We start from the raw sequence: 107,871 nt of genomic DNA, 5'->3' as shown, positions 1-107,871 counted from the left end.
CCTTCCCCCACCCCTCTTCTCCGAGGCGGGGAGGGGGGGGGGAGCCCCTGGTGTGGGAGTGTGCGGAGCACGGGGGGGGGCAGGCGGGGCGTTCCCCCCCCCCCCCCCCCCCCCCCCCCCCCCCCCCACGCTGGCCTTGGTGTTGGGCATTCGGGTCAGCAGCCGCCGGAGGAGGCGGGTGCGCCGATGGTGAGGGTGGCCGGGGCCGCGCAGCAGCCTCCACTGTTCTGTTCGGCGGTCTCCGGCTGGTCGAAGAGGCCCGCGCCGCCGCACACGCCGGTCTCCGGCAGGGTCAGCTCGACGCGCTCGGCGGCTTCCTGGTCGCCGGCGAGGTGGGCGGCGATGGAGCGGACCTGCTCGTAGCCGGTCATGGCGAGGAAGGTCGGGGCGCGGCCGTAGGACTTCATGCCGACGAGGTAGACGTCCTTCTCCGGGTGGGACAGCTCGCCCACGCCGTGCGGGTAGACGGTGCCGCAGGAGTGCTGGTTCGGGTCGATCAGCGGGGCCAGCTCGACGGGGGCCTGAAGGCGCTCGTCGAGGCCGAGGCGCAGCTCGTTCAGGAACGTGAGGTCGGGGCGGAAGCCGGTCAGCACAATGACCTCGTCGACCGCATCGAGGCGGCGGCCGTCCTCGCCGACGAGGGCCAGGCGGCCGTCGCCGTCCCGCTCGATGGCCTCGGTGCGGAAGCCGGTGACCGCGTCTGCGTACCCGGCGTCCACGGCGGCCTTCGCCGCCAAGCCGAGGGCACCGCGCGCCGGGAGCTGGTCGGCTGCGCCGCCGCCGAAGGTGGAGCCGGAGATGCCGCGGCGCAGGACCCACAGCGCCTTGGTGCCGGAGCCTTCGTCGCTCTTGGCGAGGTCGGCGAGGTAGGCCAGGGCGGTGAAGGCGGAGGCGCCGGAGCCGATCACAGCGGTGCGCTTGCCCGCGTACCGGGCCCGGACGGCCGGGTCCTTCAGGTCGGGCACGCGGTAGGTGATCCGGTCGGCGGCGGCCTTTTCACCCAGGGCGGGCAGTCCGCTGGCGCCTGCCGGGCTCGGGGTGAACCAGGTGCCGGAGGCGTCGATCACGGCGCGGGCGAAGAGGCGCTCCTCACGGCCGTCGGCGTGTTCGACGTGGAGCACGAACGGCTGAGTATCGCGGTCGGCATCGACGATGCGGTCGCGGCCGGTGCGGGAGACTCCGGTGACGCGGGCGCCGAAGCGGACGCGGTCGCCGAGGGCGTCCGCGAGGGGCTGGAGGTAGCGCTCGGCCCACTCCCCACCGGTCGGATAGGAGGCGGCATCGGGCTTGACCCAGCCGGTCGGGGCGAGGAGCTTCTCGGCGGCCGGGTCGACGACCTCGCCCCAGGTGGAGAACAGCCGTACGTGGGCCCAGTCGCGGGTCGCGGCGCCGGCGTGCGGGCCGGTCTCGAGGACGAGGAAGTCCAGGCCGCGGTCTTCGAGGTGGGCGGCGGCGGCCAGGCCGGCGGGTCCGGCCCCGATCACGACGATGGGCAGGTCGGTGGTGGCAGGCGCGTTCACGGTCGGCTCCTCGTTGCTTGTTTCGATGTCTGTCGATGGCTTGCTTGATCAGCATGGCACCTGTTTCGATGTGCGTCAACATAGACGCTCATCGAATCTATGGAGGGAGGCTGTCGTGAAGTGCCGGCGGCGTCGCCCACCTCGACCGGTGTGCCGCGCGCCTGGACGCCGACGCTCGGACCCGGCCGGCGGGGAGCTCCGGCCGTCCGTACCACCCCGCATCGCCCGGGCGGGAGGCGTTCACCGGGCAGGTGCTGCACGTCGCCGACCACCGCGCCCCCGCCGACTTCGCCGGGCAGCGAGTTGTCGCGGTCAGCGCGGGCAACTCCGCGGTCCAGGTCGCCGCCGAGCCCTCCCGGGTGAGCCGTGCGACGCCGGCGACGCGGGCGCCGGTGAAGTTCGCCCGTCAGCGACTCCTGGGCCGCGACCTGCATTTCTGGCCCACTCGTACCGGTCTCGACGCCGCTCCGTTCGGCACGCTGCTGCGCACCCCGCCCGCCCAGCCGGTGCTTGACGACGGCCACTACCGGGCCGCCCTCACTGCCGGGCTGGTGTTCGTGGGTCCGGAGTGGCAGCGCAGCCCGTCCTCGAACTCCCTGCGCGGTTGTGGGCGGGACGCCGAAGACGCGGCCGCCGCCCGGCCGCCCACCTCGCCCGACAGCGAGACCCTTCCCGCACTAGTTCGACGTATGTCAACATAGACGCATGTCGAATGTGAAGGTGTTGCCGCTCGTGGAGCCCGAAGCCGTCGCCGCGTGCTGCCCGCCGTTGAACGAGCGCCCCATGTCGGCGGACGAGGCCGAGGTCGCGGCGAAGATGTTCAAGGCTCTCGGCGATCCCGTGCGCCTGCGCCTGTTCTCCGCCGTCGCCTCCCACGAGGGCGGCGAGGCGTGCGTGTGCGACATCTCGGACGTAGGCGTCTCCCAGCCGACGGTCTCCCACCACCTGAAGAAGCTCAAGGAAGCGGGACTGCTGTCCTCCGAGCGGCGTGGCACCTGGGTGTACTACCGGGTCGAGCCGTCCGTGCTCGCCGCCATGGGCGCGCTGCTGGCCGGCGCCGCGAAGGCGGCGTGACCATGGTGCGCATCGTCCCCATGCTGCCCGAGCACGCCGAACGGGTCCTGGCGATCTACCAGGCCGGGATCGACGAGGGCAACGCCACCTTCGAGACCGCGGCCCCCGGCTGGACGGCGTTCGACGCGCCGAAGCTGGCCGAGCACCGCTTCGTCGCCCTGGACGAGGACAAGGCAGTGGTGGGCTGGGTCGCGGCAAGCACGGTCTCAGACCGGTGCGCCTACGCCGGGGTGGTGGAGCACTCCGTGTACGTCCACCCGGACGCCCGCGGCCGAGGCGTCGCCCGCGCTCTACTGGAAGCGCTGATCGCCTCCACGGAAGCAGCGGGCATCTGGACGATCCAGTCCGGGATCTTCCCCGAGAACACCGCCAGCCTCACCCTCCACGAACGGGCTGGCTTTCGGATCATCGGAACCCGCGAGCGTGTCGGCCGCCATCGCGGCGTCTGGCGCGATGTGACCTTGCTGGAGCGGCGCAGCCCCGTCGTCCTGTGAGCTGATCTCCGCTCATCACCACCGGCGCAAAGTCTTCGGGGTGCGGGATTCGGCCATGGCCATCCCCATTGCCGACATCACGTGGGCCCGTGAGGAACTGGCGCGTTTCCTGGAGCTGACGACCTCTACCGACGTCCCGACCCTCCGGGCGTACCCGTGATCTCCGCGCAGTTGGCCAACCGCGGGGCGGAGAAGGACATCCTGGGCAGCGCGCAGGTGGTCGAGCATGCCACGGCCGGTGAACTTCCGGGCGGACCCGCACCAGCTAGACTTGCAGAGTTATGCAATTTACTAGTTCTGGATACGGCGGACGGGGGTTGCGGTGTGGCCGGGTTCGAGGAAGCGGCGCTGGAGAGGGTCCGTGTGGCGCGGGTTCGCCTCCGGGCTGCGCAGGAGGCTGGCGATGCCTTCGAGGAGGCGCAGGCCGCGGAGGAGCTGGAGGACGCTCTGCGCGTGGCCCACGATCACGGCGTGGCCACCGACGCCGGGGACAGCCGATGAACCTCGCGGCGCCTTCGGCAAGTCTGTGGTGTCGGTGATGGCCAGGCACCCCAGCGGGCAGACGGCTGTCGAGGCACGCAAGCACGTGTGGACGGTGCCGCTGGTGCCGGGTTCCGTGCGGGCCGCGCGCGAGCGCAGTCAACGCTGCCTGGTCCTCTTCGGGCTGGAGAGCTCCTCGGCGTTCTTCGGAGCCGTGCTCTTGGTGGTCAGCGAGCTCGTGACCAACGCCGTCCGGCACGCTCAGCACTCCCCGGACGCAGAGGTCACCCTCCATATGACCGAGCACCTGCTTGTGGCCTCCGTCGGGGACCTGGACTCGCGCCCCATAACGCTGGCCGATGTCGGCCGGGCCGCCGGGCAGGGGCTGCGCACGGTGGCTGACCTGGCGCGGACGTTCGGCGGTGACGTCCGTATCGAGCCTTCCTCCGGCGGGCGCGGCAAGACGGTCGTCGTCCGCTTCATCCTTCCGGAAGGCACGCCGTGACCAGCAGCACTGGAGAGGTCGTCCGGTTGTACGAGATCACTTACCTCGGCACCGACTCCGGGCCTGAGGTTCGCACGGTCGAGGCCGGCGAGGTCGCAGCCGTCATCGAGTCCGCAGGCGAGCACGGCATGCAGGTTCTCGTCCGTCCGTGCCGCCGCCCGGTCGAGGAGCCGGGCAACAGGAAGGAAGACGAATCATGACGCCGAAGTGGGATCCAGGCGCGCCTGGGGGCGGGTTCGGCATGGGAGAGAGCGGCCGTCTTCCGGTGTCAGAAGCGCGTTGAACCCGCACTAACGGAAGACGGCCGCCGTATGTGGGGTGCGGGCCCCGTAGGGCCGGCACCGGGTGGGGTGACGTTCAGGCGTGGCGGCCGGCCTTGAGGTCGGCCAGGAGTTCCGCCTGGCCTTCCAGGACTCCGGAGAGGATGGCGCGGGCGACCCGAAGGAGCTCGGCGATCTGGGGATGGGTCAGGCTGTAGCGGACGTTCGAGCCCTCGCGGCGGGTGACCACCAGGTTGGCCTTGCGCAGGACGGCGAGCTGCTGGGAGAGGCTCGCGGCCTCCACCCCGACCTCGGGCAGCAGCTCGGCGACCGCGTGCTCGCGTTCGGACAGGAGCTCCAGGACGCGGATGCGCACCGGGTGCCCCAGCGTTTTGAAGAACTCCGCCTTCAGCTGGTACAGCGGCGTGCTCACCTGTGTACCTCTCCCCTGACTGCCCATACCGTCCACCCGGAACCGTTCCTTCGCAGGGCATCCGTTCGCCCCTGTTCACACCTTGCGACCTCCACAATTGCAGATCCCTGCAACTCGCGGGTCCTGGCGGGGTGCCTTCGTGACCTTCGGCCCCACGGAGCGGGGCCTTCGCCGGTCAGGCCTTCTTGAGGAACCCGGTCTTCAGGACCAGGCCTCTGGACGGTGGTGCCGGTCTCAGATGAGGGCGGGCGCCTCGGGCGACTGCCCGGTGGGCCAGTCGTCGGTGGTCCACTGCTTGACCGTCCCACGAGCTCCGTGGGCGGCCAGAGCGGCGGCGAGGTCGCAGTGGACGGGCACGGGCGGGCAGGTCTCATCGGGGACGAGCGAGCCGTCGGCCGGGATGGCTGCGAGCTCGAGCCGGCGTCCGCTCTCTCCGAGACGGCGGGCGGCCTGGGCGACGGCGATCTGCCCGCCGGACGACCAGCCCAGCAGTCCGGTCAGATCGAGGATGACCGGGCCGGTGCCCCGGGCGAGCGCCCAGCCGATCGCTCCGGTGAACCGGCCGGTGGCCTCCGCGCCGAGATACCCGGCCAAGGACAACACGCCCAGGTCCTGACGGGTGGTGTAGCGCCATTCGATCGTCATCGTCAGCTCCTCGACTTCACAAGGGAAGGGTGATCCAGATGGCCTTGCCGCGCCCGTCCGCGTCCGCCCGCACGACAGCGGTGCCGCCGAGCTCCATCGTCATCTCCACCACCATGGCCAGGCCGCTGCCCGGCGCGGTGGCGAGCGCACCGAACAGAGCGGGCTGATAGGGGTGACGGTCGTGGACGGCGAACGCAAAAGCGCCGGGTCCGCGGGCGTAGGTCACGGTGATCATCGGGGAGGCCGCGGCGGCGTGCCGGACGGCATTGGTGACCAGCTCGGCCAGGATCAGCAGCGCCGGTCCCACGCTCGGATGGCGAAGGCCCACCCCGCATTCCACGAGCACCAGCTCGGTGGCCTCCCGGGCGATACGCACGGCCGAGCCCATGGCCGGCACGTCCAGCACATGCCGGTAAGGCATCGCCTCGACCTGAACGCTCACCGGCCCGCCCCCGAGACCGTACGGGCCAGACGGAACCCGGACATGGACTGCGGGTGCAGGCGCAGCAGGGTGTCGTGCGGGCCGTGGCTCCAGCCGGGCAGGGTGCGCCGGTAGTGGGCGGCCTCGTCCGGGTCGGCGATGACGTCGGCCGGTCCGTGGGCGCTGACCGTCCAGCCGGTCCCCGCCGGGGTGCGGATCTCATCGACCTGGTAGGTCAGCAGGGCCCGGCCGGGGATCGTGGCGGCTTGTACCGGGGCTCGGACGACGAGGCGCCCGTACTCCATCACGTGTGCGGCGGGCCGGACGACGGCCACCTCCCGCTGGACGTAGATGAGGCGGCCCTGCGCGGAGCCTTCGAGGAGCCACAGGGCCTCGGTACCGGAGACCTCGATCATGCGGAGGTCGGCGGGGACGGTCATCGTGCGGCCTTCCGGATGCGGTGCGGTCGGTGATGCGTACGGGGCAGCAGGCCTGCCTGTTCGAGGTGCTTGCGGGCGCCGGCGATCGCCTCGGGGGTGGTGGCGTACTCGCGACCTTCGAGGCGCAGCAGCTCCAGGGCGCCGACGGCGTCCAGGGCCTGGCGCTGGCCGGGCCGGATGCCGGAGGTCATGACGGCGATGCCCCGCCGTTTCAGCTTCTCCACGGCGTCCTTGAGGACGAGGGCGCCGGTGGCGTCCAGGGTGGTCACCCGCGCCATCCGGAGGATGACCACCTTCACGTCGGCGACCTCGGAGAGTTCGAGGAGGAAGCGGTGGGCGCCGGCGAAGAAGAGCGGTCCGTCGATGCGGTAGGCCACGATGTGCTCGGCGAGCAGGGCGTGCTCCTCGTCGCTGTGCTCGCCGGGCAGGTCCGGCCGGAAGTCGACCTGCTCCATCCGCGCCTGGCCGGCCACCGCCTTCAGGGCCAGGGCCCCGGCGACGACCAGGCCGATGATCACCGCGTACACGAGGTCGAGAATCAGGGTGGCAGCGGCGGTCAGGACCAGAACGACGGCGTCAGAGCGAGTCGCCTTCGCCATCGCACGCAGCGAGCCGACCTCCACCATGCGGACCGCCGTCGCCAGCAGCACCCCCGCGAGCGCGGCGAGGGGGATCTTCGAGACCAGAGGGGCGGCGGCGAACACGATCACCGCCAGCACCGCGGCGTGGGTGAGCGCGGCCAGCCGGGAGGAGGCGCCGGTGCGGACGTTGACCGCGGTGCGGGCGATGGCGGCGGTGGCGGGCACTCCGCCGAACAATGGGGCCGCCAGGTTGGCGACGCCCTGCCCGAACAGCTCCTTGTCCGGGTCGTGCTGCTGCCCCACCGTCATCCCGTCCGCCACCGTCGCCGACAGCAGGGACTCCAGCGCGGCGAGCGCGGCGACCGCGACCGCCGGGGCCAGCAGCGAGCCGAACGCGGACGCGTCGAGGAAGGCGAGCGACGGGGCGGGGAGCCCGGCGGGCAGGGCCCCGATCGGGGCCGCCTCGTCGAGATGGAACAGCTGCGCGATCACGGTTGCGGCGATGACCGCGACGATCGAGAAGGGGACCGTCGGCTTCCACCGCGCCCCGGCCAGCATCATGGCCGCGACGCCCAGCGAGAGGCCGATCGCCGTCCAGTTCGGGGAGGCCACGAACTCCACCAGCGCCCGCCACGCCACCAGCAGCACCTTCTCGCCCTCGGGCTTGGCCACGCCGAGTGCGCCCGGTATCTGCTGGAGGCCGATCACGCACGCGATCCCCAGGGTGAACCCCTCCACCACCGGCGCAGGCACGTACCGCATGTACTGCCCGGCCCGCAGCAGCGCGAGACCGATCAGGAACACGCCGGCCATCAGCCCGACGGTGAGGACACCGCCGGGACCGTACTGGGCGACGATCGGCACCAGCACCACGGTCATCGCACCGGTCGGCCCTGACACCTGAAGGTTCGACCCGCCGAACAGCGCGGCGAGCGCGCCCGCGACCACCGCGGTGGCCAGCCCCGCCTCCGCGCCCAGACCGGAAGAGACCCCGAATCCGAGGGCGAGGGGAAGGGCGACGATCGCCACGGTGAGGCCGGCCAGGAGATCACGGCGGGGGCTGCGCGCCATGACCGCGAAGTCCGCCCGGGCCGGCAGCAACGAGCGCACCCGGCCGAGCACGGCCGTCAGCGCGGTGCTCACGCTCACGAGGTCGGCACCTCAGACCCGCGCAGTTCCTCCAACAGCTCCCTCTGCCCGGTCAGGACCTCGGTCAGGATCCGCCGCGCCGCCAACATCAGCTGCGCGACGTCCCCACCCGCCAGTTCGTAGACGACCGTCGCGCCGTTACGGGCCGAGATGACGATCCCCGACCGGCGCAGGACCGCGAGCTGCTGGGACAGGGCGGAGGGCTCGACCTCGATCGCGGCCAGCAGCTCCCGCACCGGCATCGGCCCGTCCTGCAGCAGCTCCAGAACCCTTATCCGCACCGGGTGCCCGAGCATCCGGAAGAACTCGGCCTTGGCCTGGTACAGCGGAACCGCCACGGTCTCGCACCCTTCTCACCACCCCGAACGGGGGCAAACGCCTGGTGCTGTGCCCGCGGCTACCTACGAGCACAGCAGGTGCAGCATCTATGAAATTGCAGACTTTTGCAATTTGCCATTATGGCTACTCCGGGCCCGGCCCGGATCCTGGGGCCCGGCCCTCCCTTCGCTGGGGCCCTGGCCACCGCCACCCGCGAAGGATCCGCCAGCACCGGGGCTTCGCCGAGCTCTGGCGGGTCTGCCGCAGGGCGGTGGCGCCGGGGGCGTCACTGCCCGACAGCCAGATCGGGTCGACGACCTTGTTGTAGAAGTCGTCGAAGTTGGCGCTGTTCCCTCCGAGGTAGAAGGTGAGGAAGCGGTAGGCGTCCACCTTCCCCGGCACCAGGACCGGCTTGCCCGCCGCGTCGTAGACGGGTTTGCTGTCCTCGTCGCGGCGTTGCAGGTCCCCCGACGGCGCGCACTGGACGTCGAGGCCGAACGAGCGGGAGGAGTCTTGCCCTTGGCCCGGTGGCGCTGAACCCGCCGCCCCGGGAGGCGTCGAGGTGGACGGAGAAGCCGAGGCCCAGCCGGAGGTGGTCTCGCTGACGGCGTCGGTGGCCTCGGTGGTCTCGGCGAAGAAGCCGCCCTGGGCGGTCCAGACGTACGTGTTGACCAGGTCGCGGTGCGCGAAGCCGGTTGCGGCGGCGCTGCCGGTGTCCTGCGCGCCGGCGGACATGCCCATCGTGCGCAGGATCGCCGTGGCCCGGGTCCGGGCCGGGTCGCTGTTCGTGTGGCGGCCGGCATCGGTCGAGACCGACTCGTAGAAGGCGTGCAGCCGTTGCTGGTCGCGGGTGATCCGGCGCTTGAGGGCGTAGGCGTCACGCGGTTTGAAGTAGCTGTACTCGCCGTAACGGGTGGCGGTCGGGTAGTCGGGGTCGGTGACCTTGCCGCGGTCGTCGAAGCCGACCGAGCCGTCCAGGGTGCCCTGCTTGGCGTAGCGGGGGTTGATCGGGAAGTGGATGATGTTCCAGTCCAGCGGGATGTCCGGGTTGGGCAGCATCCGGTACGCGACCAGCGCGCCGGTGTGCGCGAGTCTGGCATGTCGGACTTCGACGGAGAGGCGCTAAGGCGCTACTCGTGCCGCATGCGACTTGTTCGGTGCCCCGGGTGGCCGGACTTCGCTGTCAGTGCGCTCGGTTATTCTTCCGGCACCGTTCGCCGACCGTAGGGATCTTGAGAGTTGACCGGCCTGTCTGCCTTTCCGCTGCCCTTCCAAGCGTCACGTTCCATAGCGTTCGCCACACCTCGGACACTGCGCGAGCTGGAGATGATGGAGTGCAGCGCGCACATCCGGGCGAAGCCCGGGTGGTCCGACAAGATGAACGACGCCGGCATCGTCGCGCGGTGGACGCAGGAGGCCGTCGCCCAGGGGCTCACCGAAGCGCAGGTGCGCTACGTGCTCGCCGAACTCGCGCACTACGCCGCACTGCGGGACGGGCGGACCGGCATCGAGGTGTCGGGCGTCGACGGGGTGTGGCAGTCGGACGCGCTGATCGACTACGAGCTCGCCGCCCGGCTCCGCGAGGCGGTCCGGGCGCTGGAAGAGGTCCCCGAAGCCGAGCGGGACTGGCATCCGGGATCGGACGGGCAGGTGCTGGACCTCGTACATCCCTCGCTGTTCTGCCTGGTGCGGGACGTGAGCGGCGGGCCCGAGGAGGCCTGGCGGAACCCGACGGACCGCTATTCGAAGCACGAGTTCTCGGAGAAGTTCCAGTGGCTTCCCACGGACGTGGACGTCAGTGACGAGGGCGACGTCGCCTTCCGTTCCTACGTCAACAACGTCCACCCGGAGACCCACCGCGAACTCGCCGCCGTCCTCCCGGACGTGTTCGCGCGCATGCGGCCGCTCTGGGAGAACGTGCTCACCGACCTCCGCAACCCGCGGCCGCTGCGCATCGAGGCCGATCCCTACGGGTGGTACGACTCGAAGCCGGTGTACCCGGTCAGGTCCTCCTTCAGCGACGACGCGGCCTACCAGGAGGCCCGCAGCGACTGGATGGAGGCCCACGACGCCTGGTGGGAGACCCGCAGCCCGGTCGTCCCGGACGCCCCGGACTTCACCCCGCCCGAGCTGCCCGCCGAGACCGCCCGGGTCGACCTGCGCGGCCGGCGGCTCCAGGTCATCGTCAAGCTCGCCACCATCCACCTCACCCCGGACCAGCCCGAGTACGCGGGCGGCTCCTGGCACGTCGAGGGAATGCTGAACGAGCGGATCGTCTCGACCGGCATCTACTACTGGGACAACGAGAACATCACCGAGAGCCGGCTGAGTTTCCGCGCGGCGCTCGACGACCCGGAGTACGAGCAGAGCGACGACGACGGGATGCGCGAGGTCTACGGCCTGGAGAACGAGGACGCGCTGAACCAGGTGCTGGGATCGGCTGCGACCCCGGCGGGCCGCTGCCTGGCGTTCCCCAACGTCCTGCAGCACCGGGTCGGCCCGTTCCGCCTCGCGGACCCCACCCGGCCCGGACACCGCAAGATCCTCGCGTTCTTCCTGGTCGACCCGTCGACGACGATCGTCTCGACCTCCGACGTCCCGCCGCAGCAGCCGTGGTCCGACACCTCCACGATGACGCTCGAACAGGCCGAGGAGTACCGCGAACAGCTCATGCAGGAGCGCAAGTTCTTCGTGGACGAGCACAACGAGCAGCTCTACGAGCGGGAGTTCTCCCTCTGCGAGCACTGATCGCCGCGGGGTCGGGGCGGGCCGCCGGCGGCAATCGCCGGCAAGCCTCTCCCCGACCCGCGGCGGGCAGGCCCTAGGAAGCGGTGTCGAAGGTCCAGGTGGCGCGGAGTCCGGGGCCGGTGGTCAGGGTGGAGTGGCCGATGCGTTCCTCGTGGGCGCGGCCGACCGGGCGGTTGAGGGACATCCCGACCTCGCGCAGGCCGGCCCGCTCCCGGGGGACGGCGTCCAGGCGGATGGTCGTGCCGCCGCCCTGCGCCACCGCGCCGGCGCCGCCGGGGAGTTCCCGTACGGTGAAGCCGCCCGCCCGCAGCAGGGGCAGCGTGTCGGCGAGGTCGGCGGCGGTGACCCCGAGGTGGATCGAGGTCACGTCCCGCATCAGGTGCTCGCGGTAGCCGTCGGAGAGGTACCGCTCGCGGCCGACGTCGCCCGGGGACGAGGCCGGCTCGGTGTTGCCGCGCGGGTCGGCGAAGTACTCCGGCAGGTACTCCATGCCCCAGGCGCCGAACCCGTCGTACTGGGCGTCGGTGAAGACCGCGTCGAACCAGGGCACCGGGATCCCGTCGCCGAAGTCGCGGGTCTGGCGGAAGGTGACCGGGGTCGGTACGCCCTGGCCGGGCAGGCGCCCGGTGACCGTGGCCAGGTCGCCGGCCCGTTCGGCGGAGAGCCCCAGCCCGCCCGCGCCCAGGGTTCCGTCCGGGCCGGGAACGTCGCCGATGCCGAACAGCTCCAGGTACGTCTCGCGGCCCATCAGGTAGCGGCCGGTCCAGGTCTGGCCGCCCGAGCCGGTGGTGGTGCGGACCTGGAAGTTGGCGAACTCCCGCAGATAGGTGGAGTGCTCGATGGCGTCGGCGGTCTCCCGGTCGAGGACCCCGTAGGCGTGGTTGTAGAAGAGCAGTTGACGGCCCGGGGGCGGCGCGTCCTCCTGCGCCGACGCGACGCCCGCGGCGCCTCCGGTCAGCCCGGCCACCGTCAGGGTGAGAGCCACCAACACGTTCAGTGCACGACGAAGAGACATGCGGGGATCGTAGGCCGCGCGGCGCGCGGCTGTCGCTCAAATAACGTGGCGGGAAGGCGTGTTGGCCGCAGCGGATCCCTTCCACCGCGAGTCGGCGCCGCGGGCGGTCCTGACGGCGGCCCCGCCCCAAGAACCGCCTGGTCAGCCGCTCCCCCAAGAGGCTCGGCTTCCGAGGTAGCGTGATCGTCCACTGCATGGAGCGACCATGCGCCCTGCTGGTAGTGAGGCTGCGATGAGTGAACTGACGAAGCCCGAGGTCGAGGTTCCGGCGGGTGATGCTCCCGAGGAGCTGACGATCCGGGACATCGTCGTCGGGGACGGGCCCGAGGCGAAGCCGGGCAGGGTCGTCCGGGTGCACTACGTCGGGGTCACCTTCGCGTCCGGAAGGGAGTTCGACGCCTCCTGGGACCGGGGCCAGCCGTACAAGTTCGCCGTGGGCGGTGGCAAGGTCATCAAGGGCTGGGACCGGGGAATCAGGGGGATGAAGGTCGGCGGTCGTCGCGAGATCATCGTTCCCCCGCGCCTCGGCTACCGCGACCAGTCCCCCTCACCGCTGATCCCGGCGGGTTCCACGCTCGTCTTCGTGGTGGACCTGCTCTCCGTGGTCTGAGGAAGGCGCTGCTTCGTCCGACAGGAGCGCCCGGAGAACAACGTGCCCGGACCCGCGACGGGTTCGATGCGGTGTACGGATACGGCCAATCGGCAGGCCACGCTCCGTGGCGAGGCCCTCCGCAAGGTGATCGCGGAGCGGGGTGACCGGGCGCGTCCGGGCGCGTCCGGTGCGGTCGATGGAATTGCCGGACGCAGCCCCCTCAGACGCGCCGGTTTCGAAGATGTCCGGAAATCACACGCCTCAACTCTTCACTCCTGACACACCGTTGATCACGAATCGATCACAACACATACTGCGCTGACCGGGCATCGGGCGCATCTTCGCCCACGGTCGGACACGACCGCTCGCCCCTCATCCCAAGCTCCTGGGGGAGACTTGCGCGAACATGTGAAGAGTGCACGCGCCTTCACCGTCGCAGCGGCCACGGCAGTGGCCATCGTGGCAGGCATGACCGGCCCCACGACAGCGATCGCTGCGAACACGAACACGACGACCACGGCGGACATCACACGCTCCGACGGCAGCCAGCGGATCCGGCTCATCACGGGCGACCGCGTACTGGTCGGCGCCAAGGGCCAGGTGGTGGGCTTCGAGGCCGCCAAGGGCCGCGAACGCATACCCGTACAGGTGCAGCGCGCCAAGGGCCGCACGCTGGTGGTGCCCAGCGACGCGCAGCGGCTGATCGCCGCGGGCAAGCTGGACCAGCGGCTCTTCGACGTCAGCGAGCTGACCGACCCGCTGCTGCGCCAGAGCCACGGCGACGGCCTCAAGCTGATCGTGCAGTACGACGGCGGAGCCGGCGCAGCGGCACGCTCCGAGGTGCGCGCCGCCGGCGACACCCAACTGCGGCGTTCGTTCCCCACCATCAACGCCGACGCCATCCGTACGTCGCAGGACGACGTGGCCAAGGTGTGGGAGGCGCTGACCGACCAGCGGGCGGGCGGCATGCGCGCCACCGCCTCCGGCATCGACAAGGTGTGGCTGGACGGGGTCCGCAGAGCCAGCCTCGACCGCAGCGTCAAGCAGATCGGCGCCGACAGGGCGTGGGAGGCCGGGTACGACGGCAAGGGCGTCAAGATCGCCGTCCTCGACACCGGCGTCGACAAGGACCACGACGACCTGAAGACCCAGGTCATCGGTGAGAAGAACTTCACCGCCTCCCCCGACGCCGCGGACCGCGTCGGGCACGGCACCCACGTCGCCTCGATCGCCGCCGGTACGGGCGCCAAGTCGGGCGGCAAGTACAAGGGTGTCGCTCCCGGTGCCAAGGTCATCAGCGGCAAGGTGCTGAACGACAACGGATTCGGTGACGACTCCGGCATCATCGCGGGCATGGAGTGGGCCGCCGCCGAGGGCGCGGACGTGGTCAACCTGAGCCTCGGCAGCCCGGACTCGCCCGGGGTGGATCCGATGGAGGCGACGGTCAACAGGCTGTCCGCCGAGAAGGGGATCCTGTTCGCCATCGCGGCGGGCAACGAGGGCGAGGCCGGCGCTTCGACGGTGGGCTCGCCGGGCAGCGCGGACGCCGCGCTGACCGTCGGCGCCGTCGACAAGGACGACAAGCTCGCGCCCTTCTCCAGCACCGGCCCGCGCACGGGCGACGGCGCCGTCAAGCCCGACGTGACCGCGCCCGGCGTCGCCATCGCCGCGGCCGCCGCCCCCGGCAGCGCGATCGACACCCGGCCCGGCACACCGCACCCGGCGCCCGGCTACCTGCAGATCGACGGCACCTCCATGGCCACCCCGCACGTGGCGGGCGCGGCGGCGATCCTGAAGCAGCAGCATCCGGGCTGGCAGTCCGCCGAGCTCAAGGGCGCACTCACCGCGTCCGCCAAGGGCGGCGACTACACCGCCTTCCAGCAGGGCTCGGGCCGCATCCAGGTCGACAGGGCGATGACCCAGAGCGTGATCGCCGATCCGGTCTCGCTGAGCTTCGGCGTCGCACAGTGGCCGCACACCGACGACAAGCCCCTCACCCAGAAGGTCGGTTACCGCAACCTCGGAACCAGCGACGTCACCCTCGACCTGTCGGTGTCCGCGCTGGACCCGGCGGGCAGGCCCGCCCCGGCCGGGTTCTTCGCCCTCGGTACCACCAAGGTGACCGTGCCCGCCGGCGGCAGGGCCGAGGTCGACCTGACCGCCGACACCCGGATCGGCGACGCCGACGGCACCTACTCGGGCTACGTCACCGCCACCGGCGCGGGCCAGTCCGTCCGCACGGCCGCGGCGGCCGTCCGCGAGGCCGAGTCGTACGACCTCACGCTCAGGACCGTCGACCGCGACGGCACCGACGCCCGGACCTTCTCCAACAGCCTGTACGGCGTCGCCGGCCCCGGCAAGGGCTTCCAGGCCCGCATCGACAACGAGCCGGGCACGCACAAGATCCGTGTTCCCAAGGGCTCGTACACGCTCAACACGGCGGTCTACCAGGACGCGTCGGACCTCGCCAAGGGCACCGACTGGCTCTCCCAGCCGAAGCTGGACGTCTCCGGCGACACCACCGTCATCTCCGACGCGCGCACCGCCAAGCCGGTGGACGTCACCGTGCCCGGCCTCGACACGGCGGACTTCGCCGGGGCCTACTACGAGCTCGCGACCGACACCGGCCGCATCGGCAACGGCTGGGTCCTGCGGACCTTCACCGGCTTCCGCACCGCGCACATGGGTCCGGAGGTCACCGACGGCTCGCTCCTGCAGACCTGGGACGCGCACTTCCTCAAGGACGCCACCACCCAGTACTCGGTGGCCTTCGGCGGCAAGGCGCAGCGGCTCGCGACCGGCTACGCCAAGCACGTGAAGTCGAACGAGCTGGCGACCCTCAAGGTCGACGTCGGCGCTTCCGCGCCCGGCAAGACCACTCTCACCTCTCCCTTCGCCCACATCCCGGGCGCGCCGGAGGGCAACGGGTTCTCGGCGCCGCAGGCGGCACCCGGTACGCGCACCTTCTACGTCTCCGCTGCCGACGGCGTCAAGTGGACGACCAAGGTCGATCAGCTCGGCGAGCCCGACCAGTGGGGCTACCCGGCCTACGACGCCGCCTACGAGACCGTCGAGCCGAAGCGCTACGCGGCCGGCAGGACGTACCAGGAGACCTTCAACACCGGCGTCTTCGGCCCGCTCCTGGGCGAGCGGATGGGCGTCTTCCGTACCCCGGCCGACCCGGCCACGGGCGAGCACCAGATCGTCGGCGCCCTGCCGCTCTTCGCCGACGGCAAGGGCCACACGGGCTTCTCGGCCTACACCTCGGCCACTTCGGCGCTGTACCGCAACGGCGTCAAGGTCGGCGAGAACGACGACCCGCTGAACGGCCGCAAGCCCTTCCTGGTCGACGCCACCGAGGCCGAGTACCGGCTGACGACCTCGGTCGAGCGCTCGGCGAAGGTCGCGGCGGCCTCCACCCGGATCGACACCAGCTTCACCTTCCGCTCCAAGGAGGTCACGGCCACCACGGCGCTGCCGGTGTCCACGGTCCGCTTCGCGGCCCCCGTCGACCTCACCTCGCGCGCCCCTGCGGGCAAGTCGGTCCGGATCCCGGTGGCCGTGCAGGGTTCGGCGGCCGGGAAGAACCTCAAGTCGCTCGCGGTGTCCGTGAGTTACGACGAGGGGAAGACCTGGCAGCTCGTGAAGGTCGAGAACGGCAGGATCTCCGTGAAGAACCCGGCGAAGGACAAGGCCATCTCCTTCTCCGCCGATGTCACGGACAAGCAGGGCAACAGGTCGACGCTGACGATCCACAACGCGTACTACGGCAAGTGACCTTGCCGCGGTGACGTGACGGTCTCCGCGTGACGACGACGTGCTGGAAAGCGTTCGAGGACGCTTTCCAGCACGTTCGTTCACCAGCGGACGGACGGGCGGCCTGCTACGGGAGCACGCCGTCCACCAGTTCCGCCAGAGCCGCCGCCAGCGCGACGAGGCCGGGCCCGGCGGGACCACCCGGCTCGGACATGTACACGTCCCGGCGGATCTCGACCATCAGTGCACCGACCCGCTTGTCCTTGCCGTAGTACTCCAGCGGCGCGTAAGTGCCGGCGAAGGGGCTGTCGAGTCCCGTGCCGCCGAAGCCGGCGAACGCGGTCTCGGCCGCGGCGAGGAGGTCGGCCGGCGTGTGGAAGGGGTCCGTGCCCAGGCAGATCGGGGGCCGGGGGCCGTCGCCGTGCAGTTCGTACGGGAGCGGCTGCGTCGGGTACGAGTGCACGTCGATGATCACGGCCCGTCCGACGGCGTCCAGCCGGTCCTGTACGGCCCGCGTCATCGCCTCCGCGTACGGGTGGAAGTAGCGGTCGATCAGGGGCCGGCCGTCGAAGCCGTCCGGACGCAGGCGCTCCCGGTGGGTGGTGTGCGAATACACGGCTCCCATGCCCACCGCCAGCATCTCCTCGCGCTCGTCGGGGAAGCGCTCGGGGTCGATGACGAGACGGGAGAGACCGTTGACGAACTGCCACGGCGTGAGGGCGGACCCGGCCGCGGCCGCCGCGGCGATCTCGGCGGTGTGGGAGTCCGTGATGTGGTCCAGCTCCTGTTCGAGCGCCCGGTCGTCCAGCACGATGCCGCTGCGGACGGACCCGGGTACGGCGCGCGAGGAGTGCGGCACGTGCAGGATCACCGGCGAGGCGGCGGCGCCGGGGAGGAGCCGGAAGGACTGGGGCGGCTGGTTCACGTTCACGCCTTCGCGAGGGTCGCGGCGCCGAACGAGACGTCGAAGCGGTCGCACCAGATGCTCACGCTGGTGTACTGGGGCAGGTCGATGGCGGAAGGCAGTTCGTAGTTCTGATCGCCCTTGTTCCCCTTGAGCTTGCCCAGGCTGACGTGCTTGCCGTCGTCGAAGACGCGCCAGCCCGCCACGCCCTCCTTGACCGGGGCATCGCTGAGCAGCACCCTCAGGTCGGGGCCGTTGCTGGTGTCGAGGTTCTCCAGACGCAGCGTCTGCGAGCCGTCGGGCAGCCGCACGATCTTCACCGATCCGGTCGTGGCGTGCTCGTGGCTGATCAGCTCGCCCGAAGCGACCGTCCGCGGACCGGCCGCGGTCTTCGAACCGTCCGTCGGCGCGGCTGTCGCGACGGGCAGCGCCTCGCTCACGGTCTCGTTCTGCCACAGCTTCCACGGCTGGAACCAGTACAGCCCCGTGCCCAACACCAGCACGGCCGCGATCACCGCTCCGGCCAGCAGTCGGCCCCGCCGCCTCGTGTTTCGCACTGTCATGCCTCTCCCTCGCGGAACCTTCACGCACATTCAACGCGCTGGAGGCAGGGCGTGCCATGTCCGCACCGGTGACGAAACCCTTACGTCATCAGGCGGGCTGCCACAGCTCGATGCGGTTGCCCTCCGGGTCGGTGACCCAGCCGAACCGGCCGACCCCTTCCATGTCCTGGGTCTCCTCGGCCACGTCCGCTCCCCCGGCGCGCAACTGCGCGAGCATCGCGTCGAGGTCGCGGACCCGGAAGTTGAGCATGGACTGCTGGGCGCGGGACCCGAAGTAGTCGGTCCCGGACTCGAACGTCGCGAACACCGTCAGCCCGGGCCCCTGACGCCACAGGCCGTGCTCATCGGCGTCCAGGCCCAGGAGGTCGCGGTACCACGCGGTCAGGGCCGCCGGATCGGCAGCCCGCAGGAAGTAGCCACCGATGCCAAGCACACGTTCCATGCCGCCATCCTGCCAGGACGGCGATCGGGCGGGCCGGCACCACACCACCACCCCGCCACCCACCGCGCGCCTCAGCGGTGGGTGGCTCCCGGGGCCAGGTGGAAACGGGCCGCGTCCGGGAGCGGGCGGCGCTCGTCGGGCGGGAGCATGTCCCGGCGCTCGAACCACGCGGTCAGCCGGGCCTTCGCCTGTTCGTCGCGTTCCCGGGATCGGTCGTCGCCGGCACCTGAGGCGGTCGTGCCGCGGCCCGCGGACCGGGCCTCGGCGGGCGAGATCTCGCGGAGCAGCACCCGGATCGGCCCTTCGTCGTCGGGCGGCGGGCTGAGCGCCAGCACCGAGAAGGCCGTTCCCGGCGGGAACACCACCTCGGGCTCGTCGTCCGGACCGGCGAACACCGACGTACGGCGGCCGGTGGTGGACCAGATCCCGAACTCGACGGAGCCCTCCAGGTCCGCGTCGCACGCCGGAACGGCGGCCACCGGAGCCGGCTCCACGAGCAGGGAGCCGGGCATGTACCGGTCCAGCGGGACCTCTTCGGCCGGGGCCGCCAGCATGACGGCCCCGTAGTGGCCGGGCAGGCGGCGCAGGCCCGAGCCGAGGCAGCGCAGCAGCGGGGTGAACGGCCCGGGTTCCGCGGCCCGGGCGGCCGCGACCAGGTCGCCGCGGCGGGCCGGTTCGGGGGTGTCGGCCTGGTAGAGCGCGATGGCGACCATGTCCGGCTTGAGGTCGTCCTGCTGGGTGGAGCGGAGGGCGGGCAGCCGGGTGGCGAGCAGCTCGGTCTTGCTGGCGAGCAGGTGGTAGCGCTGGCCGAGGAGTTCCTTGAGGGCGGCCCGGTCCTCGGGCCCGCTCTGACCGGCCGGTCCCGGGACGGACGCGGGCAAGCCAGGGGCGGGCGCGGCCGGGGCGGGCGCGGCTTCCTTGGGGGCGGCGGGCGGTGCTGGCTCGGGCTGCGGCGCCGCCGCCGGTACGGCCGGCTCCGGGGCCTTCGTACGCGGCGAGGGCTCGGCCGGGGTCTGGCCGAGCAGGTCCAGGCCGTGCGCCCCGGCGAACGCGCGCGCGTCGGCCTCGCCGGCGCGGTTGCCCTGGACGAGCAGGCCGTACGGAGCGGCCGCACCCAGGTCCGGCAGGGCGGCCAGTACGCCCGGCAGCGCGTCCCACACTTCCGGGGCGATGTCCCGGTCCCGCTCCCCCACCACCAGTACGGGGCGGGCCGGGTCGCGGTGCAGCATCCTGGGCCAGGGGTTGGCCGAGCGGCCCGCCGGGCGCAGCCAGAGCCCGGCCGGTACGGTCTCCAGCACCCACCCCTCGATCCCCGCCCCGTGGACGGCCGGGGCGAGCGCGTCGAGTCCGGGCAGCCGCAGCCAGGCCGAGGGCACCACGCGCCGATGCCGCGGCGAGGCCGTGAGCTCGACGAGCATGGGCTGCCAGGCGGCCGCGCCCCGCTCGTCGAGGAACGTGGTGGCGTGGTCGTCGGCCGTGCGCACGGGCAGGCCGACGGCCGCGCGCACGTCCCGGCCCAGGTTGACGGCCAGCGCGACGGCCATGCCGGTGAGTTCGGCCGGCTCTGCCCAAGGGGCGCTGAGCAGCAGGCCGTCCCGCTCCCCCGCGGCCTCGGGTACGAGGGCCAGCAGCTCGGCGGCGGGCAGCACCGGCCGCTGCGGGGAACCCACGCCGAGGAGGAGGTCCCCGGGCCTGATGCCGATCAGCGCCTCGACTCCCTCCGGCGCCTCCCCCAGCCAGAACCCGCCCGGGACCGGCCGGCGCCCGGGCACGGGTCGGGGCCCGGGCACGGGTCGGGGCCCGGAGCTCAGGGCAACACCGACCGGGTCGACGGCCGCCCCGTGATCGCCGCCCTGGGACTCCGCCACGACGGGTACCGGCGGGGCGGGCGGCGGGGGCGGCGTGGCCTCCGACGGCCCGGTGGCCGCGTCCGCCCCGACGGGCTCCGATACGGGCATCCGCGCGGCGGGGCCCGCCTCCGCGGCCGCCGCCTCGGGAGCCGCCGCTTCGGCCGCTTCCGGTGCTTCGGGTGCTTCCGGTACCTCTGGTGCTTCCGGTGTCTCCACGCCCGACAGCACCTCCGGCGGCCAGGACGGGCCCAGCGGGCGGGAGGCGGTGCCCGGTTCGGTCAGCCACCAGGTGCCCGGCGCGGCGACCTGGAGGGAGCCGTCCGGGTCGACGGTGACCATGCCGTCGGGGGCGATCACCGGGAACCGGGCCGCCGCCGCCACCGCTTCGACGGGACGGCGGCCGTCCGGGCCGGCCGCCGCGAGGCCGGACGCGGCCAGCACCAGACGGGCCGCGCCGCGGCTCTCGGCGAGGCCGACGAGTTCCGGCAGGGCACGGCGCAGCACCGGCGCCGCGTCCGGCGCCGCGGCCAGGACCAGCACGGCGTCGGGGACCGGGGCCAGCCCGCCGAGGGCGTCCGTCAGCGCTGCTTCGGCCTCCGCCGGGGCGATGACCAGGTGCGGTCCGACGGGCCACAGCCTCGATCCGGCGGGCGCAGGGGTGGAGGTGAGCGGCTGGGCGGTCATCCGTCGGTTCCGATCTGCGGGTTCGTGCTGTCGGGGTCCAGCAGCGGGGTCTGCAACTGCACGGTGCGGCGCCTGGTGATGTGCAGCGCCCGCCCGACCGGCAGCACCTTCGGCTTGGTGCCGCCGAAGAGGTAGCCCTCCGTCGGCGGGCACGACAGCAGCACGGCGGGGGTGTTGACGTCCTGGAGCTTGCGCAGGAGCTGGTCCCCCATGGCGCGGCCGGCTCCGTTCGCGGACCGGGCGACGATGACGTGCAGGCCGATCTCCACGCCCTGGGCCAGGTGGTCGAGGACCGCCGCGAAGGGGTGTGCCGACATCGCGCTGCCGACCAGGTCGTAGTCGTCCACGATCACGAACAGCTCGGGTCCGCTCCACCAGTCGCGCGCCCGCAGCCGGTCCGGGGTGATGTCGGCGGCCGGCACCCGGTTGGCCAGTGCCCTCGCGGCTCCCGTGACCATCTGCCGTACCGGGTCGGCGGACACCGCGTAGCCGAGCCGGTATTCCTCGGGCACGGTCTCGTACATCTCGCGCCGGAAGTCGACCAGCATGATGCGCGCCTGGTCGGGGGTGTACGCGCGCATGATCTGCGTGGTGATGTGCTTGAGCAGATTGGTCTTGCCGGACTCGCTGTCACCGACGACGATCAGGTGCGGGTCCTGCGAGAAGTCGTGCCACAGCGGCTGGACGTCCTGTTCCTCAAGGCCCAGGGGGATCCGCAACGAGCCGTGCGGCTCGGGCAGTTCCGCCGCGTCCAGGACCAGCGGGAGCATCCGGACCTCGGGGGCGCGCGGGCCCGTCCAGTGGTCGGTGACGACGTCGACCAGGTCGGCGACTCCTTCGCCCAGGTCCTGCGCGGCGCCGATGCCGTCCATCCGGGGCAGCGCGCAGAGGAAGTGCATCTGGTCGTCCGTCAGCCCGCGCCCCGGAACCTTGGGCACCTTGCCCGCCGCGCGCATGTTGATCACCGAGTCCACCGGGTCGCCGAGGCGCAGTTCGAACCGGGTCTGGAGCTGGTCGCGCAGCGCGCCGGTGATCTCGCCCCACCGGGTGGTGCCGACGAGCAGGTGGACGCCGTAGTTGAGGCCGCGCTGGGATATCAGCGTGAGCGGCTGGACCAGGTCCATGAACTCCTGGCGCAGGGTGTTCCAGCCGTCGATGACGAGGAAGACGTCTCCGTGCGGGTCGTCGGGCAGTTCCCCGGCCGCCTTCTTGCGGCGGAAGGCCGCGACGGAGTCGATGCCGAGCTCGGCGAAGTACTTCTCGCGGCGGGTGATGACCGAGTTGACCTCGGCGATGGTCCGGATGACGCGATCGGGGTCGTGCCGTCCGGTGATCCCGCCGACGTGCGGGAGGCCGCGCAGGCCCGAGAGGGTGCCGCCGCCGAAGTCCAGGCAGTAGAACTGCACTTCGGCCGGGGTGTGGGTAAGCGCGAGGGCCGCCATCAGGGTGCGGATCAGCGTGGACTTGCCGGACTGCGGGGCGCCGGCGACACCGATGTGCCCGTCGGCCCCGCCGAGGTCGGCCACCAGCAGGTCGCGCACCTGCTGGAAGGGGCGGTCGACGAGGCCTACGGGGACCTTGAGGGCCCCGCGCAGCTCGCCCTCGACGGTGAACCCGTACTCGGGGTGGGGTGCGATCGGCGGCAGCAGTTCGTCCAGCGTCGGCGGCACGTCCAGGGGCGGCAGCCACACCTGGTAGGCGGGCGGGCCCGCGTCGAGGAGGCGCTGGGCGGCGATGTCGAGGAGCGAGCGGGTCTCCTCCGCTTCCGGCTCCCGTTCCTCCTCCGCGGCCTCCGATGCGGCGGCCGGCAGGGTACGGGGGGCGACGTACTCGGTGCCGAAGGCCATGACCTGGCCCTCGATCAGGGCGCGCTGGGCGGCCGGTTGCCGCTTCTGCTTGTAGGAGCCGGAGACGTAGGCGGCCTTGAAGCGGGTGAGGGTGGAGATGTCGCTGCGCAGGTAGCCGTTGCCGGGCTGGGAGGGCAGCTGGTAGGCGTCGGGGACGCCCAGGACGCCCCGGGATTCCATCGCGGAGAAGGTGCGCAGGCCGATCCGGTAGGACAGGTGGGATTCGAGCTGGTGGACGCGGCCCTCGTCGAGGCGCTGGGAGGCGAGCAGGAGGTGGACGCCGAGCGAGCGGCCGAGGCGGCCGATCATGACGAAGAGGTCCATGAAGTCGCGGTGGGCGGCGAGCAGTTCGGAGAACTCGTCGACCACGACGAAGAGGGTGGGCAGGGGGTCGAGCGGGGTGCCCGCGGCGCGGGCGCTCTCGTACTCCAGGAGGGACGAGTAGTTTCCGGCGGAGCGCAGGAGTTCCTGTCGGCGGATCATCTCGCCGTGCAGGGCGTCGCGCATGCGGTCCACCAGCTCGGCCTCGTCGGCGAGGTTGGTGATGACGGCGGACGTGTGCGGGAGGCGGTCGAGGCCGAGGAAGGTCGCACCGCCCTTGAAGTCGACCAGGACGAAGTTGAGGATCTCCGAGGAGTGCGTCAGGGCCAGGGCCAGGACCAGCGTGCGCAGCAGCTCGGACTTGCCGGAGCCGGTGGCGCCGATCAGCATGCCGTGCGGGCCCATGCCGCCCTGGGCGGATTCCTTGATGTCGAGGTCGATGGGGGTGCCGTCGGGGCCGAGGCCGAGCGGGACCCGCAGCTTGTTCGCCTGGTTGCGCTGCGCCCACTGCTGTTTGACGTCGAAACGGTGGAGGTCGTGGATGCCGAGCAGGGCGGTCAGGTCGAAGTCGGTGGCCAGCGGCTCGCCCGCGTCGACGCTGTCGCCCAGCCGGTACGGGGCCATGAGCGCGGCCAGCCGGGCGGCGGCGGCCTGGGACAGGGAGTCGGCGGAGCCGAGGACGGTGATCTCGTCCTTGCGGTTGCGGTCGGCGCCCACCATCTCCAGGGTGCCGTCCGGTTCGGCCGCACCGGCCGAACCACCGGTGATCCGCAGCCGGAGGGTGAGCCGGTTGTGCTTCCAGTCCAGGGTGGATCCGATGTCGATCACGGTGGCGTTGCGGTAGCCGCCGAGGGCGGCCCGGTGCGGGGCGGCGAAGGTGGCCCCGTCCAGCACGACGACCGTGTACGGCTCGTCGCGGCTCGGGGTCGCGTCGGGCTCGTAGGGCGGCCGGGCGCCGAATTCCTCGCCCAGCAGCTGCTCCAGCTCGCCGATGGTGCCGGCGACCAGCCGCAGCGGGCCGACGCCGTCGGTCTCGGTCGGGTGCAGGGCGTGCGGCAGCCACTTGACCCACTCCCAGTGGGCGCGGCGGTCCGGCGCGGCGACGACGGCGATGCGCAGCTCGTCGGGTGCGTGGAGGGTGGCCAGTTGGGCGAGGACGGCGCGGGCCAGCGCACGGACCTGTTCCTCGCCGTGGGCCTCCTCATCCGTGCCGGATTCCGCTGTCCGGGGTTCCGCTGTCCCGGGTTCCGCCGACCCGGCACGGATGAGGACCTGCGCGAAGCCGCGCAGGTGGATGGCGACGGGCTGCCCGGCGACCGTCGCGTACGCGTGGATGAAGCGCCGCAGGGCGTGGGCGGTGAGCGGTTCGAGGTCCTCCACCGGCTTGGTGGCGAGCGGGGCGAGGTGCACCGCGAGGCGCTGTGAGCCGACGGCGATCCGTACGTCGCTGAAGTCGGGATGGGAGGCGCGCCGCTCCCAGAGCCGTGAGGTCCGCACCAGCGAGGCCAGTTCGGCGGGGGCCGGGTTGCGCCAGGCCAGTGCCTCCTGCTGGCTGCGGATGTCCTTGCGTACCTGGCGCCGCATCTGGGTGAGGTAGCGCAGGTAGTCGCGCCGCTCGGCGGTGAGCTCCTGTTTGCGGTCGGAGTTGCCGCGGATGATCTGGGTGACCACCATGCCGATCGCGGAGACGGCCATGGTGCCCATGGCGACGTACGTCATGATGCCGCCGTTGGGCCGCAGGAAGATGAACACCATGGACAGCGAGGACAGCGCCATCGGCACCATGGTGATGATGTTGCCCATGCCGCTCTGCTTCTCGGGCAGTACGGGCGGTTCCTGCAGCTGGATCTCGCCGTCCGGCATCTCGGGGCCCGGCCGCCGTGGCGGGCGGTTGACTAGCACCACGCTCAACGAAAATGCTCCTCATGCCTCGCCGGCCGACTGTGTTCGGCGGTCTCCTCGCCCAGAGGGAACGGATTGATGCCGGGGGGCGGTTCAACCCGTTCCCCGGGGCGGCCGGTGAACCCCGCGGTCCGGGCGCACGTTGAGTTCGCAGACGGAGCGGGAGCGGTTGAACGGTGAACAGTGAGAGAGTGTGTGCATCTACGGGTGGTCACCGGGCCATCGCGCCGGCCGGTCGCCACGGCGGACGAGACGCAGCACGCGGTGCCGGGGCGGTGGCCGTGGCGGCGTCGGCGGTGGGAGACCGGTGTACGAGGACGGATTCGGGGACGGGTACGGGGACGATGATGCGGCGGCGGACGAGGTCCGCTCGCTGCTGCGCTCCTGGCTGCGGGACACCGTCCCCGCGGAGGCGGAGGCGGATGCGGACCGGGAACCTCCGCCCGCCGAGGCCGCCGGGACCGGCCTGGACGTGCCGCAGGCCACCGCTGCCCGGGTGACCGGAGCGGTGACCCGGCTCCTGGGACTGTCCGCGGCGCCCGGCGAGCGGCCCGTACCTCCCCCGGCCGTGCCCGGTGCCCCCGGCGGCCCGTCCGCGGGGCCCTCCGAGGAGCTGTGCCTGCTCGCGCGCGTGCTGGTGGTCGAGGAGCACCCCTCCTCGGCCGGGTGGACCGAGGAGGAGCGGGAGACCGTGACGCGCTGGATCGCCGTACTGATGGGACGGCGCGGCGACGAGGGCGTCGAGGCCCTCCTGAGCGAACTGCGCGAGGGCCGCTGAACCCACTGCCGGGACCGGCCCGTTCATCTGGCCGCTGAGGGCGCCTCGCCCCGGATGGACAGCGGGAAGGACACGCGGGCAGTGAGCGGTAGCGCGGTGGCGGGACTGTGCCGGTTGAGGTTCCACGGACCGCACAAGGTGGTGGAGCTCTCCGTACCGGGCGACGTACCACTGGCGGACCTGTTGCCGACGATCATCGGCTACGCCGGGGACGACCTCGACGAGGAGGGCGTAGAGGCGGGCGGCTGGGTGCTCCAGCGGCTCGGTGAGGAGCCCCTGGACGACGAGCGGTCGGCGGAGGCCCTGGGACTGCGGGACGGCGACCAGTTGTTCCTGCGGCTGCGCCGCGAAACGCTGCCCCTGGTCCACTTCGACGACCTCATCGACGGTGTCGCGGTCGGCCTGGAGCAGCGCGGCGACTCGTGGCGCCCCGCGCTCACCCACCACGTGGCGCTGGGCCTCGCGCTGGCCGCGCTGGCGGGCGGACTCGCCCTGCTGGCCCTGTCCGGTGACATCGGGCCGCTGCGCGGGGTCACGGCCGGTGTGATCGGCGGACTGCTGCTGCTGGGTGCGGCCAGCGCCGCGCGGGCGGTGGGCGACGCCGGGGCCGGTACGGCGCTCGGCGCGGCGGCGGTGCCCTACCTCGCCCTGGCCGGTGCGCTGCTGCCGACGGGCAGCGGTGATGCGACGGCCGCCCGGCTGCTGGCCGGGAGTTCGGCGGCGGCCGGCGCGGCGGTCCTCGCGCTGTCGGCCGTGGCCTGTTCGGCTCCGCTGTTCCTCGGGCTGCTGATCACGGCGGTGACCGGCGTCGTGGCCGGGGCCATCACGCTGGCGGGGCTCACGGCCTTGGAGACGGCCGCGGTGCTCGCCGTGCTGGTCGTGGGGTTCGGCGCGTTCCTGCCCGGGTTCGCCTTCCGGCTGTCCGGCCTCAAGCTCCCGGCACTCCCGCGTACCGCCGATGAGCTCCAGGAGGACATCGAGCCGTACCCGGCGCAGGACGTACTGGACCGCAGCGCGGTGGCCGACGGGTACCTGACCGCCTTCCACGTGGTGACCGGCGCACTGTGCACCGGCTGCCTCACCCTGGTCGGCACGGCTACCGGCTGGGTCCCCGCGGCCATGGCGGCCGCCCTGTCCCTGCTGCTGATCCTGCACGCCCGCGAGGTGGGCTCCATGTGGCAGCGGCTGGCACTGGTCCTGCCCGGTGCCTACGGTCTGGCCCTGCTGACCGAGCAGTGGGCGGTCACGCTCGACTCCGCCGGGCGCCTGGGGCTGCTGGCCGGGCTGACGGCCGTGGCCTCGGCACTCGCCGTCGCCTCGTGGACCGTGCCGGGGCGGCGGATGCTGCCGTACTGGGGCCGGGCCGGCGACCTGCTGCACAGCGCGCTGGCGCTGAGCCTGCTCCCGCTCGCGCTGGGCGTGGCCGGTGTCTTCGGCTGGGTGCGCGGGCTCAGCGGCTGACCGGCGGCGCGCCGGAGCGCGCACTCGACCGGAGTTGGCCGTGCCACGGCCCTGACAGGACCTTATCTGCGGAGGAGTTCACATGCAGTCCAGGCGCGACCAGGTACAGGCGCACCTGTTCGTGATGAGCAGACTCGGGGCCGGCATGCTGCGCGGCGAACCCGACGCACCGGACCTCCCGACCCGGCGGACCACCCGCGGGGTCCGCACCGGACTGTTCATCGCCATGGTGATCGCCCTGGTCATGGGCCTGTACGGGGCCATCAAGCCGGGCGGCGCGACCGGTTGGGCCAAACCCGGCACCCTGGTGGTGGTGAAGGAGACGGGCGCGCGCTACCTGTTCATCGGCGGGGAGCTGCGCCCCGTGCTCAACCAGGCCAGCGCCCGACTGGTGGCCGGGGAGAAGATGACCGTCTCCCAGGTCGGCCTGAACTCGCTCAAGGCGGCCCCGCGGGGCGGACCGGTCGGAATCGTCGGCGCGCCGGACGGCCTGCCCTCCAAGTCCCGTCTGACCGACGGGTCCTGGCTGGTCTGCGGGCTGCCCGGCCGTGGCGCGTCCGGCCAGGCCTCGCCGCTGCTCTCGGTGGCCGTCGGGAGCGGCTCGCCGGGCCAGGCCCTGGCGCCCGGGCAGGGCCTGCTGGTGGGGACCGCCGACGGCGCCCGGCACGTGCTGTGGCAGGGCAGACGGCTGCGGCTCGACGTCGCCGCGGGCGCCGGAACGGCGCTGGGCTACGGCTCCACCGCCCCCTTCGCCGTACCGCCGGCCTTCCTGAACTCCCTGCCCGCCGGGCCCGATCTGGCACCGCCCGAGATCTCCGGGCGCGGTTCGGCCGGGCCCGTGCTGGCCGGGCAGCAGACCCGGACCGGCCAGTTGTTCACCGGCCCGGCCGGAGAGCCGTACGTTCTGACCCAGCAGGGTCTGGCCCCGCTGGACCAGACCCTCTTCGAGCTGCTGCGCGGAGACCCCCGCACGCAGCGGGAGGCGTACGCGGGAGCGCCGGCGATCGCCGTGGTGGTGGGCGCGGCCGATCTGGCCGCCCATGCGGCGCCGGCCGGGACCCTGCCGGGTTCCGGGCTGCCCGAGGCGCCGCCGAAGCTGGTGGCACCGGCGGCGGGGCAGAGCGTGTGCGCGGCGGTGCAGCCCTCGCCGGGCGGGCCCCGCACGCTGGTGACCGTGGTCGAGGCCGCGGCGGTCGCGGGACTGCCGCCCGCGCCCCAGCCGGGCGTGGCGCTCGGCTGCGGTACGGCCGACCGGATCTCCGTACGGCCCGGTGGCGGGGCGCTGGTGCGCGCGCTGTCCGGAGCGGGCGCGGGCGGGGCGACGTACCTGGTGGCGGACAACGGCGTGAAGTACGCGGTGCCTTCGCCGGAGGCCGTGAAGACCCTGGGCTACGGCGGCGCCGGGGTGGCGGGCATGCCCTCCGGCCTCCTGTCCCTGCTGCCGACCGGGCCCGCACTGGACCCGGCAGCGCTGGCCTCGGCGGGCCTCGTGGAGCCCCTCCCCGGATCCGGGGACGCACCGTGCCCGGGCGCCGTTCCCCGTGGCTGAGCGGCCCCTGCGAGCGCTGCTCCGGAGGTGAACCCTGCGCCCCTGGCGCCCCGTTCACCCTGCCGGGAACCCCACGCCATACACGATCCGACCAAGGAGATCAGGTGCCCGAAAACCCCGGTGAAAACCTCAAAGTCTCATCAGCGGTACTCACCCAGACCCTCAACGAACTCGAGGGGCACCTCCAGACGATGGAGCGGGCCTACACGGATTCCGAGGACATCGCGGGCCAGGTCTCGCAGAGCATGGTGTCGACGGCCGGCACCAAGTTCATCGCCAAGATCGAGAACTGGCAGCGCGGCTACCGCTCGGTGATGGCCGAGTACAAGGACCTCCTCGAAGCCGTCGGCGTCACCAGCAGGGTCATGACGGACACCGCCGGCGAAGCGGACTCGAACATGGACCTCTGGACCGGCGACGTCTACGACATCCTCGGCAAGTAGGCCCCGGCCGGCGCTCGTACGCCGCCGTCTTCGGCAGTCCCTCCCTCCCCCTGACGTAAGGAATCGCCATGAGCGAAATGGACATGGACATCAAGCACGGCGCGCTCCAGGACGCCAACGACCGGATGAAGCAGGTCGCCGCGTCCATGAACGGCGCCCTCGACACCATCGTGCAGCGCCTCGACGCCATCAAGTCCGAGTTCACCGGTGAAGCCGCCAAGGAGTTCGCCGAGTTCAAGCAGGCGGTCAACAACCTGGACGCGAGCCTGTCCTCCCAGTTCGACAAGGGGGCCGACCTCCTGGCCGACGCCCACAGCATCATCCGCAACGGCGACCGCAAGAGCGCCTACCTGTTCCAGCGCTGATCCGCGCACCCGGACCCGGCCCGACGGCGCTCGCGCGCGGGCCGGGTTTCCCGTACCGGGGGTGAACCGGTCGGCACGGGGCCCCCGTTCTTCCTGCCGAACACTCACGGCCCACCCGAAGACAGGAGAGCGCGCATGGCGGCCAACCCCCCCAACGAAGACTCGGACGACGAGGGCTCCTTCAAGATCACCGAAGACGCCCTCCTGAACTTCGCGGCCAAGTTCGAGGCCCTCCTCAAGGACCTCGGGGAGGACCCGGCCGTCGCGGGCCTGACCCAGTGGGCGCAGGGAAACGCCATCGGCGACGACGGCAAGATCCTTCCGGGCAACACGGGTCAGCTGCAGAGCGCCAAGGAGGTGCAGGAGGGGTTCAAGACGATGTGCGCCCAAGTGCTCAGCGGACTGGGCGTGTTCCGCGGCGTCGCCGACAGCGGCTTCCTCACCCTGAAGACCATCAAGCTCATCCTCGACAACACCTCCGACGACGCCGTCAGCGTCACCGAGATGTGGGAGATCCTCAACTCGATCCAGCAGGGCGCCAAGACGCCGAGCCCCGGACCCTCGGCCCCGACCAAGTAGACGAGACATCCCCAGCCCCACGGACAGGAGTTCCGCGCGATCATGCCGGTGAGCAAGAACTGGGAAGAAGCCCTCAAGGTCTTCATGGCCGACACTGGTTCGCTGGCGGACCGCAATTCGGTGGCGGGCCCTGGTTCCGCCAGATGGACCACGACCGACGGCATCCGCGTCATGAAGGACGTCAGTCCGACCCAGGACTGGTCCAAGACGTTCGACGTGTTCTGGACCGGCTTCGCGACGCTGCAGGACGGGAACGGCCAGAACGTCGTCAGCCCCGTCCACTTCGTGGCGGGTTTCAACATCGACAAGAAGAACGTGTTCGACAACGCCACATCCAAGTGGAACTTGTGGTTCAGCGACCCCAAGAAGAACCTCGCGCCGCTGGTGGGTTCGCCCTTCAAGAACGAAGTCGTCAACCCCCTCTCGTTCGAGCACGCGGCGGCCCAGGTCACGAGCATCGTCGGTTGGTTCGACGAATGGCTGCCGATCATCAAGAAATGGGGCGACGCCGTCGACTCCGGTGGCGACGAGTGGAAGGGCAGCGCGGCCGGCGCGTTCAAGAAGTTCCTGAACGTGATCCACGTGGAGATGAGCAAGGTCAGGCTCGACATCACGGCGCCGAGCGACTACGCGGCGTTGATCACGACGGCCAAGGACAAGCTCAAGGAGGCCGTCACGGGCATGAACACCTCCTTCGGCGAGTGGTACGTGACGCGCAACGCCAATGGGTTGAACGTGCTGCACGACGCGTTCCACAAAGTCATGTCCAAGGCGGAGCTCCAGGTCACCTGGAAGGCCTACAACTACGGCGATACGTACGGCTACGAACCGGACACCTGGAAGATCGTCGACAACGACAAGTCCGACATCAGCCATGCCTACTGGCTCGACGGGGTCGAGAGCGCCGCGAAGGCGCTCTGGATGGGGAACCTGGAGAAGCTGGACGCGGCCGCGAAGAAGTACATCGACCCGCTGGACACGGCGTACTCGAATCTCGGCGGCGCGCTCAGGGAGGGCGTCTACCAGCCCAACATCAGCATGCCCGGCGGCGGCACGGGTCCGACCCCGCCCCCCAACCCCCAGAACAACCCCCTCAACCAGGGCGGCAAGAACCCCCTCGACGGGAAGGGCGGAGGAGCCGGCGGCCCCGGCGGGCCGAAGAAGCCCCCCGAGCTCAAGACCGGCGGGGGCGCCGGCCCGGGCAACAAGCCTCCGACCGGCCTCCCCGGCAGCCTCAAGCCCGGCAGCGGTTCCGGGACGGGCGCGGGCGTGCCGTTGCTCGACAAGAACGGCAAGCCGGTCCTCGGTCCCGACGGCAGGCCGGTGCTGGTGCCGCCGGGGTCCCGCATCGGCAAGGACGGCAAGGTCTACGACGCGAAGGGCAATCCGGTCCTGGGCCCGGGCGGCAAGCCCGTCATCGCGCCGCCCGGCGCCAAGGTGGGCCAGGTGCCTCCGGGCGGGCAGCCCCAGGGGCCGCTGCAGCCGGGCAGCGGCACGTACGACCAGATCCGGCTCCCCGAGGGGGCGAAGATCCTGGAGAACGGCACCGTCGTCGACGCCAACGGCAAACCGCTGCTCGACTCCAACGGCAATCCCTACACCCTGCCCAAGGGAGCCACCGTCAAGGACGGCATCGTCGTCGGTGCCGACGGCAAGGCGATCAGCCGTACGAACCAGCTGTTGACGAACGCCGAACACGCCCTCAGCTCGCGTCCGATCCCCAAGCCCAACACTCAGTCCGGCGGCCTCCCGGCCTTCGAGTTCAAGAGCGGCGGCACCTCGGGAAGCGGCAGGCTCCCGGGCCTGGACGGCATCGGCTCCGGTGGTGGTGGCGGCGCCGGCGGTCTCGTCGGCGGCGCGCAGCCCAAGGGCACCGCGGCGACCGTCGGCGGTATGACCGGGATCGGCGAGTGGGGGACCCAGAGGGGCGCCTCCGTGTCGGGCAATCCGGCCGCGGCCGCGGCCAATGCCGCCGCCCAGCAGCAGCGGGACGCCCTTCAGGGCCAGCCGCCGCCGCAGTCTCCGATGATGCCGCCGATGAGCCCGGGCGCGGGCGCCGCCGGTGGGCAGCCGAACCAGGGCAAGGACCGGCAGCGCACCACCTGGCTGACCGAGGACGAAGAGGTCTGGGGCACGGACACCGGCTCCGTCAGCGGAGTCATCGGCCGCTGATGGGCCCTCGTCCGTCCCGAACACTGACCGACCCCAACCAACCCCGACCGAACCATCCGAAAGGTGACCGATGAGCATCGACTTCGAGGGCAAGATCAAGGACGCGATGTCGGCCCTGCACGAGCAGCGGGACCAGATGCTCGCCGCCAAGCGCGAACTCGACTCGGCGACGGCCTCCGCCACGTCCAGGGACCGCATGGTGTCGGTCACCGTCGGCCCCCAGGGCCAGGTCGTCTCGATGACCTTCCACACCAAGGCGTACCAGGCGATGGCACCGGCCGAGCTGTCCGCCGCGCTGGTCACCGTACTCAACGACGCCCGGGCCACGATGGGCGCCGAGGTCATCGAGCGGATCAAGGGCTTCGACAACTTCGGCGAGCACCTGCGCATGGTCACCGGCCTGAGCGGCATGCCCGACGACCTGGACGAGCTGATGAAGCCGCTGCGCGCGATGGGCTCCTCCTTCGGCCTGGAAGAGGCGAGCGAGGAGGCGAAGGCCGCCAAGCAGGAGGAGTTCGCCGCCGAGGAGGAGGCCGCGCGCACGAGGTCCGAACACCACAAGAAGCAGGAGGAGTTCGCGGCCGAGTCGGAGAGCCGGATCCCCACCGGGAAGCAGGAGGTCTTCAATGGCTGACGATCGGGACCTCAGGGTGCTGAGCGATCTCAAGACCAAGTTCAGCTACTACGACGACTATCAGCGGTGTCTGACCGACCTCAACCTGAAGATCGTCGAGATCAACCGGATCAACAAGGAGTCGGCCGGCCAGGACGAGATCGGCACTGTCTACCACCAGCAGGTCGACAAGCCCACCGAGAACCTGACCGAGACCATCGCGTACATCCGGAAGAAGCTGGGCACGGTGGTGAGCGCCGGCAACGACACCGTCGACACGATGAACAACGCGGACGACGAGGCCGGGCAGCACGTGGAGACCTTCTGAACCGTGCGGGTGGCCGTCTCCGTTCCATCGGGCACAGCCACCCGCCCGACCGGAGGACCACCACGCCATGTCCATCAATCCGCCCAAGGGAATCGCCGACTTCCTCGGATTCGTGACGGGCATGGAGTGGCCCCAGGCCGACGAGGACCTCATGCGGCGGGTGTCGGAGCACTACGCCGACATCGCGAAGGACCTCACGACGCTCTCCGGTTACGTGTTGGAGCTCATTCCGATCGTCAAGGGCGACTTCCGCGGCGAGGCGGCCAGCTCGTTCGTCGTGTCGATGAACGACCTGACGGGCCAGACGGCGGGCGCGAACCAGCTGGAGCAGACGGCGGAGCTCGCTCAGCAGCTCTCCGATGTGGCCCTGAAGGTCGCCAACCAGGTCGAGTACACGAAGATCATGGCGATCCTGCAGCTGGTGGAGCTGCTGGCGCAGATCCTGTTCGCCACACTCTTCTCCGTCTTCACCTTCGGTTCGGTGTGGGGACCCGTGTCGGCGATGTTCGCGATGACCCGTGAGGGCATCAAGGGCCTCTTCATGTGGCTGCTCAGCACGATCGTCAGCCAGACCTTCATCGGCATCACGGGCGGCATCTTCCGCGACCTGGTGATCCAGCTGTACCAGCTCGGCGCGGGCCACACCAAGGAGTGGAACATGGAGTCGATGATCGACTCCGTCAAGCAGGGTGCGCTGACCGGTCTGGTCGGCGGCCCGCTGGAGATCGTCTTCCACTACGGCGGCAAGCTGCTCGGAAGGCTCCTGGGCGGCCGCAGCCCGGCCTCGATCCTCAGCCGCCGGGTGGACGACGCGCTCAAGGGCAAGGCCGACGACAAGATCAACAAGACGCTCGACAAGACCCCCGGCAACGGTGCCTCGAAGAGCGGGAAGGACGTGCCGGGCGGCGCAGCGGGCGCGGGAGCCAAGCCGGACGTCCCCAAGCCGATCGACAAGCCGGAGCTGCCGGCGAAGACGCCCGTGAACAAGGTCCCGGACGACGCTCCGGCGCCCCCGGTACGCACGGAGACCGCGGGCGACGCCGTCACCACGCCCCCCGCCGCCCGGGCGGACGCCCCCGGCACGGCGGCCGGCACGGCGCCCGGCACGCCCGGTTCGGCCGGCACGCCCGGTTCGGCCGGCACGCCCGGTTCGGCCGGTTCGGCCGGCCGGCCCGATGCCCCCGCCACGGCCAAGCCGGTCGGCGCCGGCGCGTCGGACGCCGCCCCCACCCAGTCGGCGGGGTCGGCCTCGAAGGGCTCCGGGGCGGCCGGGAGCGCCGGCCGCCAGGCCGACGTCGAGGTGCCGCCGCGACTGGAGTCCCTGCTGGCCACCAAGCAGGCGCGGCAGGACTTCTCCAACGAGGTCGGCGATCTCCTCGGCAGTGTCAACCGGCAGCTGCAGACCGGCTTCCTGCGGTTCGGCGAGGGCACCATCGCGGATGCGTTCGCCGACAAGATGGGCGACATCTTCGCCAAGCACCTGGCGGTCGAGGGTGCCGAAGCGGCGCTGAAGGCGGAAATGAAGGCCGCCGGCCGGGAGTTCGGCGACATGCTGGCCCGCAAGTGGGTCCGTCTCGGCGCCGACCACAGCGATCTCTCCGAGTCCCTGACCAAGGCCCTCGGCGATCTGGCGAGCGTCCAGCCGCTGCGGAACCTCGCGGAGGCGATGCCGAACCTCTTCAACCGTTCCGAGCACAAGGGCTTCTTCCAGCGGGTCCTGTTCCAGGAGAACCCGCTGCAGGGCAACCCCCTGTACCAGCTGGGCGGCGCCATCGCGTCGACCCTGCAAGAAGGCACCCACGAGATGCTCAGCGAGGGCTTCTACAACGTGGTCTTCGGGGACGGGACGTTCGAGGTCAGTGGCGGGCCGTTCGCCGCCGGCGTGTCGATGAGCCTGCTCGGCAGCGGTCTGCACCGGATGTTCGAACCCGTCATGGTCAAATACCAGGACTGGGTCCTCAAGCACCAGTACTCCGAGAACCCCAACGACAACAAGTACTTCGGCCTGCTCCACCCGATCAACATCGCCTCGTTCGTCGCGAACATGACCGGCAACCCCGCGCCCTGGCCGGTGCCCCGCCCCACCTCCCAGGTCCAGGACCCCAGCGTCACCGCCGAAATGAAGGCCATGGTCAAGTGGGTCTTCTCCAACCCCTTCACCGGTACCCCGTTCTTCTCCGACTCGCCGCACGCCGCGGACGTCCCGACCGCCGGGTCGCTGGACGACGTACTCGACGTCGCCACCGAGAGCGACACCGGCAACGGGTTCGACCTGCCCACCGTCACCCCCGACCGGCCCTTCAGCGAGGAGTTCGCCGACCACCCGCTGTTCGGGGCCGACTCCGACAACGGGACCACAACTACGCCGGAGACCGTTTCCTCCGAGCCCGAGTACGACATGCTGATCGTGGACGACGACGATTCCAGCGTATCCGACTACGATTCCCTCGCGGACGAGGACCTCACGCGGCCGGCCTTCCTGCGGACCGAGGGCGGCGACAACCCCTTCACCTCCGAGGGCATCCGGCAGCAGCCCGCGGGCGAGGGGCAGACCTCCACGGCGACCGCCGGGCCGGTCCTGCGCGAGGGCCCGGAACGCACCGTCGACGTCGTCACCCCGGCAACCGCCCACACGCCGCTGACCGCCGTCGTCGTCGAGTCGGCGTCCACGGACTCCTGGAGCACCGACTCCGACGCCTCCCCCCACACCGCCGGCGCCGACGACGGCGCCACCACCACCGCCTCCACCACCACCCCCGAGCGGCCGGACACCCCTCCGCCGGGCCGTGGCGGTGACGGTGACGGCAGCGACGACACGCCCCCGGGGCCGGACGTGCCCGCCCCCGTCATCTCCGCCGTCGTCCCCACCGTCATCCCCGCCGGCATCGCCATCGGCGACCTGAGCGCCGCGCAGCTCAAGGCCCTCCAGCAACTGCCCGCCCGACCGGGCGTGTTCGTCGTCGGCATGCACACCGGCCCCCACGGTGCGCCCGACGCCGCGACCACCCTCAAGGCGCTCATCGACACCCACGACAGCGGCGGGCTCGACGGGATCACCCAGATCCAGTTCACCGCCTGCAACCTGGCCGCGGCCGTCAACGAGGCCACCGTCAAGACCGTCATGAGCGGCCTGTGGAAGCACCGGGCCACCGGCGAGACCGCTGCCACCCCCGACACCCTCAAGGCCGTCGCCGCCGACGGCCCCGTCTGGGTCGTCCCCACGACCGGCTCCGACAGCGCGCTCGTCACCGCCCATCACATCGGCATCACGCCCGACGGCAAGCCGACCGTCCTCACCGAGGGCGCCGCCTGGCACGAGTACTCCGACACCGGCGGCCCGGACCACACCCCCGACCACACCGACACCCGTACCAGCGACATCCCCGACGGCGCCGTCCACGCGCAGGTCCGCACCCCCGCGACCGCCGACCAGCATCCCGACGCCGTCAAGTTCGGCACGGAGCCGGGCGGATCCAGCCGCTCCAACGCGCCGGACGCCTCGATCGAGGACCGGGTACGGATTCGCTACATGGAGGAATCGCAGACGTACGAGCGGCGGCTCGCCGACTACCTGGCCGACCGGGACGACGTCAAGCAGGTCGCGCAGACCCTGGCGCAGACGATCTGGCGGTACCTCCCGCCGGACAAGCGGGGGTCGCTCGGCAGCAACGAGGCCTCCATGCCCGGAGTCGTGGGCAACAAGGAGCCCGAGCTGCGCCGCGTCGTCCGCGAGGGCAATCTGCGCGAGCGGATGACCCTGGTCTTCCACGCCATCTCCACCCTGGTACTGCCGACTGCGCTCAACCACCCGGCCAGATACCCGAGGGCGATCAGGGACGAGCGCCCCAGCCGGCAGGAGCGGCCCGAGTACACCAGGTTCCGCACGCTCGACTCCCAGGTCACAGGGATGAGCAAGGCCGGGCGAACAAATACACCGGAGTACCAGAGCACCTATCAGGAGTGGTCCGCGCTGGCCCGGACCCTGCGCACGGACCTCAGGCCCGACGGGATCACGCCGGGGCTGAGCGATACGGAGCAGCTGAAGGCCCTGGACCGCCAAGGCTCCCTGAAGTGGATACCGGGCGCGGCCAAACTGGAACTCAAGATGAACGCGCCGCTCCAGCTCACCAGTGAGGAGCACGGCCGTCTGGTCATGACCGGCACGTCCGGGTCCGCCTTCTACTTCCACCAGTACGCCCAGTTGATGGCCGATCAGTGGTCGATGGCCGTGGACCACCAGGCACTGCGGCTGGCCCTGATCGCCACCTTCGTCGGCCAGGGGCACCACTCCGTACCCGAGGTCATGGCGGGGTCCGCCGTCTTCGGCCACTGGGCCGCAGTCGAGGAAGTGCAGATGCCCGTCCCCGGGCCCCAGGACGCCCCCGACTGGGGGCACTACCGCGCCCTCGGGCCGCTGACCGAGGCGGAGCTGCGCGCCCACGTGGCCGTCGACGGGAAGTTCCCGGACGAGCGGGCCGCCGAGTACCACGCGTCCCTCATCAACCGCGACCGCGACGTAGAGATGGCCGAAGCCAACCCGGTCTCCAAGCGCCGCCGCGGCGGCGACAGCGACGAAGACACCGACATGGTGGACCCCAAGCGCGAGCGCCAGGGCAGCAGTCCCGCGGTGCCCGAGAACTCCCCGCACTCGCAGCCGGGGCGCAAGGAGCCCGTACTGGTGCCTCCGGCGGACCGGCCGGTCACCCCCGAGCAGTGGTCCGACTGGAAGTGGACCCCGGGCCGCGAGGACGTGCCCCCGCCCGCCCGTATCCGTACCGAGCGCTTCGACCCCGCGGCCGATCCGGACGACCCCGGGCCGTACTCCGGCACCGCGGACCGACGCCGCCGCGGCGGCGGTCTGCTGGACGGCCGGGCCACCCGTATCAACGCCGACGTACAGCGCTTCAACGTCCCCGCGCAGGACGGCGGGCCGGGCGGATCGGTACGGCTGGTCCAGGTCACCCTGCCCGTGGCCACCGACGGTTCGTACACCGCGGCCGAGGTCGCCGCCCTGCGGGACCGGATGCAGGGCCTCCTCGACGCCCATGTGAACCTCGGCTTCGCGCTGCCCCGTACCAAGGACCAGCTGCACATGGAGGTCCGGCTCGTTCCCACGCCCGTACCGCAGGACGGCGCCTTGGGACGCGACTGGATCACGGTGAGCCAGGACGCCGGACCCGGCCGGAACTCCGACCAGCTGCACTTCCGGCTGCACGGCGACGACGCGGACCCGGCAGTGGCGGCGCGCGACGACGCCATGCTGCTGCACGAGCTGCTGCACTACGCCGGTCTGCCCGACCGCTACCACGACGCCCGGTCGTTGTTCCGGCACACCCCCGAGCAGGCCGACGCGTCGGGCGTCATGGCCGAATCCGCCCTCCCCGACGGCACCTTCCCCCGGCAGTACCTCGAAGCCATCGAGAACGTCACCGAATCCGGCTCCGTCCTCCACGACAACAACGGCCCCGGCTCCTGGACCGTTCCGGGCAACGACCCCACACCCCCCGCACACCGCGGCAGCCAACACCCCGCCGCCGTCAAGTTCGGCACCGACACCGATACGGCGAAGCCGGGTCCCCTGTCGCGGGTGCTGCCCGAGGAGTCCTGGCCGACGCTGCTGGAGAACCCCGACGACCGCCTGACCACCCTGCTCGGGGAGGTGCTGGACGGGCGCAGCGGCGACTGGCGGACGCTGAACACCGACTCCTATCTGCAGCTGCGCGCCCGGATCGAGGACACCGGTCCGACCTCCGCGCTCGGCGCCGAAACCATCGGAGGCATCAACTCCGCCTTCGATCACTACAACGACTCCATGCCCTCCGCCAAGGACGACGTGGCGCGGCTGACGACCATCGCCGAGACGGTCCAGTTGCTCCAGACGACCGAGGATCTGGATCCCTCGACCACGGCCGACGTCCGGTTCCTGGCCCAGCGCCTCCTGCTGGACAACGGCTACTCCCCCTCGCTGCTGCCCGACGACGCCTACACCGCGGACTACTGGCAGGACGGCACGGCGGACCAGATCACCTACGACCTGGCCATGGGCATGGCGACGTTCGCCCGTCTCACGTCCGGGCCGCCGCAGGGGTCGGAGCCCGCGGGCGGTCCGCTGGCGCGCGTGCTGCCCGAGACGTCCTGGCCGGCGTTGCTGACCAGCCCCGACGATCGGACGACCACCCTGCTCGGGGAGGTGCTGGACGGCCGCGGCGGCGACTGGCAGACGCTGAACACCGACTCCTACCTGAAGCTCCTCGCCCGGATCGAGGGCGACGGGCCGCCCGTGGAGCCCGCGACCGGCGTACGAGCAGAGCTCGACGCGATCTTCGACGGCTATCACCGGAGCGTGGCCGCCGCCTCCGGGGACAGGGCTCGGCTGACGGCCGTCGCCAAGGTGCTCAAGCAGCTCCAGAAGGTCGGGGACTTCGGGCCGTCGTCGCAGACCCGGATGACGGCAGACGGCCGGTTCCTGGCCCAGCGCCTGCTGCTGGACCTGGGCTACACCCCGTCGCTGCTGCCGGCCGGCGCCGACGCCCCGAAGTTCTGGCGGCGGATGGAGAAGCGGATCGCCGAGGACCTGGCCATGGGCATGGCTACGTTCACCCGCGTCCGGTCCCGGGCGACCGAGCAGGCCCCCGACGTCGCCACGGTGAGCGGTGATGCGCCCGCGAACGCGGCGACCGTGACTCCCCCGACTACGGAGCCCAAGGCCGACGCCGGGGTTCCGCCGACCGGCGACGCCACCGCCGGCGAGCGGACCCCCGAGAACGCCGATGCCGACTCCGACGTCGCCGAGTCCGAGGAGGCCGCCGACTGGCGGGCGGAGCTGTCCGGGCTGGGTCCCCGTACCGCCGAGGTGACCACGGCCTATCTGGTGCTCCCGCACTCCGTGGACAAGGTGGCGGGCCAGTCCGACGCGTTCCTGCGCACCGGGGGCAAGCCCTGGGCCACGCTGACGGCGCAGCGCCCCTCGGCCGGGGGGCAGACCCTGCTGGAGGTGACCGTTCCCACCGGCCGGGCCGTCGATACGGGTGACGGCCGGCTGCTTGTCGGCAAGGACGACCTGACGCACGTGAGCGTCACGGGCGTGTTCGCCGAGGGCGGCACGCTCCAGCCGTGGCAGGCCCGGACGGAGGCCGATCTGGTCGGTCTGCCGCTGGCGATGCTGACGCGGCTGGAGCAGGCGTTGCACGCCAACCCGGATGTGAATGTGAACAGCCCCATGGCGCGGCTCGCGTTGCGGATCAACTACGCGGAGGCCTCCCGGGAGGCCGAGCGCCCACTGGGCGAGTACATCGCCGGGCTGGAGCCGGTGCAGCGGCAGGTGCAGCAGCTGGTCCAGGCCCTCTGGGACAAGGCCGGAACCGACGACATGCGCCGTGCGCTGGGTACCGATGCCGCGACCGGGAGCGGGTCCGTCGGCAGGGACCTCGCCGAGTTGGAGCGGGTCGTCAGGGAGGGCAACCTCCGCGAGCAGATGCACCTGCTCGGGATCGCCGTGCACGGCGATGTGCTCAAGAAGCTGGTGGGTTTCAAGAAGACCGTCCCCCCGATCCTCAAGCAGGAGTGGGACAGGCAGGTTTCACCCGACGTGGCCCAGCGCCGCGACGCGATGCAGAAGCAGCTCGACGCGATGGCGCCGGGCCCGGAGCGCGACGCGTACGAAGCCGAAGTGAAGCAGTTGGTCCGGACCGACCTGCGTGCGGACGAGGTGGTGCCGCCGCTGAGCGAACGCGAGCGTCGCCACGCGCTGGAGGACGGCCGGCTCGCGTGGCTCCCCGGCGAGAACCACCGTGCGATCCAGATGGTGAGCTGGGGGCAGGCGACCGCCCAGGAGTCCGGCGGACTGCTGAGCGCCGGTACCTCCAACACGACGTACTTCGTGCTCGAAGCGGTCCACAAGATGAGCCAGAAGTGGGGCCTTCAGGTCGACTACCAGCTGGTACGGCTCGCCCTGCTGGCGGACATGCTTCCGGTCCACCACCACTCCCTCCACGAGATCATGAGGGCGGCCGACGAATTCGGGCGGGCCGTGCTCCGCAACGACGCGCTGGACTACTCCGACAACTGGAGCAGGTTCCGCTCGCTGGCGCCCCTGACCGAGGGTGAACTCCGTACGGCCATGCCGGGAGGGAGGTTCCCGGACGAGGTCGCCTTCGGGCTCGAACCCCGCGAGACGCTGTCGGGCCCCGTCGATCTCCTGTTGCAGGGCCCGGTCCCGCAGAGCGCGGGGCGCCGCCTCTCGCAGGTGCTGCCAGAGCAGTCCTGGCCGGTGCTCCTGGACGGCGCCGACTCCCCGGACGGGGTGCCCCAGTTGGTCCGTGAGGTGTTGGACGGGCAGCCGAGCCGCAGTCGCGACTGGCAGCGGATCCACGCCGACTCCTATCTGGAGCTCCGTCGGAGGATCGAGGGGGGCGAACCGCCCGCGGAGCCCGAGGGGCCCTCGCCCTGGATGCGCGACGAGGACGAGGACGCACCGGAGGTGGACGTCGTACAGCGGGACCTCGACGGGATCTTCGACGACTACTACACGGCCGTCGCCCAGGCCTCCGGGGACCGGGAGCGGCTGCTGGCCATCGCCGGCGTCGTGCAGCGGCTCCAGCAGTTCGAGGGACTGACGGGTCCGTCGCAGCCCGGCACCGGGATCACCGCTGACGTGCGGATCCTGGCCCAGCGCTTCCTGCTCGACCAGGGATTCACCCCGGCCCTGCTGGGCGCCGAGGGCGACACCCCGGCGTTCTGGCAGCGGTCCACGGATCAGATCGCGGACGATCTGACCTCGGGCATGGAGACGTTCGCCGCCCATCTGGCGCCCGTACGTCACATTCCCGCCGGGATCACCGTCGGCGAGCTCAGCCCCGCCCAGATCAACGCACTTCAGCAACTGCCGCCTCGAACCGGCGTGTTCATCGTCGGCATGCACACCGGCCCGAACGGCCCGCCCGACGCCCACACCGTCCTCAGAGCCCTCATCACCGCCCACGACACCGGCAAGCTCGACGGCGTCGACCGGATCCAGTTCACCGCCTGCGACCTCGCCACACCCCTCAACGAAGCCACCCTCAAGACCGTCATGAGCGGCCTGTGGCAACACCGGGCCGACGGCAGCACCACACCCGCCCCCGACACCCTCACCGCGCTCGCCGCCAACGCCCCCGTCTGGTACACCCCCACCGGACAGCTCGTCACCGCACAACACATCGGCATCACCCCCGACGGCAAGCCCACCATCCTCACCGACAACGCCGCGTGGCACGAGTACACCGACACCGGCCACCCCGACCACACCCCTGCCCACACGGCCACCCACACCGACAACGACCTCACACCCACCACCCAACCCGGCAGCCAACACCCCGGCGCCGTCAAATTCGGCACCAACACCGACACGGCAGAGGGGCCAGAAGGAGCAGAAGGGGCAGAAGGAGCCGCAACCCCGCCCGGCACCCGGGACGACGCCGACTCCGTCTCCATCTCGGTGAGCATGGCCGGCGAGCCGTCCAAGTCCCATGAGCTGACCGTGTCGTTCAAGAAGGGCGGCAAGACGCTCGACCCGGCCGACGGGCCCCAGCTGCACAGGTTCGTCCAGGAGCTGCTCCCCGAGCTCAAGCGCCGTCATCTCCAGCAGGAGGACAAGCTCCGGATCCAGGTCAACGCCGGTGGCAACCACTGGTTCGCCCCGGCCGCGGAGAGGACCGGCACCGAGCGCGCCAACGCCATCGTCCAGGCGCTCAGGTTGAGCATCCGGTCGGCCGCGGACGCGGAGAACCTCCCGGCGGCGGCCGAGATGGCCGACTTCGTCGTCACCTCACGGGGACGCGCGATCGACGAGGCCCCCACCGCCCCCGAGGTACCCAAGGCCGATCTGCGTCGCCGGAGCACGATCAGCACGCAGCTCCGGACCCCCGAGGTCCGCGACGAGTACGATCCGTACGTCACCGACGCGGCGAAGCTCCTCGACCGGCTCGGCGGCAGCCGGGTCCAGGTACTGGACCTGGCGCTGGCCATCGGCCACGCCAGAGGCAACGCGACCCTGCGCGGCGAAGCCGCGCAGCCGGGCCATCCCACCGCGACGGCCGTCAGGAACGGCCAGCAGGCCCTGCCGCGCCACCAGGAGCCCGTACGGCACAGCACCATGCTCAACCTCACCGAGGTGAAGGCTCTGCGGCAGCAGGCCGAGAACCGCGGCACCGAGCACACCGCGCTGCCGCTCGACCAGTTGCTGGCGCCGGACGCCGACTGGCAGGCCGGACCGCGGCACCGGTCCGGGCCGGACCACAACGTGGTCTTCGAGGTGCTCCCGCTGACCGCCCGCGACGCCGGGCAGATCCTCGGTGAGGGCCGCGTGGTGTTCGCGCCCGACGCCCGCTTCGAGGTCGTTTCGCTGGAGCGGATCGAGTCCGGCCGGACGAAGGTGACGCTCCGCGAGGTGAGCCCGAGGGCCCTCGTCGGATCCGGCCAGGGACCGTCCCGGCCGCCGCAGCCCGCGACGCCCGTCATCGGCATCCCCGGCGTGAGCTATCCGGGTCCGAGCCGCCCCCTCGACTCCATCCTGGTGTACGACAGCGGCAAGAAGCAGTACGTCTTCCGGCAGCCGCAGTTCATCCACCGCGGGGAGGTGGAGGTCGAGCTGGTCGACGGAAAGCCGTTCGTGCGCTTCTACACCACGGTGGTCAGCGAGGTGGCACTCACGATCGATCCGACCGCGCCGGGGCGGGCCACGTCCGCCGAGTTCAAGGACATCCAGCAGGACCCCGACACCGGCCGGATCGTCATCAGCACGGGCAAGGACGAGGACACCGTCATCTGGACGGGTGTCGGCACCCCCGGGCGGGCCATCGCCTGGGCCATGAAGTACAAGGCCGACGACCCCGCGGTCTTCAAGCCCCTCATCCGGTCCTACTTGGTACCGATGGACGTCTACCGCGAGATCACCACGACCTCCCTCCCCGAGGAGGATGTGAACGCGCCCGGTGACGTCTTCCGCGGTGACGCCTCGCACCTCGCGGTGCCCGAACCCGAGATCGCGCGGGACAAGGACCAGTACCCCCTGAAGCACGCCGCGCAGACGCCGAATTCCGCGCCGGATCCGCTGCCCGACGGTCCCGCCCCCAATGCCGGCCGCACGATCAACACCGACCAGCCCGGCGACCGCAACCAGTTCGGCATCCGCGGGGAGCACCTCACGCTGCTGCGCGAGAGCATCCTGCCGCACTCGCTGATCACGTACTACCAGGACGCGGACGGCTTCAGCCCGGACCACGCGGACGCACGGTTCTCGAAGCACGGCCGCGTGGCCCACGTGAACGAGCTGCGCCGCCGACTCGACATCCCGGACGTGGAGAGCCGCCAGCTCCTGGCCGAGCACAACCCGTGGCTGGACGGCAAGAAGCACCGCAACAATCCGGGCCAGCTGAAGCGGATCTCCAACGAGCTGCGCACGCACTACGTGACCTGGCGGCAGTTCCAGCAGCTTCCCTCCGAGCGCATGCCGCACCCCCTCCTGGACGAGACGACGCCAGCCTCCTACGACCGCCGTCTCGTTCAGCTGAAGGAGTTCCTGAAGAACCACGGCGAGGCCTTCGAACAGGACCCGGCTCTCGCCCCCGAGCTCAGGAACCTCGACCACGACATCGAGAAACCGGGCCACGACACGGAATCGGTCGAGCGCTTCATGAAGGAGACGGTCCTGACCTGGGCCTCCCACGCGGAGATCGCCCACATCCTCTCCCTCCAGGCCAAAGCGGTCCTGGCCGACCGGAACCTGACGGACACCCCGTTCCCGCACGACTTCCACGAGATGGGCAAGAACCGCGACGAGGACGTCCAACTGCAGATCCGGGCCGGAAAGAAGATCACCGAACTCTGGCGGAACGGGAACCCGACGTACCGGATGATCGACCGCCTGACGCGGGACTACCCCGAACTGGCGCTCCGGTACGGCCAGATATGCGCGAGCGAGGGGTACACGTTCTTCGAGCACGCCCAGATGGTCGTGGGCCAGTACCTCAAGCTCGCCTCCCTCGATGCCGACGCCCCGGACCGGACGGTCCCCGTCGACGCCATCGTCAAGGCGATCCTGTTCCACGACATCGAGAAGATGAACTCGAAGGCGATGTACGGGAAGGGCAAGGAGCAGCACGACCAAGAGCCCGAACACCGGGGCGCCGTGGAGCTCATGGGCAAGTACCGGTACCTGTGGGGCGACTCGGAGGCGGACGCCCGCTCGTTCAGGGCCGCCGTCATGATGGTCGACTCGGACCCGCTGGGCTTCTACTACCGCGGCAAGCACGCCAAGAAGGCGGAGGCCAACCTCGACCACGCCTTCCAGTGGCTCGCCGAGGCCGCCCTGAAGATCGACGGCAAGCCCGTGATCGTCAACGACGGCACCGGGCGCCGGCTCGCGGAACTGACCGATGCCGACACCCGGGCCATCATCGGGCTCTTCCACGAGTTCCACCAGTACTACCAGGCCGACTACTCCTCCTACACGACCTACAGCCAGTACGTCCGCCGCGGCGACCTGATCTGGAACCCCCTCGGATACGTCCCCCCGGGCCTCACGGATCCCGCGGCGGACAACGCGCCGGCGCCCCAGGAGGACGACACCGCCTCGGTCACGTCCGAGGACTCCCACGACTCCCGGGAGTCCCGCGCCAGCAGCACCGGGGAACGCCGGCCGGGCGACGATGCGATCGAGGACCGGGCCCGCACCGGCAAGCCCTCCTTCAACCAGAGCTTCTTCCCCTCCGACGGCCAGGAGTCCCCGAACACCACGTACCCCCTGCGTGGCGGCCCGCGCCTGGCCGTGGACGAGTCGGGCGAGCCCGTACGCCCGCTCCGGTTCGCCTTCGACCCTGAGTACGAGCGGATGTACGGGGAACTCGCCGCGAGGTTCGCCAGTCCGGAGACCGTCCGCTCGCACTTCCGGCGCATCGGCGAAAGCCGGGTGAGGATCCTCTCGGGCAAGCTCGGCGACCCGCAGGACGGCAAGGGGAAGGCCAAGGCCGAAGCCGAGGTCGAGACCCCGGACGTCACGGCGGTCCAGCAGTCCCACGATGACGGCGACGCCGACTTCGGCCTCGACTTCGACGGCCTCGACTTCGACCTCGGCTTCGACTTCGACGGGGCGGACCTGGCCGACATCGGCGTGGCGCCGAACGCCGCCGGTTCCCCGTCGACTTCCCTGAGCGACACGAGCAGTTACTTCCCGGGGGACATCTTCGGGGACGACGCCGCGTCCATACAGGACTCCGACGAGGCCGCCTCGTCCGGGGAGGACGGGCCGCTCGCCCCCTACCAGCTGACCGAGTACGAGACGGGAGGCACCACCCCGCTCACCACCCGCCGGGCGGAGCACGCACGCATCGAGGCGGCCGCGAACGGCGCGGACCCCTACGAGCTCGCGCTGAACGGTCCGGCCAGGGACGCCGCGTCCTTCCCGGCCTACCTGCCGGTCCGCCCGCTCCACGCGGTGGACCACCCCGCCTTCACGGTGTCCGGTGACCACCGGTACGCGCTGCCCCTCGGCGAGGGCCGGCCCAGGGAGTTCTACGCCGCCCCGCAGGCCGTGGAGCAGGCACGGGACCGCCTCGCCGCGGCCGGCAGCACGCTGCGGCTGGTGGTGGACGACACCTCGTACGTCCGCTTCCACGGGGACGGCGCGGAGCACACCCTGCTCCGGATCACCGTGGAGGGCGACGGCTCGGGCAGCTCCGCGCCGGTCGTCCTGGCGGGCGACCCCCAGGGCCAGCACCTCACGCTGCGCAGCGCAACCCGGCCCGACCAGCTGGAGGCGGACATGCGCGAGGCGGTGGAGACCAACCTCACCCACTACGGAGAGCGGATGCACGACATCGCACGGGAGTTGGAACAGGCCGACCCCGGCCGGGCGGACGGGCGCACGCAGCTCGCCCGGGCCATGGCGGACCTCCGCCGGGCGCGCGAGGAGCTCGACCTCCTGGGCCCCGACCGGACGGCGGAGCGCGCCCGGTTGGAGCTGGAGCAGGCAGCGGCCCTCGCGGCGGCCGTGCGCGCGCTGGCCGCGTCCGCGGGAGCCGAGTACGGCACCCCGGGCGAGGACTGGTACCTCCACCTGAACCCGGGGGCTCCGCTCGCGCTGCCGAACGTGGACTGGTCGGCGTGAACCGTGCCCGGCGCCGCGTACGTTCTCCCGGGAGCGTACGGCCGCCGGGCCGCCCCGACCCCAAGGACAGGACCCCGCCATGACCGACCCGGAGTTCCAGCTCGCCGCCGTCTTCGACCACGTGGACCCGGTGGCCGGGCCCGGTTTCGCTGTGGACCACCCTGCGGTCGAGGACCCCGCGCTGCTCGCCCTGCTGGTCGAGCGGCTGAACGCCGGCGCGCCCGTACTGATGACCCCGGTGCTGATGGACGACGTACTGGATCCCGAGCGGCGTTCGGAGGTACCGCTGAACTTCCGTACGGACGGGCGGTGGGTGTGGACCGACACGGTCACCTACTACCTGGAGCAGTACGCCCTCGCCCCGGAGCCCGGCCTGCTCGCGCACCTGGGAAGCCCGGACTACGCGTTCGCGGCGCCCCTCGACCAGGCAGTCGTAGAGCGGGCCGCGGCCTTCGTGCTCACCCCGGCGCCGGAGGCCGCAGCGGCCCACGTACTGAGCTGACCGGCACCGGTGAACCCCGGAGCGGTGGCGGTCCGTTCGAACGTGATGCGGGTGTTCCGCGACGACCGAGGGGAAACACGGTGGACAACAGCGAACAGCGGCACGGGACCGCCGGACGGGGTCCGGGTGCCATCAGCCTGCCGGCGGTCGCCTGGCACGCGGCCGGTGCGGAGCCCGCGGCGGACCCCGTCGCGCCGCGCCCGTCCCTGACCCTTCCCGCGCTGCAACCCGAGTCCGTCACGCAGCCGGATCCCGCAGCCGCTCCAGCCGGCGGCGCCGTCCCGGAGGTCCCCGCCGCCGCGGCCGAGGAGGCCTCGGGGGCGGAAGAGACCCAGGAGGCCGAAGAGACCGAGGAGGCCGAGGAAGGCCGGCAGGCGGCCGAGGAGGCACCGCAGGCGGCAGCGGCTCCGGACGCCCTGGCCGCGGCCACGGTCGCGGCTCCGGCCGCGCCGGCGGGCCTGCGCCCGGCGCGGCGGATACCGAAGCCGATGCTCGCGGCCGCCGCCACCTCGGGCGTGGTGCTCATGGGCATACCCCTGCTGTTCTCCCAGCTCGGCGGGGACGCCGGCCCCGGCCGGGTCCCGCCCCGCCCCACCGGCTACAACCAGCCCGACGGCGGCCCGGAGGGCTTCGTACCCGGCACCGACCTGGCGGTGGGCTCCGTACCGCCCGGCGCGGTCGTCCCGGGAGCGGCCGCGGACGCGCCGGGCCAGGGCGCCGCCAACGCTCCCGTGGCCAACACCGGCACCGGCACCGGAGGCGGTGAGGGCCAGGGCAGCCCCGCGGGCGGCCCCGGCGGCGGCCCGGCGGCCGGCTCCGGCGGGAACCCGGGCAACCAGGGCAACCCCGGCTCCGGCGGATCCCCCGACACCGGAGTCCGCCAGGACCCCCAGCAGTCCCGCCCCGACGCGCAGGCGCCCCCGCCGGCCCCGGCCAAGAAGGAGTACGCCGCCGTCGCCGGCCAAGGCTGCGCGGGCGAGGGCGCCGCCTTCAGCCGCAACGGCTGGTACACGGACGGAAAGGAGGGCTGGAAGTCGTACGGCACCGGCGGCTACGGCAGCAGCGGCTGCAACGGCGACTTCCTCGCCATGCCGATGTCCGGCAACAGCGGACAGGACGCGGGCAATTACATGTTGTGGACCTTCCGGACCGGCGCCGTCACCACCGGCACCTGCCAGGTCTCCGTGCACGTCCCGAACAACGGTGACGTCAAGGCGGTCGGCGGGAAGCCGGCCTACTACACCGTGCACGGCGCCGCCTCGGCGAGCGGCCCCACGCTCGGGTCCTTCACCGTCAACCAGCCCTCCCAGCTGGGCCGCTGGGTCGGCGCCGGCAGCTTCCGGATCACCGGCGGCCAGCTGGCGGTGAAGCTGCACGACCGGGGCCAGGACTGGTCGGGGTCGACGAAGACCTACGACCACCTCGCGGGCGACGCCGTCCGCGTCCAGTGCACCTCCTGAACCAATCCGGCCACATCCGGCCACCGGCCCACGACGAAGGGAACGATCAGGCATGTCGCGCCATGTGCTGACCGTGTGCGCACAAGCGCAGAGCGGCGGCTCGTACGGCTCCGGCGGGTCCAGCGGCCCGTTCCGCACCATCGGAGAGGCACTGGAGGCGGCACGCAGCGGCGCGGTGATCTCGGTCCGACCGGGCCGGTACGAGGAGAACCTGGTCATCACCAAGATGGTGACGATCACCGCCGAGGACGCCCAGGGCACCGTACGGGTCATCCCCCGCAAGGGCACGGTGGTCCAGGTGGTCGCCGAGGCCGTGCAGCTGACCGGTCTGGTGCTCCAGGGGCTGGACGAGGAACTGCCGGCGGTGGACGTGCCGCGCGGTCAGGCGGCGCTCCAGGACTGCGAGGTGGTGGGCAACGCCTGGACGGCCGTGCTCAGCCGCCAGCAGGGCTCGCTGGCGATGCGCGGCTGCCGGGTGACCAACCCCGGCGGTGCGGGGATCGTGGAGACCTCCACCGGCACCAGCGTGATCGAGGACTGCGTCGTGGAGCACCTGGGCACCTCGGCGGTGGTCATCGGCGAGCGGGCCAATCCGACGATCCGCAACTGCGTGCTGCGCGACGCCCGCGGCAACGGCGTCTGCGCCAACGGCGAGGGGCGGGGGCTGATCGAGGACTGCGAGATCTCCGCCACCGACAAGCCCGCCATCGCCCTGGAGCAGAACAGCGCCACCCGGGTCCTGCGGACGTCGGTACGGGACTGCCTGCTGGGCGTGTACATCAGCTCGACGGACCGGGTGGTGCTGGAGGACTGCTCGGTGACGGGCACGAAGGTGCACGGCATCGCGCTGGCGGGGGGCACCGATCCGGTGCTGCGCCGCTGCCGGACCTCCCGTACCAAGGGCAACGGGATCCATGTCACCGGCCGTTCCCGGGGCACCTTCGAGGACTGCGAGGCCAGTGCGGCCGAGGGCAGCGGCATCTGGGTGGAGGAATCCTCGGGGCCCTCCTTCAGCCGGTGCTCGGTACGGGACGCCAAGGACGCGGGGGTCCGGCTGACCGGGGACAGCTCGCCGGACTTCGACCGGCTGGAGGTCCGGGACAGCGCCGGGGCGGGGGTGCGCGTCCTGGAGGGGGCGAACCCGATGCTGCGGCGCGTGACCGTGTCGGACGTCCGCGGACCCGGCGTGGAGGTGACCGACAACGGCCGCGGCCGCCTGGAGGGTTCGGAGATCTCCGGCACCAGCCAGGCCGGGATCCGGATCGCCGACGGCGGCAACGCGTACGTCGGCAACACGGCGGTACGGGACACCGGCGCGGCCGCCGTCTCGGTCGGTTACGGCGGTGCGGCCACGCTGCGGGACTGCGACGTGGCCGAGTCCTCGCAGGAGGGGGTGCTCGTCGAGGACGGCGGGGAGCTGAACGCCACCCGCACCCGGGCGCGTTCGTGCCGGCGGCACGGCTTCCAGGTCGCGGCCGGCGCCCGGGCCGTGCTCGGCCGGTGCGAAGCGGTGGACAACACCGGGGACGGCATCCGGATCGACTCCGCCGAGGCGGTACGGGTGCACGACTGCACGGCGTCCGGGAACCGCGGGTCGGGGCTGCGCCAGTCGAAGCCGTCGAACCGGCTCGCGGTGGAGAACCTGACCAGTGTGGAGAACGGGATGCCGGACGCGCACGGCGAGGCCGGTGCGGGGGCCGCAGGCGGCGGGTCCCGCACCGGTGGACCCGTGGGCGCGGCCGCTCCGGACAGGGCGGACGGGGCGGAGGGCTCCGACGGGGGGCTCGGCGCCGACGGGGCGCAGCCGGCCCCGGCCGGTCCGCCCGCGCGGAAGGGGCCGCTGGACGCCCTGGACTCCCTGGTCGGCCTGGACGGGGTGAAGGAGCAGGTCGCCACCCTCGTCAACCTCAACAAGCTGGCGCGGCGCCGGGAGCTGGCGGGCATGCCGGCGCTTCCGATGAGCCGGCACCTGATCTTCGCGGGTCCGCCCGGTACCGGTAAGACGACGGTGGCCCGGCTCTACGGCTCGATCCTCGCCGAGCTGGACGTGCTCCCGTCGGGCCATCTGGTCGAGGTGGCGCGCGCGGACCTGGTGGCGGCGATCATCGGCGGTACGGCGATCAAGACGACGGAGGTCTTCAAGGAGGCCCTCGGCGGTGTGCTCTTCATCGACGAGGCGTACACGCTGTCGCAGGGCACCGGCGGCAGCGGACCGGACTTCGGCCGGGAGGCCATCGACACGCTGGTCAAGCTGATGGAGGACCACCGCGACGAGATCGTGGTGATCGTGGCCGGGTACTCGGAGCAGATGCAGGGCTTCCTCGACTCCAACCCCGGGCTCGCGTCCCGTTTCAGCCGGACGGTGGAGTTCGAGAACTACTCGGACGCCGAGCTGACGACGATCGTCGCGATGGCCGCGGCCTCGCACGGCTACGAGCTCGCCGACGGCACCTGCGAGGCGCTGGAGGCGCACTTCGGGAGCGTGGCCAAGGGCGCCGACTTCGGCAACGGCCGTGCGGCGCGCAAGGTGTTCGAGGAGATGGTGGACCGGCAGGCGTCCCGGCTGGCCGTGCTGTCGGAGATCGGCAACGCGGACCTGGCGCTGCTGAAGCCCGAGGACGTCGGGGCGGACGCCGCCGCCGCGGTCGCCGCTGCCGCCGCCGGGGTGCCGGCCGAGCGGAAGACCGAGCTGCTGGACGAGCTGCGCGGCATGATCGGCCTGCCCGCGGCGAAGGAGCAGGTCGAGGACCTGGTCAACCTGATCAAGCAGGTGAACCGGCGGAAGGAGGCCGGGCTGCCGACCGCCACGATCAGCCACCACCTGGTGTTCTCGGGTCCGCCGGGTACGGGCAAGACGACGGTGGCCCGTCTCTACGGGCAGTTGCTCGCCGAGCTGGGCGTGCTGCCGGGCGGCCAGCTGATCGAGACGGCCAGGGCCGATCTGGTGGGCCGGTTTGTGGGCCACACCGCGCAGCTGACGAAGGAGGCGTTCGACAAGGCGCGCGGCGGTGTGCTGTTCATCGACGAGGCGTACACGCTGACCCCGCGCGGTGGCGGCGGCAACGACTTCGGCCAGGAGGCCGTCGACACGCTGATGAAGCTGATGGAGGACCACCGCGACGAGGTGGTGGTCATCGTCGCGGGCTACTCCGACGAGATGCAGGGCTTCCTGGACTCCAATCCCGGTCTCGCCTCCCGGTTCTCGCGGTCGGTCTCCTTCGAGCACTACACGGACGCCGAGCTGGTGCAGATCGTCTCGGTGCAGGCGGAGAAGGCCGGGTACGTGTGCCCGCCCGAGGCGCTGGCCGCGCTCGGGGAGCTGTTCGCCGCGGTACCGCGCGACCGGAGCTTCGGCAACGGCCGTTTCGCGCGGCAGACGCTGGAGTCGATGATCACCCGGCAGGCCGGGCGGCTCAGCAGGCTGGACATCGAGGACCTGGCCGAGCTCAGCCTGCTGCTGCCCCAGGACATCCCGTGGGACCGGGTGCCGGGGGGTGTCGCGTGACCGGCGGCCCCGCGGCCCCGGGTACCGGCCGGGCCGGGGCCGCGGTGGCGGCAGCGCTGGTCTGCGCGCTGGTGGTCGGCCCCGCTGCCACGGTGACCGCGGTGGCCGCGCCCTCGGCGCCGGCCGCCCCGGGTGCGGGGACGCCCACCGCTTCGGCCCCGGCCGGGGCGAGTACGGAGCCGACCTCGCTGCCCGGCCTCACGCAGCGGCTCACCGGCGACGAGTGCCGCAAGGCGTCGGACCGCACCGTCACCCGGACGCCATGGCCGCAGGCGCTCCTGCGGCCGGACACCGTCTGGTCGCTGACCGAGGGCGCCGGGGTGACCGTGGCGGTGGTCGGCTCGGGTGTGGACGACTCCGCCGGCCTGCTGGGCGGCCGACTGGGCCGGGCGGCGCGCCAGTTCGACGGCGGCCCGGCCGTGGACTGCGCCGGGCACGGCACGTTCACGGCGGGGCTGATCGCGGCGGCGCGGACCCCGGGGTCGGGGTTCGCGGGTCTGGCCCCCGGCGCCCGGGTCCTGGACGTGCCGGTGACCGACCGGCGCGGGGGCACCACCCCCGATCTGCTGGGTGCGGGCATCCGGGTGGCCGCCGACGGCGGTGCACGGGTGATCGCGGTGATGGCGGTGGCGGGCTCGGACAGCCAGGCGCTGGGGGACGCCGTACGGTACGCCGTGTCCAAGGGCGCCGTCGTGATCGCCCCGGCGACCCCCGACGGGGAGGGCGGGGGGCCCGCCTTCCCGGCGGCCCATCCGCAGGTGCTGTCGGTCGCGGCGACGGGACCCGGCGGGGCTCCGGCCAAGCAGGCGGTCGTGGGCCGGGTGGACCTGACGGCGCCGGGTGAGGCGGTGCTGGGCCCCGGGCCGGGCGGCAAGGGGCATTTCACCGCGTCCGGGCCGAGTTACGCGGCTGCGCTGGTGGCCGCGACCGCGGCGCTGGTGCTCGGCTACCGGCCGCAACTCTCCGGTGAGGCGCTCGCGCACCGGCTGCGGGCGACCGCTTCCGGGCCGGGCGTCGGGCCGGGCGGCCGGCCGTCGGACCCGCTCCAGGGGTACGGACCCGTGGACCCGGTGGCCGCCGTCACGGCGGTGCTCCCCGAGGAACTGCCGGGCGGGGCAGCGGGCGTGCCCGGCAGCGCCCGGGCGGCGGCGCCCGGCGTGGTGATGCCGCCGGACCCCGGGCCGTCGGCGGCCGGGCCGGCCTGGCTGGTGACCGCGGGGGCCTTCGCGGTGGGGGTGGGCATGGCAGGCGTTGCCGTGGTGGTGCCCGGAGGGCGGCGGCGGGGCTGGCGGCCGGGCCGGTACCGGGCCCCGGCGGGGGACGGGAACCGCAGGTCGGAGCTGCTGTAGCCGATCGTTGGCGGTTCTTTGGCGGGGCGTTGGGGACGGCTGCGACTCTCACCTCTGTCAAGCCCGGCACGCCCCGCTCAGGGGCGGCCGGTTGGTGCTGTCGCGGGCCACGGGAAGCGGCCGGCGGCGCAATGCGGGAGGAACAGCCGTGATGGGCATCGAGCAGCACGGTCCGGACGGGGACACGACGGCGGGCACGGCCGTGCGCGAGGGTGCGGACCGGGGCGGCGAGCGCCCGACCCTGGACCCCGACACGCTGGCGGAGCTCTACCGGCTGCACGCCCCGTACCTGCTCCGCGCGCTGATGCGGCTGACCAGCGGCGACCGGGGCAAGGCCGAGGACATGCTTCAGGAAACGTTTCTGCGCGCCTGGCGGCACCCTCAGGCGCTGACCCGCGGACCGGAGCACGGCCGGCCCTGGCTCTACACCGTCGCCCGCCGGATCGCCATCGACCACTTCCGGATGCAGGCCGCCCGCGCCAAGGAGCTCGGCGACGAGAACCCGGAGGAGCGGGCGGGCGCGCACGATCCGTACGAGGAGGTCGTGGTCGCCCACGACATCCGCGGCGTCCTCGCCGAACTCTCCCCGCACCACCGGGAGGTGCTCGTGGAACTGCACCTGAACGACCGCTCGACCGTGGATGCGGCGGCCGTGCTCGGCGTCCCGCCGGGCACCGTCAAGTCCCGCAACTTCTACGCCGTACGCGCCTGCCGCCCGCTGCTGGAGCAGAACGGCTTCGCCCCCGCGTGACCCACCCGGGCCGCACGCTCCGCGCGCCCGGCAGGTGAACCGGCCCCGGACCCGGTCGCGTTCCCCTGGATGACCACGGCCGGGACACTGGGAGGGGACCACCGAGGTGACCACCGTCGTAGACAGAAACAGCATGACCGAGCCCGGGCACTGGGCGCAGGCCCCCGACTACGGTCCGGCCGCGTGGCCGGACGCCGCCGAGCCGGACCGACCCGAGCCGGCCGCCGCGCCCGTGGAGACCGCCGCCGCGGCCGCCGACCCCGACGGGCCCGACCAGCCGCCGCAGCCGGAGCCCGGACCGGTCGTCGCGCCTCGGGCGCAGGACCCCGCGCAGGATCCCGGGCAGGACCCCGCGCCCGACCCCGGGCAGGACCCCGCGCCGGGTCCCGAGGCCGCGGCCGTCGCACCGGCAGCACCGCCCGCCCCCTCAGAGCCCGCACCCGCGGCCGCCTCCGCGCCGTCGGCCCGGCTGGGCTGGGCGGCGGATTCCGAGCTCTCCGCCGAGCGCCTGGTACGCCGTACGCCCCGCCGGATCTTCGGCACCGTCCGCCACCGCGTACCGGACGGGCTCACCGACACCATCCGCACCCCGCTCGCGGGCAGCCGGCGCATCGCGGTGATCAGCCTCAAGGGCGGGGTCAGCAAGACCACCACCACGATGGCCCTCGGATCGGTCCTGGCGCGCGAACGGTCCGACCGGGTCATCGCCATCGACGCGAACCCGGACTCCGGAACGCTGGGCCGCCGGGTGCAGCGGCAGTCCGGCGCCACCATCCGCGACCTGGTGGCGGCCATGCCCGACCTGCACACCTACATGGACATCCGGGCGTTCACCTCCCTGGCGCCCAGCGGTCTGGAAGTCCTCGCCAACGACTCCGACCCGGCGGTCTCCCGGACGTTCGACGAGCAGGACTACCGGCAGGTCGTCGAGCTGCTCAGCGGCCAGTACCCGATCGTCCTCACCGACTCCGGCACCGGCCTGCTGCACAGCACCATGCGCGGCGTCCTGGAACTGACCGACCAGCTGGTGGTCCTCGCCACCCCGAGCGTCGACGGCGCCAACAGCGCCGGCATCACCTTCGACTGGCTGGACGCCCACGGCTTCCACGACAAGGCCCGGCGCGCGGTGACCGTCGTCTCCGGCGTGCGGTCCTCCTCCAGCAGGATGATCCGGGTCGATGACGTCGTCTCCCACTTCCGGCAGCGCTGCCGGGCCGTGGTGACGGTTCCCTACGACGGCCACCTCGCCGTCGGCGGCGAGGTCGACCCGGACCGGATGCGCGGCCGGACCAGGGCGGCCTACTACGAACTGGCGGCCGCGGTGGCGCAGGAGTTCGACCGGTGACCGCCGCCCGCACCGCCTGACCGCTCCCCCGAGACCCGTAACAACTGGAGGAAATCAATGGCCTGGTACGAGGGCCCCTGCCGGATCACCGTCATCGGCGTCGACGCCGACTGGCCCCAGCGCGCCGTGGTCGCCGTGTCGGGCGCCGGCGGCGCCCGGATCGTGATCCCGGGCACGGTGGGTGCGGCCCGCTACATCGAGGCCCGGAGCTGGCACCTGGAGCTGGAGCACCAGTACGAGGGCACCTGGCGGCCCAACATCCGTGCGGTCAAGGGCCGTTGGGAGAGCACGGACGGGATCCGCACGCAGACCATCCACAGCAAGGACGTGGACTGGCCCCGCAACCAGCACGAACGCAACCTGGTGCTGCGCCTGGAGTGGGCCGAGGCGCCGGTGGAGCGGCACGTCGCCGGCCGCGATCTCGACGCACCGGCCCGGTCGGCCACCGAGTCCTCGTCCGGCGGACCCGCCCACCGCACGTCCGCCGGACCGACCCGGCCCGGCACCTGGTCCTCGCCGGCGGGCCCCTCTTTCACCGCGCCTCCCGCGACTTCGCCCGTCCCCGGCACTTCCCACGGCACCTCCCACGGGCCGACCACGGGCAGCAGCCCCTGGTGATTCCCGTCCTGCGGATCCGACCTGTTGTGACACCACGGAGGTTCACCTGTAGAAATACTTGTCGTCACCGCGAATTCCACCCGAATTCATCTGGCGCGGCTGGAGTCGATCGAACCGGAGGGCGCGGCGGGACATGCGTCCGAAATGGGCTAGCCTCGACTCACCTCGGGGCGGTTTGGCTCAGAATCAGCGGTTATCCGGCCACTGGCCTGAACCCTGCCGAACCGGCGCCGTGACCGTTCGAAGCGCTGCCGCCGGCACCACCCCGAGACGCCCGGGCACCGCAACTGCCGCACGCCCGGGCCGGTTCGACGTGCTTCGCGCATCGGTTGGTAAGGGTGGGGAACATGAGACTGCTGCTCCTTGGGCCGTCGGAGCTGCGCTCCGACGACGGCGGGTCCATACCCCTGGGCGGCGCCAGGCGCAGAGCCGTACTGGCCGCTCTCGCCCTGAACCTCAACCGGGTGGTGCCGGTGGAGCGACTGCTCGACCTGGTCTGGGACGAGGCGCCGCCGCCGAGCGCCAAGGCGGCGCTCCAGGGGCATGTCGCCAGCCTGCGCTGCCGTCTCGACGACACCATCACGCTCGTGACCAAGGCGCCCGGCTACGCGCTGATGGCGGACCGGGCACGGGTGGACGTGCACCACATGCAGGACCTGGTGACGGCCTCTCAGGAGGCGTCGGACGACGAGGGCATCCGCCTGCTGGAGTCGGCCCTGGGACTGTGGCGCGGCCCGGCCCTGGAGGACTGCGAGTCGCAGGTGCTGCGCGGGGGTGCGGGGACCCGCCTGGAGCAGACGCGGCTGCACGCGGTGGAGCTGCTGGGCGAGCGGCTGCTGCGGGCCGGGCGGGGGGAGCTGGCGCTGGCGCGGCTGGCCGAGGCGGTGGAGGAGAACCCGCTGCGCGAATCCCTGGTGCGGCTGCTCATGCTCTGCCACCAGCAGGAGGGCAGGCAGTCGGAGGCGCTGCGCCTCTACCACTCGACGCGCGAGCTGCTGAAGGCGGACCTCGGCGTCGTACCCGGTCCGCAGCTCCAGAGGGTCTTCACCGACCTGCTCAGCAGGATGCCCCCCGCTCCCGACAAGCGGTCGCCGGCGGTCGTGCCCCGGCAGCCCACCGGATCGGCGTCGCCGCCGTCCGATGCCGCGCCCCGGCCGACGCCCGCCCCCCTGCGGGTCCACCCCGCGCAGCTCCCCCGTACGCCTGCCGGTTTCATCGGGCGGCAGGACGAGTTCCGTTCCCTGGAGCGGGCCCTGGCCCCGGACTCCTCGGGACTCGCCCTCGTCGTCGGTCAGGCGGGGGTGGGCAAGACCTCCCTCGCCCTGCGCTGGGCCCACGCGCACGCCGGCGACTACCCGGACGGGCAACTGTTCGCCGATCTCCACGGGTTCGACGGCTCGACGCCGGTGGAACCGTCCGTGGTGATCAGCGGGTTCCTCTCGGCCCTGGGTCTGCCGGAGCACTCCATTCCCGACGACCCGGCCGCCGCGCAGGCCCTGTACCGCTCGATGCTGGCGCAGCGCCGGCTGCTGATCCTGCTGGACGACGCCCGCGAGTCCGCGCAGGTCCGCCCGTTGCTGACGGCCGGCGGCGGGTCGGCGACCATCGTCACCAGCCGGCTCCGCCTGGACGGGCTGCTCGCCCTCGACGGTGCGACCCCGGTACCGGTCGGCCTGCTCGGCGAGGACGACGGCCTGGCCCTGCTCCGGGCCGCGCTCTGCGACGACCGCATCGAGCGGGAGCCCGAGGCCGCCGCGGAACTGGTCCGGCTGTGCAGCGGCCTGCCGCTCGCGCTGCGGATCACCTCCGCCCGGCTGGTGGCGCATCCCCGCTGGTCGCTGAGGTCGGTCGCCGACGAGCTCGGCGACGAGCAACAGCGCCTCGCCGCGCTTTCGATCGAGGACGCGGACATCACCGCGGCGCTGGCCCTGAGCGTCCGCGCTCTCGACAGCGAGGCGCAGGCGGTCTTCACGGCGCTCGGTGTGGTGCCCGGCGGCGACTTCACCGCCCATGCCATCGCGGCCGCGTGCCGGATACCGCTCGCCACGTCCCGCCGGGCACTGGGCGTACTGGCCAGCGCCCACCTGATCGAAGAACGTTCGATCGGCCGGTACTCCTGCCACGACCTCGTCCAGCTGTTCTCCCGCGAGTACGCGGCGGAGGGGCGCGGCGACCGGCTGCGCGGCCTGCTCGACTTCTACGTGCACACGGCGTACGCGGCCTCCCGGGTGTACGACCCGTCCGGGCGGCCCTGCTGCGATCTGCCCGACTGGTGCGAGCGGCCGCAGGCCGTGCCCCGGCTCGACGACCGGCGCGCGGTGCTCGACTGGTACGCGGGCGAGGCAGCCAACCTGTGTGCGGCGATCGAGGCCGCCACCCGTGCGGGTGAGGCGGACCGGGCCTGGCGCCTGACCGTGCTGGTGTGGCCGCTGCTGACGTGGCAGAGCCACCGCAACTGGATCCCGGTGGTCACCCACGGCCTGCGTGCCGCCCGGGCGGCCGGTGATCCGAGAGGGGAGACCCGGGTGGCCAACCTGCTGGGCTGGGCCACCGTCGAGGCGGGGCGGGCCGAGGACGCGATCCCGCTCCTGGAGCGCTCGCGGGAGCTGGCCGTGGGGACGGGCGACGACTGCGATCTGGCACAGGCGCTGATCAACCTCGGGCTGGCCCACGCCGCGTGCGGGACCTTCGAGGACGCGGTGTCGGTGTACGAGGAGGCCGCGAAGGTCTCCGAGCACATCCGGGACTACGGCACGGCGGCGCTCGCCCTGCACCACATGGCGCGGTTGTACCTGGACGAGGGCCTGCCCGACAGGGCCCTGATCCACGCCGAGCGGGCCCGGCTGATGCCCGGTACGCGCGGTCTGATGGAGGTGCTGCTGTGCGACGTGCAGGGGGTGGCGCTGTGCCGGACCGGGGACCCGTGGGCGGCCCTGCAACTGCTGGAGGAGGGGCTCGCCGCGGCCCGTACGGAGAAGTTCGGAGCCGGTGAGATGAAGGTGCTGGGGCACCTGGCGGAGGTGCTGGAGCGGCTCGGCCTGAGGGCGGAGGCCGAGGAGAAGCGGCAGGCCGCACAGTGTCTGCGCGGCCGGCTGGAGGAGGGTGCGCAGGACCCGCTCTGAGGGGCCCGCGTGAACCCGGGCGGTACGGCGCTCGTTCCCCCTGTCATGAGGAACCTGCACCCTGACGGGTTCGACCCGTACGCCCCGGGCGTCGTGGAAGACCCGTATCCCTCCTACCGGGAACTCCGCGAGGACAGCCCCGTCCACTTCAGCCCGCGGACCGGGCTGTTCTTCCTGTCCCGGTACGAGGACATCGCCACCCTGGGACGGGACCGGACGAAGCTGATCCGGGGCAGGGCGCTGGCGGGCGGGTTCGAGCAGTTCGAGGGCACCGCGCTGTACCGGATGCTCGGGTCCAGTGTGTTCGTCGTGGACGACCCCGACCACGGCCGGCTCAAGCGTCTGATCGTGCGCACCTTCACCCGCGGGCGCGTCGAGCAGATGGTCCCGCGTATCGAGGAGCTCTGCGCGGAGCTGCTGGACCGGGCGGAGCTGGACCCCGAAGGTGGCGTGCTCGACCTCGTCCCTGCCGTGGGCCGTCCCCTGCCGTTCCTCGTCATCTGCGAGTTCCTCGGCATCGCCCCGCAGGACCGCTCCCCGTTCCTCGCATGGACCCACAAGGTGCTGCCGCTCGGCGGGCCCTCCCCCACCGACGCGGAGAAGATGCTCGCGATCGACGGGAGCGGGGCGTTCGACGGCTACTTCACCGCCCTGATCGGTGAGCGCCGCAGCCTGCTGAGGCGCGGCCGGCCGCTGCCGCCCGGGCTGATCAGCGACCTCGTGCGGATCGCCGAGGAGGACGGCGAGCGGCTCACCGAGGACGAACTGCTCTCCCTCGCCTTCACCTTGCTGGTGGCCGGATTCGAGAACGTCACCGATCTGATCTCCAACGCCATGCGGGCGCTGTGCGAGAACCCCGGCCAGCAGGAGGAGTTGCGGGCCGAGCCCGGGCTGCTGGACAACCTCGCCGACGAGACCCTGCGCTACTACAGCACCACCCAGTACAGCCTGCGCGAGGCGGCGCAGGACATCGTGCTGCACGGGGTCCGGATCCCGGCCGGCTCGCGGGTGGCCCTGCTGCGGGGCGCCGCGAACCGGGACCACCGGCAGTTCGACGCCCCGGACCGGTTCGATCTGCGACGCCCGAACAGCGCCACCAACCTGGGCTTCGGGGAGGGTGCCACGCTCTGCACGGGCGCGGCGCTGGCCCGCCTGGAGGTGCGCATCGTCTTCCGCGAGCTGCTCGCCCGCTGCGGCACCTTCGCCCTGGACCGCCTCCAGACCGGCCCCGCCAGGTTGTCCTGGGGGCCTCGCGTACTGTCCGCGGCCTACGGTCCCCGGGGCTCGGCGGAGTGCGCCGGCCCTGGCCGAAAAACGGTTTCCCGGAATTTTCCCGGACGCTGAACCGGCCGACGGGTACGGCGCGTTCCTTCTGCTGTGACTGGAGGTGCCGTCGGACCGTGTGTCGGGGAGGGCGGCTCTTCCGGAAGGCCCGCGCTGTCCATTCCCCTGAGCTGCGCGGGCCGCAGGGTTCCGTGCCGGCTCCTGCCCCCCCGTGGGCGTCGGCGCGGAACGGGTCCCGGTGCCGTCCATCCCCCTGAGCGGCGCCGGGACCTCCTGGAACCCGGGGCCGGTAGTGTTGCGTTCCCTGACGAGGCCGGGGTGCTTCCCCCTCGCAGGATCAGTACGTCTCACAGCCTGCAGGAGAAACATCCCCCATGCGCGGAAACCGGCCGTTCGGTCAAGTCCTCACCGCAACGGCGGCCATAGCCGCGCTCGCGCTGACCAGTGCCTGCACCGGTCAGAGCGGTACGTCCGGCCAGGACGCCCGCGCCGGGGGGACCACCATCGAGTTCTGGCACGGCTGGAACGCGCCGCACGAGCTCAAGGCGATCCAGGAGAACATCGCCCGGTTCGAGAAGGCCCACCCGGACATCAAGGTCAAGGTCACTGGCGGCATGTCGGACGACAAGCTGAACCAGGCCCTGCGCGTCGGCGGCGACAGGGCGCCGGACGTCGTGTCCTCCTTCTCGACCGACAACGTGGGCAGGTTCTGCGCGTCGGGAGTCCTCGCCGACCTCGATCCGTTCTTCGAGAAGGCCGGCCTGGACAAGGCAAAAACGATTCCTCAGAACCTGCTGCAGTACACCCAGTACCAGGGCAACCAGTGCACGCTGCCGCTGCTGACCGACGCGTACGGCCTGTACTACAACAAGGACGCCTTCAAGGCGGCCGGCATCAGCGAGCCGCCGAAGACCTGGAGCCAGTTCGCCGAGGTCGCGCAGAAGCTGACCGCGGTGAAGGACGACGGCTACGAGCGGCTGGGCTTCATGCCCACCTTCCACGGGTACGAGACGACCCCGATGCACTATGCCGCCCAGTGGGGGCCGGTGAAGTACTTCGACGGCGAGGGGAAGTCGGCCATCGCCCAGGAGCCGGCCTTCGCGCAGATGTACACCTTCCAGAAGCAGCTCGTCGACCGCCTCGGCGGCTTCCAGCGCCTGGAGAAGTACCGGTCCTCCTTCGGTGACGAATGGGGACCCGACCACCCCTTCCACAAGGGCCAGGTGGCGATGCAGGTGGACGGCGAGTGGCGGCTGGCGGCGGCCAGGGACGCCGGCGCGCAGTTCGAGATCGGCACCGCGCCGCTGCCGGTCCCCGACGACCGGATCGACGAGCACGGCAAGGGCTACGTGGGCGGTACCGTCATCGGCCTCGCGGCGAGCAGCCGGCACCAGCAGGCCGCGTGGGAGCTGGTGCGGTACATGACCACGGACACCGAGGCCGTGGTGTCGCTCGCCAACGCCCTGCACAACGTGCCGTCGACCTTCGAGGCGCAGAACTCGCCCGCCCTGGACCCCGACCCCGCGTTCCGCACGTTCCTGGACATCTCCCGCCACCCGAAGTCCGGCACGGTCGAGGCGCAGCCGGACGGCGGCCAGTACCAGCTCACGCTCCAGGACTTCGGGTACGCGCACGAGAAGGGCGACGTGGCCGACCTCCAGGCGGGCCTGCGCAAGACCGCCGGGCAGATCGACACGGACATCGCGAAGACGAAGTAGCACGGCCGTGCGGGGATGATACTCATCCCATGCTGGTTCGATGTCTGAAGATCATCCACCCTGACGCCGACGTCCCCGTCGCGGAGTTCGACGGGATCCGGGTGGGCGGTGTGTACGCGGTCGTGGAGATGGTCGCCCACGACATCGACTGCCAGATCCGCGTGCTCGGCCCGGACGCACCCGACCCCGGGCTGCTCTGGGATCCCGCCGACTTCGAGACCGTGGACACCCGCATACCGCCGGGCTGGACGATGTCCATCGCCGACGGCCACACCCGGCTCGTGGACGCCCGCTGGCAGCGCCCCGGGTTCTGGAGCGACTACCACCGGGGCGAGGCGCGGGCCCTGGCCGACTACGACGAGGTGAAGCGCGAGCGCCTCGCGGCCGCGCAGGCGGCGCACCGGCCACAGCACTGACCGCGCGGTGGGGGCCGTTCGCCCGTCTGCCCCGCTCCGCACGACACCGCCCCGGCCGTGGGGCAGCCTCGTACGGAGTGCACGGAAACCCCCACCTTCGCGAAGAGGCTCGCATGGACGAGGTCGAGCGGTACGAGCGATACGTCGGCGGCAGCCCGGAGGCGGAACGGCTGCTCTTCGAGCGACTCGCAAGGGACCTCCTGCGGGTGCAGCTCAAGGTGAAGAAGCGCAGTGGCTCCCCCGCCCTGGCGCGGACCTTCCATGCCAAGGCGGTCCTCGGCGTCGAGAACGCCCGTCTGACGTTCCACGACGACCTCCCCGAGGCCCTGCGGGCGGGTTTCGCCCAGCCCGGAGCCGCGTACCCGGTCACGGTCCGGCTGTCGAACGCGAGCGGTGTGCGCCAGCCCGACTCCGCGCCCGATCTGCGCGGGGCGGCACTGCGGGTGGACGTCGGCAACCAGGAGACCCACGACCTGCTGATGACCAGCTTCCCGGTCTCGCACGCCCGCGACGCGCGTGAGTTCGTCGCCTTCGCGAAGGCCATGGCGGGTGCCGACTCGCGGCTCGGCAAGGGGTTCGCCCTGTTCGTCAAGCTGCCCCTGGCGGTCGGATGGCCCACCGCCACCCGCATGCGGCACAACGTCGTCGCCGGAACCGGCCGCGCGGTGTCCAGCCTGGCGCTGGAGACGTACTGGAGCCGCGGCGCGATCCTGTGGGGCGACGCCGGACCGGTGCGCTTCTTGCTGCGGCCCGCCGCGGGCGCCGCCCCGGCCCGGGCTGTTTCGCCCACCGATCCCGATCGCCTGCGGCGCGAGCTCTCGCAGCGGCTGCGCGAGGCGGACGTCGTCTTCGAGCTCTGCGTGCAGCGCTACGTGGACGACCGGCGCACCTCCGTCGAGGACGGCGCGGCCGAGTGGCGGGAGGAGGACGCGCCCGTCGTGCCGGTGGCCACGCTGACCGTCCCCGCCCAGGACATCCACACCGCCGAAGCGCGCGCCTGCGCGGCACGGATCGACCTGCTGGCGTTCAACCCGTGGCACACCACGGACGGCTTCCGCCCCCTGGGCAACCTCAACCGTGCCCGCAAGCTCGCCTACGAGGCGAGCAGCGCCCACCGCCTGGGCCACCGCTTCGTGACCGTCGAGCCGCGGCGCAACGTCCTGCTCGGGGCGCCGCTGCGGGCCGCCTTCCGCACCGTGAACCGCGTCGTCCCGTGGCACCGGCTGCCCACCCCCCTCGGTCTGCTCAACCTGATGGCCTTCAGGCAGACCCTGCGCCGGCACAACCTCATCGACACCGACCTCCACGAGGCTCCGCCCAAGGCCGAGAAGGTGAGCGCCCCGCCCGACGAGGACATGCTGGTCAGGCGCAGCTACAACGGCACCGACAACGACCTGTCGGCGCCGCTGATGGGCGCCGTCGGCGCGACCTTCGGCCGCACCATGGCGCCCGTGTACCGCCCGGACCGGTTCGACACGCCCAACCCGGTGACCGTCAGCAGGGAACTGCTCCAGCGTGACGCGTTCATCCCCGCGACCTCGCTGAACATCATCGCCGCCGCGTGGATCCAGTTCCAGGTGCACGACTGGGTCCAGCACAAGAGGCTTCCGGTCACCGCCAAGAGCGTCGAGGTGCCGATGCCGCCCGGTGAAACCTGGCGGAACACCCCGGGCGGACCGCAGGAGAAGGTGATGCGCTTCGGCGCGGACGAGCCGGTGGCCGCGCCCGGCGGCGAGGGGTCGCCGATCCTGTTCGCCAGCAGCGTCTCGCACTGGTGGGACGGCTCGGAGGTCTACGGGGGCGACGTCTCCGTCGCGATGTCGCTCCGCGAGGCCAATGGCGGCGCCGGGCTCCGGCTGGAGGAAGGTCACCTGCCGACCGGCGCGGACGGAGTCCCCCGTACCGGGTTCACCGACAGCTGGTGGTTCGGCCTCAGCGCCATGCACACGCTCTTCGCCCGTGAGCACAACGCCGTGTGCGAGGCCCTGCGCCGCGAGTACCCGCACATGGGCGAGGACCGGGTCTACCACACGGCCCGCCTGGTCGTCTCCGCCCTCATCGCGAAGATCCACACGGTCGAGTGGACCCCCGCGATCCTCGCCACCAAGACGCTCGACATCGGCATGAAGACCAACTGGCAGGGGCCGCCGAAGAACTGGCTGGACCAGCTGGGCATCTGGCTGCTGGAGGCGAACGGCCGCCAGGGCATCCCCAAGACCCTGCCCGACCACCACGGCGCCCCGTACTCCCTCACGGAGGAGTTCGTCACCGTCTACCGGATGCACCCCCTGATCCCTGACGACTACGAGCTCGTCGACCACCGCTTCGGCCGCCGGATCGACACCGTGGGCTTCAAGGACGTCCAGGGCGCCGCCGCGGAGCCGTTCATCCGCAAGACCGGCCTGGTGAACACCCTGTACTCGCTGGGCATCGCCCACCCGGGCGCGATCACCCTGCACAACTTCCCGCGTGCGTTGCAGGCCTTCGAACGGGACGGCGAGGTGATCGACCTCTCCGTGGTCGACCTGGTGCGCACCCGGCGCCGCGGCGTCCCGCGCTACAACGACTTCCGCGCGGGCCTGCACAAGCCTCGGATCCGGCGCTTCGAGGACCTCTCCTCCGATCCGGATACGGTCGCGCGGCTGCGGGACGTGTACCGCTCGGTGGACGACATCGACACGGTGGTGGGGCTGTTCGCCGAGAACCCGCCCTCGGGGTTCGGCTTCAGCGACACGGCCTTCCGCGTCTTCATCCTGATGGCGAGCAGGCGGTTGCAGAGCGACCGCTTCCTGACGGTCGACTTCCGTCCGGAGGTCTACACGCCCCTGGGCATGGACTGGATCGAACGCAACGGCATGACGAGCGTCATCCTGCGGCACTGCCCCGAGCTGGCGGGCATCCTGCCGCGCGGAGCGAGCGCGTTCGCGCCCTGGCGCGCGGTCCAGCCCGTCCGGAACAACAACGGCGCCGGCCGCGGCTGAGCGGGGGAAGGCCATGTCCGCATCCGACGACGCAGTCCACCCCGGCCTGGAGGACCTTCTCTCCCGTCCGCTGTGGGAGACGGTCTTCAGACGGCGCACCCACCGCGTCAGCAGGGGCGCCTCGGTGCCCGCCGGGTCGATGAGCCACCGGTCCGCGAACCGGCCGGAGCCGCTGAGCGAGCTCGAAGAGGCGGTGCTCATCGCCCTCACGGGCTCATCGGGGCTCACCATGCCCGACCGGCCCTTCGACGACCCGCGCGATCACAAGCCCATCATGGCCAAGCCGAACCTGAACATGACGGGGCGGACCGCGGGCAGTCCCGACAACGCGCAGGCCACCCACTTCTTCATGATCAACGACAGTGGCACGTACTACCTGCGCAAGCTGCCCCCTTCCCAGGACCACTCCTTCGGTCCCGACACGCTGATCGAGCGTGCGCGCCAGTCGAAGGTGCGGGTGCTGGAGCACCGTCTGGACGTCGCCGAGGGGATGCGCGACTTCCCCGCGTACCTCGACTCCAACCGCTTCCTGTCCAACCTCCCGGGCACCACGCTCTTCCTGCCGGTGGTCGACCTCTCCCACCAGTACATCAACGCCCTGATGTACCTGCTGACCCAGCCCGAGGGGGCCCGGCCCACGGTCGTCGACGACCGCAGCTTCTACCGCCCGGCCGGGGTGCGGAAGTGGATGAAGAACGGCTTCCTCAACCCCGACATCAAACTGCCTCTCGGTGCGCTGGGGCCGATGCGCACCCAGGTCGAAGCCGACCTGCTGCTGCAGAACATGATGCTGGTCGCGGACGCCATGGGGCTCGGTGCCTGGATCCACGCGACGATCAGCCCCCAGATCATGCTGGGCGACCCGAAGTTCTCCCGCACCTACGGCCGCATGCTGGGCTTCGACTTCGTCACGCCGAAGTTCCGCCCCGCCGACATCCTGCGCTGGCAGGTGCCGCTGCCGAAGTACTCCGCGCTGCGCGCGCACCCGGTGGGGCTGCGGGCCGGCGGTGAACACCTCATCAAGGCCGCCTGCCCTCCCAACTACCCGTCGATGGGCGACGCCGTCGACTCGGTCATCCGCTCCAAGTTCGGGGAGGGCGGCATCTATACGGACAAGGATCTTTTCACCCGGATCTACAAGGACGACTACGCGGCGCGCTACCTCGCCGAGGCCAGTGAGTACGACCGGCAGGTGATCGACTGCGCGCGGGACATCTGCGTGTACATCCACGAGACGCACGGGCGGTTCCCGGCGCACACCGATGCCATCCACGTGCCCGGGATCTGGCTCCAGGCGCACCACGTGGAAACCGAGTACTACGACCGGTTCTTCCAGAGCGGCCTGACCGAAGCCCACCGTCGGCACGCCTCGCGCTGGGACGGATGAGGGAGACCGATGAGAGTCTACGAGGCAATCGTCAAGGGGCTGGAAGGCATCGGGGTCGGGGCGGCCTTCGGCGGTGCCGGGGAGAACGCGGCGGGGCTGATGCTGGCACTGAAGCATTCGCAGAAGATCCGGCCGATCATCACGCGGCACGAGCAGGCGGCGTCCTTCATGGCGTGCGGCTACGCCATGTACACCAACCGGCTGGGCTTCTGCTTCGCGACGGCCGGGCCGGGCGCGTTCAACCTGTTCTCGGGGCTGGCCGTGGCCATGTCCGACTCGTATCCGGTGCTGGCCGTGTCGGGTTACGCGAGCAGGGAGTGGCGCGGATGGGGCTCGCTCAACGAGACCTCGGGGTTGAACCGCACGCCCGATTCCCAGGCCATGTTCGCGGCGACGACCAAGAAGTCCTTCCTGCTCACCGACATCGCCGATACCTGCGACGTCTTGGAGGAGGCGGTCAACACCGCCTTCGAGGGAAGGCCCGGGCCCGTGCACATCCACGTGCCCGAGGACCTGACGCACCGCGGCGTCGAGGTCACGAACTTCCGGCCGCTGAAGCTCGATGTGAAGCCGGTCCTGCCGGACCCGGCACGGGTGGCGGAGATCGCGGCCGTACTGGCCGACGCCCTGGCCCGGGGGAAGCGGATCGTGGCGCTCGTCGGCTTCGGTGCGGTGCGCAGCGGGGCGGGCCCGGAGATCCAGCGGCTGATCGAGCGGTTCCAGATCCCGCTGCTCACCACCCTGGACGGCAAGGGCATCGTGTCCGAGGGCCATCCGCTGGCGGTCGGGGTCTTCGCCGACAGCGGCCACTCCAGTGCCTGGAAGGCCTTCCGCGAGGCCGACGTCGTGCTGTGCATCGGCAACTCCCTCAATCAGCACGCGACGTTCAACTACCGCGAGGACCTGTTCGAGAACAAGCTGCTGATCCATGTGAACATCTCCGAGGGCGAGTTCCGCAAGGCCTACCGGCCCGACCACGCCCTCCTGTCCGACGCGCGTCCCGCGGTGGCCGCGCTGACCGAGGCGCTGGAGCGGACGGTCGGCGAGGTGCCGGCGGTCGAGGTCGACGGCAGGGACTACGAGGCCCGGAAGATCGTCCACCTGACGGGAAAGATCCACCCCGGGGAGCTCGCGCAGTCGATCGGGCGCATGCTGCCGCCCCGGGGTGTCCTGCTCGCGGACGCGGGCGCCCACCTGGCATGGCTCGGGTACTACGTGGAGCTCGAAGAGGGGCAGAACTTCCGCAAGGCGGGCTCCTTCGGGCCCATGGCCGGACACGTGAACGGGGCCATCGGCCTCAAGGTCGCCCACCCGGACCGGACCGTCGTCGTCGGCTGCGGCGACGGGTGCTACTCGCTGTCCGGGTTCGAGCTGATGACCGCCGTGGAGCACGAGATCCCCGTCATCTGGGTGATCTTCAACGACGGGCAGTTCAAGCTGATCAAACTCTTCCAGCTCGTCACCTACGCCGAGTCCGCCCTCGTCGAGTTCCAGAACCCGGACTTCGCCGCGTACGCGCGCGCCTGCGGCGCGGACGGCTACCAGGTGGAGACCCTCGACGAGTTCGAGGAGGCGTTCCGCGCGGCACTGGCCTCCGGCCGTCCCACGATCATCGACGCCAGGATCACCCGCTGGGCCGTGCCGCACTACAGCCCCTCGCCCGACGGCGTGATCGACGGTCTCGTCGAGACCCTCGAAGCGCGCTTCCGGGGTGATCGCCCGGAGAGCGACCAACCTGGGTAGTGTTCCGCGGGTGGAACGAGGACAGCCTGTCGTCACCGGGGTCGCGATCGCCTTCATCGGCTACACGAGCACCTTCGCGGCGGTCCTGACGGGTTTGCGCGCGGTGGGTGCCACCCCGGCCCAAGCGACCTCGGGCCTGGTCGCACTCTGCCTCTCGCTCGGGCTCGGCACGCTGTGGCTGAGCCGGCGCTGTCGGATGCCGGTCACCCTGGCCTGGTCGACGCCGGGCGCCGCCGTGCTGGCGAGCGCGGGCCAGGTGGCCGGCGGCTGGCCGGCTGCGGTGGGCGGGTTCCTGATCGCGGGCGGCCTGGTGGTCCTCACCGGCCTGTGGCCGCGCCTCGGCGCCCTGGTGGCGGCGATCCCGGCGCCGATCGCCCAGGCGATGCTCGCCGGTGTTCTCCTGGAGATCTGCCTGGTCCCGGTCAAGGCTCTCGGCTCCCACCCCTGGGAGGTCGCGCCGATCCTCATCACCTGGCTCATCACGATCGTGACCGCTCCGCGGTGGGCGATCCCGGCCGCCTTCGGGGCGACGGTGCTGGTCGTCGGCGTGCTCGCCGCCCGTGGCGACGGCCTGCACGGGCCGTGGCTGCCGGAACTGGCCCTGACGGCGCCGCAGCCGACATGGTCCGCGGTCGCCGGAATCGCCCTCCCGCTGTACGTCGTGACGATGGCCGCGCAGAACGTGCCCGGGGTCGCGATCATGAGTTCCTTCGGCTACCGGGTCCCGTGGCGCGCGGCCATGGGCGCCACCGGACTCGGCAGTGTGCTCGCCGCGCCGTTCGGCGGGCATGCCGTCAACCTCGCCGCGATCAGTGCGGCCCTGCCCGCCTCGCCGGAGGCGCACCCGGACCCCGGACGGCGGTGGATCTCGTCCCAGGCCTTCGGTGTCACGTACCTGGGGATCGCCGCGGGGACCACGGCGCTCACCAGTTTCCTGGCCGTGGCCCCGCCGGGGGTGGTCGGCACCGTGGCCGGTCTGGGTCTGCTCGGGACGCTCAGTCATGCGCTGACCGCCGCGATCGCCGGATCCGGCGGCTCCCTCCCGCCGGCGGACCGGACGGCGGCGACCGTAACCTTCGTGGTCGCCGCGTCCGGCACGACTCTGGCGGGGGTCAGCTCGGCCTTCTGGGCGTTGGCCGCCGGACTCCTGATCCGGCTGGCGTTCACGGCGACGCCGTGGGGCTCCGAAACGGCGCCCGCCGCGGAGGAGTCGGCCCGACCGCCGAGCTGCCCCACCTGACCCCGTTACGAACGTGACCTGACGCCCGGAGGCAGGTTCGGGGCCTCCCGCGACAGCGTCACCCAGACCTCCCCGCCGACGACCTCGGCCGCGTGCACCCGTACGGGCAGCTCCGCGGGCGAGGCGTCCACCGCTCCGGTGCGCAGATCGAACCGGGACATGTGCAGCGGGCACTCCACGACGCAGTCGTCGACCCAGCCGTCGGACAGGGCCGCGTCCTGATGGGTGCAGCTGTCGTCGAGCACGTGTACCGCGCCGTCCTCCGTGAGGAAGACCGCGAGGGGCGGTGACACGGAGGTGACCCGGTGGCCCTTCTCCGTGGACAGGTCGGACAGCTCACAGACTTTGATCGGCTCGGCGGCCATTTCCCCTCCTCTTCCTCTCCTCAGAGCTCGATCGAGTGGTTCTGGTACTGGACCTTGTCGCGGTAGGTCTTGTGCAGAAGCGGGTTGTCCGGAACGACCGTCAGATTGACCGTGCCGGAGACCACGATTCCGCATTCGCGCAGTCCGCCGGCCTTCTCGGGGTTGTTGGACATCAGCCTGACCGAGCCCACCTTGAAGAACTTGAGGATCTCGGCCGCCCGGTCGAAAGACCGTGCGTCCCGTTTGAATCCCAGTTGCGCGTAGGCCTCGGTCTGCGCGACGCCCTCGCCCCTGAGCCGGGCCGTGAGCAGTTCGGCCATGCGGCCGTTTCCCTTGCCGTCCTGGTCCATCCAGATGACGAGGCCGGCGCCGTCCTGCTCGATCTTCTCCTGCGCCATGGCCATCTGTTCCCGGCAGTCGCATTCGATGCCGTTGAACACGTGCGCGGTCGTGCAGTGCGAATGGACCCGGCAGAGGACGTCCTCCCCGCCCTGGATCCCGCCCTTGACGATCGCGATCGATTCGCTCTGGCCGTCGTAGAAGAGGTACTCGGTGAAATCGCCGAACCGCGTGTGCAGCGGGCCCTGCGCCAGGAGAACAATCACTTCGATCCAATCCGTCGAGAAAGATCGCCGCGATGAGAACGCGACATGATCGCCGAATACGAGTCGTCCGCTTCCGTGAACCGTTCCGTCACCACGGAGTACTGCTCCTCCATACGGCTCCAGGCGCTCGGCACCTTCCCGTCGAGCGCGTGGTCGACGGGGCCCAGCCGCAGGCGCTCCACCCTGCGGATGCCCAGCGCGGTGGAGGTCGTGAACATGCTCAGCTCCTGCCCCCGCGCGAGCGCGTCGGAGACCTCCGACATGCCGATGTCCCGTTCCACCACGCGCTCCCCCGTCCCGGCCAGCAGGTCCAGGACGGTCCTGCGCGTGACGCCGGGCAGGATCGAGCCGAGCCTCGGAGTGACGATCCGGCCGTCGAGGCACAGGAAGACGTTCATGGTGGTGCATTCCTGAAGGCGGCCGTCGCCGTCGAGCCACAGGATCGTGTCGCAGCCCGCCGCGTGCGCGCCGCGCATCGCCAGTGCGGCGCTGGTGTAGTTGCCGGCGGTCTTGACTCCGGCGAACATCGGAACCGTCCGCGGCATGCTCTCCTCGACGAGGACGCTGAGGCCTTCCAGGACGGGGTCGAACCTCTTCACGAGGACCACGAAGACGTACTTGCGGCTCTGCTGCGGCATGACGTCGCCGCCCGCCGCGAAGACGACGGGCCTGATGTACAGACGCGTCGCGCTGCCGTCCCAATTGGCCCGCACCGCCCGTTCGACGGCGTCGATGAACACCTCGTACGCCGGGCAGGGCAGCCCCAGCGCCGTGCACGAGACCCGCAGCCTCGCGTGGTGGTCGAGCGCCCTGAAGACGAGGAGGGCCCGATCCGCGACGTAGGCGCGCATCCCCTCGAAGACCGAGAACCCGAACTGGATCCCGTCCGCGCCGAATTCGACGAGGCCCCCCGCGTCGTTGGCCGTCAGCACGGGCGGCTCGTACTCCTCGCCCCCGCACCGGGACACCGCGACCGAGGGCAGCCAGGGGTGGCCGTTCTCCCACGCCATGCCTAGGAGTGCCCGACCGGGCAGGCGCCCGTGGTCACGACCATGAGCTGCGAGTGCGAGAGGTTGTTGAAGTGGACGTCCTTGTCGGCGGTGTTGGCGATCCAGGCGTCCGGGTGGTCGGTGAGGAACTGCCGTACGAAGTTCGTCGCCATCACCATGCCGAGGTTGCGGCCGGGGCAACTGCGGCGCCCCTTGCCGAACGGCATCACGTAGGGCTCGGACCCCTTCTCCTCCTGCAGGAACCGCTCGGGCTGGAAGGCGTCTCCGTACATGGCGTGCAGTGCGTGGATGTTGGGCATCACGCGGGTGCCCGTCTTCAGCCGGTACTTGCGGCCCTCGACCTCCACGTCGAAGTCGTCGATGACCTTGTTGTTGATGACCGAGCCGGGCGGGCTCAGGCGCAGCGTCTCGCTGACGCACGCCTCGACCAGCTCCGCCTTCCGGTCGCCGCTGCTGGAGGTGATCTGCTCGCGCCACTTCGCGTTCTCCGGGAGGAGGACGTACCACAAGGTGGCGAGGATGGTGTTCTGGACCGTGTCCAGACCGGCGATGGAGGCCGTCAGCAGGTCGTCCCGCGTGATCTCCAGCGGGATGCCGAGCTTGCCGTTGCCGGTGGCGACCTGCTCCCACACCGTTCCGGCCCCGGGGGGTCCCTGCAGGACCTCCGCCAGGTGCTCCTGCAACTGTTTGATGTTGTACTGGAGCCGTCGCGCCTCCCGGGTGACCGGCCAGGTCGCCATCGGGAAGTGGACCCGGTTCCAGAAGCGGTTGGAGTAGAACCGCAGGCCCGTGAACGTCTCGTTCAGGGCGAACATGAAGGGCACCTGCGACGTGCTGCCGTCGTGGTCCTTGTAGGACACGGTCAGCGTCATCGCGTCCTGTCCCCAGACGAACTCCCCCATGACCTCACGGGTGTAGTCGCCCGCGATGCGCTTCATGTCGAGCGGCGCGTCATCGGTGAACCCGCCGCACAGCTCGGCTGCCCGCCGGTTGGAGATCGCGGAGATCCGGGTCTGGTCGAAGCCCTTGCCGAGGTTGCGCTTGCGGTCGCCGAAATGCTCCGTGGTGATCTTCTGGAAGGTCATCGCCGACGGCGAGAGCTGTCCGAACGAGTACAGGGCGGGTGTGTCCCGGTCGATGTACTTTCCGGTGACCGCCGGGTTGACCAGGATGTCGGTCGTCGGCCTGTTCACCGCGTACAGCTGGATGTCGAACCCGCGAATACTGCCGACGAAATCCGTGGCCGGCCGGTCCAGGTAGAGATAGTCCCGCGTCTTGTTCCGGCCGATGAGCCCGGACACATCCGTCTCGGAACCGATGAACGGGTAAGTCCTGCCGAAGGCGACGCCCTGCTTCTCGTAGTACCTGCGGTCGAGAACCGTGCGGGCCACCTTCACGGCGAAGGTGAGTGAGGCGGCGCCCGCGACTGCCGCCGGAACTAACGGTAATGATTTCATGATCTGCTCCTCAATTCATGAGGGCAGGATCGGCGAACCGACTCGCCCCGCCCCCGTCAGCGGCTCTTTGGCCCACTCGTGGGGGGAGCAGCTTCCTTGGGTTTCGGAGCTGAAGATCGAGTCATCTTTGGCTTGTTGTGCACGGCCGCGGAATTTCCTCGCACGGTCCCCCCGTCAACGGTCGTCGAATGCGGGTGCAGGCCCGCGCTTTCACGACGACGCCGTCAAATATATGAGGCTCTCAACTATTCCCGCAACGGCGCGGCGGTTGTTGGCTGGTTGAGGTCGTGACGCTCCAGGGCGTCCCGCGCGGTGCACAGCCGCTCGCACACGTCCCGGTCGATGGGGCCGTGCCAGACGCCGCCGGTCTTGATCGAGCTGCCGACGACGGCGCCGTCGGCGTACGGGACGATGCCGGCGAGGTTGTCGACCCGTACGCCCGATCCGGCGACCAGGGGCAGGTCCGTGGCCGCGCGGATGGCCTGGAGGTCGGCGGTCCTGGGCGCGTCGCCGAGCCGGGCGCCGGTGACGATGAGGGCGTCGGCGTCGAACCAGGCGGCGTCCCTGGCCTGTTCGGCCAGCGAGCGGTCGGCCGTGATGGCGTGCGCGCCGAGCTTGACCTGTACGTCGGCCCATACCGCGACGTGGTCGGCGCCGATGGCCCGCCGGTAGCGCAGCATCAGGCCCGCGCGCCCTTCGACGAGCCCCTCGTTGGCCACGTAGGCGTTGACCCACTGGTTGGACCGTACGAACCGGGCCCCCGCGGCGGCGGCGACGGCGAACGACCTGTCGACGGCGTTCGCCAGGCAGTTGATCCCCAGCGGAACGCCCACGGCGCGGGCCACCTCGGCGGCGGCGACGGCCATCGCCGCCGGGGTCTCGGGGCCGATGTCATCGGGCTTGAGGAAGGGGATGTCGCCGTGGTTCTCGATGATCAGGGCGTCGAAGCCGCTCTCGACGAGGATCCGGGCCTCGTCCGTCGCCCGCCGGACCACCGCGTCCATCCCGCGCTGCGGGGTGTACCTCGGAGCACCGGGGAGCGGCAGCAGGTGGATCATGCCTATCAGCGCGAAGCGCCGCCCGAGGAGCCGCTGCGGCTCGCCGGGCCCGGGAGCGCCGCCGGTGCGGCCGGTGACGCTCACGCTCCGGCCTCACGGCCGTCCACGTACGTCGCCACCACCTCGATGTCGCCGATGCGCGAGACCTCGACGCGCCGCGGGTCGTCGCCGAGCACGACCAGGTCGGCCCGTTTGCCCGGGGTGAGGCTGCCCGCGCTGTCCTCCCAGTGGCAGGCGTGGGCGCCGGCGGCGGTGTAGGCGTACAGGGCCTCGTCGACGCTGATGCCCTCGTCCGGGCCGATCAGCCGGCCGGACGCGGACGCGCGCTCGACCATGAACTGGACGGCCCGCAGCGGGGATCCGTCCGCCACCGGCCGGTCGGAGCTGCCGACCAGGGTGATGCCGTGGTCGAGGAATCCCCTGCCCCGGTACAGCCAGGGCGCCCGCGCCTCGCCCGTGATCGCGGCGTAGTCGTCGCCGAAGCTGCGCAGGAAGTTGGGCTGCACGACCGCGCTGACACCGAGCCTCGCGAGGCGCGGGAGCTGATCGGGGCGGATCAGGCCGGCGTGCTCGATGCGGTGCCGGGCGCCGGGACGGGGGCGCAGGCGCTGGGCCCGTTCCAGGGCGTCGAGGGCCACGTCGGCCGCGCGGTCGCCGATGGCGTGCACGGCGAGCTGCCATCCGGCGAGGTGGCCGTCCACGATCGTCCGGGCCAGCACCTCGGGGTCGTCCTGCAACTGGCCCGCGTGGTCCAGTCCTTCGTACGGGGCGGTGAGCGCGGCGGTGCGGGCCATCATGCCGCCGTCGGTGTAGATCTTGAGCGCGCCCACGGAGAGGCGGTCGTCACCGAACCCGGTGCGCAGTCCGAGGTCCAGGGCCCTGGGGATGCCGTCGGCCTCGTGCGCGGCGACCGGACGCAGCCGGTCCGCGGAGACCATGAGCTGTACGCGCAGCGGCAGCAGGCCCTGCTCCCGGGCCAGCTGGTAGGCGCCCAGCTCGACCGGACTGTGGCCGAAGAGGGTGCCGCCGATGCCCGCCTCGGCGCAGGCGGTGATCCCCTCGGCCAGGCAGGTCCGGGCGGCGCGCCCGATCGCCTCGGCCAACTCCTGCTGCGCGTAGGGAAGCCGCAGCGCGCGGGCGGCGCCCATCGCGCCCTCGGTGAGGAAGCCGTTCTCGTGCGGGACGTCCGCGGAGAGCAGTTCCAGGACGGCGGTGTTGACGACGCAGCCGTGCCCGGAGTCGTGCATCACGTACAGCTTGTGGCCGTGGCTGACCTTGTCCAGTTCTGCGGCGGTCAGGTGGCGTCCCAGGGCCCGCTGGTCGTAGCCGGCGATGCTCACCCAGCTCCCGGGTGAACCCTTGCCGAGGACGGCCTCCTCCACGACCGCGAGCACGTCCTCGATCCGTGTGCGGCCCGCGATGGTCGGGGTGTTCTGCTTGATGCCCGTCCAGGACAGGTGGACGTGGGAGTCGATGAATCCGGGGAGCACCGCGGCTCCCTGGAGGTCGATCACCTCGCGGGCGGGCAGGGAGGCCACGGCCTCGTCCAGGCCGACGATCCGGCCTCGCCAGATGCCCAGTTCGCGGGCGACGGGGCGGTCCGGGTCCATGGTGAGGAAGCGGGCGTTCGTCAGCCTGGTGCAGAGCATCGTCAGGCGTCCATCGTCCGCGCGAGCGAACAGGGGCGCATGTCGGTCCAGTTGGTCTCGACGTACTCCAGGCAGGCCTCTCTGGTGCTCTCGGCGAGGACGACCGTCCACCCGCCGGGCACTTCCGCGAAGGACGGCCAGAGCGAGTGCTGGCCCTCGTCGTTCACCAGGACCAGGAAGCGGCCTTCGACATCGTCGAACGGGTTGGTGCTCACGTGGGTGCCTCCCCGAGAACGTCTCGATTAGGTTAGGCTCACCTAATTGCGCCGAGCTTAGTCTCTCCCCTTGCCGCTCACAAGGAGACCTCATGCGCCTGACCGAACCCGTCTCCGGCCACGGGGCCGGCACGGAGCACGACTTCGCCGCATACGGACTGCCCGGCGAACCCGGTACCGAGGCGTTCTGGGCCGCCGCCGGAGCACCCGTGTCGCTGCCCGCATCCGAGGACGGCGACGGCGGTGGCGGCTGGGTGACGTTGTTCCTGTGGCGGGGCTCTTCCGCGCGCATCGGTTTCGAGAGCTGGTCGGAGCCGGTCCCCCTGCGCCGCTGGGGCGACACCGACTGCTGGTACGCCGAGGTCCGCATGCCGGCGCGGCTGCGCGTGACCTACCAGTTCCTCGCGGGCACCGCGGCGCACGCCGACCCGTTCAACCCGGCCGGCGCGGGCGGTGACCGGTCCATCGCCTCGACCCCCGACGCCCCGCCCCAGCCGCACTGGCCCGTCGGCGGCGCCGACGCCGACGCCGCCGACTACGTACTGCCCGTCCCCCGCACCCGGGTCCGCTGGACCAGCGAGCGCCTCGGCGGGCGGCGCACGGTCCGGGTCCACCCGGCGGGCGGCGGCGGACCGGTGGTGCTGCTGCTCGACGGGGACGACTGGCTGTACCTCCACCCGGCCATGGCCGCGTTCGACTCGGCCGTCGCCAGTGGCGAGATGCCCCCCGTGACGCTCGTCTTCCTGCCGACGCGGGACCGGGAGGCGGAGTTCGGGTGCCGGCCCGAGCTGTGGGAGGCGGTCCGGGACGAGCTGCTGCCGCTGGTGGCGGCCACCGGCCTGCCCGCGGACCGGGGCCGCCTGGTGGTCGCCGGGCAGAGCCTCGGCGGGCTGAGCGCGGTGTACGCGGCGCTGGAGTTCCCGGAGCTGGTGTCCCGGGTCGCCTGCCAGTCGGGGTCGTTCTGGTGGACGCCCGGCGCCCCGGACCTGGCGGACCCCATGGGCGGCCCGGTCGGCGGCGCCGTCGCCGCACGCCTGCGGGAGCGCCCCGACCTGTCCGGCCTCCGGGTCGCCTTCGACGTAGGGGAACACGAGACCCGCATGCTGCCCCACTGCGAACTGACCGAGAACCTGGCCCGCCGGGCCGGTGCGACCGTACGCGTCTCGCGGTCGCCGTCGCACCACGACCGGGCGGGCTGGCGGCACGCCCTGCTCAGGGACGTCGCCTGGGCCCTCCGCTAGGGAGTGTCGTCAAAGTGGCGACGCCGCGGACATCCGTCAGACACCCCCTGGAGCTTCAGCGGGCCACCGCCAGGCAGTAGTCCCCGTCGGTGGCCAGGAGGTTGCGGTGGGTGTCCTCGGCGGTGATGACGCCCTCGTCCAGGACGAGGACCCGGTCGGCGGCGTCCAACAGGGCCGGGCTGCTGGTGATCACGACGGTGGTGCGGCCCCGGCGCAGCCGCGCGATGTTGCGCGCGATGAGCTGTTCGGTGACCGCGTCGACGGCTGTCGTCGGGTCGTGCAGGACGAGGATGCCGGCGTCGGCTGCGAGGGCGCGGGCCAGCGAGAGCCGTTGGCGCTGCCCGCCGGAGAGGTTCGCCCCGCGGTCGCGGACGCCGTAGTCGAGTCCCTCGCGGTGCAGGGCGACGACGTCGGTCAGCATGGACGCCTCGACGGCCTCGGGCACCGTCCGGCTGGTGCCCGACGGGTCGATGTTCGTACGGAGGGTGCCGGCGAAGATCTCCCCCTCGTACGGGTTCACCAGCATGTGCTCGCGGACCGCCTCGACCGAGAGGTCGGCCAGGCCCTGCCCGCCGACCCGTACCTCACCCTCGTACGCCTCCGGCGGTACCTTCACGGCCAGGACCGAGGCGAGGTCGGCCGCCGCGCGCGGCTGGTAGACGGCGACCGCCACGAACTCGCCGGCGGACACCCGGAACTTCAGCGCGCGCAGCGCCCCGTACCGGACGCAGTCGATCTCCAGGTCCCCGCCCGCGGCCGGGCGCTCCGTCCCCGGGGTCGTCGCCGGTGGCGCGGCCAGCACCAGCGCCATCCGCTCGGCGGACGCGCGCGCCATCATCACGTACTTGGGCATGTCCGAGAACATCTTGAGCGGCTCCATGATGAACTGGCCCAGCCCGACGGCCATGACGAGTTCACCGACGGTGATCCGCCCGTTGAAGGCCAGCCAGCCAGCCGTCAGGGTCACGGCAGCGGCGAGGGCGGCGTTGAGGAGCATCGCGGTGCCCGCGTACGCGCCGTTGACCACGGCCACGGTGATCGCCTGGTGCTTGGCCTCCGTGCTGACCTTCCGGTAGGAGCGGAACGCCGCGTGGTTGCCGCCGAAGCCGTGGAGCGGGCGCAGTCCCGTGATCAGGTCCGCCACCTTCGCGCCCGCCCGCGCCACCCGGGCCTGCTGTTCGCGGGTGCTGGAGCCGATCCGCCGGGACATCACGCTCAGGACCGACAGGATCGCGACGGTCCCGGCGATCACCAGCAGGCCGAGGCGGACGTCGGCCAGCCCCAGCGCGACCGCCGCGACCAGCACCGCGACCAGGGAGCTGATCAGCAGCGGCACCACCTCGATGATGTCGGCCGTCTGGTCGGCGTCCTCGGTGGCGATGGTCAGCACCTCGCCGGACTTCAGGTCGACGTCCCTGGCCACCGGCTGGAGTCCGCAGTCGGCGACCCGCACCCGCCAGCGGTGCGCCTCGGTCGTGTTGGCCTTCTGCAGGATGCGCATCCCGAACCGCCACGACAGCGAAACGGTCGTGATGATCACGGCCAGCGCGGCGATCGACAGGGCGAGTGCGCCGAGGCTGCGGTCCTGCATCGTGTGCTCGACGATCAGGCCGAGCGCGATGGGGAAGGCGGTCTCACCGGCCTGGTACAGGCCCATGAGGACGGTGCCCCAGGTCATGGCGCCGACGTTGCGGCGCAGCGCGGTGCGCAGGATGTCGGACCCCGGGCGGGGCCGCTGCGTGTCAGGAGTCTTCATCGAGGTGGCGGGCAATCGCTTCCGGGGTCCGCAGGGTGAACAGATCGCGGATGGTGATCACTGGACCGTACTCCCGGCGGAGCAGCCCGATCAGCCGCACCGCCAGCATGGAGTGCCCCCCGAGGGACACGAAGTCGCCCACCGCGCTCACCTCTTCGTCGTCCAGGTCCAGTGCCTCCGCGAAGAACTCGCAGACCACGGTCTCGGTCCCGGTCCGCGGGCCGCGCTCCCCCGCGGTGGTCAGCGCGCCGAGCGGCCTGGCCTCCGGCAACGCCTTGGTGTCCGCCTTCCCGTTGACCGTCAGCGGGATGGCGTCGACCTGCGCGTAGTGCGTCGGACGCAGGAAGTCCGGCAGCGCGGCGCCCACTTCGGCGGCGACCTCCGCGAGGTCGGCGCCGTCCAGTACGAGGTAGGCGGCCAGCCGGTACGTGCCGTCGACCTGCGGGTCGGGCTGGGCGACCGCGGCGGCGAACCGCACCGCCGGGTGCGCGGCGAACGCGGCCTCGACCTCGCCCGGCTCGACGCGGTGTCCGCGGATCTTGACCTGTTGGTCGGTGCGGCCGAGGTACATCAGGTTCCCGTCGGGCCGCCGCACCACCAGGTCCCCGGTGCGGTACATGCGCTCGCCGGGTGCGCCGAAGGGGCAGGCGACGAACCGGTGGGCCGTCTGGGCGGGCTGCCCGAGGTAGCCGCGGGCGATGCCGATGCCCGATACGTACAGCTCACCGGGCACCCCGTCGGGCAGGGGGCGCAGCCACGGGTCCAGCACGTACACGTCGGTGTTGTCGATCGCCACGCCCACCACCGGGTCCTGGCATTCGAAGGTGCCGACGCCGAGGGTGTTGATCGTGTACTCGGTGGGGCCGTACAGGTTGTAGCCGGCCGTCCCCTTCGTCTCGGCGAGGCGCTGCCACAGCGTCGGGGTGACGGCCTCGCCGCCCAGCAGTACCAGCGCGGGCCGCCGGTCCGGGTCGTCGAGCAGGCCCTCGGCCACCAGTTGCTGCGCGTAGGTGGGGGTCACGTTGATGACGTCGATCCCGTGCTCCAGGCAGTACTCGACGAGGCGGGGGGCGTCACGGCGCAGTTCCTCGTCGCAGATGTGCACCTCGTGGCCGTCGGCGAGCCACAGCAGTTCCTCCCAGGACATGTCGAAGGCGAACGACACGGTGTGGGCGATCCGGAAGACCCGGTGGCCGTGCTCCGCCAGCACCGGCTCGAAGATCCGGCGCTGGTGGTTGATCAGCATGTTGGTGAGTCCGGCGTGCTCGGTCACCACGCCCTTCGGCCGCCCGGTCGATCCGGAGGTGTAGATCGTGTACGCGGGGTGCCGCAGGCGGTCCCGGTCGTCCGGCGCGAAGGTCACGAACGGCTCGGCCGGAGGGAGGGGCCGGTCCAGCTCGATCAGGTCGCCCGTGAGGCGGGGCGACACCGCGCTCACGGTGAGGGTGAGGTCGGGGCGGGCGTCCGCGACGATCGCGGCGATCCGCTCGTCCGGGTGGTCCAGCTCCAGCGGCACGTACGCGGCGCCCGTGCGCAGTACGGCGAACAGCGCCACGATCGAGTCGATGGAGCGCGGGATCGCGAGCCCCACCGTCGAACCGGGGCCGATGCCGCGCCGGGCGAGGACACCCGCCACCGCGCGGCTGCGGTCCCGCAGCCGGGCGAAGGTCATGGTCGAGCCGTGGGCGACGAGCGCGGCCCGGCTCGGGGCGCGGTCCGCCGCCCGGTCGAACCGGTCGACCACGGTGTCCGTGCCGACGTCCGTACGCCCGGTGGCCCCGGGTTTCGGTGCCAGGCCGGGCAGCGCGCCCAGCGGGCCGCTCGCCCCGGCGAGTTCGGCGAGTACGCGCACGTAGTCGTCCAGGAGCCGCCGGGCGCCCTCCGGGTCGCCGTCCCGGTACTCCAGCTTGACGGTGAGCCGGTCGCCGGGCGTGACGACCCAGGTGAAGGGGTAGTGCGTGGAGTCGTCGGCCCGCACTTCGGTGATGCCGTGCCGGGCGTTCATCTCGGCGAACGCCTCCATGTCCAGGAAGTTCTGGAGCACGAACAGGTTGTCGAACAGGGTGTCGTGTCCGCTGGCCCGCTGGATCTCGCCGAGCCCGAGGTGCTCGTGCTCCATCGCCTCGACCCGCGCCGCCTGTACGGCCGACAGGTACTCCCGGACCGTGTCGCCCGGCCGGGCCCGCGTCCACATGGGCACGGTGTTGAGCAGTACGCCGACGATGCCGGACAGGCCCTCGCCCTCCCGGCCGGAGACCGTCACTCCGAACACGGCGTCACCGCGGCCGGTGCGTGCGCCCAGCAGGAGGCCGAAGGCGCCGGTCAGCACCGAGTTCAGCGTGACGCCGTGCGCCCTGGCCGATTCCCGCAGCCGGTCCGACTGTTCGGCGCAGAGCGTGTGCAGGAGCGTGCCCGGGAGGCCCTCGGCAAGGGCCGGCGCCGGTCCGGCGAGCAGCGTCGGGCCCGCGAGGCCGCTCAGGTGCTGGGCCCAGAACCGTTCCGATACGGCGGGGTCCTTGGCGTCGAGGGCCCGGGCGTACTCCTCGAAGCCCGGTACGGCCGGTGCCGGGGCCGTCAACCCGCCCGCCGCGGCGGCCTCGTAGGCCTCGAACAGGTCCCGCAGCACGATCTCGCGGGACCAGCCGTCCCACAGCAGCAGGTGGTAGCTCAGCAGCAGGCCGTCGCGGCCGCCGGGCAGGCGCACCACGGTCAGCCTGATCAGCGGCGGCTCGCCGGGGTCGAAGCCGGTGTCCCGGTCCCGGGCGAGCAGGGCGTCGACCTCCGCGTCCGTGGACAGGGTGAGCGTGCGGACGCCGACCCGCCGGCCGGCCGCGAGGACCTGCACGGCATTCCCGTCGTCGTCGGTGGTGAAGCCGGCGCCCACCACCGGGTGCCGCGCGATCACCCAGGCCATCGCCTCGGCCAGCGCTCCGGTGTCCAGGCGCCGGTCGAAGGTGAACCAGCTCTGGGCCACGTAGTGTCCGGCCGGTCCCGCCAGTTGGGCCTGGAAGTACAGGCCGCGCTGGAGCGGGGTGACCGGCGCGGTGCGCTCGGCCGTCGCGGCGGCGTCCGCGATGCGTTCCAGTGCGCGCAGCCAGTGCCCGGTGATCTCGTCGGGGACGCCTTCGGCGAGGGTGAAGGCCGCGTGCAGGCTTCCGGTGGCCGCGTCGGTCCATGCGTTGACCTCGACGGCGTACGGGCCGGCCTGATCGGCGCCGGTGATCTGCGGAACCTGCGACTCGCCGCTCCGGCCGAGGTAGTTGAACAGGACCTGCGGGCGGGCCGCCAGCAGCGGGGCCGTCTGCGGGTTGAGGTACCTGAGCCCGCCGTAGGCCAGGTGCGCGCGCTCGTCCGGCAGGCGTTCCGCGACCTCGCGGGCCGCCGCGACGGGGTCGGTGTGCGCCGTGAGCCGCACGGGTGCGATCGAGGTGAACCAGCCGACGGTACGCGTGTAGTCGTGGTGTTCCTCCACCGGGACCCGGCCGTGCCGCTCCAGCTCGACCGCGAGGTCGGTGGGCGAGGGCTGGACGCGGGTCAGCGCCGTGCGCAGCGCGCCGCACAGCAGTTCGGTGGGGCCGATGCCGAGTGCGGCGGGCGCGGTACGGGTCACGAGGTCGCTCACCGGGGGCGGGAGCACCACCGTGGTCTCGCGCAGCTTCTCGGCGACGGGCAGTAGCGGGGGTGCCTGGAGGGTGGTGACCCAGTGCCCGAGGTCATCGGTCGCGTGGGCGGACCGGTACGCCAGCGCCTGCGCGTACTCGGCGTACGGGGTGGTCGCCGGGGCCGGAGGCGTGCCGCGCATGGCGGCGGCCAGGTCGTCCAGCAGGACCAGCCAGGACACCGAGTCGACGGCGAGGTGGTGCGCGGTGACCACCAGGGTCCGGCCGGCCTCCAGCCACGAGAACGCGATGACCTGCCCGGCCTCGGGGTCGAGCCGTCCCGCGGCTTCGTCGGCCGCGGCCGTCGCGTCGGGCGCGTCCGTCCGTACGACGGTGACCTCGCGGGCGGGTTCGGTGCTCAGTGCCCACACCCCGTGCTGGACGCGCAGCCGCAGCCGCAGGACTGGGTGTGCGGCCACGACCGCTTCGGCGGCGCGCCGGGCCTCGGCGTAGCCGGTGCCCTCGGGTGCCACCAGCGTCCTGGCTTGGGCGAACCGGGCGAGGGATCCGCCCAGTTCGCGCTGGCGCAGGAAGATCGGCGTCGGCGTCAGCGGGCCGTCCTCGCGGGCGGCGGGCGCCGGCGCCGCGGACTGCGGTGCGCCCGCCCCGAGGAGCTCGGCGAGGGCGCGGGGGGTCTTGAGCAGGAACACGTCCCGTGGCGTGATCGCGAGGCCGAGCGCCCTGGCCCGGTTGACCACGGTGATGGCGAGGATGCTGTCGCCCCCGGCCCGGAAGAAGTCGGTGTCGCCGTCCACCGCGATGCCGGGCAGCGTCGCGGTGAAGATGCCGACCAGCGCGGTGAGCGCGGAGCCGGCGGCGGGCGCCGGGGCCACCGTGGTGTCGCTCCGGGCGGCTCGCTCGGCCAGGGCCCTGCGGTCCAGTTTGCCGTTGACCGTCAGCGGCAGGGCCTCGACCGGGAGCACCCGGGCGGGCACCATGTGCGCGGGCAGCTTCGCGGCGAGGGGACCGGTGAGGTCGGCGGCCTCGCCGGGAGCCCGGCGGACGACGTGCGCGACCAGGTGGTCGCCGCTGTCGGCCACGGTGACGGCCGCGTCGAGGACGCCGCCCAGTTCCCTGATCGCGGACTCCACCTCGCCGAGTTCGACGCGGAAGCCCTTGAGCTGCACCTGGTCGTCGGCGCGCCCGGCGAACTCCAGCTCGCCGTCGAGCGTACGGCGGGCCAGGTCGCCGGTGTGGTACATGCGGGAGCCGCCGCCCGCGAACGGGTCCGCCACGAACCTGCCGGCGGTGAGCCCCGGCCGGCCCAGGTAGCCGAGGGCCACCTGGTCGCCGGCGACGTAGACGGCGCCCACCCGGCCCGGCGGCACCGGACGGAGCCGGTCGTCGAGTACGTGGGTGACCAGCCCGGGAATCGCGGTTCCGATCGGGCCGGCGCAGCCGCCGGGGCCGAAGTCCCGTTCGGTCAGGACCCGGTGGGTGACGTGGACGGTCGTCTCGGTGATGCCGTACATGTTGACCAGCTCGGGCGAAGCGGTTCCGTGCCGCTCGACCCAGCCGCGCAGCCGCCCGAGGTCCAGCGCTTCGCCGCCGAAGATGATCCGGCGCAGTGCCGGGAGCGGTTCGCCCGCCTGCCGGTCGGCCTCGATGAACTGGTGGAAGGCCGAGGGGGTCTGGTTGAGCACGGTCACTCCGTGTTCGCGCACCATCCGGTGGAAGTCGACCGGCGAGCGCGTCAGCCCGTACTCCGGCACCAGCAGCCGGCCGCCGTGCGCCAGGGCCCCCCACAGCTCCCAGACCGCGAAGTCGAAGGAGTAGGAGTGGAACTGGACCCAGACGTCCTGCGTACCGAAGTCCATGTCGGGCCGGGTGTTTTCGAGCAGCGTCACCACGCCGGAGTGCGGGACGACGACGCCCTTGGGCCTGCCGGTCGAGCCGGAGGTGTAGATCACGTAGGCGGGATCGTGCCAGCCCGCCCCGCCACTCGCCGGAGGCGGTACCGCGGTGTCCGGGTGCGCCTCCTCTCCTTGTACGAGTACGCGGGCTGGCACGCCCGCCCGCGCGAGCAGGCGGGTGAAGCGCTCGCGCTGCCCGGGGCCCACGAGCACGACCTGCGGGGCGGCGTCGGCGAGGATGAACTCCAGCCGTTCGTCGGGGTAGTCGAGGTCCAGGGGTACGTACGCGCCGCCCGCGCTCACGACGGCGACCAGGGCGACGACCTGCTCGACGGAGCGCGGAACGGCGATGGCCGCGCGGCCGCCCGGCCCGACTCCGGCCGCGCGCAGGACGGCCGCCAACTCCTCCTTCATGCGGGCCAGTTCGCCGTAGCTGATCGATCGGGTAGGGCCGTCGAGGGCGCACTGGGTGACGGCGGTGGCCGCCGGGTCGCGGCGTGCGGCGGCGTCGAAGAGTGCGCCCAGGGTCGTCGGGGTGATCCGTGCGGGAGGCCGGGCGTCCCCGGGCGCCAGGGCGTCGACCGGGGCGTCCGGGCGGGTGAGCAGGGCGGTGAGGGTACGGGTGAAGGTGTCCAGGATCGCCCGTGCGCCCGGCTCCCCCAGCAGGGCGCCGTCGTAGATCAGGTTGAAGCGCGGACGGCCGTCGGGCGTGCGCTCCACCACGAGCGTCAACGGGTAGTGCGGGGCTCCCTCGTTCACTACGCCGGTGATGACCAGCGTGTCGTCCGGCCGTCGCAGGCCCGCCACGTCGGTCGCGACGTCGAAGACGACCAGGGTGTCGAACAGCGGGCCCGCGCCTGCCTGTCGGCCGAGGCCCGCCAGCGAGACGTGCTGGTGCGCCTGCACCGCGGCCTGGTGTTCGCGCACCGAGGCGAGCAGCTCGCGGGCCGTGGTCTTCGGGGCCCACCGGGCGCGTACGGGGATCGTGTTGATGAACAGGCCCACCATGTCCTCGATGCCGGGCACGTCCGCGTCACGCCCGGACACCGTCGAACCGAACACGACGTCCCTGCCGTGCAGGAGGCCGCCCAGTGTCACCGCCCAGGCGCTGTGCACGGCCACGCTCAGCGGCACGCCCGCCGACCGGGCGGCCTCCTCGACGCCCCCCTCCGGCTCCACGGCGGTGTCGGCGAAGCGGTCGGACGGGGTGTGCCCCTCGGCGACGAGCGAGGGGCCGGGGAGCTCGGCGAGCTGCTCGCGCCACACGCGCTCGCTCTCGCCCGCGTCGCGTCCCGCCAGCCAGGCCACGTAGTCGGTGAAGCCTCCGAGCGGATACACGGTCCCCGGGGCGTGGTACTCGGCCAGCAGCGCGCGGAGCATCGGCGGCACCGACCAGCCGTCGGCGATGATGTGGTGGACGGTCTGCACCAGGACGCTGCGGCCGGCGCCCGCGCGGATGAGCGTGTACCGCATCAGCGGGCCGGTGGCGAGGTCGAACCCGGCGCGGCGGTCCCGCTCGGCGAGGGCGCGGAGCTCTTCGCCGGTGATGCCGGGGCGGTCCAGGACGGTGAACGGGGGCTGCACGCCGTTCTCCAGTACGCAGACCACGCGGCCGTCGGCGAGCGCCGTGAACCGCGCGGCCAGGTTGGGGAACAGCGCGAGCAGCCGGGTGGCGGCCGCCGCGAGCCGGTCGGGGTCCACCTCTCCGTCGAGTGTCAGGAGCTGCTGCTCGACGTAGTTGCCCGCGGAGTCGTCGTCGAAGACCGAGTGGAAGTACAGGCCCTCCTGCAGCGGGGTGAGCGGCAGGACGTCGCGCAGCGCCGGGCCGTCCAGGTCGTCGACGTCGGCCTGGGTGAGCGCCACCAGGCCGAAGTCGCTGGGCGAGTGGCCGCCGCGGTCGAGTGCGGCCAGCCCGGTCAGGGCCTCCCGGAAGTACCCGCCGATGGTCGCGGCGTCCCGGTCGGTGAGCAGCCCGTCGGGCCAGGAGATGGTGGTGGCCAGCTCGTACGCGCCGCCCGGGGCGGGCTCGGCGATGGCGTTGAACTCCAGGGCGCGCGGCAGGCGCATCCTCGGGTCGCGCCGCTCCCCCAACTGGCCGGTGGTGCCCGCGAGTTCCCAGTCACCACACGCTCCGGCAGCGAAGCGGCCCAGGTAGTTGAACAGGACCTGCGGTGCGGGCGCGTCGAACCCGGCGCCACTGAGGTAGCGCAGGGCGCCGTAGGGCAGGCCGTTGCCCGGCACCCGGGCGAGGTCCTCCTTGACGGCCTTGAGGGCGGCGGCCAGGTACGCGGGATCGGTGGGGTCGGCCGCCGCGCCGGGGTCCACGGTCACCGGGAACAGGGTGGTGAACCAGCCCACGGTCCGCGACAGTTCCGGCTCGAAGCCGGCGGCGTCCGCGAGGAGGTGCCCTTCTCGGCCGTGGCCCTCCAGTTCGACGTGCGCGAACGTCTGGTCCTGCCCGAGGTCACGGCGCCACCGGACGAGGGTGACGGCGAGGGCGGTCAGCAGCACGTCGTTGACGCCCGCGTGGAACCTCGCGGGGATCTCGCCCAGCAGCGCGGCCGTGACATCGGCGCCGACCGACACGGTCGTCACCCGCTCCCGCTCGACGGTGTCGGCCTCGGACAGCCCGCGCCGGCCCACCGGGGCGTCCGCCCCGGGCAGCGGGCGCCGGAAGTGGGCCCGGTCGGCGTCGAACGGGGCCCGCTCCAGCAGCTGGGTCCAGCGCCGGAACGAAGTGCCCACCGGCGGCAGCTCGATCGGCGCGCCCGAGGAAAGGTGCCGCCACGCCGTGGCGAAGTCCTCCATCAGGATCCGCCAGGACACTCCGTCGACCACCACGTGGTGGACGGCCACGACCAACTGCCGTGCCCCGCGGCGCCAGACGGCACGCAGCATCACGCCCTCGTCCGGATCCAGCCCGCCGGCGGCGAGTGCGACGCACTCGTCGAGCGGCCGGTCACTCTCCTGCCATGCCGCTACGGCCCGGTCCGCCGCCGGGACATCCAAGCTCCAGCGGTCGCCGCGTACCAGCTTGGCGCGCAGCATGTCGTGCCGTGCGACCACGGCGGTGAGGATCGCGCCGAGCGCGTCGGCGGTGAGCTCCGCGGGGGTGTTCAGCACCACCGACTGCACGAAGCCGTCGATCGCGTCCGTGGTCTCGCCGAGCCACCGCACGATGGGCGATCCGGTGACCGGGCCCGTCGCGATGTCCTCGTGGTCCACGGTGTCGGCGCCCGCACGGCCCGCCACCGCCGCCAGCGCCCCGAGGACGCTGTTGGTGAAGATCTGCCGCGCCGTGACGTGGAGGCCCGCGGCACGTAACGCGCTCAGCAGCGAGATCGCCAGGATGCTGTCTCCGCCGAGCAGGAAGAAGTCCTGGTCGGCGCCGACCTCTTCCAGTCGCAGCAGCGCCGCGACCGCCGCGCACACCAGGCGCTCGTTCTCGGTGGCGGGCGGGACGTGCGGTCCCGTCCCGATCGCGGGTTCCGGCAGCGCGGCGCGGTCGAGCTTGCCGTTCGCGGTGAGCGGGAACTCCTTCATCACCACGATGTGGGCGGGCACCATGTACTCCACCATGTGCCCGGCGGTCCATTCCCTGACCTCCTGCGCCCGCAGGTCCGCGGCTCCGGCGGCCGGGATCACGTACCCCACCAGGTAGGTGCCGCCCGCCGCGTTCTTCCTCGCGACGACGCAGGTGTGACGTACCGCTGGATGCTCCGAGAGGGCGGCTTCCACGTCCTCCAGCTCCAGCCGCATGCCGCGGATCTTGATCTGGTTGTCGGCCCGGCCGAGGAAGTCCAGCGAGCCGTCCGGGGCGAAGCGGGCGAGGTCGCCGGTGCGGTACAGCCGGGACCCGTCCCCGGAGAAGGGGTCCGCGACGAACCGGGAGGCCGTCAGGCCGGGTGCGCCCGCGTAGCCGCGCCCGAGGAGGAAGCCACCGACGTACAGCTCGCCGCCGACGCCGACCGGGACCGGGCGCAGCTCGTCGTCCAGGACGTACAGCCGGGTGTTGGGGTTGGGTGTGCCGATCGAGGTCGACAGGCGTTCCGCCGCGCCCCGGTAGACGACGTGCGAGACGCCGATCGTCGTCTCGGCCGGGCCGTAGCCGTGGTACATCGGTATGTCGAGACGGGTGCGGAACCGCTCGTACAGCTCCGGGGTCAGGACCTCGCCGCCGCACCAGACGTGCCGCAGGCTGTTCAGCCGCCCGGAGTCGCCCGTGATCTCCAGCAGTACGTCCAGCATGGACGACACCAGGTACGTGAAGGTGACGCGCTGCTCGGCGATCACGCTCAGCAGGTGGTGCGGGTCGCGTTCGCCGCCGGGGCGCAGGACGACCAGCCGGCCGCCGCACACCAGAGGCAGGAAGATCTCGTTGATGGAGATGTCGAACGACAGCGGAGCCTTGAACAGTGACGCGTCGTCGTGGCCGAAGCCGAGGATCTCGTCGACCTGCCACAGCAGGCGCTCGCTGATCGCTTCGTGGCGGATCATCGCGCCCTTGGGCCGGCCCGTGGATCCGGATGTGAAGATCACGTAGGCGAGGGATGCGCCGGGGGCGGTGATGCCGGTGCCCTCGCCGGGGTACGAGCCGAACCGCCAGTCGCCGAGGTCGACGGCCACGGCTTCGGGTTCGGGATCGGGTTCGGGATCGGCTTCGGGTTCGGGATCGGCTTCGGGTTCGGGATCGGCGTCGAGTTCGCCCCCGTCGCGCTCGGCCGGGCCGCCCAGTTGCAGTACGACGCGGGCGTCTTCGATGACGACGGCCCGGCGCGCGGCCGGCCAGTGCGGGTCGAGCGGCACGAAGGCCGCCCCGGCCTGGAGCACGGCGAGGAGTCCGACCACCATCTCGACGGAGCGCTCCAGCGAGATGCCGACGACCTGTTCGGCGGTGATTCCTCGCTCGACGAGGTGGTGGGCCAACTGGCTGGAGAGTTCTGCTGCCTGACCGTACGTCAGCGATCGGTGCCCGTCGACGATGGCGACGGCGTCCGGCCTGGTGCGCGCCTGTTCGCGGAACATCTCCACGATGGTCGGGCGGACCCGGTCCGCGCGGGTGTCGTTCCACTCGGCCAGGGTCGCTATCCTCGCCGCCACGCTGGACGGAGCGATGGTGCCGATGGGCCGGTCCGGGAAATCGGCCAGGTCGTCCAGCGCGAGCTGGGCGTCGGCCAGCGCGACGCCTTCGGGGACGGCGACGGCCGGGCCGTCCACTCCGTCCGCCCCGGCCCCGCCGTTGTCGACCCACGCGAGGACGTCGGCGAACAGGGTGCCCGCGGTGAGCTCCAGGCCGTCGGGGCTCCGGCCCGTCGCCCAGAACGACAGCGCGACGGCGCACGCTGCGGCGATGTTCGCCTCGGAGTGGTCCCCGGTCCGTCGGCGCAGGCCGGCCAGGCGCGCGGGGGACAGCCGCACGAGACGAGCGGTCGGTTCCGTCATCGAAGACTCAACGCCCCTTCAGTGTCTGTACGTCGGCCCACCCGGGTCCGGGTCGGCTAGCTTCCCTCGCGCCAGGCCCGCCACAGCCGTGCGTACCGGCCGCCCAGAGCCACCAGTTCCTCGTGCGTGCCGTGCTCCACGACGCGTCCCGCGTCCAGCACGGTGATCCGGTCCGCCGCCATCGCCTGCGTCAGCCGGTGCGCCACGAACAGCGTGGTCCGGCCCGCGCAGGCGGCCGACACGGCCCGTTCCAGTCCGGCCGCGCCCTCGCTGCCCGCCTCGGCCGTCGACTCGTCGAGCACCACCACCGGTGACCGGCCCAGCACCAGTCGGGCCAGGGCGATCTGGGCGACCTTGGTGACATCCAGGCGCTCCCCGCCCTCGCCGACCATGGTCTTCAGCCCCTCGGGCAGCTCGCCCACCCATCCGTCGGCGCCGACCGTGCGCAGGGCTGCCATCAATTCGGCATCGGTCGCCTCCGGCGCGGCCAGCCGCAGGTCGTCGGCGAGGGGGCCGGAGAACACGTGCGTCTCCTGCGTCAGGATGCTCACCAGGGCACGCGCCGCCGCCTCGTCCAGACCGGCGAGGTCGGTCGACCCGATGCGTACCGATCCGGCCTGCGGGGTCCCGATGCCCGCGACGAGCGCGGCCAGGGTGGACTTTCCGGCGCCCGTCGCCCCCACCAGTGCGAGCGAACCGCCGCCGGGGATCGTCAGGCTGACGTCGCGCAGGACCGGCTCCTCGGAGTCGGGGTAGCTGAACGTCAGCCCCTCCACCGTCACCGCGTGGCGGATGCCGTCCGCCGGGGCGTCGCCCGCCGAGGCGGTCGCCAGGACGCCGACCAGCCGCTCCTGCGCCTCCTCCCCCAGCACTCCGACCAGCCGGGTCAGGCTCGCGCCCGACTTCTGGGCCTCGTCGAAGGTGAACATGATGGAGCCCAGCGGTGTGAACAGCCGGTGGAACAGCAGCGGGGCCGCCGACACCTCGCCGAGGCTGGCGGCCCCGGCCTCCAGCAGGGCGTACCCGACCACGAGGATCAGGACCAGTCCGATGAACTCGGCGCGGTTCTCCCTGCCGACGAACCGGCCGAAGAGCCGGAACACCTCGATGCCGAGTTCGCGCACCCGCCAGGACTCCCTGGTGACCTGCTCGCGGACGGCTCCCTCCAGGCGGTACGCCCGGACCGTGTCGATCCCGTTCAGTCCGCTGATCAACGCCTGCGCGCGGTCGGCCTGGACCGCCCGCTGCTTGCGGTAGAGCGGGGCGGACCGCGGGAGGTACCAGCGCAGGGCCAGCGCGTACGCGGGCAGCGCCCCGGCACCCGCCAGGCCGAGCCGCCAGTCCAGGCCGAACATGCCGAGCGTGGCGATGACCACGAGCACTCCGGCCGAGAACACCGTGGGGACGGCCGTGCGGATGCCCCTGGACAGCACGGCCACGTCGTCGCCGACCCGGGACAGCACGTCTCCCCGGCCGACCTGCTCGATCCGTGCGCTGGGCATCCCCAGCACCGCCCGGACGGCCTCTTCCCGCAGTCGCGCGAGCAGGTCCGCGCCCAGTCGCCCGACCAGGTAGGCCGACAGGGCGGTGGCCGCCGCGCCGAGCAGCGCGGCGGCCACCATCAGGGCCCCTGTCGTGACCAGGATCGAGCGCGCTTCGCCCTCGGCCACCCCGTCGACCACGCGGCCGAGCAGCAGCAGCGGGAGTACCTGGAGCGCTGCCCCGGCCACCGTGGTGAACACGGTGGCCGCCGTCAGCCACGGCACCCCGCGGCAGTGCGCCGCGACCCAGCGGGCGGCCTCGCGTCCCGACGTGGTGCGCAGGGTCGACGGAGCGGGGCGCGTGTCAGTGGTGGTCACACTCAGCCGACCGACTTCACGAGTTCGTCGATCGCGTACGGCAGGGACAGCAGCGTGCCCTGGGACATGGCCGCGCCGATCGCCGGGCCCTCGCCGTCCAGCAGGTACGACACCTTGCCGTTCTTGACCGCGGACAGGTTGGCGAACAGCTGGAACTTCTTCAGTGCTTCCTGGTCCGCCTTGTCGTTGATGACGAAGATGCGGTCGACGTCGATCAGGTCCATGCGCTCGGGAGAGAGCACGGTGTAGAACTTGCCGTCCGCGATCTTGTCGATCTCGGTCTGGCCCTTGAATCCGATGCCCGTCACCAGGCGTCCGCGCACGTCGGTCGTGGTGAACGGCGCCGCCGAGTCCTTGTACCAGGACAGCGCGACGGCGGTCTGGCCGGCGAACTCGGGGTGCGCCTTCTTGGCCGCGTCGAGCTTGTCCTGAATGCCCTTCACCAGCTCGGCGCCCTTGGACTCCTGGCCCAGGGCCTTGGCGATGTGTACGGCGTTGTCCTGCCAGGGGGCGCTGAAGGGCTCCTTCTCGGCCTTGGTGCGTCCCACCGTCGGGGCGATCTTGGAGAGCTTCTCGTAGGCGGCCTGGTCGATCTCGGAGTAGACCGCGATGATCAGGTCCGGCCGCAGCGCGGCGATCTTCTCGTAGTTCGGGCCGGTGTCGCCGTTGCTCATGACGACCTCGGGGCGGGCGTCGCCCCACTTGTCCTTCGTCCAGGGCCACTGGGTGTTGACGTCGGGGGTCGTTCCCGGCGGGTTCGGGTACTGGTCGACCATGCCGACGGGCTTGATGCCGAGCGCCAGGGCGGCCTGGTCGTCGGTGTAGCCGACGGAGACGACCCGCTGGGGGGCCTTCGCGATCTTCGTGGCTCCGAACGCGTGGTCCACGGTGACCGGGAACGCACCGCCGGTGGCGGCCGGGGCGTTGTCGCTCTTCTTGTCCGCCCGGTCCGCCGAGTCGGAACCGCACCCGGCCAGGAGGCCGGTGCAGAGGGCCGCGGCGGACAGGATCGCCGCCGGTCGCCGCCAGGAATTCGTACGTGTCGTTCGATGGAGAAGCATCCGCAATCCCTTGCTTTCGTGCCATCCACTACCGCCCCGCCCGAGGGCAGGCAAACCGTATCGCGCCAAGTGAGGCTAGCCTAGCCTTACTTGCTCCGTATCTTTGTCCTACCCGGCCGACCGGACGTGGGTGCGGCCGATCGGCACGATGAGGGGCCGGTCCCCCACCGGATCGTCGATCACCTGGGCGCGCAGCCCGAACGCCTCGTGCAGCAACTCGGCGGTGATCACGTCTCGCGGGTGCCCCTGCGCCAGGATCGCCCCCGCCCTCATCACGATGAGGTTGTCGCTGTAGCGCGCCGCCAGATTGAGGTCGTGCAGGACCATCACCACCGTGCATCCCGACTCGTGCAGGTCGTCCACCAGGTCCAGTACGTCGATCGCGTGCGCAAGGTCCAGGTAGGTGGTCGGCTCGTCCAGCAGCAGCAGGTCGGTGCCCTGGGCGAGCGTCATCGAGATCCATACGCGCTGGCGCTGGCCGCCCGACAGCGCGTCGACCGGGCGGTCGGCCAGGTCGGACACCCCGGTCATGGCCAGCGCCCGCTCCACGACGGCGGCGTCGTCCGAGGACCACTGCCGCAGCCAACTCTGGTGCGGATGGCGGCCCCTTGCGACCAGATCGGCCACCGTGAGCCCATCCGGCGCGACCGGTGCCTGCGGCAGCAGACCCATTCTCTTCGCCACGTCCCTGGTCCTGAGCCCGGCGATGTCCTCGCCGTCCAGTACGACCGTCCCCCTGACCGGCTTCAGCAGCCGCGACAGGGCCCGCAGCAGGGTCGACTTCCCGCACCCGTTGGGGCCGATGATCGTGGTGATCACCCCTGTCGGGACGGCCACATGGAGATCGTCGATGACGATCCGGCCGCCGTACCCGACCGTGACGCCCCTGGCGGCCAGCCGTGGGGCGTCGTCACCTCCGGTCCCGATCCCGGTGATGTGCGTTGCGGCCACAAGTCCCCCTGCTCTAGACGTGCCTGAATACGTGTCCGCTAGCGGAGGTTCGCCCGCACCAGCAGATATGCGAGGAAGGGGCCACCGAACGCGGCCGTCACCACGCCGACCGGGAGGGCGATCGGCAGCGCCGTACGCGCGACCAGGTCCGAGCCGATCAGGAGCAGGGCCCCCACCACGCCCGAGGCCACCATCGGCGGCGTGGGGCACCTGGCCAGGCGCATCGCCACCTGCGGCGCGACCAGCGCGACGAAGGGGACCGGACCCGCCGCACTGACCGCCACGCCGGCCAGCAGGACCGCGCACAGGAGCAGGACCGCCCGGACGGCCGAGTACCGCACGCCCAGGCCCGCGGCGACCTCGTCGCCCAGGTGCAGCGGTTTGAACTGGAACGCGGCACCCGCCACGACGGCCATCAGGGCGAGCGTGCACCAGAGCGCGACGGTGACCTCGTCCCACGACCGGTTGTCCAGCGAGCCGATCAGCCATGCCTGGGCCCGGGCCACGTCCCTGATGTCGGCCTGGACCAGCAGCCAGGTCGTGACGGCCTCCATCACGGCGCTCACCGAGATGCCGATGAGGATGAGCCGGAAGCCGTCGATCCCGCGCCGCCACGCCAGGAAGTACACGAGGAGGCCCGTGCCGAGGCCGCCCGCGAGCGCCGCCCCGGACAGGCCCACGGCATCGACGACCGCCGTGGCGGTCCCGCCCGACACCGTCACCAGGAACACCGCGACCGCGCCGGCGCCCCCGGTGATCCCCAGGATGTCCGGGCTGGCCAGCGGGTTGCGCGCGACGGACTGGGTGATCGCGCCGGACACCCCCAGCGCGACGCCCACGACGCACCCGGCCAGGGCCCGCGGCATCCGCAGATCCATGATCACGAACTCGTCGACCGGCTCGCCCCGCCCCAGGATCGTGGCGACCACCTGGGGCAGGCCGATGGGGAAGTCCCCGACTCCGATGGACAGGCAGAACACGAGGAAGGTCGCCGCCGCCAGCAGCAGCGTGACGCACACGATCCACGGCCGCCATACGAACGACACCCCGCCGAGCCGGACGCCCGGCGCCACCACCGGCTTCACATCAGCCCCGTTCATGCGCTCTTGAACTTTCCGCGCCACACCAGCACCGCGAAGAACGGCGCGCCCAGGAGGGCCACGACGACACCCGCGTCCAACTCGCCCGGCCGCACCAGCAGGCGCCCCGCGATGTCGCAGACCAGCAGGACGACGGCGCCGAGCAGACCCGCGTACGGCACCAGCCAGCGGTAGTCCGGCCCGGTCAGGTACCGGGCCACGTGGGCCACCATGAGGCCGAGGAAGGCGATGGGTCCGCACGCCGCCGTCGCCGCTCCCGCCAGCAGGGTGATGGCGACGATGCCTACGGCCCGGGTCCGCGCGATGTTCACGCCGAGCCCCCGCGCCACGTCGTCGCCCAGGTTGAGCAGGTTGACGGCGGGCAGAGTGGTCAGCGCCAGCACCAGCCCGACCGCGATGAACACGGCCACCGGCCGGATGACGTCGAATCCCACACCGGCCACGGAGCCCGCGTTCCAGAAGCGCAGCGCGTTCAGCGACGCCTGGTCCGAGAGCGCGACCGCCGTGGTCATCGCCGCGAGGAACACCGTGACCCCCTGCCCGGCCAGTGCGAGCGTCAGCGGGTTGCCGGCCCCGCGGCCGATGCTCGCCAGCCCGAACACGACGACGCCCGCCACGGCCGCGCCCAGGAAGGCGAACCAGACGTACTGGAACGGGTCGGCGAACCCGAACAGGGCGATCACCGTCACCACGGCGAACGAGGCGCCCGAGTTCACCCCGAGCAGGCCCGCGTCGGCGATCGGGTTGCGCGTGTACCCCTGGATCAGCGCCCCGCCGACCCCCAGGGCCACGCCCGCCACGACCGCGAGCACCGTCCGGGGCACCCGTACGGTCCGCACGATGAGCCTGATCTCGGTGAGCCGCCGGTCGGGGTCCGGCGACGCCGACAGCCCGTGCCACACCTCGGCCGGGCTGAGGGCGCGCGCACCGACGGCCAACGACACCACCACCGCGGCCAGGAGGACCAGTACCAGTGCCGCCAGACCCACGATCCGTCGCCGACGGACCCGCGCCCCGGGCGGCGGCGCGGGGCGGCGCTCCACTGCAATCGTGCCCATGTCGCTGTACTTCATCCCTTCGCTCCACCGGCGGGAACCCCGCCTGCGGACCGGCTAGGGGGTGTCTGATGGATGTCCGTGGGGAAGGAGCGGCGGAGATCCGTCAGACATCCCCTAGGGCCGCGTCACTGACGAGCGGTGCTGCCCGTCCCGTCGGCGATCGTCCGGACCTCGTCGGGGTCGGACTTCAGGCCCCGGTCGAGGAGCGAGTCCAGGATCTCGCCGACCCTGATGGCGGTGTTGGACAGCAGGGACGAAGTGATGCCGTGCGTGTGCTCCGTACCGCCCTGCACGTAGATGCCGCAGCGCAGTTCGGGGTCGGTCGCGATGCGGTAGTCGCGCTCGACCCGGACGCGGTCCTCCTCGTCGCGCAGGCAGAGGTCGGCGACCTCGCCGAGGAGGCCGAGCGGTTCGGCGGGGCGGTAGCCGGTGGCGAAGACCACGACGTCCGCGTCGAGGGGGGTCTCCTCCCCGGTGACGAGGGACCGTACGGTGGCGTGGACCTTGCCCGAGGTCTCGCTGACGGCGGTCAGCCGGGAGACGTTGAGGAAGCGCAGGCGCTCGGTGCCGAGGACCTTCTCCCGGTACATCTCCCGGTAGAGGTCGTCGATCAGATCGACGTCCACCACGGAGTAGTTGGTGTTGCCGTGGTAGTCCATCAGCCTGCGCTTGACCTGCTCCGGGGCGAGGTAGAACTCGCCCACCGCGTCCGGGTCGAAGATCCGGTTGGCGAAGCTGCTGTCGTCGGCGGGGCTGTACCCGTAGCGCGAGAAGACCGCGCAGACCTCGGCCCCGGGGAAGCGGCGGTGCAGGTAGGCGACGTTCTCGGCGGCGCTCTGCCCGGCACCGACGACGATGAACCGGGAGGGGTCCGCGCCCTCCAGCGCGTCGACCTTCGCCAGCAGGTCGGAGTTGTGCCAGACGCGGTCGGTGCGTTCCATGCCGTCCGGCATCAGGGGCCGCAGGCCGGTGCCGATGACCAGGTTGCGGGCGCGGTGGAGCGCGAGCCCCTCCCCCGACCGGACCGTCACGTCCAGGTGCTCCACGACTCCGTCGCGGACGACGGGCGTGACGCCCACGACCTCGTGGCCGTAGGAGACCCTGTCGTCGACCTTGTCCGCGGCCCACTCGAAGTAGTCGTGGAACTCCACCCGCAGCGGGAAGAGGTTCTTGTGGTTGATGAAGTCGATCAGCCGCCCCTTGCTCTTCAGGTAGCACAGGAAGCTGAACTCGCTGGCCGGGTTCCGGAGCGTCACGAGGTCCTTGAGGAAGCACACCTGCATGGTCGCGTCGTCGATGAGCATGCCTCGGTGCCAGCCGAAGCGCGGCTGCTGCTCGAAGAAGTGGGCGGTGATCGCTTCCGGCCGGCCGACGCGCGCGTTGTGCTCGCTGACCGCGATCGCCATCGCCACGTTGGACGGCCCGAAGCCGATCCCAATGAGGTCGTGAATCAACGGGGCGTCGCCAGGACGAGCCTGTGCCATGTCACTCCCATCGTGCGGGGGGCAGCCACCGCACCGGGGAGGCAGGCAGCCGTCGGTCGAACTTAGGCAAGGCTAAGCTTGGTTCAGCGGAACTGTCGATAGACAAACCGGACAGCCGGAATGGGGCGTGATCATCAACTCCCTTACGGATAGGCGCCGTTGCAGAGTTAGGTAAGGCTTGCTTTACTCGACTTTGGCCAACCCCCCTGCTCCAAGGAGGAACCCATGCGGGTCGTCATGTTCGGCTACCAGACCTGGGGGCACCGCACCCTGCAAGCCCTCCTGGACTCCGAGCACGACGTGGTGCTGGTCGTGACGCACCCCAAGAGCGAGCACGCCTACGAGAAGATCTGGAGCGACTCCGTCGCCGACCTCGCCGAAGAGCAGGGCGTCCCGGTACTGATCCGCAACCGGCCCGACGACGACGAGCTGTTCGAGCGCCTCAAGGAGGCCGACCCGGACATCATCGTGGCCAACAACTGGCGCACCTGGCTCCCCCCGCGCGTCTTCGGGCTCCCGCGCCACGGCACCCTGAACGTGCACGACGCACTGCTGCCGAAGTACGCCGGCTTCTCCCCGCTGATCTGGGCGCTGATCAACGGGGAGACCGAAGTGGGCGTCACCGCGCACATGATGAACGACGAACTCGACGCGGGCGACATCGTGCGGCAGGAGGCCGTACCGGTGGGGCCGAAGGACACCGCCACCGACCTCTTCCACCGGACCGTCGACCTCATCGCCCCGGTCACCGTCGGCGCCCTCGACCTCATCGCCTCCGGACGGGCGGAGTTCACCAAGCAGGACCGGTCGCAGGCGAGCTTCTTCCACAAGCGGTCCGTCGAGGACAGCCGCATCGACTGGACCTGGCCCGCCGAGGACCTCGACCGCCTGGTCCGCGCCCAGTCCGAGCCGTACCCCAGCGCCTTCACCTTCCACAAGGGCAGGCGGCTCGAAGTGCTGGCCGCGTGCGTGTCCCAGGGCCGCTACGGCGGCACGCCCGGGCGCGTCTTCTACCGCGAGGGCGACGGCGTGGTGATCGTCGCGGGCGCCGACGCCCGCACCGGCCGCAACCACGGGCTGGCCATCACCCGGGTACGGACCGAGGACGGGCGGGAGCTGCCCGCGACGGAGTACTTCACCTCCATGGGCGGCTATCTGACCGGCCGGCCCTGACTACGGGCGGCTGCGCGGCGCCGGAAGGTCGACGGGACTGGCGCCGTCGTGGTCGCTCGTGATGTCCGCGAGCGGACGGGTGTGTTCGGCCGCGCGGGCCATCCACTCCCAGATCCCGGACGGGGCGCCGGCCGTCGGCGAGGCGGACCCGGAGCCGCTGATCCACGTCGTGAGCGTGAACCGGTGGTCGGCGAACTGCCCGCTGGGGCAGGTGGACGGTACGACCTCGTGGAAGGCGCCGGCCGGGAAGAACACGATGGTGTCGTGCTCGGGTTCGATGGTGCGGTAGGACTCCGCAGGCCGGGCGGCGCCTTCGTGGAGCAGGGTGTCGTACAGCCGGAGCTGGCCGCCGGCGAAGCCGCGGGGCTTGCGGTGCAGGTAGTACACCGCGGACAGGGCCGTGCCGACGTCGCGGACCCGTGAGGCGTCGGTGTGGATGCCGTAGTGCCCTCCTTCGCCGTGCGCCGTCAGGACCGACAGGGTCTGCGTGAGCGCGGCCCCGTGCCCGAGGACCTCCTGGACGAGCGGCAGGCAGTCCGCGAGGTGCCCGCTGAACACGGAGCTGGTCACGGGCAGGACCAGCGAGCTGCGGCCCTTGCGGGAGACCTGGCCCGACAGGGGGTCCAGGACCGTCCCCCGGTTGAAGTCGCCCTGCCGGGAGATCGCGTACGCCAGCAGGGCGCCGGCACGTTCCGCGCCGAGGAAGTTCTCCAAACGGCAGACCGGTGCGGGCACCACGGGGGTCGTGGACCACCGGTCGGTGGGGGGCAGGACCTGGGCGCCGATTTCCGTCGGCATGGCCGGTTCCATCGCGTATCCGCTCATGGCCCGGAACCGTACGCGCGGCGGCCGGAGCCGTCGAAGGAGCACATGGGGCGCACAGGAGTACGCCCCAGGTCCGGCTACTCCCAGTCGTCCCAGGGCGGGTCCATCTCCTCGTCCAGGTCGAAGGGCGGCTCTTCGGGGTCCGGCCCCGCGGGCCGCGCCGTCGACGCGGGCGCCGCCGGATCCGCTGCGGCGGGGGCCTGCGGGGCGGGGCCGGCGGCGTTGCACTCCGCCAGGGTGTCGAGGACGCCCTCGGCGTACTTGGTGAGCTTGGCCTCGCCGACCCCGCCGATGGTGGCCAGCTCCTCGACCGTGGCGGGGAGCCGGGTCGCGATCTCCCGCAGCGTCGCGTCGTGGAAGACGACGTACGCCGGTACGCCCTGCTCCTTCGCCGTCGCGGCCCGCCAGGCTCGCAGGGCCAGGAAGACCGGCTCGGCCCCGGCCGGCAGGTCGACCGGTACGCGGGCGCCCTTGCCCGAGCGCGACCCGGACTCCTTGCGGGACGGGCCGGCGACCGCCTTCTCCTTGCGCATGGGGACGCTGCGGCGCCCTCCGAGGACCTCGCCGCTCTCCTCCGTCAGTACGAGCGTCCCGTACTCGCCCTCCACCGCCAGGAGCCGCAGCGCCAGCAGCTGGCGCACGACCCCGCGCCACTCCGCGGTGCTCAGGTCCGCGCCGACGCCGAACACCGAGAGCCCGTCGTGGTCGAACTGGATGACCTTGGCCGTCTTCTTGCCCTGGAGGATGTCGATGATCTGGCCGGCGCCGAACTTCTGGCGCCGTTCCTTCGCGAGCCGCCATACCGTGGACAGCAGCTTCTGCGCGGCGACCGTCCCGTCCCAGGACTCGGCCGGCGTCAGGCAGGTGTCGCAGTTGCCGCAGGGGCCGCCGGTCTGCCCGAAGTACTCCAGCAGCCGCACCCGGCGGCAGTCGACCGTCTCGCACAGCGCGAGCATGGCGTCCAGGTGCATGCCGAGCGACCGGCGGTGCGTGTCGTCGCCCTCGGAGCCGTCGATGAGCTTGCGCTGCTGGACCACGTCCTGCAGGCCGTAGGCCAGCCACGCCGTGGCCGGCTCGCCGTCGCGGCCGGCGCGGCCCGTCTCCTGGTAGTAGCCCTCGACCGACTTCGGCAGGTCGAGGTGGGCCACGAAGCGCACGTCCGGCTTGTCGATGCCCATGCCGAAGGCGATCGTGGCCACCACCACGACCCCTTCCTCCCGCAGGAAGCGCGCCTGGTTCTCGGCCCGCGTACGGGAGTCCATGCCGGCGTGGTACGCCACCGCGTCGATGCCCTGCTCCACGAGGAAGGCGGCGGTCTTCTCCACCGAGGCCCGCGAGAGGCAGTAGACGACTCCCGCGTCCCCGTCGTGCTCGGTCCGGATCAGCTCCAGCAGCTGCTTGAGCGGGTTGTTCTTCGGGGCGATGCGGTACTGGATGTTCGGCCGGTCGAAACTGGCGACGAAGTGCCGGGCGTCCTCCAGGCCGAGCCGTCTGACGATCTCGGCGTGGGTGGCCTCGGTGGCCGTGGCGGTCAGCGCGATCCGCGGCACCTTCGGCCAGCGCTCGTGCAGCATGGACAGCGCGAGGTAGTCCGGCCGGAAGTCGTGGCCCCACTGGGCCACGCAGTGCGCCTCGTCGATCGCGAAGAGCGAGACCTTGCCCCGGTCGAGCAGCCGCTGCGCGCTCTCGGTGCGCAGCCGCTCGGGAGCCAGGTAGAGCAGGTCCAGCTCGTCCGCGAGGAAGGCCTGCTCGACGGCCTGCCGCTCGTAGGGGTCCTGCGTGGAGTTGAGGAATCCGGCCCGCACGCCGAGGGCGGTGAGCGCGTTCACCTGGTCCTGCATCAGCGCGATGAGCGGCGAGATCACGACGCCCGTGCCTTCTCTGACCAGCGCCGGGATCTGGTAGCAGAGCGACTTGCCGCCGCCGGTCGGCATCAGTACGAGCGCGTCGCCGCCGCCGACGACCTGCTCGATGATCTCCTGCTGCTCACCGCGGAAGGAGCTGTAGCCGAAGACGCGGTGCAGCACCGTCAGAGCATCGGAGATCTCGGGGGAAGCGTCCGGAAGAGCCATTCCCGAAGCCTAACGGCACCCGCCGACACCCCGGCTCCATCCGCCGGAACCTGTGGACAACCTCCCCGGGGGCCGGCGGATGCCGGCGGTGATCGCTCAGGAAGAAGAGATAGGGGCACAAAAGAAGGCGTCTGACCCCGGCTTTTGTCCGCCGGGCGCCTTCCGCCGGCACCTTCCGCCGAGTGCCGCACGAAATTGGCCACCTGGCCGGAACTCGTATGGAGAGCTGCCCGGGATTGCTTATCCGCAGTCCGGGCACAGCCCGCGGTAAGTGACCTCGGCCTCGGACACGGTGAAGCCGAACCGCTCCCCCTCCGGGAGGTCGGCCAGCGGGTTCCCGGTCGGGTGGACGTCGCGGATGAGTCCGCAGTTCGAGCAGACGAGGTGCGCATGGGGATGGTGCGCGTTGGGGTCGTAGCGCTTGGCGCGGCCGTCCGTGGAGACCTCCACGACCTCGCCGAGGGAGACCAGCTCGCCCAGGGCGTTGTAGACGGTCGCCCGGGAGATCTCCGGCAGCCTCTGGGCCGCGCGGGCGTGCACCTCGTCCGCCGTGAGGTGCACGTGGTCGCCGTCGAGAACCTCCGCGACGACCCGCCGCTGGGATGTCATCCGCCAGCCGCGCCCTCGCAGCCGCTGCAGCAGGTCACTCATATCGGCTCACCTATTCAGGTCAGGCGGGATACCCCGAAGTTTACCGGTGGACGTCCGGGATCCGATTGAATATGGGCTTGGTGTTCTTCTTGACTTGGATTCTGTCCATCGTAGGATCGGTTTCGTTGATAGCCAAGGGACCGTATGCAATTCCTGAGCACCGTGATCCAGCTGGTCCGGAAGGATTCCCATGTCTGAGAACCATGATGCAATCGTCGTAGACGCGAAGGCGGAGGGCGCGGGCGGCGGCTGCCCCGTCGCGCACGAGCGCGCCCCGCACCCCACCCAAGGCGGCGGAAACCGCCAGTGGTGGCCGGATCGGCTCAACCTGAAGATCCTCGCCAAGAACCCGGCCGTGGCCAACCCGCTCGGCGAGGAGTTCGACTACGCCGCGGCGTTCAAGACCCTCGACCTCCCGGCCGTGAAACAGGACATAGCCGAGGTCCTGACGACCTCGCAGGACTGGTGGCCCGCCGACTTCGGGCACTACGGCCCCCTCATGATCCGCATGGCGTGGCACAGCGCGGGCACCTACCGCATCAGCGACGGCCGCGGCGGCGCCGGGGCCGGCCAGCAGCGCTTCGCCCCGCTCAACAGCTGGCCGGACAACGGCAACCTCGACAAGGCCCGCCGCCTGCTGTGGCCCGTGAAGAAGAAGTACGGCCAGAGCATCTCGTGGGCCGACCTCATGATCCTCGCCGGCAATGTCGCCCTGGAGTCGATGGGCCTGCGCACCTTCGGCTTCGGCGGCGGTCGCGCGGACGTCTGGGAGCCCGACGAGGACGTCTACTGGGGTCCCGAGACCACCTGGCTCGACGACGAGCGCTACACCGGGGACCGGGAGCTGGAGAACCCCCTCGGCGCGGTGCAGATGGGCCTGATCTACGTCAACCCGGAGGGCCCCAACGGCACCCCGGACCCGATCGCCGCGGCGCGCGACATCCGCGAGACGTTCCGCCGGATGGCGATGAACGACGAGGAGACGGTCGCCCTGATAGCCGGCGGCCACACCTTCGGCAAGACCCACGGCGCGGGCCCGGCGGACAGCGTGGGCGCCGACCCCGAGGCCGCCCCGCTGGAGGCGCAGGGCCTGGGCTGGAGCAACTCCTTCGGTACCGGCAAGGGCGGCGACGCCATCACCAGCGGCCTTGAGGGCATCTGGACGAACACCCCGATCACCTGGGACAACAGCTTCTTCGACATCCTCTTCGGATACGAGTGGGAGCTGTTCAAGAGCCCCGCCGGGGCGCACCAGTGGCGGCCGAAGGACGGCGCCGGTGCGGGTACCGTGCCGGACGCCCACGACCCGTCCAAGAGCCACGCCCCGACCATGCTGACGACCGACCTCTCGCTGCGCATCGACCCGGCGTACGAGCAGATCTCCCGGCGCTTCCACGAGAACCCGGCCGAGTTCGCCGACGCCTTCGCCCGCGCCTGGTACAAGCTGACCCACCGCGACATGGGCCCGGCCGTGCGCTACCTCGGCCCGGAGGTCCCGGCCGAGACGCTGCTGTGGCAGGACCCGCTGCCCGCGGTGACGCACGAGCTCGTCGACGCCGCCGACATCGCCTCCCTCAAGGAGCGGGTCCTCGCCTCGGACCTGTCGGTGTCCCAGCTCGTGTCCGCCGCGTGGGCGGCCGCGTCCTCCTTCCGCGGCAGCGACAAGCGCGGCGGTGCCAACGGTGCGCGCATCCGCCTCCAGCCGCAGAGCGGCTGGGAGGTCAACGAGCCCGACCAGCTGGCGACGGTGCTGCGTACCCTGACGGGCATTCAGGAGGCCTTCAACTCGGCCCAGTCCGGCGGCAAGCGCGTCTCGCTCGCCGACCTGATCGTGCTCGGCGGCGCCGCCGCCGTCGAGCAGGCGGCCAAGGACGCCGGCTCCGACGTCCAGGTGCCCTTCACCCCGGGCCGGGTGGACGCGTCGCAGGAGCAGACCGACGTGGAGTCGTTCGCGGCGCTGGAGCCGACCGCCGACGGGTTCCGCAACTACCTCGGCAAGGGCAACCGGCTCCCGGCGGAGTACCTGCTGATCGACCGGGCGAACCTGCTGAACCTGAGCGCCCCCGAGATGACGGTCCTCGTCGGCGGCCTGCGCGTCCTGGGTGCGAACCACCAGCAGTCGGCGCTCGGAGCCCTCACCACGACCCCCGGGTCGCTGACCAACGACTTCTTCGTGAACCTGCTCGACCTGGGCACGACGTGGAAGGCGACCTCCGAGGACGCGAACACCTTCGAGGGCCGTGACTCCGCGACGGGCCAGGTCAAGTGGACCGGTAGCCGCGCCGACCTGGTCTTCGGGTCGAACTCGGAGCTGCGCGCGCTCGCCGAGGTCTACGCGAGCGACGACGCGAAGCAGAAGTTCGTCAAGGACTTCGTCGCCGCGTGGGACAAGGTCATGAACCTCGACCGGTTCGACCTCGTCTGACTCGTCCGACTCCTCTGACCCATCCGATCGCAGCGTCCAGGCCGGGCCGGCCCACACCGGCCCGGCCTGGACGTTTTTCCGTCGGTGCGCGCCCGCCAGTCGCCAGATTGGTCCAGACCTATTGACGGCTACCCATCCGGAGGAATAGGTTCCCAGCCACGGGGGCGGTCAAGGCGTCAACTCCCCCACCAGGCCCAGGCATTGGGCCGACAGCGGGGCTCCCCCATCTCCCCCGCGCCTTCCCAGCGGCTGCAAGGCACGTTTCGTGCTGCTCCCCTTCCCCCCACGGAGGCACTTCTTGCGTACCCGTACCCGTACCCGTACTCGCACTCGTACCCGGTTGGCCTGCGGCCTCGGCGCCACCCTGCTCGGCGCGGCCGCGGTGCTGAGCGCACCCGGCTCCGCGTTCGGCGCAAACCTCCTCGCGAACGGCGACTTCGAGGCCGGCACCACGGCCGGCTGGTCCTGCAGCGGGGGCCTGGGCTCCGTCGTGGGCTCCCCCGTGCACGGCGGCAGCAAGGCCCTGGCCGGGGCGGCGGGTTCGGCCGACAACGCCAAGTGCACCCAGACCGTCGCCGTCCGGCCCAGCACCACGTACACGCTGTCCGCCTGGGTCCGCGGCAGCTACGTGTACCTCGGCGTCACCGGCGGCGCGTCCACCTGGACCCCCTCCGCCACCGCATACACCAAACTCACCGTCTCCTTCACCACCGGCGCCTCCCAGACCAGTGCCGAGATCTACCTCAACGGCTGGTACGGGCAAGGGACTTACTACGCCGACGACGTGACCCTGGAGGGCCCCGGCGGCAGCACCGACACGGTCGCGCCGACCACCCCGGGCAGCCTCTCCTCCACCGGCAGGACCTCCTCCAGCGTCTCGCTCGCCTGGACGGCCTCCACCGACAACGTGGGCGTCACCGGCTACGACATCTACCAGGGCGCCGCCAAGGTGGCCACGTCCACCACCACCAGCGCCACGGTCGCCGGCCTGAGCCCCAACACCGCGTACACGTTCACCGTCCGGGCACGCGACCTGGCGGGCAACACCTCGCCGGCCTCCAACGCCGCCACCATCACCACCGACAACGGGCCCACGCCCACCGGCTTCAAGCAGGCCGCGCCCTACCTCTACCTCGGCTGGGGCAACCCGCCGAGCGCGACCACGGTCATGAACGCCACCGGCGCGAAGTGGTTCACCATGGCCTTCATCCTCTCCTCCGGTGGGTGCAACCCGGCCTGGGACGGCCAGCGGGCGCTGACCGGCGGTGTGGACCAGAGCACCATCAACTCGATCCGGGCCGCGGGCGGCGACATCGTTCCGTCCATCGGCGGCTGGCAGGGCAACAAGCTCGGCCCCAACTGCGGCTCCGCGCAGGCCCTGGCGGCCGCCTACCAGCAGGTGATCGACGCCTACGGGCTCAAGGCCATCGACGTAGACATCGAGAACACCGACGAGTTCGAGAACGCCGTGGTCCAGGACCGGATCCTCGGCGCGCTCAAGATCGTCAAGCAGAACAACCCCGGCCTGAAGACCATCCTCACCTTCGGCACCAGCACCACGGGCCCGACCTCGTGGGGCAACCGCCTGATCGACCAGGCCAAGGCGCTGGGCGCCGACATCGACGTCTTCACCATCATGCCGTTCGACTTCGGCAACGCCTCCACCGACATGTACGCCAGCACCGTCAGCGCGACCGAAGGCCTCAAGGCCAAGCTCAAGTCCGCCTTCGGCTGGGACGACGCCACCGCCTACTCCCACATCGGCATCTCGGGCATGAACGGCATCAGCGACACCCAGGAGACCACCACCATCCAGAACTGGACCGACATCCGCGACTGGGCCAACTCCCACCACATCGCCCGCCTCGCCTTCTGGTCCGTCAACCGCGACCGCGGCTGCCCCGGCGGCGGACTCCAGGAGACCTGTTCCGGCATCGCCCAGAACGACTGGCAGTTCACCTCCATCACGGCGGGCTTCACCGGCTGACCCGGACCGCGCGGAGCTGCGGCCCGCCCACCCCCACCTGACCAGGCGCCCGGCCGGGGGGGCCCGGGGGGGGGGGGGCGGAATGGGGGCTCCCTTTGTTCGACATCGTTGCGGGGCAG

General features: G+C 71.8%; 70 protein-coding genes. 37 read left to right on the top strand and 33 right to left on the bottom strand.

All coding sequences use genetic code 11. From position 1 onward, the window contains the following. Positions 1 to 155: 155 nt before the first annotated feature. On the bottom strand, positions 156 to 1,520 hold the full coding sequence (locus ACZ7GJ_RS06705; protein WP_470750071.1) for an NAD(P)-binding domain-containing protein: 1,365 nt from the start codon (positions 1,518 to 1,520) through the stop codon (positions 156 to 158). 251 nt (positions 1,521 to 1,771) lie between these two features. Between ACZ7GJ_RS06705 and ACZ7GJ_RS06700 the strand changes: the two genes are divergently transcribed. Genes ACZ7GJ_RS06700 through ACZ7GJ_RS06690 form a run of 3 tightly spaced genes read left to right on the top strand, consistent with a single transcriptional unit; the run spans position 1,772 to position 3,088 of the window. Beyond that, entirely contained in the window at positions 1,772 to 2,221 is a 450-nt protein-coding gene (locus tag ACZ7GJ_RS06700; RefSeq protein ID WP_470750070.1) for a hypothetical protein, read from the top strand. A gap of 4 nt (positions 2,222 to 2,225) precedes the next feature. Continuing rightward, positions 2,226 to 2,594 (top strand): ArsR/SmtB family transcription factor, encoded by a 369-nt coding sequence (locus ACZ7GJ_RS06695; protein WP_470750069.1) that lies wholly within the window; start codon positions 2,226 to 2,228, stop codon positions 2,592 to 2,594. 2 nt (positions 2,595 to 2,596) lie between these two features. Then, entirely contained in the window at positions 2,597 to 3,088 is a 492-nt protein-coding gene (locus ACZ7GJ_RS06690; protein ID WP_470750068.1) for a GNAT family N-acetyltransferase, read from the top strand. 291 nt (positions 3,089 to 3,379) lie between these two features. Here ACZ7GJ_RS06690 and ACZ7GJ_RS06685 read toward each other — a convergent pair whose 3' ends face one another. Then, positions 3,380 to 3,556 carry a hypothetical protein gene (locus ACZ7GJ_RS06685; RefSeq protein ID WP_470750067.1) on the bottom strand — a complete coding sequence of 59 codons (177 nt, stop codon included), beginning with the start codon at positions 3,554 to 3,556 and terminating at the stop codon, positions 3,380 to 3,382. Between the two features lie 70 nt (positions 3,557 to 3,626). Between ACZ7GJ_RS06685 and ACZ7GJ_RS06680 the strand changes: the two genes are divergently transcribed. Continuing rightward, positions 3,627 to 4,073 carry an ATP-binding protein gene (locus ACZ7GJ_RS06680; RefSeq protein WP_470750066.1) on the top strand — a complete coding sequence of 149 codons (447 nt, stop codon included), beginning with the start codon at positions 3,627 to 3,629 and terminating at the stop codon, positions 4,071 to 4,073. Continuing rightward, positions 4,070 to 4,273, top strand: a complete 204-nt coding sequence (locus ACZ7GJ_RS06675; RefSeq protein ID WP_470750065.1) for a hypothetical protein — start codon at positions 4,070 to 4,072, stop codon at positions 4,271 to 4,273. The genes ACZ7GJ_RS06680 and ACZ7GJ_RS06675 overlap by 4 nt, the downstream gene beginning before the upstream one ends. Positions 4,274 to 4,430: 157 nt before the next feature. On the opposite strand, the gene ACZ7GJ_RS06670 is transcribed toward ACZ7GJ_RS06675, so the two are convergent. The 7 genes from ACZ7GJ_RS06670 to ACZ7GJ_RS06640 all read right to left on the bottom strand — a co-directional run bounded on the left by ACZ7GJ_RS06670 (position 4,431) and on the right by ACZ7GJ_RS06640 (position 9,379). Further along, on the bottom strand, positions 4,431 to 4,766 hold the full coding sequence (locus ACZ7GJ_RS06670) for an ArsR/SmtB family transcription factor (protein WP_470750064.1): 336 nt from the start codon (positions 4,764 to 4,766) through the stop codon (positions 4,431 to 4,433). 234 nt (positions 4,767 to 5,000) lie between these two features. Continuing rightward, entirely contained in the window at positions 5,001 to 5,411 is a 411-nt protein-coding gene (locus ACZ7GJ_RS06665) for an STAS domain-containing protein (protein ID WP_470750063.1), read from the bottom strand. Between the two features lie 16 nt (positions 5,412 to 5,427). Then, the gene (locus tag ACZ7GJ_RS06660; RefSeq protein WP_470750062.1) at positions 5,428 to 5,853 is read right to left on the bottom strand and encodes an ATP-binding protein; all 426 of its coding nucleotides are present in this window, start codon (positions 5,851 to 5,853) and stop codon (positions 5,428 to 5,430) included. Continuing rightward, complete coding sequence (locus tag ACZ7GJ_RS06655) at positions 5,850 to 6,272, bottom strand: pyridoxamine 5'-phosphate oxidase family protein (RefSeq protein WP_470750061.1); 423 nt, start codon at positions 6,270 to 6,272, stop codon at positions 5,850 to 5,852. Before ACZ7GJ_RS06655 ends, ACZ7GJ_RS06660 begins: the two co-directional genes overlap by 4 nt. Then, a complete protein-coding gene (locus tag ACZ7GJ_RS06650; protein WP_470750089.1) occupies positions 6,269 to 7,924 on the bottom strand; it encodes a SulP family inorganic anion transporter in 1,656 nt (551 codons plus the stop codon). Before ACZ7GJ_RS06650 ends, ACZ7GJ_RS06655 begins: the two co-directional genes overlap by 4 nt. 74 nt (positions 7,925 to 7,998) lie before the next feature. Beyond that, entirely contained in the window at positions 7,999 to 8,340 is a 342-nt protein-coding gene (locus ACZ7GJ_RS06645; protein ID WP_470750060.1) for an ArsR/SmtB family transcription factor, read from the bottom strand. Between the two features lie 124 nt (positions 8,341 to 8,464). Next, positions 8,465 to 9,379, bottom strand: a complete 915-nt coding sequence (locus ACZ7GJ_RS06640; RefSeq protein ID WP_470750059.1) for a hypothetical protein — start codon at positions 9,377 to 9,379, stop codon at positions 8,465 to 8,467. Between the two features lie 180 nt (positions 9,380 to 9,559). Between ACZ7GJ_RS06640 and ACZ7GJ_RS06635 the strand changes: the two genes are divergently transcribed. Next, complete coding sequence (locus ACZ7GJ_RS06635; protein ID WP_470750058.1) at positions 9,560 to 11,068, top strand: DUF4246 domain-containing protein; 1,509 nt, start codon at positions 9,560 to 9,562, stop codon at positions 11,066 to 11,068. Positions 11,069 to 11,141: 73 nt separating this feature from the next. Here ACZ7GJ_RS06635 and ACZ7GJ_RS06630 read toward each other — a convergent pair whose 3' ends face one another. Further along, positions 11,142 to 12,083: a DUF5829 family protein gene (locus ACZ7GJ_RS06630; protein WP_470750057.1), complete on the bottom strand. Its 942-nt coding sequence runs from the start codon at positions 12,081 to 12,083 to the stop codon at positions 11,142 to 11,144. Between the two features lie 232 nt (positions 12,084 to 12,315). Between ACZ7GJ_RS06630 and ACZ7GJ_RS06625 the strand changes: the two genes are divergently transcribed. After that, positions 12,316 to 12,693 carry an FKBP-type peptidyl-prolyl cis-trans isomerase gene (locus tag ACZ7GJ_RS06625; protein ID WP_470750056.1) on the top strand — a complete coding sequence of 126 codons (378 nt, stop codon included), beginning with the start codon at positions 12,316 to 12,318 and terminating at the stop codon, positions 12,691 to 12,693. Positions 12,694 to 13,143: 450 nt separating this feature from the next. Next, on the top strand, positions 13,144 to 16,452 hold the full coding sequence (locus ACZ7GJ_RS06620; protein ID WP_470750055.1) for a S8 family peptidase: 3,309 nt from the start codon (positions 13,144 to 13,146) through the stop codon (positions 16,450 to 16,452). A gap of 106 nt (positions 16,453 to 16,558) precedes the next feature. Here the strand turns inward: ACZ7GJ_RS06620 and ACZ7GJ_RS06615 are convergent, their stop codons facing one another. From ACZ7GJ_RS06615 to eccCa, 5 genes are all read right to left on the bottom strand, one after another. Continuing rightward, positions 16,559 to 17,356: an N-formylglutamate amidohydrolase gene (locus ACZ7GJ_RS06615; protein ID WP_470750054.1), complete on the bottom strand. Its 798-nt coding sequence runs from the start codon at positions 17,354 to 17,356 to the stop codon at positions 16,559 to 16,561. Positions 17,357 to 17,358: 2 nt separating this feature from the next. Beyond that, entirely contained in the window at positions 17,359 to 17,898 is a 540-nt protein-coding gene (locus tag ACZ7GJ_RS06610; RefSeq protein WP_470750053.1) for a DM13 domain-containing protein, read from the bottom strand. Positions 17,899 to 17,986: 88 nt separating this feature from the next. Next, positions 17,987 to 18,340, bottom strand: a complete 354-nt coding sequence (locus ACZ7GJ_RS06605; RefSeq protein ID WP_470750052.1) for a VOC family protein — start codon at positions 18,338 to 18,340, stop codon at positions 17,987 to 17,989. Positions 18,341 to 18,411: 71 nt separating this feature from the next. Further along, on the bottom strand, positions 18,412 to 20,874 hold the full coding sequence (locus ACZ7GJ_RS06600; protein WP_470750051.1) for a hypothetical protein: 2,463 nt from the start codon (positions 20,872 to 20,874) through the stop codon (positions 18,412 to 18,414). Further along, the gene (gene eccCa / locus ACZ7GJ_RS06595) at positions 20,871 to 24,953 is read right to left on the bottom strand and encodes a type VII secretion protein EccCa (protein WP_470750050.1); all 4,083 of its coding nucleotides are present in this window, start codon (positions 24,951 to 24,953) and stop codon (positions 20,871 to 20,873) included. Before eccCa ends, ACZ7GJ_RS06600 begins: the two co-directional genes overlap by 4 nt. Before the next feature lie 298 nt (positions 24,954 to 25,251). Between eccCa and ACZ7GJ_RS06590 the strand changes: the two genes are divergently transcribed. The 25 genes from ACZ7GJ_RS06590 to ACZ7GJ_RS06470 all read left to right on the top strand — a co-directional run bounded on the left by ACZ7GJ_RS06590 (position 25,252) and on the right by ACZ7GJ_RS06470 (position 70,796). Beyond that, positions 25,252 to 25,722 (top strand): hypothetical protein, encoded by a 471-nt coding sequence (locus ACZ7GJ_RS06590; RefSeq protein ID WP_470750049.1) that lies wholly within the window; start codon positions 25,252 to 25,254, stop codon positions 25,720 to 25,722. An 81-nt stretch (positions 25,723 to 25,803) separates the two neighbouring features. Next, on the top strand, positions 25,804 to 27,183 hold the full coding sequence (gene eccD / locus ACZ7GJ_RS06585; protein WP_470750048.1) for a type VII secretion integral membrane protein EccD: 1,380 nt from the start codon (positions 25,804 to 25,806) through the stop codon (positions 27,181 to 27,183). A gap of 82 nt (positions 27,184 to 27,265) precedes the next feature. Next, a complete protein-coding gene (gene eccB, locus ACZ7GJ_RS06580) occupies positions 27,266 to 28,732 on the top strand; it encodes a type VII secretion protein EccB (RefSeq protein ID WP_470750047.1) in 1,467 nt (488 codons plus the stop codon). A gap of 104 nt (positions 28,733 to 28,836) precedes the next feature. Then, complete coding sequence (locus ACZ7GJ_RS06575) at positions 28,837 to 29,175, top strand: hypothetical protein (protein WP_470750046.1); 339 nt, start codon at positions 28,837 to 28,839, stop codon at positions 29,173 to 29,175. Between the two features lie 68 nt (positions 29,176 to 29,243). Further along, on the top strand, positions 29,244 to 29,540 hold the full coding sequence (locus tag ACZ7GJ_RS06570; protein WP_470750045.1) for a WXG100 family type VII secretion target: 297 nt from the start codon (positions 29,244 to 29,246) through the stop codon (positions 29,538 to 29,540). Positions 29,541 to 29,675: 135 nt separating this feature from the next. Continuing rightward, positions 29,676 to 30,119 carry a hypothetical protein gene (locus tag ACZ7GJ_RS06565; RefSeq protein ID WP_470750044.1) on the top strand — a complete coding sequence of 148 codons (444 nt, stop codon included), beginning with the start codon at positions 29,676 to 29,678 and terminating at the stop codon, positions 30,117 to 30,119. 42 nt (positions 30,120 to 30,161) lie between these two features. Continuing rightward, positions 30,162 to 32,291: a hypothetical protein gene (locus ACZ7GJ_RS06560; protein ID WP_470750043.1), complete on the top strand. Its 2,130-nt coding sequence runs from the start codon at positions 30,162 to 30,164 to the stop codon at positions 32,289 to 32,291. 70 nt (positions 32,292 to 32,361) lie between these two features. Next, positions 32,362 to 32,925 carry a YbaB/EbfC family nucleoid-associated protein gene (locus ACZ7GJ_RS06555; RefSeq protein WP_470750042.1) on the top strand — a complete coding sequence of 188 codons (564 nt, stop codon included), beginning with the start codon at positions 32,362 to 32,364 and terminating at the stop codon, positions 32,923 to 32,925. Next, positions 32,918 to 33,232, top strand: coding sequence for a hypothetical protein (locus ACZ7GJ_RS06550; protein ID WP_470750041.1), 315 nt, complete (start codon positions 32,918 to 32,920; stop codon positions 33,230 to 33,232). The genes ACZ7GJ_RS06555 and ACZ7GJ_RS06550 overlap by 8 nt, the downstream gene beginning before the upstream one ends. Positions 33,233 to 33,299: 67 nt before the next feature. Then, positions 33,300 to 47,375 carry a WXG100-like domain-containing protein gene (locus tag ACZ7GJ_RS06545; protein ID WP_470750040.1) on the top strand — a complete coding sequence of 4,692 codons (14,076 nt, stop codon included), beginning with the start codon at positions 33,300 to 33,302 and terminating at the stop codon, positions 47,373 to 47,375. A gap of 79 nt (positions 47,376 to 47,454) precedes the next feature. Further along, the gene (locus ACZ7GJ_RS06540; RefSeq protein ID WP_470750039.1) at positions 47,455 to 47,877 is read left to right on the top strand and encodes a hypothetical protein; all 423 of its coding nucleotides are present in this window, start codon (positions 47,455 to 47,457) and stop codon (positions 47,875 to 47,877) included. Between the two features lie 80 nt (positions 47,878 to 47,957). Next, complete coding sequence (locus ACZ7GJ_RS06535) at positions 47,958 to 49,337, top strand: hypothetical protein (RefSeq protein ID WP_470750038.1); 1,380 nt, start codon at positions 47,958 to 47,960, stop codon at positions 49,335 to 49,337. Positions 49,338 to 49,389: 52 nt separating this feature from the next. Continuing rightward, positions 49,390 to 52,842 carry a right-handed parallel beta-helix repeat-containing protein gene (locus ACZ7GJ_RS06530; protein ID WP_470750037.1) on the top strand — a complete coding sequence of 1,151 codons (3,453 nt, stop codon included), beginning with the start codon at positions 49,390 to 49,392 and terminating at the stop codon, positions 52,840 to 52,842. Beyond that, positions 52,839 to 54,191, top strand: coding sequence for a S8 family serine peptidase (locus ACZ7GJ_RS06525; protein WP_470750036.1), 1,353 nt, complete (start codon positions 52,839 to 52,841; stop codon positions 54,189 to 54,191). The genes ACZ7GJ_RS06530 and ACZ7GJ_RS06525 overlap by 4 nt, the downstream gene beginning before the upstream one ends. Before the next feature lie 151 nt (positions 54,192 to 54,342). Next, positions 54,343 to 54,942 (top strand): sigma-70 family RNA polymerase sigma factor, encoded by a 600-nt coding sequence (locus ACZ7GJ_RS06520; protein WP_470750035.1) that lies wholly within the window; start codon positions 54,343 to 54,345, stop codon positions 54,940 to 54,942. A 133-nt stretch (positions 54,943 to 55,075) separates the two neighbouring features. Continuing rightward, on the top strand, positions 55,076 to 56,287 hold the full coding sequence (locus ACZ7GJ_RS06515; RefSeq protein ID WP_470750034.1) for a MinD/ParA family ATP-binding protein: 1,212 nt from the start codon (positions 55,076 to 55,078) through the stop codon (positions 56,285 to 56,287). Positions 56,288 to 56,344: 57 nt separating this feature from the next. Beyond that, positions 56,345 to 56,905, top strand: coding sequence for a hypothetical protein (locus ACZ7GJ_RS06510; protein ID WP_470750033.1), 561 nt, complete (start codon positions 56,345 to 56,347; stop codon positions 56,903 to 56,905). A gap of 347 nt (positions 56,906 to 57,252) precedes the next feature. Then, complete coding sequence (locus ACZ7GJ_RS06505) at positions 57,253 to 60,027, top strand: AfsR/SARP family transcriptional regulator (RefSeq protein ID WP_470750032.1); 2,775 nt, start codon at positions 57,253 to 57,255, stop codon at positions 60,025 to 60,027. A 45-nt stretch (positions 60,028 to 60,072) separates the two neighbouring features. Next, positions 60,073 to 61,371, top strand: coding sequence for a cytochrome P450 (locus ACZ7GJ_RS06500; protein ID WP_470750031.1), 1,299 nt, complete (start codon positions 60,073 to 60,075; stop codon positions 61,369 to 61,371). Positions 61,372 to 61,685: 314 nt separating this feature from the next. Beyond that, positions 61,686 to 63,029 carry an ABC transporter substrate-binding protein gene (locus ACZ7GJ_RS06495; protein WP_470750030.1) on the top strand — a complete coding sequence of 448 codons (1,344 nt, stop codon included), beginning with the start codon at positions 61,686 to 61,688 and terminating at the stop codon, positions 63,027 to 63,029. A 29-nt stretch (positions 63,030 to 63,058) separates the two neighbouring features. Then, on the top strand, positions 63,059 to 63,445 hold the full coding sequence (locus tag ACZ7GJ_RS06490; protein WP_470750029.1) for a hypothetical protein: 387 nt from the start codon (positions 63,059 to 63,061) through the stop codon (positions 63,443 to 63,445). 113 nt (positions 63,446 to 63,558) lie between these two features. Further along, a complete protein-coding gene (locus ACZ7GJ_RS06485) occupies positions 63,559 to 66,426 on the top strand; it encodes a peroxidase family protein (RefSeq protein WP_470750028.1) in 2,868 nt (955 codons plus the stop codon). A gap of 13 nt (positions 66,427 to 66,439) precedes the next feature. Next, positions 66,440 to 67,813 (top strand): hypothetical protein, encoded by a 1,374-nt coding sequence (locus tag ACZ7GJ_RS06480; RefSeq protein WP_470750027.1) that lies wholly within the window; start codon positions 66,440 to 66,442, stop codon positions 67,811 to 67,813. Positions 67,814 to 67,822: 9 nt separating this feature from the next. After that, positions 67,823 to 69,556 (top strand): thiamine pyrophosphate-binding protein, encoded by a 1,734-nt coding sequence (locus tag ACZ7GJ_RS06475; protein ID WP_470750026.1) that lies wholly within the window; start codon positions 67,823 to 67,825, stop codon positions 69,554 to 69,556. 10 nt (positions 69,557 to 69,566) lie between these two features. Further along, the gene (locus ACZ7GJ_RS06470) at positions 69,567 to 70,796 is read left to right on the top strand and encodes a benzoate/H(+) symporter BenE family transporter (RefSeq protein ID WP_470750025.1); all 1,230 of its coding nucleotides are present in this window, start codon (positions 69,567 to 69,569) and stop codon (positions 70,794 to 70,796) included. A 5-nt stretch (positions 70,797 to 70,801) separates the two neighbouring features. On the opposite strand, the gene ACZ7GJ_RS06465 is transcribed toward ACZ7GJ_RS06470, so the two are convergent. The 7 genes from ACZ7GJ_RS06465 to ACZ7GJ_RS06435 all read right to left on the bottom strand — a co-directional run bounded on the left by ACZ7GJ_RS06465 (position 70,802) and on the right by ACZ7GJ_RS06435 (position 77,155). Beyond that, on the bottom strand, positions 70,802 to 71,161 hold the full coding sequence (locus tag ACZ7GJ_RS06465; RefSeq protein WP_470750024.1) for a non-heme iron oxygenase ferredoxin subunit: 360 nt from the start codon (positions 71,159 to 71,161) through the stop codon (positions 70,802 to 70,804). Positions 71,162 to 71,181: 20 nt separating this feature from the next. Further along, positions 71,182 to 71,766 (bottom strand): hypothetical protein, encoded by a 585-nt coding sequence (locus tag ACZ7GJ_RS06460; RefSeq protein ID WP_365923398.1) that lies wholly within the window; start codon positions 71,764 to 71,766, stop codon positions 71,182 to 71,184. Beyond that, positions 71,763 to 72,776: an aminotransferase class IV gene (locus ACZ7GJ_RS06455; RefSeq protein WP_470750023.1), complete on the bottom strand. Its 1,014-nt coding sequence runs from the start codon at positions 72,774 to 72,776 to the stop codon at positions 71,763 to 71,765. Before ACZ7GJ_RS06455 ends, ACZ7GJ_RS06460 begins: the two co-directional genes overlap by 4 nt. Positions 72,777 to 72,778: 2 nt before the next feature. Then, positions 72,779 to 74,233, bottom strand: coding sequence for a cytochrome P450 (locus ACZ7GJ_RS06450; RefSeq protein ID WP_470750022.1), 1,455 nt, complete (start codon positions 74,231 to 74,233; stop codon positions 72,779 to 72,781). A 245-nt stretch (positions 74,234 to 74,478) separates the two neighbouring features. Beyond that, complete coding sequence (locus tag ACZ7GJ_RS06445) at positions 74,479 to 75,375, bottom strand: BtpA/SgcQ family protein (RefSeq protein WP_470750021.1); 897 nt, start codon at positions 75,373 to 75,375, stop codon at positions 74,479 to 74,481. Beyond that, a complete protein-coding gene (locus ACZ7GJ_RS06440) occupies positions 75,372 to 76,940 on the bottom strand; it encodes an amidohydrolase (RefSeq protein ID WP_470750020.1) in 1,569 nt (522 codons plus the stop codon). The genes ACZ7GJ_RS06445 and ACZ7GJ_RS06440 overlap by 4 nt, the downstream gene beginning before the upstream one ends. A gap of 2 nt (positions 76,941 to 76,942) precedes the next feature. Next, positions 76,943 to 77,155, bottom strand: coding sequence for an MbtH family protein (locus ACZ7GJ_RS06435; protein ID WP_470750019.1), 213 nt, complete (start codon positions 77,153 to 77,155; stop codon positions 76,943 to 76,945). A 92-nt stretch (positions 77,156 to 77,247) separates the two neighbouring features. On the opposite strand from ACZ7GJ_RS06435, the gene ACZ7GJ_RS06430 reads away from it, so the two are divergent. Continuing rightward, on the top strand, positions 77,248 to 78,396 hold the full coding sequence (locus tag ACZ7GJ_RS06430) for an alpha/beta hydrolase-fold protein (protein WP_470750018.1): 1,149 nt from the start codon (positions 77,248 to 77,250) through the stop codon (positions 78,394 to 78,396). Between the two features lie 55 nt (positions 78,397 to 78,451). Here ACZ7GJ_RS06430 and ACZ7GJ_RS06425 read toward each other — a convergent pair whose 3' ends face one another. The 8 genes from ACZ7GJ_RS06425 to ACZ7GJ_RS06390 form a co-directional block, all read right to left on the bottom strand. Continuing rightward, positions 78,452 to 80,152 carry an ABC transporter ATP-binding protein gene (locus ACZ7GJ_RS06425; RefSeq protein ID WP_470750017.1) on the bottom strand — a complete coding sequence of 567 codons (1,701 nt, stop codon included), beginning with the start codon at positions 80,150 to 80,152 and terminating at the stop codon, positions 78,452 to 78,454. Then, positions 80,139 to 91,106 (bottom strand): non-ribosomal peptide synthetase, encoded by a 10,968-nt coding sequence (locus tag ACZ7GJ_RS06420; protein ID WP_470750016.1) that lies wholly within the window; start codon positions 91,104 to 91,106, stop codon positions 80,139 to 80,141. The genes ACZ7GJ_RS06425 and ACZ7GJ_RS06420 overlap by 14 nt, the downstream gene beginning before the upstream one ends. A gap of 56 nt (positions 91,107 to 91,162) precedes the next feature. Continuing rightward, complete coding sequence (locus ACZ7GJ_RS06415) at positions 91,163 to 92,965, bottom strand: ABC transporter ATP-binding protein (protein ID WP_470750015.1); 1,803 nt, start codon at positions 92,963 to 92,965, stop codon at positions 91,163 to 91,165. A gap of 2 nt (positions 92,966 to 92,967) precedes the next feature. Beyond that, on the bottom strand, positions 92,968 to 94,026 hold the full coding sequence (locus tag ACZ7GJ_RS06410) for an iron-siderophore ABC transporter substrate-binding protein (protein ID WP_470750013.1): 1,059 nt from the start codon (positions 94,024 to 94,026) through the stop codon (positions 92,968 to 92,970). 108 nt (positions 94,027 to 94,134) lie between these two features. Further along, positions 94,135 to 94,977: an ABC transporter ATP-binding protein gene (locus ACZ7GJ_RS06405; protein WP_470750011.1), complete on the bottom strand. Its 843-nt coding sequence runs from the start codon at positions 94,975 to 94,977 to the stop codon at positions 94,135 to 94,137. Positions 94,978 to 95,015: 38 nt separating this feature from the next. Then, on the bottom strand, positions 95,016 to 96,077 hold the full coding sequence (locus ACZ7GJ_RS06400) for a FecCD family ABC transporter permease (protein WP_470750009.1): 1,062 nt from the start codon (positions 96,075 to 96,077) through the stop codon (positions 95,016 to 95,018). After that, entirely contained in the window at positions 96,074 to 97,135 is a 1,062-nt protein-coding gene (locus ACZ7GJ_RS06395; RefSeq protein WP_470750088.1) for a FecCD family ABC transporter permease, read from the bottom strand. The genes ACZ7GJ_RS06400 and ACZ7GJ_RS06395 overlap by 4 nt, the downstream gene beginning before the upstream one ends. Positions 97,136 to 97,260: 125 nt before the next feature. After that, entirely contained in the window at positions 97,261 to 98,619 is a 1,359-nt protein-coding gene (locus tag ACZ7GJ_RS06390; RefSeq protein WP_470750007.1) for a lysine N(6)-hydroxylase/L-ornithine N(5)-oxygenase family protein, read from the bottom strand. A gap of 225 nt (positions 98,620 to 98,844) precedes the next feature. Here ACZ7GJ_RS06390 and ACZ7GJ_RS06385 point away from each other — a divergent pair, with 225 nt between their 5' ends. Beyond that, a complete protein-coding gene (locus tag ACZ7GJ_RS06385) occupies positions 98,845 to 99,792 on the top strand; it encodes a methionyl-tRNA formyltransferase (RefSeq protein ID WP_470750005.1) in 948 nt (315 codons plus the stop codon). Here ACZ7GJ_RS06385 and ACZ7GJ_RS06380 read toward each other — a convergent pair whose 3' ends face one another. From ACZ7GJ_RS06380 to ACZ7GJ_RS06370, 3 genes are all read right to left on the bottom strand, one after another. Next, the gene (locus ACZ7GJ_RS06380; RefSeq protein WP_470750003.1) at positions 99,793 to 100,617 is read right to left on the bottom strand and encodes a 2OG-Fe(II) oxygenase; all 825 of its coding nucleotides are present in this window, start codon (positions 100,615 to 100,617) and stop codon (positions 99,793 to 99,795) included. A gap of 77 nt (positions 100,618 to 100,694) precedes the next feature. Continuing rightward, entirely contained in the window at positions 100,695 to 102,689 is a 1,995-nt protein-coding gene (recQ, locus tag ACZ7GJ_RS06375; RefSeq protein ID WP_470750002.1) for a DNA helicase RecQ, read from the bottom strand. Positions 102,690 to 102,929: 240 nt separating this feature from the next. Continuing rightward, complete coding sequence (locus ACZ7GJ_RS06370) at positions 102,930 to 103,340, bottom strand: Fur family transcriptional regulator (protein WP_470750000.1); 411 nt, start codon at positions 103,338 to 103,340, stop codon at positions 102,930 to 102,932. 190 nt (positions 103,341 to 103,530) lie between these two features. Here ACZ7GJ_RS06370 and katG point away from each other — a divergent pair, with 190 nt between their 5' ends. Next, positions 103,531 to 105,765, top strand: coding sequence for a catalase/peroxidase HPI (gene katG / locus ACZ7GJ_RS06365; RefSeq protein ID WP_470749998.1), 2,235 nt, complete (start codon positions 103,531 to 103,533; stop codon positions 105,763 to 105,765). Positions 105,766 to 106,063: 298 nt separating this feature from the next. Further along, complete coding sequence (locus ACZ7GJ_RS06360; RefSeq protein WP_470749996.1) at positions 106,064 to 107,752, top strand: carbohydrate binding domain-containing protein; 1,689 nt, start codon at positions 106,064 to 106,066, stop codon at positions 107,750 to 107,752. The last annotated feature ends 119 nt before the right edge of the window (positions 107,753 to 107,871 follow it).

This window comes from Streptomyces sp. NPDC037242 (assembly GCF_055604165.1).
The sequence above is the reverse complement of the archived record's forward strand: the minus strand, read 5'-3'. Positions and strand labels throughout refer to the sequence as shown.

Bases quoted from the DNA above. Each gene is read 5' to 3' on its own strand.
- ACZ7GJ_RS06480 (WP_470750027.1), top strand. From the start codon at position 66,440: ATGTCCGCATCCGACGACGCAGTCCACCCCGGCCTGGAGGACCTTCTC.
- ACZ7GJ_RS06505 (WP_470750032.1), top strand. From the start codon at position 57,253: ATGAGACTGCTGCTCCTTGGGCCGTCGGAGCTGCGCTCCGACGACGGC.
- ACZ7GJ_RS06495 (WP_470750030.1), top strand. From the start codon at position 61,686: ATGCGCGGAAACCGGCCGTTCGGTCAAGTCCTCACCGCAACGGCGGCC.
- ACZ7GJ_RS06680 (WP_470750066.1), top strand. From the start codon at position 3,627: ATGGCCAGGCACCCCAGCGGGCAGACGGCTGTCGAGGCACGCAAGCAC.
- ACZ7GJ_RS06610 (WP_470750053.1), bottom strand. From the start codon at position 17,898: ATGACAGTGCGAAACACGAGGCGGCGGGGCCGACTGCTGGCCGGAGCG.
- ACZ7GJ_RS06600 (WP_470750051.1), bottom strand. From the start codon at position 20,874: ATGACCGCCCAGCCGCTCACCTCCACCCCTGCGCCCGCCGGATCGAGG.
- ACZ7GJ_RS06540 (WP_470750039.1), top strand. From the start codon at position 47,455: ATGACCGACCCGGAGTTCCAGCTCGCCGCCGTCTTCGACCACGTGGAC.
- ACZ7GJ_RS06630 (WP_470750057.1), bottom strand. From the start codon at position 12,083: ATGTCTCTTCGTCGTGCACTGAACGTGTTGGTGGCTCTCACCCTGACG.
- ACZ7GJ_RS06555 (WP_470750042.1), top strand. From the start codon at position 32,362: ATGAGCATCGACTTCGAGGGCAAGATCAAGGACGCGATGTCGGCCCTG.
- ACZ7GJ_RS06400 (WP_470750009.1), bottom strand. From the start codon at position 96,077: ATGAACGGGGCTGATGTGAAGCCGGTGGTGGCGCCGGGCGTCCGGCTC.
- ACZ7GJ_RS06390 (WP_470750007.1), bottom strand. From the start codon at position 98,619: ATGGCACAGGCTCGTCCTGGCGACGCCCCGTTGATTCACGACCTCATT.
- ACZ7GJ_RS06455 (WP_470750023.1), bottom strand. From the start codon at position 72,776: ATGGCGTGGGAGAACGGCCACCCCTGGCTGCCCTCGGTCGCGGTGTCC.
- ACZ7GJ_RS06515 (WP_470750034.1), top strand. From the start codon at position 55,076: ATGACCGAGCCCGGGCACTGGGCGCAGGCCCCCGACTACGGTCCGGCC.
- ACZ7GJ_RS06530 (WP_470750037.1), top strand. From the start codon at position 49,390: ATGTCGCGCCATGTGCTGACCGTGTGCGCACAAGCGCAGAGCGGCGGC.
- ACZ7GJ_RS06655 (WP_470750061.1), bottom strand. From the start codon at position 6,272: ATGACCGTCCCCGCCGACCTCCGCATGATCGAGGTCTCCGGTACCGAG.
- ACZ7GJ_RS06665 (WP_470750063.1), bottom strand. From the start codon at position 5,411: ATGACGATCGAATGGCGCTACACCACCCGTCAGGACCTGGGCGTGTTG.
- ACZ7GJ_RS06490 (WP_470750029.1), top strand. From the start codon at position 63,059: ATGCTGGTTCGATGTCTGAAGATCATCCACCCTGACGCCGACGTCCCC.
- ACZ7GJ_RS06690 (WP_470750068.1), top strand. From the start codon at position 2,597: ATGGTGCGCATCGTCCCCATGCTGCCCGAGCACGCCGAACGGGTCCTG.
- eccB (WP_470750047.1), top strand. From the start codon at position 27,266: ATGCAGTCCAGGCGCGACCAGGTACAGGCGCACCTGTTCGTGATGAGC.
- ACZ7GJ_RS06380 (WP_470750003.1), bottom strand. From the start codon at position 100,617: ATGAGCGGATACGCGATGGAACCGGCCATGCCGACGGAAATCGGCGCC.
- recQ (WP_470750002.1), bottom strand. From the start codon at position 102,689: ATGGCTCTTCCGGACGCTTCCCCCGAGATCTCCGATGCTCTGACGGTG.
- ACZ7GJ_RS06370 (WP_470750000.1), bottom strand. From the start codon at position 103,340: ATGAGTGACCTGCTGCAGCGGCTGCGAGGGCGCGGCTGGCGGATGACA.
- ACZ7GJ_RS06395 (WP_470750088.1), bottom strand. From the start codon at position 97,135: ATGGGCACGATTGCAGTGGAGCGCCGCCCCGCGCCGCCGCCCGGGGCG.
- ACZ7GJ_RS06550 (WP_470750041.1), top strand. From the start codon at position 32,918: ATGGCTGACGATCGGGACCTCAGGGTGCTGAGCGATCTCAAGACCAAG.
- ACZ7GJ_RS06485 (WP_470750028.1), top strand. From the start codon at position 63,559: ATGGACGAGGTCGAGCGGTACGAGCGATACGTCGGCGGCAGCCCGGAG.
- ACZ7GJ_RS06430 (WP_470750018.1), top strand. From the start codon at position 77,248: ATGCGCCTGACCGAACCCGTCTCCGGCCACGGGGCCGGCACGGAGCAC.
- ACZ7GJ_RS06510 (WP_470750033.1), top strand. From the start codon at position 56,345: ATGGCCTGGTACGAGGGCCCCTGCCGGATCACCGTCATCGGCGTCGAC.
- ACZ7GJ_RS06500 (WP_470750031.1), top strand. From the start codon at position 60,073: ATGAGGAACCTGCACCCTGACGGGTTCGACCCGTACGCCCCGGGCGTC.
- ACZ7GJ_RS06695 (WP_470750069.1), top strand. From the start codon at position 2,226: ATGTCGAATGTGAAGGTGTTGCCGCTCGTGGAGCCCGAAGCCGTCGCC.
- ACZ7GJ_RS06545 (WP_470750040.1), top strand. From the start codon at position 33,300: ATGTCCATCAATCCGCCCAAGGGAATCGCCGACTTCCTCGGATTCGTG.
- ACZ7GJ_RS06640 (WP_470750059.1), bottom strand. From the start codon at position 9,379: ATGCTGCCCAACCCGGACATCCCGCTGGACTGGAACATCATCCACTTC.
- ACZ7GJ_RS06650 (WP_470750089.1), bottom strand. From the start codon at position 7,924: ATGGCGCGCAGCCCCCGCCGTGATCTCCTGGCCGGCCTCACCGTGGCG.
- ACZ7GJ_RS06450 (WP_470750022.1), bottom strand. From the start codon at position 74,233: ATGAAATCATTACCGTTAGTTCCGGCGGCAGTCGCGGGCGCCGCCTCA.
- ACZ7GJ_RS06425 (WP_470750017.1), bottom strand. From the start codon at position 80,152: ATGAAGACTCCTGACACGCAGCGGCCCCGCCCGGGGTCCGACATCCTG.
- ACZ7GJ_RS06420 (WP_470750016.1), bottom strand. From the start codon at position 91,106: ATGACGGAACCGACCGCTCGTCTCGTGCGGCTGTCCCCCGCGCGCCTG.
- ACZ7GJ_RS06385 (WP_470750005.1), top strand. From the start codon at position 98,845: ATGCGGGTCGTCATGTTCGGCTACCAGACCTGGGGGCACCGCACCCTG.
- ACZ7GJ_RS06620 (WP_470750055.1), top strand. From the start codon at position 13,144: ATGACCGGCCCCACGACAGCGATCGCTGCGAACACGAACACGACGACC.
- ACZ7GJ_RS06440 (WP_470750020.1), bottom strand. From the start codon at position 76,940: ATGCTCTGCACCAGGCTGACGAACGCCCGCTTCCTCACCATGGACCCG.
- ACZ7GJ_RS06475 (WP_470750026.1), top strand. From the start codon at position 67,823: ATGAGAGTCTACGAGGCAATCGTCAAGGGGCTGGAAGGCATCGGGGTC.
- ACZ7GJ_RS06410 (WP_470750013.1), bottom strand. From the start codon at position 94,026: ATGCTTCTCCATCGAACGACACGTACGAATTCCTGGCGGCGACCGGCG.
- ACZ7GJ_RS06625 (WP_470750056.1), top strand. From the start codon at position 12,316: ATGAGTGAACTGACGAAGCCCGAGGTCGAGGTTCCGGCGGGTGATGCT.
- katG (WP_470749998.1), top strand. From the start codon at position 103,531: ATGTCTGAGAACCATGATGCAATCGTCGTAGACGCGAAGGCGGAGGGC.
- ACZ7GJ_RS06570 (WP_470750045.1), top strand. From the start codon at position 29,244: ATGAGCGAAATGGACATGGACATCAAGCACGGCGCGCTCCAGGACGCC.
- ACZ7GJ_RS06560 (WP_470750043.1), top strand. From the start codon at position 30,162: ATGCCGGTGAGCAAGAACTGGGAAGAAGCCCTCAAGGTCTTCATGGCC.
- ACZ7GJ_RS06520 (WP_470750035.1), top strand. From the start codon at position 54,343: ATGGGCATCGAGCAGCACGGTCCGGACGGGGACACGACGGCGGGCACG.
- ACZ7GJ_RS06465 (WP_470750024.1), bottom strand. From the start codon at position 71,161: ATGGCCGCCGAGCCGATCAAAGTCTGTGAGCTGTCCGACCTGTCCACG.
- ACZ7GJ_RS06605 (WP_470750052.1), bottom strand. From the start codon at position 18,340: ATGGAACGTGTGCTTGGCATCGGTGGCTACTTCCTGCGGGCTGCCGAT.
- ACZ7GJ_RS06565 (WP_470750044.1), top strand. From the start codon at position 29,676: ATGGCGGCCAACCCCCCCAACGAAGACTCGGACGACGAGGGCTCCTTC.